A 115,343-nucleotide genomic window follows, 5' to 3' on the forward strand; every position below is an offset into this window, starting at 1 on the left:
GAAGGCACAAGGGCGCGAATACATCAAAGAGGCCGAGGTAGCACCTCATCAAGAGCCCGGATATAAGCACGCAATCACACCAATAATGCTAAAAATGGCTTGTACAATTGGAGGAGTCCATATAAGGCGGTTTACCCGCCGAGAAGTTAAGCCTATTGTCGCGCTAGCTGCCAGCGCTTATTCACTTCCTCAAGTAACTGTTGATTAAACGGTACATCAATATTTTGTTTTGCTGCTAGCTCGCAAATATAGCCGCACATAGCGTCAATTTCTGTGCGCCTGTTATTCGCGAGATCTTGATTCATTGAAGAGCGATTGTTTGCGGTTTGCGCCATTACATTGTAAGCAAGCGTGACTAGCTCGCTAAGCGCTAAGGTTACGCCTGTACTTGCGGCCACAAGCTGTACTTCATTCATTAAATTAAGGATTTGGGCTGCGTATTTGGGCTGTCTTAACTGACCATTTTCGACTTGTTCCAATGCACTTAACGGGTTAATGGCAATATTAACCGCCAGCTTTTTCCAAAGCGTTGGCATGATATCAAACGTGGTTTGGGCATTTTCAAATGTGCTAAACAGTTGCGAGAATACGCGCTGGTAGTGGCATTCTGCTGGTGAATTTAACGGCCCAAACCAAGTTGCACCTTGTCCTGTATGGTGCACAGTGTCTGCGACTTTATAGCCAGCAATGGATGTGCTTAAGAAGTAGGCGGATTGTGTTTTTTCAAGCGCTGCTAACTCACCAGACCAATCTACCATGCCATTATGACTAAGGATTAGCGTGCCATTTTTTGAAAGTACAGGGCGGAGCGCTTGGAGTGCTTCGATGACCTGATATGCTTTAACGGGAATGATTAGCGTATCTATACTGTTGGCAGGGAGTTCTGCAAGTGTTTTGGTGCTGCATGGGATGGTTTGTTGAATACTTGCTGTTTGATAGCGATAAGTCGCCGCGCGTTTATTTCGAGTGATCAGCGTAATTTGATGAGATTGACTAAGGTGCTGGGCGAGCAGTAATCCTATCGCCCCTTCACCTAAAATATGTATGTTAGCCATGTTTTCTGTTGCGCCAACTTGCCCAAATATAAAATAGAACAAAATAACTGACCGCACCGGCTAAATCAGCCAAAAAGTCAGCGGTAGATGCTTGGCGATATGGTAATGAATGCTGCATCCACTCAATTCCTGCACCGTACAAGGACAGTAGCACTATGTGTGTCCATACCTTTACTTTAAAAGCATGGTGAGAGATAAACGCAAGCACAAAAAACACACCAAAATGTGCCACTTTATCGATATTTGGGAACAGCTTTGGAGACAAGCTAATTTCCTTTGCGAATAGCACCGTACATATAATTAAAGAGATAATCAAAAGAGCTTTATAAACGCGCCGTGTCACAATACATCCTACTTCTGTATGACTAAGCGAGCAGTATACCATCGAAAACTGTCCATTGGGTGAACATCCTAATACGCTGTTTAAAAACTTAAAGTAACTCAAATTAGGCATAAACTGCTATAATCGAGCCAAAATGACTTTAGGAGAGAAGCATGCCTTCATTTGATATTGTATCTGAAATTGATATGACAGAAGCAAAAAATACCGTAGACAACGCGGTTCGTGAGCTTGATACACGTTTTGATTTTCGTGGCGTAGATGCGTCAATCGAGCTAAGCGGTGAAATGATTAACCTCAAAGCGGAAGCAGAACAGCAAGTTATGCAATTGTTCGATATGCTAGTGGGTAAAGCGGCAAAGCGTGGCCTAGATGTGGCAAGCTTCGAGTTAAAAGACATTGAGCGCTCTGGCAAATACGTATCGCGTAAGGTGGCGTTAAAGCAAGGCATCGACAAAGAGATGGCGAAAAAACTGGTTAAGCTCATCAAAGACTCAAAAGTGAAAGTTCAAGCATCAATTCAAGGCGATACGGTGCGTGTAACGGGTAAAAAGCGTGACGATTTGCAAGAAACGATGCAACTGGTTCGTACCGGTGAGCTTGGCCAACCATTTCAATTCAAAAACTTCCGCGACTAATTACGCTTTACTTCATTCCAAAAGTGCATAGATTGCACTTTTGGATTTCTAGACGTCCATTGACAATCATTCCGAAACCCAAGACAATAGCCTCGCATTTTCAAGGTGCTGTACACAACCTAGTGTGGTTGCTAAGTGTATAGATAATCGGGAAACTGGTGCGAACACAAGGGAACATCTAATTGCGTTAATCAACAATAAATTGAATAAGACAGTTTATTGCACGTGATTAGCTTGGATCGGTTCTATGCCAGCGCTGCCCCCGCAACGGTAGAGTGAACTGCTAATCTGCAGGTTTACTGAGCCCGGAGACCGGCCTTGAAACAGTCACTTTGTGTTCTTGTACGGTGGGTACAAGTTAGGGGAAACCATGTTAAATAAAACTGCTCTAAGCGCGGCGATAGCGACGGCGCTCTCTTTTTCAGCGTTTGCTGATCAAAATGTTGAACATATCACTGTTACTGCCAATAAATTTGAACAATCTCTAGAAAGCACACTGTCTGCCATTACGGTTATAGGTCGTGCTGAAATTGAAAAAAGCAATGTTCAAGATGTCGTATCGCTACTCGATAATGTCGCAGGTATTCAAGCGGTTAGAAACGGTGGCTTCGGCCAAAGCGTGAGTTTATTCCTACGCGGTAATGATGCTAAGCATACGCTAGTGTTAATTGATGGGGTTCGAGTGACGGATGCAAACTCCGGTGACAATTCGCTCACTAATTTACCACTTAATAGCATCGAAAGGATTGAGATCATTCGTGGTGCCAAAGCTGCGATTTATGGTTCAGATGCCATTGCTGGCGTGATTAATATTATTAGTCGCGAAGGGAATAACAATACTATCGCGCTTACGACTGGGAGTAACAATTACTCCAAGACCGAAGCAACGGTAAATTACAAAAAAGATAAGTTTAGTATTGCAGCTAATGCGGGTTACACTCATACCGATGGCTATGATGTGATAGAGAAAGACCCTGAAGCTGCAATCACAAAAAACCATGACCGTGATGGATATTATAACGGTAATGCCGGTTTAAATGTGCAGTATGGTGATGAAGAAAGTGGCATTTTTAGCTTACGTTCACAGTACAGTGAAGGAGAGGGGGAGTATGACTCTTTTGGTAGTGATGCTTACCGTTTCCATAACTACACCAATAAGTTGGCGTGGAAAAGACGTACTGACAAGTTTAGCCAAAGTGCGTCATACAGCTTAGGTAAGGAACAAAACGTTCAAATCGGTAATAGTGCTGACGATAACGCTTATGTCACCAAACGCAGCCAATTTGAATATCAGTCGCAATATAGTTTAACTGAAGCTTTGATCTTCACGGGTAACTTTACCTTTCTAAATGAAGATGTTGGTGATTCTACCGCCTCTTTTTCAGAGCCTGAGCGTGATAACTTATCTTTAGCACTAGGTGGGTTTTACAACGATGAAAATTGGCTGGCAGAGGTTGTACTGAGAACGGATGATTATGATTTTCATGGTCGTGCAAACACCTACACGGTTGCTGTAGGTAAGCAACTCATGGATGGCCTCAGTGTTAAGTTGAATCATGGTACTGCCTTTAGAGCACCTTCTTTATCACAGGCGTTTGTGATTGATAGTCCTTACTATCTGCCTAACCCGAATATTAAGCCTGAAGAAGCCACTAATAACGAAATTATTGTCACATGGAGCGGCGAGAACTTCCGTGTGGAAGCTGCGGTATACGATAACCGTATTACCGATAAAATCGTTTATCAGCAAAATGATAAATGGAAATACGTCCCTTACAATGTTCAGCGCGCTGACTTTGAAGGTGCTGATCTTTCTGTTGAAATTGAAGACAACTTTGGTATCGAGCATACAGTAAATGCGAGCTATGTGAGTGCTAAAGACGCTGATACCGATAAGCAATTACAGCGCAGAGCGAGACGTACCTTAACTTATTCAGTCAGTAAAGAGTGGGAAAATGTTGACGCAACACTGACCTTAGTCCATAGAGGTAATCGCGACGATAAAGTATGGGGAGCTGAAGGTGCATATACAGTGACTTTACCGTCATATACGCTGTTTAACTTAGCTGCTAACTATACGTTTTTCGACGGATTCAAGTTAAATGGCCGAATTGAAAACTTAACCGATAAGCGTTATTTCAATGCCACAGCGGGCGAAGCAAAAGATGGCTCTTTACTGGGCTATAAGCCACTAGGTAGACAAGCCTACGTTGGTGTGAGCTACAGCTTCTAATGCGTTAACTGCTTTTCAATACCCAGAGTGATCCATCATGAGTAATGGATCACTTTTCTTATTTATCATCTAGTTGCATTACATTTGTAACTGGTGTTCTGCCTTACATGTGGTTGATAATAGCTTTGATTTGTATTATTACTACCTTAAGGAAAAGAACATGAAGTCACTATTATTTGGGTTACTCACGCTTGGGATTGTCACATCAGCACAAGCCTCACAGCCTGAAAGCCAGCTTGAACCTCAATTTTCAACACAATCAATGACGGGCGATTTCGCTTGGTTTAACGCGCCATCGCAAACCTGTAGTCGGATCCGCAGCATGATGTACTATCGTCATCCTGGCAACGATCACCTAACGCCTATATCTGTGCCTGTGATTTATACCGGTGGAGAGTGTTGGTCTACTGGCAGGACAACATCTAGCCAAGGTCCAAAGGAAATGTATACGCAGGTTTCAGATATCATTCATCAGCAATTTTCGAATGTGGAACATAACTACAAAGAGTTGACGACCGATATCGTCAATAATATTGCCGCACAATCTAGCTCAAATAAAGTAAGCCACACGACTAGTCTCTACGGCACTATGCATATGAAAATCGCAGGTAGAGTCGATGCACAAAATAAAGTACCGGTGTTGATCGATGGCTTCGATTTGAAGTCTTACGCTAAGTTTCGTAAGAAGCAGCTTGGGATGAATATTTATATCCATGTCTATATTAACAACGAAAATGTCACCATCAAAGGTAAGTATGATGTACGTACCCAGCAGCTTGAGTTAGATCCTTTAATTTCTAGCTTTAAGCCTGTGGTGACGACAAAAGTAGAGTTGCCGTGGATCCTCGATTTGATAGATACTTTGACTCCAGGGATTTTTGACAAGCTTTATACAGAATTTAGCCGTATTGTGATTGATGTGTTTGAATTCTTGGGTGTGGATATGAGCGAAGATATTCCGCAGGTCATTAAACACAACGCCCAGTTAATCAATTCAGGTGTTGTTCCGCTTAAAGGCTTAGATACCTTAAGACCTGGTGATACTGCGAATTTAGAAATGGAAGTAATGCGTGGGCATTTGCGGATTAAAGATGGCCGCACTAGTTTTTATGTATTTGCTATACCTATGTTGCCGTAAGCCGTAAGCCGTAAGCCGTAAGCCGTAAGCCATAAGCCGAACGCAATCTATTGCGTTCGGCACACAAGTTTAGTGCTTTAAATTTGTCGCAAAATGGCTTTCAAACTTTGCAATTTTAGGGGCAATCATCACACTGCAATAGCCTTGGTTTGGGTTTTCAGTGTAATAATCTTGGTGATAGTGCTCAGCAGGATAAAATTCAGGCGCTGGGCTAACTTCAGTCACTATTTTTTCACTTAACTGGCTTTGAAGCTGCGCAATACAATCTTGAGTTTGTTGCTGTTGCTGCTGGTCATGATAAAACACCACACTGCGGTACTGAGTACCAATGTCGTTACCTTGGCGGTTCAACTGCGTTGGGTCATGCAGAGTAAAAAACATAGTAAGCAAAGTATCAAAGCTGACAATATCGGCATCAAATTGCAGTTGGACTACCTCAGCATGGCCACTGTCTCCCCGACATATCATTTGATAGGTGGGATTATCTGTGTGGCCACCTGTGTAACCTGACTGCACTGACTCAACGCCATTGACGCGGCGAAATGCCGCATCAATACACCAAAAACAACCACCACCAAAAGTTGCGGTTTGTAAATTTGCCATTATACCTCCTGCTCAGGATGTTGTTTCGACTGCTCCTCAAGACGTTTTGTCGTCTCTTCTGGAGATTGCGTCTTCTTAGCTAGTAAAGTATAGGCGGTTGGGATAACAAACAAGGTTAAAATGGTGGCAACACTGACACCGGCAAAAATCACGACACCGATCACCATGCGGCTTTCGAACCCAGGACCTGTTGCAAACACAAGAGGGATGGAGCTCATTACGGTCGTTAGCGAGGTCATAATAATAGGTCGTAATCGCTGCGCTGCAGCATCAACAATGGCTTGTTCGAAGGCAATGCCTTTGTCACGCAATTGGTTAGCAAATTCCACGATTAAGATACCGTTTTTGGCGCTAAGGCCAATCAACATGACAATACCAATTTGGCTATAAATGTTGAGCGTGCTGTCGGTGATAAACAATCCATACATTGCACCAACTAAACCCAGCGGTACGGTGAGCATGATAACCAGTGGATGGACAAAGCTTTCAAACTGTGCGGCTAATACCAAGAACGTAACGGTGAGCGCCAGAATAAACACATAGGTCATCGCTGATGCACCTTCATAAAACAGCTGTGACTCGCCTTTGTAGTCGATGGCGCCGTCGATATCATTCTCTTCGGCGGCAACTTTATTTAAAAAGTCGAGCGCTTGCTCCAGTGTATAGTCGCCAGCGAGGTTTGCCGTGATAGTGATTGCGCGCATACGGTTGTAGCGGTTTAATCGAGAAGCTGTGGCTTCTTCTTTTATGGTGATCAAACTGTCTAATGGCACGAGCTCATCGCTACGAGATTTCACATAAATATCAGAAATATTATCTGGGGCAGAGAAGTCGGCTTTGGTGCCTTTTAAGATCACATCGTATTCTTCACCGCGGTCAATAAAGGTGGTAACACGACGTTGTCCCAGCATGGTTTCTAGCGTTTGGCCGATGGCACTTACCGACACGCCTAAATCTGCGGCTTTGGTTTTATCAATGCTTATCAAAAACTGTGGGAAGGTTTCTTTGTAATCGTGATCGAGACGAACCAGTCCTTTATTTTCTCGTGCGCGTTCTAGAATGCGATCGCGCCATGCAGCTAACTCATCGTAGTCGTTACCTTGCAGTACAAACTCAATGGGACGTGAGTTACCGCCGCCGCCAATACCACGGCGCATAATAGCAAAGGCGCGAATATCTGTAACGTCTTGCATTTTACCGCTGATCTCATCCATGACTTCCCAAGTAGAGCGTTTTCGCTCATCCCAGTCTGGCATGCCGATAATAGCAACACCGCCTTGACCACCCCAACCAGGCACCCGAATAAGCACGCGGCTAAGTTCCTCTGAGTCTACATAAGGTAGTAGGCGCTCTTCAATTTTTGCCATATTTTGCGAGTTGTTTTCGTAGCTTGCCCCTTCTGGGCCATTCATCATAACGAAGAAAGTACCGCGGTCTTCTTTTGGTGTCAGTTCAGACGGGATCTGTTTAAACAGGCTATAGCTGGTAAAACCCGCCAGTGCCAACATCACAATCAGGCTATATTTGCGCGATAAGTTGTCTTGTAAAACTCGGCGATACCCTTGTTCTAGTCGTCCAAATTGACGGTCCATCCACTGACTAAAGCGGTTTTCTTTATTGCTGGGCTTTAATACTTTGGAGCAAAGGGCAGGAGACAAGGTCAACGCGGTAATACTGGAAAACAGCACCGCAGCACTTACTGCAAAGGCAAACTCGGTAAATAGGGCGCCAATACGACCATCCATAAAGACTAAGGGAATAAACACGGCAACCAAAACCAGCGTTGTCGCAATGATGGCAAAGCCTACTTCTCGCGCGCCACGGTAGGCTGCCAGTAACTTGGGTTCGCCAAGCTCGATGCGGCGGTAGATATTTTCTAGCATTACAATGGCGTCATCGACCACCAGGCCGATGGCAAGCACAAGTGCAAGCAGCGTCAGCAAGTTGATAGAATACCCCATGGCCAGTAAGAACATAAAGGTTGCAACTAAGGCTACCGGCACGGTAACAGCAGGGATCAGCGTAGCGCGGATATTGCCAAGGAAGATGTAGATAACGAGTACTACCAACGCCATGGCAATCGCAAGTGTGCTGTATACTTCAGCAATGGACTCACGGATAAAAATAGAAGAATCGTAGCTGTCTTCTATGGTGGTGCCTTGAGGCAGGTTGCGCTTTATTTTTTCAAGCTCTTTACGAGCGTTGTCGACCACTTCTAGCGTATTGGCTTTGGCTTGCTTAACAACACCAAGGCCAATCATATTTTTACCATTACCACGGAAGGTACTTTCGTCGTCAGCGGCTTCAAGTACCACCTGCGCGACTTCACCAAGTCGCACCAAATAGCCTTGTTCACCGCGCTTAATTACTAGGTTGTCAAAGTCTTCTTGAGTCTTATAGCTTCTGGCAATACGAACAGAAAAATCACGGTCAACGGATTCAATTTCGCCAGCGGGTAATTCTACGTTTTCTCTGCGTAGCACTTGTTCAATATCACTGCTTGTGACTCCACGAGCGGCCATCGCCTTTCGGTCTAGCCAAATTTTCATGGCGTATTGACGCTCACCGCCAATGCGTACATTCGATACGCCATCAACAACCGCCAGACGGTCAACGATAAAGCGTTGGGCGTAGTCTGAAAGCTGCAAGGTATCCATGGTTTCGCTATTGAGTACAAACCAAGCGATAGGGCTTTCATCGCTGTTTGATTTCGATACTTCAGGCGGCCTAACTTGTTCTGGTAGTCTATCCAGCGCACGAGAAACGCGCTCACGTACATCATTTGCAGCAGCGTCGATATCACGATCGATATTAAATTCGATAGTGATATTGGAGCTACCGTTGCGGCTACTAGAATTTATGCTTTTGATCCCTTCGATCCCCGAAATCCGGTTTTCTAGTACTTGGGTGATCTTGGTTTCTACTACTTCCGCTGATGCGCCTGTGTAGTTAGTGCTTACACTGACTATTGGAGTTTCAATATCAGGGTATTCGCGCAGCGGTAACATAGTAAATGCCACTAAGCCAAAGGTCAGCAGCAGTAAGTTAATGACGATCGCGAAGATCGGGCGCTTTACCGCCGTATCAGTGATTCTCACGTCGCCTTACCCCTTTACTTCGACTTTTGAGCCTGAGCGGATCTTCAAGGTGCCTTCCGTGATCACTTGTTGCCCTTCTGTAAGCCCTTCATCGATAGCAACCCAGCCGCTAAAGCGAGTTTGCAGGTGTACTTCGCGTTGTTGCGCTTTACCTTGGTCGTCAATGACAAATACAAAATGTTTGTCTTGTCTTGGAATGATGCTTTTTTCTGGCACCACAAGGGCTTGTAATCGAGCTAGTTCAAGTCCCATATGTAGTAGCATACCTGGGCGAAGTTTATGGTCTAGATTGGTGAAGCTCGCTGTCACTCGTACCGAGCGCGTTTGTTCATTAATACGCGGGTCAATATGGGAGACCTTACCGGTAAATAGTTGCTCTGGGTAAGCTTCGCTTTGTGCATTCACTTGCATACCAAGCTGTAGTTGCGCTAGGTATTTTTCTGGTACCTGAAAATCCACTTTAATGATGCTAATGTCATCGAGTGTGGTGATCACTGTATTGTTGTTTACGAAGCTACCAATGGAGACATTTCGAGTACCCAGTAATCCATCGAATGGCGCATAAATGGTCATCTCGGCGAGTTTTGTTTTAGTGGCTTCCAATTGTGCCGTTAAGGTGTCTACCTTTGCTGATTGTGCTTCTAGTTGAGAGCGAGCCGCCGATTGAGTTTTTGCTAGGTCTTTAAGGCGGTTTAGTTGTCTAATTTCTTCTTTTAGCGTCACTTTCAGCGCTTCGATATCGAGTTTCTCTTCGGCATCACGCAACTGGACTAGCTTATCGCCTTGTTTTACTACGTCTCCGTCATCGAAATATAGGGCTGCCACGTAGTCGCTTTGGGCGCTACTCACGTTGATTGCTTGATTTGCTCTAGCGGAACCAATAGAGTGAACAGCAATAATACGTTCTTCTTTGGCTACAGTATGAGCTTGAACGGAGGTTACGGGTGCCGAGTTGCCACTCATCTTGCCTTCCGAGGCTGGTAAATATAAATAGCCGCTGATAACGACTAGCACTACAATGATAAAAGGAAACAGTGCTTTTCCTGATTGATGACGCATAAAAGTGACCCAGATTATAATTTGTCTCTAGTTTACAAAATTAAAGGCTAACAAAGTCTACGGCATATCCTGTAAATTTGTGCATTAAACGAAAATGTAATTCAATTTAAGTGTTTGTACCTAAATTAAATATTATGAAACACAGTCATTCATGTAAACGATGCATCACAATACGTAAATTAGTCGCATGGGCGATCATCATGTATATCTTTTATGTCTGGTATACCCATGCTTGAAGCAAAACTACGTGCAACCGCTGATCGCAATGGCGTTGAATTTATGCTGGTTGGTGCAATTGGATTGGTTGTTATCATGCTTTTTGTCAACTTGCGTGGTACAGCTATTACTATTGTAGAAATATTTCTTGCCAGCGCCATGTTAGTGGCTATTTTTGTTGGCTTTCTTAAAAGTCAGCAACCATATTTTAGTTTATACTTTACAGAACAAGAGTTTAGGTATGTGCATAAATATGGAGCTTGGCCGCTATCCATTGTAAACTTCCACTCCAGCGGCATTCCCAAAGTTCAACAAGGTGTTGAAACACTTGAGTTAAATGCAGTTGGTATTAAACTTAATGATATTGATGCGTTTTTATTAAATTTAACACCTCGACTTGCGGGTAAATTATTGATCGAACAGCGGCATATTTTTTTACAAGCTGTTAAAATGCATTGCGAAAATGGCAACTGCCCATCTGAATGGTTGATAGAAGAAACCGTTTTTCGCTCCAAGGCGGGAAAAGAATATACTGGTTTAATGGCAATGTTTGCAAACCGGATGGATAATTTAAAGACAGTGACGGGATATGATTTATTGATCCCCGCGACTGCCTTAGACAGGGATATTTGGCAATTTTCAGTCATGTTAAACCGCTGGAAACTTAACCCTAAAGAGGTGGTAAAAGCATTGTTAGAAGAACAAACCACCTACTGAAGATGTAACAGGATACACCAATATGAGCTTAGAAACGGCCTATATTAAAAGTGGGCGTAATACCATTATTCACAAAGAGAAGAAGTTAGATCTTGTGATTGTAAATGGTGAAGCACACCCAAAAATCAAGGTGACTGCAAATGGTTTAGTGCCTTTTAAGGAAGACTTACCTAGAAATCGAAGAGAAGCTAAAGAGCGTTATTTAGAGGTCGTCCACGTTTCGAGTATTGATGTATTTGGTGAAGTAAAGCGGTTGTTGTTTATTCAGGCTTTAGACGGCCGAGAATATAAAATAGATTACAGTAAAATTGGCACTAAGTTGTTCGTGCGAATACATCAAGAGAGTTATCTATAATTCATAAGGAATAATATGAATGCATTCAAGGGAAGTTGGGTTGTACTTGCGCTAATATTAACGGGTTGTGGCGGAGGCTCTGGGAGTGATGAACCGAGTCAAGTCAGCGCATCGGTTAACGCGGGTGCTGATGTCCAAGTAACTGAAAAAACAGAAGTCACCTTGAATGCACAAGCATCACCTGCAGGTGGTACTTTTAACTGGCAAGTAATCTCTGGTGCAAACGTCAGTGAATTTCCAATCACGGAGCAACAAGCCGCTTTTGTTGCGCCGGATATCAAAGCCGATGTTAATTTACTTATTCAGGTTGATTATGTTGCGCCTGATGGCAGTCTTGCAAGCGACCAAGTGACGGTTGCTATCAAATCTAACAATCAATTACCTATACCAAGTATCAGCCAAACAGCACCGGAAACATTACCAGCCAAATATAAAGATACTATTGTCCTCAGTGGCGCAGGCTCCTCCGATCCAGATGAAAATGGCCAAGTGGTTGCTTATCAGTGGCAGCAAGTAAGTGGTCCCACAACAATACAGCCAACGGGCTTGAATACAGCTACTTTATCTTTTGTCCATCCATTATTGGCGAGCTCTCAGGCGTCAATCTGGCAGTTGACGGTTACCGATGATGAAGGCGGACAAGCCAGTACTCAGTTTACCCTCGGGCTACTTGCGAATTCGGATGTAGTAGTGGCAGATGCTGGGAGCGACCAGCAAGTGCAAGAGTTTGATGAGGTTACGCTTGATGGTTCAAACAGTGATACTGTATCTGGTCAGAAACAGTGTGTATGGCGGCAAGTGACGCCTGGCACTCAAGTAGCATTAAGTTCTGTTACCGGGTGTTCAACAACTTTTAACGCACCAGATCAAAATATTTTGTCGCAAGTGGAATTTGAGCTGACCGTTACTGATTCGCAAAACCGCTCTGCTACCGACACCGTGCGCATTGATATCGAGAAAAAGCCATTAGGTAAACTAAACGATAGTGGTCAAACCGCGTGTTATAACAATACGGATGCGATCACTTGTAGTATGACGCAGTTTACGGCTCAAGATGCGCAGCGTGGGCGTGATAATTTTGCCACTCAGGTGGCGAAAGAAGGCAGTGGTCGAGCAGGTTTTGACTTTACCAAACTAAATCGCTTTGCGGATGAATTGCCTGATGACGCTACCGACTTTGCTTGCGTTCGTGATAACGTCACAGGACTTATTTGGGAAGTGAAAGAAGCAAGTTCGGGTACATTACCAAATACTTCTTCTCGCAACGCACAAAATAGTTATACCTGGTATGTTGAGGTAGACGGAGCAATTGCCGAGGGGAGTGTTCAGGCCGCCGCAAATACAACCTGCCCGCAGGATAGTCATTGTGGTATTCAAGCTTTGATTGATGAAGTGAATAATCCTGCCGTTGGAGAGCAAAGTTACTGTGGTGGTAACAATTGGCGCTTACCAACTTATATGGAACTACTTGGACTACTAGATTACGGCAGTGCAAGTACCGCGGTGATAGATGAAGCACTTTTCCCTAACTTACCTAGCACAACCACGCTTGGCCATCGCTATTACTGGACCTTGCAGTCGAGTTTAGATGGTACCGGTGGCACGCTGAGAAGAGCTTATGTTATCGATATGGATACGGGCAATGATTTTGCAGTAGAAAAGTCTAGCAGCGCATTTGTTAGGTTGGTAAGGAACCCTTAGGGAGCGTGGTATGAAAATTATTGCAACTATACTATTTACTTTGTCATTTACGGCTGTTTGCCAAGCGCAAACTTGCGTTGGTACCGGCTCCAATACCAGCCGCTATACGATAAACAGTAACGGTACTGTGCTCGATAGCCAAACGGGATTGATGTGGCAGCGCTGCAACTTTGGGCAAAGTTACAACGCAACTGCTCAAAGCTGTGAAGACAATGCTCAGCAACTTACTTGGCAGCAGGCATTGGTGGTTGCCAACGAAGACCAATTTGCAGGGTTTACAGACTGGCAAGTGCCTAACGTTAAAGAACTGGCCAGTATTGTGTATCACGAGTGTGTGACTCCAGCAATAAACATAACGGTATTTCCAACGACCAAAAGTAATAATTATTGGTCGGCAACGACCCAAACGAACCAACCTCAGTTTGCTTGGGTGTATCAGTTTGCTGATGGTAAAAATAATCCAACCATTAAAACTGCGGATGCCTTTGTCAGGTTAGTAAGATACTATCAATAGCCTTTATTAGTGGTATTGATATTGCCCTTGATGCTAACGGGTATGGATCTCTAATATTGCCAGTCAGACACAGCTTGTTACTTTCATCCGTCTAAAATGGCTTTGGGATTGTTTGATCTTTTGGTACTCTCCTGAAGCACCCCTTTCCCGTCTTACATTCTGCACACAGGAGGCCATATGAATCGATTACTCAGCGCGATAGCCTTATCTTGTGCCGTATTGACGTCTTCTGCTCATGCTAACAATAAGTGCGATGTTGAACTTGGGCATGGTCTTATCATCACTGACAACGAAATTCGTATCGTTGATGATGGTCAGACCCGAATTCAAATCAACAATGATAGTCAGCTTTTTATTCTAGGCCGCTGGATTGAGTTAGATCAGGAAGGGGAGAAAGTTGTGCGCGAGTACTCTCTAGGAATACGGGATACAGTTCCTGAGCTGGTTAATCTGGCGACCGATGGCGTCAACCTCGGATTGAGTGCGATTGAGCAAGTAGTTGAGGGGATGTCCGACAAAGAACCTGAAGTGCTCAAAACGCAGTTGCAATACGTTGAACGTGCGCTGATGGATAAGTTTAAGCGTGGAGATGATTTCTTTTTTATCGCACCACAGTCACTTTCTAAAATTGATGATTTCTTTACTAAAGAGATCAGTCAAAAAATTCACTCTGCTGTTCATGGTTCGTTGGGCTCTATTTTAGTCTCTTTGGGGGATGCGTTTAAATCTCGCGAAGGGAATATCGAAGATCGCATTAACGATATGGGACAACGCATGGAGATTATTTCGAAAGAGATAGATAAATCGCTGCAGAAAAAGGCCCATCAATTAGAAGAAAAAGCGGCAGAATATTGCGAGTGCTTAAACACCTTAGATCAAACGGAAGAAAAACTACAGCGCATAGTACCTGAGCTAGTTGCTTACGATCTCGTCCAGATCCGCTCATAATCCATAGCAACTTTTGGCATTGTCTCGGCTGAGTTTATGCCAAGTTGACGATATGCCTATCACGTCTAAATAATCCTGCCATATTTGCCAATAGCTTTTTTGCATAAGAGAAACCGGATAATTCGAACCTAGCATTAGGCTCTCTTCTCCCGCATGTGTGATTAAGTGAGTAAGCCACTCAGAGAGTGTGAGTGGGTTTGCTAACATTTCGTGGCCAGAGCACTTGATCATGACATTATTAAGCGCTCCAATGCGCCTTAATATATCTGTACAAGGACTGTTAGCGTCAATAAAACCAGCATGGTTAAATACGATTTTAAGGTCAGCTTTTTGTTCTGCAAGTTGTAATAAAAGGTCGACTTTTTCGCTTTGTTTAAATTCTAATTGCGCCTCAAAATGTAGTCCATGCTCGGCAAGACAGGTGAGATTTTCGAGCACGAAAGGCGCAGATAAACGTTGGCTGTCACAGCCTTCGGTGATGTCTCTTATCGCCACGAGATGAGGATGTGCTAACTGTGCTATAGCTGCGCTAAATTGCTCAGGAGTCGCGTTAATAGGGGCGTAACCGACGGCTTTAAAAGGAAAGCTGCCAAGTTCCTGAGTTAACCAATGTAATTCGTTGATGGGATTGTGATTATCAAAACCGGCTTCCACATGCACTAAGGCTTCGAGTGTAAACTGTGCATGGTGGGGGAGACTTGTAAGGGTATGGTTCTGCCTTATTTTTTCCAGATTAGGCCAAGCCGGCGGGTTGTGCTTGAGCCAAGAATATTGTCCTAACGCTAAATCGAAAAAGTGTAGGTGGCTATCAATAATTCTCAGACTCATCACGCATTCCTTTTTTACTGTGCGGTATAACCGCCATCAATGTTTTGTAGGCTACCTGTGATAAAACTCGCATCCTCACTTAGCAAGAAAGCGACCAGCGCAGCAACCTCTTGCGGTTGCCCTAATCTACCCAATGGTTGCAACTGGGCTTCTTCTGCAACGATTTCTGCTTTATCAGCGCCGCTGCGCGCACAGTAACTATCAATGGCATGATGGAATAACGGAGTTTCAATTGTGCCAGGGCACACTGCATTCGCGCGAATGTTAAATTTGGCGTAATCCAATGCTGTGGTTTTCGCCATCGAAGCAAGCGCACATTTAGAAAGGTTGTAAGCGAAAGAGTTAGGTTTACCAATAACTGCCTGATCCGAAGACATCAATACGATGCTACCGCTACCTTGTGATTTCATGCTTGGTAATACGGCTTGAATGGCAGCGTAAGCGCCTTTCACATTTAATGCAAAAAGGGCATCAAATGTGGCTTCGTCGGTATCTTCGATTGTAGCACTCAGATGTTTCCCCGCGTTTGAAACGAGCGCATCTATTTTCCCTGTTTCTGCGACTATATCTGCAATTGCTGCTTTTACATCGGCGACTTTACTGACGTCACAATGGCGAAAAATCCCTTGTTCACTGGGCTGAATATCGAGGTTATAAACGGTATATTGTTGCGATAGCAGCTTGTTGACAATGGCGGCGCCAATGCCAAAGCTGCCACCGGTAACGATGGCAACTTGGTTCATCATTAGTGTCCGCAGCCGCCAGCAGCGTGTACGTGACCATGTGAAATTTCTTCTGCAGTTGCTTCGCGTACAGAAAGGATCTCAACATCAAACGTTAGTGTTTTGCCTGCGAATGGGTGGTTTAAGTCGCAATCCGCATTGAAGCGTCCTACTTTTACTACCTTAACCTGATGACGACCTTGGTTTGAATCGACAATAGCAGTCATGCCTGGCTTCCAAACTTTGCTGTCACCAAGACCTTGAAGGTGTTTAATAGGAATGCGCTGTACTAGACCTTCTTGATATTCGCCATAAGCTTGCTCTGGCGTTAAGGTTACCGTAAAGCTATCGCCACCGGTTTTACCTTCAAGTTCACTTTCAAGACCAGGTAGCATGCCTTCAGTACCGTGCAGGTAGTTTAGTGGCTCGCCTTCTTTGCTTGATTCGATTTGGCTGTCACCTTCGTGAAGTGTGTAGTGAAACTCTACCACTGTGTTCTTTGCAATTTGCATAAGTAAACCTTAAATAAATAGTGTTCGGTGACGCCATTTAGCATCCACCTGTAAAGCGTGTAGTTTACGTGAGTGCGCTTCTTGGACGCAAGTCTATCCCTTTAATTTGGGCTCTCACTTTGCTTTGGCTTGCCATGGCGCAGTATTGATTGGAGCGCTTCAATGCTAGAGATTGAGGAGCTAGCTGGTTGAGTCTTATTGCTTTTTGGTGCAGCAGGAGCTGGTAAAAACACCATTAACACTTTGCCAGGTTTTAATAGACTCTGTGCCGTGAGTGAATTCCAATTTAATAAATCTTTTACCGCGACCTTGTAGTGACGGCTGATAGTCCACAATGACTCGCCTTGTTTTATGGTGTGGTGATGTTCCACTTGCGGTATGGGCTTGGCTTTTATTTCTTTAATATAAGGGCTTACGTCATAGTCGATGAGTAAGTCTAACTGCTCATTACTCTCGGAAACTAATAGCTTTTCGCCAACTCGGATCAAATCAGAGCGCTTATTGTTTAGCGCTTTTAGTGCATTTACGCTCATCCCCGCATTTAATGCGATGCGGTAGAGTGTGTCGTTGGCTTTGACAGTGTAGCCTTGGCTGAAGTTTTCCCTGAAAAATGCACTTTTCAACAATGCTTGCTCGGATAATGGTAATAACACTTTGTGCGGACCGTTTGGAGAGCTTCTATGTTTTAAGATCCCTTGATTGAGTGCATATAGTTGACGCTTTTTGATACCGCTGAGTTTAGCCAGTTGATTGACGTCAAATTGCTGTCCAATATCAAGTATCGACGTAGTGGCCTTGTTGGGCAAACTTGGTATCTTAAAACCCTTGGGTGAGGTTTTTAGTAAGTGGCTGAGCGCTAAGAGTTTGGGCACGTAGTCTGCGGTTTCTTTTGGTAATGTTAAGTGCCAAAAGTGGGTCGACTTTCCTGCTTTTCTATTTTTTGCGATGGCCTTTTTGACGCGCCCTTCACCACTATTGTAGGCTGCAAGCGCGTGTAGCCAGTCGCCATCAAAGCGTTCATGCAAATACAGCAAATAATCAAGCGCGGCGTCAGTCGATGCTAACACATCCTGTCGACCGTCATACCATTCGTCTTTCTTGATGCCGAAATGGTAGGCAGTGGCATCCACTAGTTGCCAAACTCCAACAGCATTTTGTTGCGATTTGGCCTTTGGTCTAAAGTCACTTTCGACAAAAGGGAGTAATGCGATTTCAATAGGGAGACCTTTGCGCTCTACCTTTTTTACTACGTGATAAAAGTAGGGGGCGGCGCGCTTATTTACCACATTGAGATAATTAGGCTGTGATAAATACCATTTTATGCGCTTATCAAGCCTTGGGTGAGATGCAGTATTAAAACTGAGCTTTTGGCGTATGTGTTGCCATAAATCATCGTCTCTGAGGGGAGCTTTAACGGTAGTGATTTTGGGTGGTTCTACCTCAACGATAGCAGGAGACGTGACTGGCTTTTCTACGGGCAATTGAGTGAGAGCCGACAAAATGGCTTGCCTGCTCACCTGTGGACTGCTACTGCTTTTACACCCAGAGAGCATGGTTAATAATATTAACCCACTCAGCTGTATTAATACTCTGTTCATCCTTTAACTATACCGAGAGGTTAAGTTTTATTCAAAATTTCTTTGCTGCTGAAAGTGCTGCCACTGCAATAACGCGCGTTGCTGCATGTGTTTATCTGGATATAAAATACTTATCTTTTCAACCACTTGCTGAGTATCTTGTAACGCTAATAAAGCCAAAAATTGTGCTGGAGTGGTCAGCATTTCAGGACGGTAGGGTTTTCCTGTTGCTGGTAATATCCAATCGAGTGCATAGCGATTAAAGTGAATAATCGCTTGTTGCCACTGTGTAGTATGCGGTAAATGCGCAAGTGGGATCTGATCCACGCTATAACCTGCTATCAAGCCTTGATATTTTGGCAGATAAACACTGATGTCATGACCGCTAAAGCCCGTGACTTGAGCAAGCTCAACCACTACACCTCCTAGCTCCACAGTTTTAGGCGCGTTACCAATGGCTTTACTCGATGGCGCTTGTGTGGCGAGCTTGGACCACGTTGCAATTCTACTTTTTGCTAGTGCAAGTTTGGCTTGCCATTTCGGCCGTTCACTCGGTTCTAGAGACGCGATACGATTTTCACTAAGCATGACGCTTTGGTTAAAAAGCTCAAGCTGTGCGTGAAAGGCCCTCGTCAATGCGTTGGCTGATGTTGCCGTTGGACTTAGCCATTGTAAATTTGGATAAGCATGCTTGAGTAGCACTATGCTGGTGTCTTGTTTGATATCGGCATGCAAAGAGATTGCGTAACAAAGCGGAACGGTGAGGCGCTTTTCTAATTCGTGGATCAAGGCTTCTGTGGTGACAAGATCGCCATGTATGGATGCCAACAGTGCACACTGTTTGCCAATAACTAAAGCTTGATTGGGCTGTAAAGCGCTATCTTTTCCTTGGATAAAATAAACCGCGTCATTGACTTTATGGAACTGATTAGCATTGGCGGCGGTACTTTTAAAACTCGCCGCCAATAGAATGATAGCCCAAATTAGAGAGATGCTACGTAAGATAGGGTTGCTCCAGTATGTCGGCATTATTCGCCTGCTGGCAGCACTAACTTGTCGATGAGCGTGGAAACGAACTCTGCGTCTTGCTGTTGCTTTGCTTCCAATGCTTGTAAATCATGACAAAGGTGTAGGGCTGCGAGTAATAACGCATTGTGATCATTGCGAACGGTTGAGCGTTTACGCATTTCTTCTACACGTCGGTCTAAAAGCGCTACGGCGTTATGCAGCGCTTCTTCTTGATCTGGCGCACATGCAAATTGATGTGACTTGCCAAGTAACGTCACTGTTACTTGGTTATTCTGCTCAGACATTAGCTAGCCTGTTGAGTTTGCAACTTATCAAGTAGGCCAGACAAAGATGAACTAAACTCTTTTTGCTTTTCTTCGCTTTCTAGCATTTCAAGCTGTAGGGTTTCATTTTCATCGATGAGTTTTTGATTTTGTTCTTTCAGTGCCGAAACTTCCGTTTTTAACTGGTTATTTTGGCTCAAAAGTTGGTCAATCAACTGGTCGAGTTTTTGGAGATCTTGGTTATTCATTAATGCGCTCATGTGACTGTGATTTGTCATGCAAATGTAAAACAAAGCGGCTAAGGATGCTAGTGTTTACGCGACTTTCTGCTGATTTTTCTCAACTTTTAAGAGATAATGCCGATATTGGAATATTTTGTTCAGAAGTGATTCAGTCTAAAGTTAAAAATTGATGAATCATTGCTTAAATTTAGCTCAGGTTTATTTCACCTGTGTTGTTATTATTTTTATCAAGGCGGGGTTATGCTCAGTTACCGACATTCTTTTCATGCAGGAAACCCTGCCGATGTGATCAAACATTTAGTATTGGCAGAAGCTCTGTCATACATGGCTAAAAAAGATAAGCCATACGATTACGTGGATACGCACTCTGGCGCTGGTTTTTTTGAGCTGGCGAGCAGTGATGCGCAAAAAACTCAGGAGTATCTTCAAGGCATCGCTAAGCTGTGGAGCTATTCAGGATCCGTGTCGGCAATTAGCGACTATGTGGCACTAATCAAGTCTTTTAACGAAGGCGATAAATTAAGCCATTATCCCGGCTCTCCTAAGGTAGCGGAGCACTTCTTACGTCGTCAGGATAACGGCTGGTTTTTTGAGCTACATCCAAAAGATCTTGAGCTGTTAAAGCAAAATACGGCACATAAAAAATCACTGCGCGTCACTGGGAGTGATGGTTTTAAAGGGCTGTTAGGATTGGTGCCTCCAGCTTCACGCAGAGCCTGCGTGCTGATGGATCCTCCATATGAAATCAAATCCGATTATGATGTTGCGGTTAAAAGCATTATAAAAGCGCACAAGAAGTTTGATTCCGGCGTGTATATGATCTGGTACCCCGTTGTTGACCGTGAACGCATTGATGCAATGGAGTCGAGCCTGATTGAATCTGGAGTGCGTAATATCCAAGTGTTTGAACTTGCCACCCGGGCAGATACCCAAGAACGAGGCATGACGGCTTCTGGTATGATGGTGATCAATCCACCTTGGACCTTAAAGAAAACCATGGATCAAGTGTTGCCTGAGCTGGTTTCGTTATTGGCAGAAGATGATGGTGCGTTTTATCGCAGTATTCAATTAGTAGAAGAATAGTAAAAATAAACTGCTAAGCTACCTAGGGCCTGTTTACCTTTCAAGTTTGTTTTTGCAGCAGTTTGATTGGTATTTGTACAAGGCAGAGCCTGCGTAGCATAGTTATTCTATGTGAGTCAGGCGAGAACACAGTAGAAATGCTAATCAAGTGCTGCCCTTTGGGTTCACCTGAGTGCGCTTTGTTCATTGTTGCTCAACTTTTGCCTAGATTACTAGGTGGCAAGTTGAGCGTCGCGACCAAAACACACTCAGGAGAACAAAAATCAAACAGCAAAGATCAACAGGCCCTAGTCGATAAGGTATTGAAGATACTTAGCAGTTTATCTTAGGGCGTATTAGCTTGCGCTAGTTACTTCTTAACAAACTTCGTTAAAATAACGATGTTTTGACCTTCTACACGGCCTTCAATATGCTCTGGGTTTGAAGGCGAAAGACGAATGTTACGTACCGCAGTGCCGCGTTTTGCAACTAGGCTACTACCTTTAACATCCAGGTCTTTAATCAAAGTCACTGTGTCACCAGCGCTCAGTTTCACCCCGTTACTGTCTAGGTGAACAAGGTCGTCATCCTCTGCAAGTGCTTGATCTGCCCATGCTCGAGTCTCATCTTCTAGATACAGCATGTCTAATGCATCTTGAGCCCAACCATTATCTGGCGCGAGGCGTTTAAGCATACGGTAGGCAACAACCTGCACGGCAGGAACTTGGCTCCACATACTATCGTTTAAACAGTGCCAATGATTGGCTTCTAAATCCTGTTGACCTTCAACCTGTGGTTTGCACTGGCTACAAAGATAAACACATTTGTCAGAATGCGCCTCGGCGACTGGTGGTACTTCGTATACTTCGAGACCATCTGTTGAGGTACATAGCTCACATTGATTGTTACTGCGCTCAGCAAGCGCGGCAGCGATAGTCATAATGATTTCCCAAGCTGTAAAAGCGTCATTATACCAAATGCGTCAATTGATGCTCAATTTATGGGAAGAATTTATGCGTATAACTTGATCTATGTCCAGAGCAGAGGTTATCTGCCACCTTTTGCGTGTATAGGTAGTTGGGAAATATACTGCTGTTCTATTTTTTCGATTTCACCTGAGAGTTTGAGTTGTGCGATAGCTTGATTTATCCGCTTAAGTAATCCTTGATGCTTAGCTAACAGGCGTAGCTGCAACATCCCTTCTGAATGTAGTTGGTTGAAGCTAAATGCAATACCAAGTTGTTCTGACCAATATAATGCGGGTAAATCACCAATGATAATATGCTCAATCCGACGTAAGTTTAGGGCTTGCAGTAGCTCTTTTTCGGATGCGAAATCAACCCGCTCGAATAGTTGGTCATCATGGTAGTAGTAGCCTCTCACTGTACCGACTTCGATACCAGATAGGGTTAATACCGGTGGTTGAGACTGACGAGTAACAACGTACTCTTTAATAGGAAGGATAGGATCTGAGTAGATAAATCTATCATCTTGCTTTTGCTGTTCGTTCAACCAATCTGGACTGATGATATCAAAATCAATGTGCTGCTTTTCTAGATAAAAGTTTGTGCGTTTCGCTGGGAGAAGCAGATTTTCGCCTCTGATTTTTGCCTTAACCAAAATGGCTTCTACCATTTCTGGCAGGATCCCGGGCGCATCTTCGCTGTGAGTAAAATAAGGGTAAAAGCTTCCCGAGCCACTTAAACTGTACTTTAAGTAGGGGACTTGTTCTGCCTTAGTCAAACCGGCAAAGGCGAATAACCAGACGATCAAAACTTGCTTCATGCACTCATCTTAGCTTAACTTTTCTTAGACAGGCAAGCCGCTGGCGTTCTGTGAATTAAAAGCTTACTCTTTATAGGGGCTTAGTTTAATAAGTTGGTAACTTTTAGTTATAAGTGTTGTAAAATAGCGAAACTTTTTTATTGCTCGGGGCGTTACCATATTATACGCTCCGAGATACGTGGTTTCCTTTTACCTAATAAAGGATACGAATGTTAATGAGTGGTCCGGTGACTGAAGTACGTAAATCAGCAGTGCAGTATATTGCACGACAGGCCATTTTACGGCCAGATCAAGAAGTCTTTGCCTATGAGTTACTTTACAGAGACTCAGACAACAATGCTTTCCCTGTTGGGGTGAGCGATGGGCAAGCGACTGGGCGAATGTTTTTTAACTCCTTAATGTTTATCGGTGTAGACCGTTTGGCTGCGGGGCAGCTTGCCTTTATCAACCTATCCGACGAATCCTTGCTGCAGGAATTACCTAGCTTATTAGCGCCACAGAAAATTGTGGTGGAAATCGTTGAGCGCTCTAAAAATATTCCTTCACTGGTGAATACAGTGACTAAGTTAACAGAGAGAGGCTATCGATTTGCGCTAGATGACTACGACGGCACGTCAAAGTGGGATCCGTTGTTACCACTCATGGAATTCGTCAAAATTGAGGTTGAGCAGCCAATTATAAAAACCAATATGACGGTAAAAAAGCTCAAGCGTCAGTATCCAGATATTAAGGTTATTGTTGAGCGTATTGAAACAAAAGAAGAGTTCGAGATCATCAAATCCTCTGGAGCTGATTTTTTCCAAGGTTTCTTTTTCGCCAAACCTGAAATGCTCAATCATGGCAACGTGGAACCATCGAAAATGGTGGTCTTTCAGCTGCTACAAGCCACTGCCAGAAAGTCTTTATGCTTCAAAGAAATACAAACTAGAGTAAGCAAAGATCTTAGTTTAACCGCACGATTGCTAAAACTGGCGAACGCGAAAGCTGGTGAAGACAGGTTAGAAATTAAGTCTATCTCTCAGGCCGTTGTGTATTTAGGTGAAGACGCAATTAGGCAGTTTGTTAAAGTACTCGCATTGAGCGAATTGGGTTCAGATAAACCCAGTGAGCTGACGAGAATGGGGTTAACCCGTGCCAAGTTTGTGGAAACATTTTTGATGCCTGGAGGCGAAGAAATGGCAGAAACTGGCTATTTGCTTGGTCTCATGTCTATCCTTGACGTGATCCTTGATGTCGATCTTGCTGTAATTGCAGCAGAATTTTCTCTCGATGATTCGCTCTCTAGTGCGCTACTAAGTTATCAAGGATTGCTTGGTGGAGCGCTACGTTTAGCATTTGAAATTGAGCGCAATGATTGGCGCGAAGCAGAGCTCATTTTACAAGCCATTCGACCGGCAACACCGACCAATTATCTTTATGATATGGCGCTTTCTAGTCGAGCCTACGCCGATGAAATCCTCTCTATTGTTGCAGGTGATGAACAGTAGTTCTCATCTGACAACATGAAACGGTAAGTAATCGGAGTTGCGGATAGTTAGCGCGTTTCTTACAGCTCATTTAAGCGCTAACGACGTTGAATTCCCGTCCAATAGCCAACTATTGGTATTACTTACCCAAAGCTCAGGTTAAATTGAATACCTATGGTTTTTAAATAGTTTTGTTCTTGCTCTAAATCTGCTTGAAATAGCGAGTGTGATTCGAGCCACTCAGTTGCAATGTGAAGTATCAAGGCGTTATCAACGGCTGTAATACTTAATTCGGGAAGTTGGTCTTGTTGGCGTTTTTGGTTCACTAAAACGCTGAGACGAAACACAGCCAAAACACGGTTAAAGTGGGTTAGCTCTTCATCAATTAACTCTGTTAACTCTGGCATTTTTATCTTTTTTCGATAGAAGCGTACAAGTGCACTTAGCCTTAATTGCTGGGCTTGAGTAAAGCCTGGAAGTTGACTGTGCCTGACAATATAAGCACCGTGTTTATGCATGCCGGAAGAGTTAATGGCGAGCCCAACTTCGTGGAGTTTTGCTGCCCAATATAACATTTCGACATCATAAGAGGATAGTTGCCATTGCTCTTTTAGTTGAGTGGTAAAAAGCTTGATGGTTTCACAAATATTGTCGGCGTGTTGCTTATCAATATTATAGTGATCGCTGAACGTGTTAATTGTGCGGGTACGAATATCAAACTCATCGGTTTGATGCATTTCAAACAATAAGCCTTCTCGCAATGCATATTCACTAAGACGCATGCGCTCAAGTCCTAATTGTCTAAACAGTGCTATCAATACAGCAAGGCCGCCAGCAATACTAGTTTTTCGCTCCTCAGGTAGTGCTTTTAAGGAGACGTTGTCTATGTGTCCAGCATCAATAAATAATTGCTTAATTTGCTCCAAAATAGGCAGGGTAATTTCATCGGCTTGAGTGAGTTCGTGAGCCATAGCCGCAATCGCCTTAATAGTACCAGAAGTACCGATAACGGTATTCCAGCCGAGCCTTAAGTAGCTCGCGGTAATACTCTCAATTTGTTGTTCTGCTTTTATTTCGGCTTTTTTGAATCGCTTTGCAGATAGCTTACCATCAGCAAAGTAGGCTTTTTGCATGGTCACGCAGCCCACATTGCGACTACTTAACAGCTTGTGTGTAAGGTGCTGACCAATAACCAACTCTGTGCTGCCTCCACCGATGTCGATAACCAAACGGTTATGACTATCATGTTCATGGTTGGCGACCCCTTGGTAAATAAGACGAGCTTCTTCTTGGCCTGAAATCACATTGATTGGATATGGAAAAACTTGTTTTGCCTTAGCGAGAAAATAATTAAGGTTTTTGCAATTTCGCAGTGTATAGGTTGCCACTACTTGCACCGACTCTTTCGGAAAATCATGTAGTGTCGTCGCAAATTGCGAGAGGGTATCTAATGCTCGGGCGATCGCGTTGTCACTTAAATTGAAATCATCATCAAGGCCCGCGGCCAAGTAAACACGTTGCTTTTCTTTATGGAGGAGTTGAAGGCGACCATCTACTTCTCTTGCTACAACAAGGTGAAAACTGTTTGAACCTAAGTCCACTGCGGCAATAGAAGGGTAGTCGCGCATATATTCTTCCTCAACGGTTATTCTTTCGCTTCATTTAATTGGTGTAACTCCCATTTCTTTAAATGGTCATAAATCGCGATCTGAGAGCGAATTTTTTTACGGTTACCTCGGCGAACGTACAGATTCTTCTGTTCGGCGTCAATAACTCTGGCTTTGGTGCGATCTTTAAACTGCAGTTCAATGATATCGATAATTAGTTTCTTCAAATGCTCTGCATAAATAGGTGTGCCGACTTCAACACGGTGGTCAAGGTTACGGGTCATCCAGTCAGCTGAAGAAATATAGACTTTGGGGTCGCCGTTGTTGTCGAAAATCATCACTCGCGGGTGTTCTAAGAAACGATCGACGATACTAATGATTTTTATATTATCGCTAAACTGTGCAAGGCCCGGTACAAGCGCGCACATACCCCGCACAATGAGGCGAACCTTGACGCCTTTTCGCGATGCTTCGTAAAGCTTGTCAACGAGCTGCTTATCAACTAAGTTGTTGATCTTAATTGTTACTTTTCCTGTTCTCCCTTGCTCTGCATGAGTTATCTCTTCATCGATCAACTCTACAATTCGACTACGTGCATTGATGGGGGAAATCATCAGGTGTTCGAATTTAAACGGCAGGTAACTACTCTCGATAAAGCGAAACACGCTATCGCATTCTTCCGTAATATCGGGGTGTTTGGTAAACAGACTGAAATCAGTATAAATCCGAGCAGTTTTTTCGTGGAAGTTACCCGTACCAATGTGTGCATATTTGACGATTTTGCCTTTTTCTCTACGGTGAACCACACAAAGCTTACTATGGACCTTAAGCGCCGGTATGCCAATCATGACCTTAATACCGTATTCACTCATGAGTTTTGCCCACTCAATATTGTTTTGCTCATCGAAGCGGGCTTTCAATTCAACCATCACGGTGACTTTTTTGCCATTCTTTGCAGCATTGATCAATGAAGCGATCAATCTAGATTGCTTTGCCACGCGATAAATGTTGACCTTTATTTGTGTCACTCTGGGGTCAAATGCCGCTTGGCGGATATATTCCAGCATGTGATTAAAGGTGTGGTAGGGGTAATATAGCAAGATATCTTGAACTGAAATCGCGCGAAAGACGCTGCTATACTTTGAAAAGGCCGCACTTTTAAGCGGCGGCAATGGTTTGTTTTCTAGATAGCCGCGACCAACATTTGGAAAAGAAATAAAATCTCTGAAATTGCGATATCTCCCGCCTGGGATCATGGCATCTTGACCTGTCACCCCTAAACGCTTTTTCATCAACTTGAGCATTTCTTCAGGCATAGATTCTTCGTAGACTAAACGTACAGGCTCGGCATATAAACGCTGTTTGAGGCCTTTAGACATGGTATCTAACACGCCTTCTTCTAGCTCATCATCTAAGTTGTACTCAGCGTCTCGAGTGAGCTTCATCGAATAGGCTTCAATGCGCTCAAATTTGAAGAAACTTTTGAACACATCGGCAATAAAAAATCGAATAACGTCATCGAGCAACACAATCGTTTTATGCCTTCGGGTTTTTTCTGGTGGCAGCTGGACAAAGCGGTTTAGACGATCAGTCGGGACTTCCAAAAAGGCATGATGCTGTTTTTCGCCATTTAACTCCACAAATAGGTGAGTCATAGTGTCGTTGATGTTGTCCGAATAGTCCTTACTTTCGTTAATCATCATTGGTAATAGGTGAGGCAGCACTTGGTCTTTAAAGTAGTTAGCCAACCAATTCTTGTGGAAGTCCGACAGCGCATCAGGTTGCTTAATATGGATATGATGCTCATTTAAATCGATGAGGATCTGGTCATAAATAACACTAAATTTTTTACCTAGTTCCAATACTTTCTTTTGAATGTCGGCGAGTAGCACTTCATCTTCATCGAAATTGGTATCAGGCAAATTATTTAATAAGATACGGCGCTTTACATCCGCAACACGAACTTGGAAAAACTCGTCTAAATTATTGGAAAATATACCAAGAAAGCGGATCCGCTCGATGATCGGGTTGGTTGGGTCTTTGGCTTCTTGTAAAACGCGTTCGTTAAAAGAGAGCCAGCTTAATTCTTTGGCAAAGTACGTGATAGTTTTATGCTCTGGAGATACGGCCTGCATGGTGCTTTCCATAGGTACAGCTTATTTTTACAGCTTAAGCAGGGTGTGTGACATAATTATGACAAACACAACGCGCCTGTCGTGTTTGTCATTCAACCATCATGAGTATAGTGTAGGTTTTAGCTTTCTTCTATGTCCACGATCAAATCACTGGTGATTGACTCGAGTGCATCAATCACGTTTTCTTTGACCGTGCCAGCAGGTAGAGTCACGGTTGCGAAAGCGCTGAAAATAGGCAGTCCCCAGTTTGGAGCACTACGTTGTTTTGAAGTTAGGTGCGTGATGTTTGCGCCTTTGTGGCGAATAACCGTAGCAAGTTCTTGCACAATTCCCGGTCTATCGTTGCCTGTAATGATTAAATTTAATGTGTCCGGCTCTTCTTGCGCTTGCAAGTTTTCGCCTGATTCAACTCTCACGTCTAAACCTGGCAATTTATGCAATGCATCTTGTATTTCTTGCAAATGTTCTTCAGCAACCTCAACCTGCACTATGCCTGCGAATTGTCCAGCAAGGTGGCTTAAATTACTGGTTAACCAATTGCCATGGTTAGAAAGAATAGTGGAAGAGATTTCCTCAACGAGACCCGGTCGGTCCTTACCTATAAGTGTTAATATTAACTGCTTCATATCATGTCTCTTTTTTTGTGGCGCCCGTAGGCGAAAAAACGAATTCGGCGCATGATTTAGACTAGTCTAAAAACTTACTTTGTCCAGTGCCCTTAAGCACTTAATGTAAAGAAATGCAACGAAATTTATGTGTTTACTCTAGGCTAACAATCAGAGCATTTTTTGAGCCGATTAGTTCCATTATTTTTATAATGAATTTGAGGGTAAATGCCAATTGAAGAAAGTTCAATTGTGTCTCAGGTGTAACACAACTGTCATCTTGATGAAATATAATGCCCCCAATTTTTAAACCAAAGGGTATATTGATGACTTCAAATCCGCAAAAGCCATCCTTTAAAACGGATAGAAGCCGTCTCTTTAAAGACAGGTTTGCACAATTTGGCATTACTGCTGGTGGAGTAATGGTATTAGTCGCACTTTTACTTATCTTCTTCTACTTACTATATGTCGTTCAACCGATCTTTGAATCAGCAAAGGTTGAAAAGCGTATAGATATTCAGCTTACACAAGACAAAACATATTTAGGTGTAGGGGTAGAAGAACAAACGGAAATTGCATACTTACTCGGCAGTCAAGGTTCGGTATATTATTACCAGATCAAAGGTGAAAGTGCCGGTAAATTACTAGATACATTGGATGTTGAACTTGACGGTAATGTCACGGCATTTGCAGAAAGTGCGCCTTTCTTGGGGCAATATGCATTTGGTCTGGATAACGGTCAGGTACAACTCGTGAAGCCGATGTTCACGGTAAGCTTTCCGGGAAATCAACGTGTTTTAACCCCTCGCTTAAGTTATCCACTTAATGCGAAGCAACTGATTGTTGATGAACAAGGGCAAGCAATTCGTAAATTCGCCTTTAGTCACTTCGAAGACAAAACCGCTGTTGTTGCACAGACTGCGGATAAACGTGTGATTTTTGCCTCTTTTGTTGCAGAAGAAAACATGTTTACTGGAGAGGTTGAATGGGCGGTTGAGCGTACCGAGCTAGATATTGATGGTCGTGTTGATGAGTTACTTATTTCTCCAGACACATCGCGCACATTTGTTCGCTCAGCAAATCAAGTTTACGTCTTTGATTCTCGCTATGCTTCTGAAGTTGAGTTATTCCAATTGCTTGCTGCAAACGAAGAAAATGCCAACTTGGTCGACATGAATCTGCTAGCTGGCGCCAACTCGTTAATGCTTGCTAACGACAACGGTGAGGTTTCACAGTGGTTTGAAGTCAATACCGATGATGGACGCCAGTTTGCTAAAATCCGCTCTTTTGAAACGCCAAAAAGCAAACAGGTCAAACTGTTTAGTGAATATTATCGTCGTACTTTCTTCACGACCAATGAAAATGGTCAATTAGGTTTATATTACACCACCAGTGAAGCGCACTTATGGCAAGGTAAAATCACAGATAAAGCTGTACAAAAGTTTGCGGTAGCACCACGTGCTAATGCGGCTTTGTTACTCGCCGATGATACGTTAACGGTAGTAGAGCTACACAATGAGCACCCTGAAGTAACTTGGTCTGCTTTGTGGCAAGAAGTATGGTACGAAGGATATCCAGAGCCTGCTTATACTTGGCAGTCAACCTCTGCGAGTGATGACTTTGAATCGAAATTCTCATTAGTGCCTATTTCCTTCGGTACCATTAAAGCGGCGCTTTATGCCATGTTGTTTGCTGTTCCTATTGCATTAGCGTCAGCAATCTACACTGCCTATTTTATGTCGAGTGAATTACGCCGCGTGGTGAAACCAACGGTCGAGATAATGGAAGCACTACCAACGGTTATCTTGGGCTTCTTGGCGGGTCTTTGGCTAGCTCCGTTAATTGAAACGCATCTACCCGCTGTGGTTGCTTTATTGGTGCTATTACCAATTGCGATGATAGCAACGGCATTTGGCTGGACTAAGCTACCTGCAAAAGTGAGACACGTTGTGCCTGAAGGCTGGCATTCAATCCTACTTATCCCTGTTGTGCTTGTCGTAGGCTGGATTTCATTTGCCATGAGCGCTGGAATTGAGTCTTGGCTGTTTGGCGGTAATGTGCGTCAGTATCTAACTAATGAGTTAGGTCTAACATTCGACCAGCGTAACTCACTAGTAGTGGGCATCGCGATGGGCTTTGCGGTTATTCCTACAATCTTCTCTATTGCAGAAGATGCGGTATTTAGTGTACCTAAGCATCTTTCAAATGGCTCATTAGCACTCGGTGCCACACAGTGGCAGACTTTGGTTCGTGTTGTATTACTAACAGCAAGTCCAGGTATCTTCTCTGCGGTAATGATGGGTCTTGGCCGCGCCGTAGGGGAAACGATGATTGTATTGATGGCAACCGGTAACACGCCAATCATGGACTGGAGTATCTTCCAAGGTATGCGTACGCTTGCTGCAAACATTGCGGTGGAAATGCCGGAGTCTGAAGTTGGCAGCTCTCACTATCGCATCCTGTTCCTAGCTGCCTTTGTATTGTTTATTTTTACTTTCGTATTTAACACCGTTGCTGAGTTTGTTCGTCAGCAGCTGCGTGAAAAGTACAGCTCAATGTAATTGGAGTGACATGACATGGTAAAACAGTGGTTTAAGTCAGGTTCTCCGTGGATCTGGATGACAGGTGGCGCGGTCAGTATTAGTTTGATTTCAGTAATTGGACTACTTGCGATGATCGCATGGAAAGGACTGAGCTTCTTTTGGCCGTCTCAAGTTGTTGAGATGCATCTCGACGGTTCAGTTGCCAAGCAAACCGTTATTGGTGAAATATACGATCGCGAGATGGTACCAAAATCTCGCCTTGAAGCGGCTGGATTCGACCTTTCAGGTTACAACAGCGAGCAAATCGAGCGTTTGCTCGTTAAAACGGGTAACCGTGAATATGTAGAACTTGATTTCCGTTGGGTATTATCAACAGATATCAAAAGCCAGTCTACACCAGCGGAATTAGCGGTATTTGAGCGTAGTAAAAATGGTAATTTCTATGGCTATGTTGCCCGCGTTTTAGAAGACGGTAAAGTAGTAACTGATCAGCCGATTGAAAGGCTACATGAGCTTGTTGAACGCGCCGTTGACCTTAATGACGAAGCGCTTGATCTACAAAATAGCGAAATCGGGCACATTAACTATGAGCTTGAACGTCTACGTTTAAAAGAAAAGTCGTATCAACTTGATAATGACCTAACAGAGGAAAAATTAGCAGAGTTAAATGCACGCCGTGCTGAGCTACGTGAAGATTACAAAGTCTTCGAGAAGCGTTTATTTGAGCTAAGGAAGCAGGCTAAGCGTGACCAAGTTGTGGTGCGTGATATGCGTGGTGAAGAAGTGACTTTGCCTCTGTACCAAGTGTTGGACGTTTGGTTTCCAAATGACATGAGCTTTTTTGCCAAAGTAGGTCACTACTTAGTGCAAATCAGCAAGTTTGTGAGTGATGACCCGCGTGAAGCAAACACCGAAGGTGGGGTATTCCCTGCAATCTTTGGTACGGTATTTATGGTTATGCTGATGGCGGTGATCGTGACACCATTCGGTGTTATTGCCGCGATTTATCTCCATGAATATGCAGCAAAGAACGCTGTGACTAAGATGATCCGTATCGCGGTGATCAACCTTGCAGGTGTTCCATCCATTGTATATGGGGTGTTTGGTTTAGGATTCTTCGTTTATATGCTTGGTGGGTCAATTGACGAACTTTTCTACCCTGAGGCTGCGCCAAGTCCTGTATTTGGTACACCAGGTGTGATTTGGTCTGCACTTACACTTGCTATCCTTACTTTGCCTGTGGTTATTGTATCCACGGAAGAAGGCCTGTCTCGGATCCCAAGCTCAGTGCGTCATGGTTCACTTGCGCTTGGTGCCACTCAAGCAGAAACCTTATGGCGGATCATTGTTCCAATGGCAAGCCCTGCAATTATGACGGGTCTTATTCTTGCTGTTGCGCGTGCCGCGGGTGAGGTAGCTCCTCTGATGCTGGTGGGTGTAGTAAAAATGGCACCAACCCTACCGCTAGACGGAAACTTCCCCTATATTCACTTGGATCGTAAGTTTATGCACTTAGGATTCCATATTTATGATGTTGGCTTCCAAAGCCCGAATGTTGAAGCTGCTAGACCTTTGGTTTATGCAACCGCGTTCCTACTGGTTACGGTGATTATTGCACTGAATATCACAGCGATTGGTATTCGTAACCACTTACGTGAAAAATTCAGATCGTTAGAGCATTAATAGTAAAGATTTTTAATAGGTAAAAACATGATTACAGTAGCGCCAGAAGTCAATCAAGCAAACGGCAATAATAAGCTTGATTTAGCAAACTTAAGTCCAGAGCTCACCGCACTAGAGATCAAAAACCTAGATCTTTACTATGGTGATAAACAAGCCCTTAGTAACGTCAATATGTTGATCCCAAAAGGGCAGGTAACCGCATTTATCGGTCCATCAGGTTGTGGTAAGTCAACGTTATTACGTTGTATTAACCGCATGAACGACCTGGTTGATAGCTGTCGTATTGAAGGAGAAATCAACCTTCAAGGACAGAACATTTATGACAAGAGCGTAGATGTTGCGGCACTGCGCCGTAACGTAGGCATGGTATTCCAAAGACCAAACCCTTTCCCTAAATCTATTTATGAGAATGTGGTTTATGGTCTGCGTCTGCAAGGTATCAAGGATAAGCGCAAGTTAGATGAAGTGGTTGAAAAGTCACTCCGTGGTGCCGCGCTTTGGGATGAAGTAAAAGACCGACTTCATGACAGTGCATTTGGTTTATCTGGTGGTCAGCAGCAGCGTTTGGTGATTGCTCGCTCTATCGCGATTGAACCAGAAGTGTTGTTACTTGATGAACCAACATCAGCACTCGATCCGATTTCAACATTGGTTATCGAAGAACTCATTAACGACCTGAAAAACAAGTATACTGTAGTTATCGTTACACATAACATGCAACAAGCTGCGCGTGTATCTGATCAAACTGCGTTTATGTATATGGGTGAGTTAATTGAGTATGCAGATACCAATACCTTATTCACCACGCCGTCTAAGAAGAAAACAGAAGACTATATTACAGGTCGTTACGGTTAAGGCGAGCTTGCGAGGAGAATATAATGGAACACAATATTAATAAGCACATTTCTGGCCGCTTTAATGAAGAGCTAGAAAACGTGAGAAATCACGTACTCAGTATGGGTGGACTGGTAGAGCAGCAACTAAACACTGCGCTTGATGCGGTTAACCACAATGATGCTGAAAAAGCGAAAAAGGTCAGTCAGAACGATTACAAAGTCAATGCGATGGAAGTGAATATTGACGAAGAATGTACACGTATCATCGCCAAAAGACAGCCTGCAGCCAGTGACTTACGTTTGGTGGTTGCTATCGCAAAAACGATTGCAGATCTTGAACGTATCGGAGACGAAGCAGAGCGTATTGCTAAAGTTGCCTTGGATTCGTTTACCAAAGATCAGCAAGATCTATTGGTGAATATTGACAATATGGGTCGCCAAGTGTCACAAATGCTACATGACGTGCTTGATGCGTTTGCCCGGATGGACGCGCAAAAGGCCTTTGAAGTGCACAAAGCTGATGCCAAAGTGGACCGTGAATACGAAGCAGTAACACGTCAAATTATGACCTATATGATGGAAGACCCACGCTCGATTCCAAAAATAATGGATTTAATTTGGTCTGTGCGCTCATTAGAACGTATCGGCGATCGTTGTCAAAATATTGCGGAATATGTGATTTATTTCGTAAATGGCAAAGATATTCGTCATACATCTCAAGAAGATATCGCAAAAACCTTGTGATGCTTATCAATTAGTTGCGCGCTTTCGGCGCGCAATTTCATAGTAAGTTCATCTAAACTTGCAATAAAACCGTTCACAACAGCGCTCAATGCTGTAAAATTACACTTTGCACATGCATACAAATATGATTTAAGGGTCAGTTATGCCTAGTAACGCGTTTTTAGGAGTATTTGCTAAATCTCCTATTAAGCCAATTGAAGAGCATATAAAAATAGTCCATCAAGCCAGTGCGGCTTTGATCCCATTTTTTAACCATGTCTTCAAAGGGGAGTGGACAGAAGCGGATGCAATTCGCATTGAAATCCGCAACCTAGAGCGTGAAGCAGATGAACTAAAGCGTGAAGTGCGCTTACATTTGCCTCGTGGTTTATTCATGCCAGTAGAACGGACTGACTTACTGGAACTTATCACCCACCAAGATAAGATAGCCAACAAAGCGAAAGATATCGCAGGTCGCGTTATCGGTCGTGAAATGGTCATCCCTGAATCCATTCAAAAAGACTTTCTTGCTTACGTCACTCGTTGTGTGGACGCAACTAAACAAGCATCAGAAGCGATTAATGAGTTTGATGAACTGCTTGAGACAGGCTTTAGAGGCCGTGAAGTCACTTTAGTTGAAAAAATGCTAGTTGAGCTTGATGCCATCGAGCAAGATACCGACGATATGCAAATTAAAATTCGTCGAGAGTTACGCGCTGTTGAAAGCGAGCTAAACCCAATTGATGCGATGTTCTTATACAAGATCATCGAATGGGTCGGTGGGCTTGCAGATATCGCAGAGCGCGTTGGTTCACGTCTTGAGCTGATGTTAGCTCGTTAATAAAAATCGATCTTTTAAAATAAAGTAAGGTTTCTTATGGATATCATTGCATCCTACGGCACAGTATTGGTTTTAATTGCCGCAGCAGTTGGTTTCTTTATGGCTTATGGTATTGGCGCAAACGATGTTGCGAATGCTATGGGTACTTCGGTAGGTTCAAAAGCACTTACCATCAAACAAGCAATTATCATTGCTATGATCTTCGAATTCGCTGGTGCTTATCTTGCTGGTGGTGAGGTAACATCAACGATCCGAAAAGGGATTATAGATTCTACTCCTTTCATCGATATTCCTGAACTGATGATACTGGGAATGATCTCTGCACTTTTTGCTGCAGGTAGCTGGTTATTGATGGCCTCAATGTTAGGTTGGCCGGTATCTACGACGCACTCAATCATTGGTGCAATCATTGGTTTTGCGCTAGTTGCTGTAGGCAGCGAAGCAATTCAATGGGGTAAAGTTGCAGGCATAGTTGGGAGCTGGATTGTTACCCCGGCCATCTCTGGTTTTATTGCTTATCTTATCTTTATGAGCGCCCAGAAGCTCATATTTGATACCAATAAGCCACTAGAAAATGCCAAACGCTTTGTGCCTATTTACATGGGTCTAGCGGGCTTTGTTATGTCTTTGGTTACGATCAAAAAAGGTCTTAAGCATATTGGTATCAAGCTCGGCACATTCGAAGGTTTTGCGCTTGCTATCGGTATCGCTATTATTATTGCTATTATCGGTAAGATTGCGATTTCTAAGCTGAAAATGGATCCCAATGCAGACAAGCAAATGCAGTTCAATAATGTTGAAAAAGTATTCGCTATCCTTATGGTACTAACAGCATGTTGTATGGCATTCGCACATGGTTCGAATGACGTTGCTAACGCAATTGGTCCATTAGCTGCTGTGGTAAACATTGTTGAAAACGACGGTGAAATTGCTAAGAAAGCGGCCCTAGCTTGGTGGATCTTACCACTAGGTGGTTTAGGTATTGTTGCGGGTCTTGCGATCCTTGGTAAGAAAGTAATCAAGACTATCGGTGAAGGCATCACGCATCTTACTCCTAGCCGTGGTTTCGCAGCTGAACTTGCTGCTGCTTCAACAGTAGTAATCGCATCAGGCACAGGCCTACCAATCTCTACAACTCAAACCTTAGTTGGTGCGGTATTGGGTGTGGGTATGGCACGTGGTATTGCGGCATTAAACATGGGTGTTATTCGTAACATCGTAGTTTCTTGGGTAATTACATTGCCAGTTGGTGCTGCCCTTGCTATTGTTATATTCTATATTTTGAGATTAGTGTTCGGCGTATAAAATAAACCGCACTTTTCAAAAAGACAGACTTTTAGCTTGAAAAGATCTCAACACCTTTGGTGTTGGGGTCTTTTTATTTGTGCTGTTGAAAATTAAGAGTAAAGCTTGTGACGAATTTACCTAGTATCAAACAACTACAATACCTGCTTGCGGTGCATCAGCACCAACATTTTGGTCGTGCAGCGGAAGCATGCTTTATTGGTCAATCGACGCTAAGTAGCGCGATACAAAATCTTGAAGAGACATTAGGATGTCAGCTAATTGAACGCGAAAATCGCAGCCTAATGTTTACCGATATTGGTGAGGAAGTGGTTGAACGAGCGCGGAAAATTATCGACGACACCATGAGCGTTAAAGAGCTGACTAAAAGCTATAAAAATCCATTATCTGGTAAGTTGACGTTAGGGATCATTCCCACCATTGCGAGTTTTATTGCCGCGCCACTTTATCAGGCGTGCAAAAAAGAATTTGCAGCGCTTAATTTGGTACTGGTTGAAGATACCAGTGATAACTTACTGGATAAGTTAGAGCATGGGCATATTGATATGGCCATGTTGGCGCTGCCATATAGAACCGATAAGTTTCATACACAGGTACTTGCAAAAGATCACTTTAGCTTGGTTCGCCATACGGAGTACAGCGTACCAGAGCCGATCGAGGACTTTAACCTGTTACCTGAGCAAAGTGTATTTTTACTCGAAAAAGAGCATTGTATGACGGGGCATGCTCTTAGTGCTTGTCACCTGAACCGTAGCGCGTGCATCAATCCATTCGAGGCGGCAAACCTACATACTTTATTAAGTATGGTGGAATACAAAAATGGCGTAACGTTTTTACCTCAAATGGCTATCAATGCTGGGATTTTGGAAGGTAAGCCTTTAGTGGCTATGCCACCACAAGATCATGCATATCGCGAGATTGGCTTGATCTGGCGTCGTACTACCGGGCGGATCAGAGATTTTAGACTGTTTAGCGACTTTGTTGGTGGCTACATCAGTGGCCAATGTCAGTCGCAATAATAAAGAAGAAGCACCTTAACGGTGCTTTTTTTTCAAAAAATTTTCCCGTCTGAACAACTTTTTTTGCGCCCGCTACGATTAATAGTTAGTGAGTAGATTGGATGAGTGAACTGCGTGTTTTTTAATAGCGAAAAACAATTAATAAAAAGAGCACTGCAAGGTAATCAAGGAGCATGGTCAAAGCTTTGCGCCCAGCATCATAGTCGTGTGTATAACCAATGTTTGAGGCTGGTTGGTAATCCGCAAGACGCGCTAGATATTGCTCAAGATGTATTTTTAAGTATGTATCGAAATCTGCATACCTTTAATGGTGATGCTAAGTTCTCGACTTGGGTATTTAAAATCACCCATGCAAGGATAGTGGATCACATGCGAAAACATAAGTTTGAATCGATTGAAGGTAAAGAACCTGAGACGCCGCAACACGGACCTGACAGCAAAATAGCGCAACAACAAAGTAATGAAGAGATATATATCGCGCTGAAACAACTACCATTTGAGCAGCGCATTGTCGTGGAGCTAAAGTTTTTCCAGCATTACACCTTTGATGAAATTGCGCTGCAGCTTGAGTTATCAAGTAATACGGTGAAGGCTAGGCTATACAGTGCGTTAGGTAAGATGAAAGGGCAACTAGAGGTGCAAAATCATGGCTAAATTAGCACACTTATTTGAGCAGTGGTTAGATGGCAAAGTGCTGTCTGAGGCAGAGTTGGCCGAACTTCAGGCAGATAGTGAATATCGAGCAATGATGAGTGCTGCCACTACTTGGCAACAGCATGCTGCTAGCTTCGAAGAGCAAGCGCCACCCTCACAGCTCACTTTGCAGCACCAAACTCGCGCTTGGCCAGTGGCTGCCGTTGCTGCTTGGCTGGTTGTTGGGCTCGGTGTATCAGGACTTTGGTTACAGAACTTAGGCTTACATCAGCAGTTGAGTGTTCAACAAACGCAACTGGCACAGCATCAAAGCGCTATGCAGGCCATGCTTGCAAAACTTGATGAGACTAAGCCAATAGATCAAGCTACGCTTGCCAAGTTAGCAACGCAAGTGGTTGAACAAAATCGTAAAGAGCGCAGTTTGGCAATGAATAATCTCGTTGATCTGATCCAAGCACAAAGAGCGCAAGATCAAGCCCTACTTAGGCTGCAATTGAATGAATTGGCAGAGCAAGTAGAGCAAACACCGACACAAAATTTAGCACAGTATCGAGGTAAACCATGAAGTTAATTCCACTTTGTTTTGGCGCTGTTGCAGCCATTGCTACAAGCTTTGCTCAGGCCCAAGTTGTTGATGAAGCATTAAAGCGTGAGGTTGCTATTTTTGAGCGGGTACTAATGAGTGCATTACAGCATGACACACAAGATCAAGTTCGTAGTGTTTCTGGCTATTATTTAAAAGATCAGGGAGTTGTGTTTGAACTGGCATTAAAACGTCGGCATCGTCTAGAGTGGATCTCTCATATCGACAATCTCGATGATGTGGCTGCAATAGGGGAGTTTGAACTGCCGGAATTTGATATGGACATCGCGGAGGTCGAGATTTCACAGCCGATAGCTGAAGCTTTTTCTCAAGCTTATTCGGATGCTGCTGAGAAAGTGAGAGCAGGAGCCGAGAAGGTCCGCGAAGCCGTAGAGCAAGAAAGAGAGAATAGAATTCAATTGAGGGAGCTTGAACGCCAAAAAGCGGAGCTGGAGTTTGCGAAAAGGCACGAAAGTGATGATCAAGTAAAAGAATTTACGGAGTCATTGAGAGAAGTTGAGAAGCGCATAGAAAAGCTTTCACTTAAGGATTCGGAATTAAAAGACCTGAAAGATAAGCTGAAAGCGAGCCTTGAGGCTTCGCGGGTCAAACGCGCGAAGGAGAAAGCGGAAAAGCAGCAGGCGCTTGAAAAAATGCTAGTAACCAGCTTAGCCCGAAGTTTATGCGACTATGGTGCGGGTTTAAGAAGTTTGCCTAAAAATGAGCATGTAAGCTTTATTTACAGTGAGCTTAGTAATCCAAACAATAAACAGGTATTTGTTTATCCAAAATCCTTGGTGCAGCAATGTGTTAAGGGTGAGAAAACGGCTAAGGAGCTAGCCGAGACAGTAACTAGCTATCGCTTTTAGTTAATCTAAGCTTGGGGTAAAGTGTTTCTTTGAGGTTAGGGGCGCAAAGTGATAACACAAAAAACAGCATGATTACATGCTGTTTTATTTATAAAGGAACTTACACTAGTAAAGGAACTACACTTGCTTGTATTAAGCCTGCTCTATATTTTTTGCAGTAGTTAAATTTGGTAAAAAGAGTAAGTAAACCCAAACCACTAGATTAAAGTAGGGTAGCAAACCGAGCCCTGTGAACAATTTTACCGGATATCCTTTAGTGTTGGCATAGCGGTAACATTGATACGCGATGAGCAAGTTTGCAAGTAGTAAAAACAGTGATAATGACAGCATAATTTACCCCTTGAAGTCCATAGCAAGATGTAACTCAATCCTTTGAATGTCTATAAAATTAAGGTGTTACCTTAAAATTTGGTGACATTTTAAACTGGTATCTTTAATTATAGTGGACTTTGCAAGAAGTAAAAGTAACCTTTAGTATAAAAATGTTACTACGCTGTTTTTAGAGATAAAATAGTTTTTGCACTGCTCGCTAGTTGTTCAATAGGGAGCGGTCTAGAGATAAAGTAACCCTGTCCATAGTCCACACCTATTTCCTTAAGTTGTTGAAATATTTCTTTGTTTTCGACATATTCGGCAACTGAACACTTATCTAATGAGTGACTAATATCGTTTACAGCTTTGACCAGCGCCAGGTCAATTGGGTCGTTGAGCATGTCTCGAACAAAGGAGCCATCTATCTTAACATGCTGCGCGGGTAGCTGTTTTAGGTAGCTAAAAGTGCTGAAGCCTGTCCCGAAATCATCAATAGCGAAATGGCAGCCAAGATCGTTCAGGTTTTTGATCATCGTCTGGGTTGCGTTAAGATTGTTAATACTGGCAGATTCAGTGATCTCAAAAATAACGCGATTAGCTGAAACTTGATGCTCTTTTAAGCAGGCTTGAATGTGTGGCTGCAGTCGTTCATCTAAAAATGAATGAGCGGATAAGTTAATTGCCACTTGGCTCAGGATCTCATGTTCAGCCAGTGCTTTAATGGCTGTTCTGATCACGCATTGATCCATCAAAAATGTATCATTAAGTAGCTCTAATGCAGGAATAAACTGATTTGGGTATATTGTCTCACCGTTGATCTTTAATCTAAGCAGTGCTTCGTAATAGGCTATTTGTTGTTTTTTGAAATCCCAGATCGGTTGATAGTGGAGTTCTATGCTGTCGTTCTGAAGCGCTTGCCTAACACTATGGCCCCATTCTAAACCGGTTTGCAGTGTCTGGTTTTGTTCATCTTCTTTGTTATAACAATGAACCAAGTTGCGACCGAGATTCTTGGCAATATAAAGGGCTATGTCAGCTTGTTTCAAACACTCACTGGGATCCGCATTTTCATTGGTAATTTGCGTTAATCCGATAGAACAACTGAGAGAGTATGCATTGTCTTCAAAGTGAAATTTATGTTCTTCGATAGCCATGCAAATGCTTTCAGCGCACATATGAGCGTCGAGTAAATTGGTGTGTTTAAGCAGTACAGCAAATTCGTCTCCCCCAATACGGAAAGTGAGATGCTCTTCACCTATTTTGTCGCCAAACAACTCTGATACTTCTTTGAGTACGATATCTCCTTGCTGATGGCCTTTACTGTCATTGATGATCTTAAAGTGATCTAAGTCGATGTAAATTAGCGCGTGTTCTATCTCTTCTGCAGACTTTACTTCATTGCACAGCTGATTTAATTGCTGGTCAAAATAATAGCGGTTGTGTAAGCCGGTAAGCGTATCATGCAGTGCTAAGTGTCTGAGTTGTAGTTCAGCTTGTTTGCGCTCGTGAATGTTATCGAGTGTTGCAGTTATTGCGACCGAACTTGAGGTATTCTTGATAAGTTGCAGGCGGCATTCGACCCACACTAGATGTCCAGCTTTATGGCAGAGCTGCAACTCGACTTGCGCATGTTGCCTTACCCCACTTTGAATTTCTCGAATGACTTTGTTGAAAGTTGTAAGTTCATCTTTGGCAATGTAGTTGCTGAGTTGGGTATTGAGGCTCGACTTAATACCAAAGCCAGAGAGGTATTCCCATGCTGGATTTATAAAGCGGATCGCACCTTCCAAATCCAATTCGACGACTACAGTTCTGAGGTGCAGTAAGATACGTTGGTGTGCAGAAAATAAATCTTTATAGCGACTTTCACTGCGACTGAGTTGCTCAACTTTATTAGCAAACTCAGCATAGCTCACCATAAAGTCTTCTCGTCGCGCCGCATGGTCGCATACCTTGCTTAAAAAGGGCATGTCGTATGGCGCTCGAACAAAGTCGGTAACACCTAACAATAATAGTTGTTCAGCATGGTCGGCATCGCGTTTGTCAATAATGGTTACAATGGCTTGGCTTGGACGATGTTTGAGAATACTTTCGACTAAGCTTTCTGCGGAACCTGACAAGTTAGACGTAGTGTCCATTAAAACAATGGCGTAGTGATCTTGTAGAAATAGTGATAAAGCGCTGGCTGCCGAGCTTACATGTGTGCAAACGAAATTGTGCGATAAGTGCTCACATATTTTTTGCGCACGTTGTTGGTTGGGCTCTAACAACAGCAAGTTGAGGCGGCTGCTTTTATCTAAATGCGTTGACAACACATTGGCCAGAATTTGCGGCAACATGTCTTGACGCTCAAATGGCAGCACGGCATCAATACTGTAGCTACGGGCGGTGGTTTCGGCTATTCGTTCACAATAAGTTGGCGGAATAAGTACAATGGGGGTGTTTTTGGGCGTTGCCAGCAGACCTGAGCGGATCATGCGAGAGAATCGCCAGCCGTCAATTTTGCCAACATCCAAGCCGGTGATCACTAAATCGACAGCTTGCGTCTTCAATAAGCTTAGGGCATCTTGAGAGTCGGACTTGGCAATGATAGTAAAGACATCTAATGCACTAAGAGTTTTAGTCAAGGTTTGACGCTCGTGAGCACTGGCGTTAACAATGAGCAACGTTAGTTGTCTAGACACAATAAAAAAACCTCACCAGATACTGCGACACAATCATTGGGCTTATCTTAAAGTTAGCAAATCGTACTTAACCGCCGCTTGATAATAATCAAACAGTGACGCGAACTTTGCTCGGAAATCATAGCCGATAGCGATAAGTTATTGTTTAAACGTAAAGAATAAAGAACGCACTAAACAAAGGTGCACACCGTACAAAATTTTACATGGTGATTACCGTTTTAGACTCGCTAGGTTAAAGGTATTTACGCAAGGTTACAAGCACTTGATTTCGCCAAAACACCGCACTAGACTTGGCGCACTTTTAGAAATGAGGCCTTTCCATGCGCGTAGCAGACTTTAGTTTTGATCTTCCTGATGAGTTGATTGCCAGACACCCAATGAAGGAACGCTCTAGCAGTCGTCTTCTTACCTTAAATGGCAATAGTGGTGAAATAGAACACAAAGTATTTAGAGATATTTTGGCACTTATTAATCCAGAAGACTTAATCATCTTTAATAACACTAAAGTTATTCCTGCTCGTATGTTTGGTCAAAAAGCCAGTGGTGGAAAACTCGAAGTACTGGTTGAGCGCGTCGTAGATGAGCGAACTGTGCTTGCTCACGTAAGAGCGAGCAAGTCGCCAAAACCTGGTACTAAGATTGAGCTTGAAGGCCAAGCAACCGCAGAGATGGTTCAGCGCCATGGTGAATTATTTGAGTTGAGATTTGAGGGCGAAGAAAACGTATTGGCTATTTTAGATAAAATTGGCCATATGCCTTTGCCTCCTTATATCGACAGACCGGATGACGAAGAAGATAAAGAGCGTTATCAGACGGTGTATGGTGAGAAACCTGGCGCAGTCGCTGCACCTACCGCTGGACTGCACTTTGATGATGAATTGATGGCCACGCTAAAAGACAAAGGTGTTGAGATGGCCTTTGTTACTTTGCATGTGGGCGCAGGTACGTTCCAGCCAGTGCGAGTCGATTCGGTGGAAGAGCATGTTATGCACTCAGAATATATCGAGGTCTCAGCCGAAGTCGTGGAGGCAATCAAAGCGGCAAAAGCCAGAGGAGGACGCGTCATCGCGGTAGGTACTACGTCGGTGCGCTCACTTGAGTCTGCGGCTAAAGCAAACGGCGGTGAAATTGCTCCACTTTACGGCGATACCGATATTTTTATTTATCCGGGCTACCGTTTTAACGTGGTAGATGCAATGGTGACTAACTTTCACTTACCAGAATCAACGCTCATCATGTTAGTGAGTGCGTTTGCAGGGCAACAGCATATTATGAAGGCCTACCAAACCGCAATTGAGCAAAAATACCGCTTCTTTAGTTACGGTGATGCGATGTTCTTGCAAAAGCAAGATAAGTAACTCACGCCATACAACTATTTAAATGCCCAGTGTTGCTGGGCATTTTGCGTTTTATGGCTGTAAAGTTGCAAGCTCAATATGGGCTTTGTGTTTTTTATCCCAATATTATACCAATTAGTCTTAACGCTTGCTCAATTTGAAGGAGTAAATCTGACGCTAACTGCGTTAAAAATTTCTTATTTAGAGCAACTAAATATCAAAATTTTTGCCTTGCCTACAGGACGTAGGTACCTCGGCGTGAGCAGGACGCGGCAGCGGTGTTATCGACAAGATTTTCTCGCCTCAAAATAGAACACTTAATTAAGATAATTGGTATTAGAATTGCGCTAGTAATCTTGGTAGAATCGAAAGATCACTGCCCTAAGCATTGGCTTAGCACGTTTTTTAGTCAAAGTTGGACTGTTTTTCCGACAACGAGGTAACAATGAAATTTGAATTAGATAGCAAACAGGGTAAGGCTCGCCGAGGTCGCTTGATTTTTGACCGTGGTGTGGTAGAAACGCCTGCATTTATGCCTGTTGGTACTTACGGCACAGTAAAAGGCATGACCCCTGATGAGCTCAAAGAAACGGGCGCACATATCTGTTTAGGAAATACCTTTCACTTGATGCTAAGACCTGGCACAGAGATCATCAAACAGCACGGTGATCTGCATGATTTTATGAACTGGGATAAACCGATTCTGACCGATTCAGGCGGCTTCCAAGTATTTAGTCTTGGTGCAATGCGTAAAATTTCGGAAGAAGGTGTGTTGTTCAAGTCACCAGTTAATGGTGAGAAAATCATGTTGTCTCCAGAAAAAGCGATGGAAGTACAGCGCGACTTAGGGTCAGATATCGTGATGATTTTTGACGAATGTACGCCGTATCCAGCGACAGAAAAAGAAGCAAAAGACTCGATGGAGCTAAGCTTACGTTGGGCTAAGCGCTCTAAAGATGCACATGCTGACAATCCTTCTGCACTATTCGGTATTATTCAGGGTGGTATGTACCCAGAGCTTCGTGCCGAGTCGCAAAAGGGTTTAGAAGAAATCGGCTTTGACGGTTATGCACTTGGTGGTTTATCGGTTGGTGAGCCTAAAGAAGACATGATCAATATTCTTGACCAATGTGCCTATAAAATGCCAGAAAACAAACCACGCTATTTAATGGGTGTTGGTAAACCAGAAGATTTGGTTGAAGCTGTGCGTCGTGGTATCGACATGTTTGACTGTGTAATGCCAACGCGTAACGCTCGTAATGGTCACTTATTTGTAACCGGTGGCGTGGTGAAAATCCGTAATGCAGCACACAAAACAGATACCAGTCCACTAGATGCGGAGTGTGATTGCCACACTTGTAAGAATTACTCTCGAGCGTACTTACATCACCTAGATAAGTGTAATGAAATTCTAGGCGCTCGACTCAATACCATCCATAACTTACGTTATTATCAACGTTTGATGGAAGGAATGAGAAATGCCTTATCTGAAGGCACATTTGATGAATTTGTCGAAGACTTTTATGCGCGCCGTGGCATTGCGGTGCCAGAGTTGGCTGACGTTGGTTTGACAGAAAATAATTAATTTATAAACGAGGAAGTGAAATGAGCTTTTTTATCTCAAACGCGCATGCTAGCACTGCTGCGGCAGCACCTGCTGGTGGTGGCATGGAAATGCTAATCATGTTAGGTATTTTTGGTTTGGTATTTTATTTTTTAATTTACCGTCCACAAGCCAAGCGTGTTAAAGAACACAAAGACCTAATGGGTGCATTAGGCAAGGGTGATGAAGTACTAACTCAAGGTGGACTAGTGGGTAAAATCACAAAAGTTGCTGATGACAAAGACTTTGTTGTAATCGCACTAAACGATCAAACTGAAGTGACAGTGCAAAAGTCAGCGGTTTCAGCTGTGTTACCTAAAGGTACAATGAAATCTCTATAAGAATAACAATAAAGGGATAGTCCAGTGTTAAACAAGTATCCAATGTGGAAGTACTTACTTGTTCTCGCTGTGTTAGCTATCGGTATTCTTTATGCCACACCAAACTTGTATGGTCGCGATCCGGCCATACAAGTGTCTGGCACAAAAGGTGCTGATGCGACGCTCAGTGTATTAGATCAAGTTAACGAAACCCTACAAAAGAACAACCTTGCCGTAAAATCTTCTGTGTTAGAAGACGGTCAAATCCTTGTTCGCTTCAAAAATGTTGAAGATCAGCTTAAAGCACAAGATATTTTGCGAAATAGCTTAAGTGATGATTACATTTCAGCAATCAATATGTCTCCGGCACAACCTGAGTGGTTAAAAGACTTAGGTGCAAACCCAATGAAGCTCGGTCTAGATTTAAGTGGTGGTGTTCACTTCACAATGGAAGTGGATATGGTCACGGCGATGGACAATGCACTTGAGCAAATGGAGCAAGATTTCAAGAGCGATTTACGTGATGAGAAATTGCGTTATCGTGCTGTTCGTCGTGTTTCTAATACTGAACGTGTACAAGTAACGATGCGCTCGGAAGAAGATAAAGATGCGGCAATGAGCTTCTTGAGAAAACGTTACCCGGGTAACGACTTTATCAATGATAGCAGCGATAGCCTCGCTTTCTTCTCAAGCCTTAGCGACCTTAAATACAAAGAGCTGCGTGAATACGCTATCAAGCAAAACGAAACTATTATTCGTAATCGTATTAACCAACTGGGTGTTGCTGAACCAAATGTTCAACGTCAAGGTGGTGAGCGCATAATTGTTCAACTTCCAGGTGTTCAGGACACGGCTCGTGCGAAAGAGATCCTCGGTGCTACTGCAACGCTTGAGTTCCGTGAAGTAGACGAAAATGCCGACGTGCGTGCAGCAGCACAAGGTCGCATTCCTCCTGGCACTGAAGTGATCCCACATAAAGATGGCTATCCTGTTGTGCTTAAAAAGCGCGTTATTCTTGAAGGTACGCATATCACAGGTGCGCAATCTGGTATGGATGAATATCAGCGCCCTCAGGTGAATATCAAGCTTGATAGTAAAGGTGGGGCAAAAATGAATGCCTTTACTAAACGTGCTATCGGCAAACGTATGGCGACGGTTTTCATCGAGTACAAACCATCTGGCAAGAAAGATGAAAACGGCAAAGCGTTACCACCAATCAAAGTGGAAGAAGTGATTAACGTTGCTACGATTCAAGCGCGTTTAAATAGCTCTTTCCGTATTACTGGTATTGATAGCCCAGCAGAAGCACATAACTTAAGCTTGCTACTACGTGCAGGTGCACTGGTTGCGCCAATTCAAATCGTTGAAGAACGTACTGTAGGTCCAAGCCTTGGTCAGGAAAATATCGAAGCGGGTATGACTGCGGTTGTCCTTGGTTTTGCTTTTGTTCTTGCCTTTATGTTGCTGTACTACAAAGGTTTCGGTCTGGTAGCAAACTTGGCGCTTGCGGCTAACCTCATCATGATTGTGGGTGTAATGTCGATGATCCCAGGTGCGACGCTGACGCTGCCAGGTATTGCCGGTATCGTATTAACCGTCGGTATGGCCGTTGACGCTAACGTACTTATCTTTGAGCGTATTCGTGAAGAACTAGCGGAAGGCCGCAGTCCACAGCAAGCCGTTCACCATGGTTACGATAGTGCATTTAGTACGATCTTTGATGCCAACATCACCACTTTAATTGCTGCGGTGATCCTATTCTCTGTTGGTACAGGTCCGATTGCAGGCTTCGCGGTAACCTTAGCTATCGGTATCATTACCTCGATGTTTACAGCGATCGTTGGTACGCGTGCAGTTATTAATGCCATCATCGGTGGCAGACGTATCACTAAGCTATCAATCTAGGAGACGGGCATGCAATTATTAAACTTAAAAGGCACTATCCGTTTTATGTCGGCAAGAAAGCTTTCCATGGCTTTCTCGGCATTGTTGATCTTGGCTTCAATCGGCTCGTTTATGGTGAAAGGACTAAACTTTGGTTTGGACTTTACCGGTGGTACGGCTGTTGAAGTTGGATTTTCACAGCCAGCAGACTTAGCGAAGGTACGTAGTGTATTAGCCGAAAATGGTTTTGCCGATGCCTCTGTGCAACTTTTTGGTTCAAGCCAAGAGGTATTAGTGCGACTCGCCCCTCGTGGGGACGACGTGAAAGCTGAGGTATTAGGTAACCAGCTTATTGCAGCACTTAAGCAAGCAGACGAAAGTGTGGTGATGCGCCGCATTGAATTCGTAGGTCCAAGTGTTGGTGAAGATCTCAAAGAGCAGGGTGGCTTGGCGATGCTAACCGCGCTTATCTGTATCTTGATTTATGTTGCTTTTCGTTTTGAATGGCGCTTTGCGGTAGGTGCTGTATTTGCACTTTTCCACGATGTTGTACTGACAATGGGTCTGTTTTCTATCTTAGGTCTGGAATTTGACTTAACGATTTTGGCGGCAATATTGGCGGTAATTGGTTACTCACTTAACGATACTATCGTTGTGTCTGACCGTATTCGTGAAAACTTCCGTAAAGTACGCATTGACGACACCTTAGAGATCATCAACATTTCACTGACACAAACGCTTAATCGTACATTAGTGACCTCAATTACGACTATCCTTGTATTGATAGCGCTATTCGTATGGGGCGGTCAAACCATTCACGGTTTTGCGACGGCTCTGCTGTTCGGTGTATTTATCGGTACCTATTCTTCTGTTTATGTAGCGAGTTCAGTTGCAGTAGCAATGGGCGTTAGCAAAGAAGATTTGATCCCAGTAGAAGTTGAAAAAGAAGGTGCAGACCTAGACGCTATGCCTTAATCACAGAAGTTGTTGTGATAATCGAAAGCGGCTTTTTGGCCGCTTTTTTGTTGTTTGTAAAACGTCATTTTATTGTTTCTAAAAAATGACAGTAGTATATAATGATAATCGTTATCAATAAAGGAGATACTTATGTACAAACTTGTGATGGCGGTTGGCGCATTAACATTAATGACCGCATGTTCTAAGCAACCTGAATTAGAACAACGCACAGAGTCCGCTCCCACGGAAGCAACCTCATCTTTGGCGCAATATAAAGCACAAGCCGAGACTTTACTTGCGGATATTCGTATCGAGAAAGATGCTGCTGCACTTGAAGCACAATCCGCCGATCTAGTGACTCTCTCTAGAACTTTGCTTAATGAGTTTGTGGCCAAGTATCCTCAGTGTCAGACTTATCTAGATGCTTTGGATAAAGCCGCTGATATCATTCCTACTTTACCACTTGAAGAGATCGAAACTGGCTATCATGCAGATGGCAAATTACCCAAGTTTGATGACCCTGTTTGCTACCATGCAAAAGATTTATTAGTGCATCCAGCAACGGTTCAAGCGATTGCGATGAAAGGGTTTAGTGGCGCTGAAGACTATAAGAGCGCAGAGATGGAAATTGTGGAAGTGATTGCACACTTTGATCAGGTAGAACGAGCGCTGAAGTAAGCGGTTGAAAATCATTCAATTGCATATTGGGTACATTTCACCCGATTGACATATATCTGTCATACTCTGTTGCTACCGTGCGCGATTATACTTTTACAGTGAGTTTAATGCTGTGGATCCTTCGCGCACGTTAGTACTTAATACAATAATAAAAGAAAAAGCTGTATTTACTCTGTTTCAGCCTATCTACGATCTTGCGAAACGGCAAATCTTAGGGTTTGAAGCATTAAGTCGTGGCATGTCCGGCTCATTGTTGGAATCTCCAGACAAGCTTTTTGCGATCGCGAGTAAGCAGGAGCGTTTGTCAGAACTCGAGATTATCTGTCGTGAAGCTGCTATTAAGCAGTTCGTCTCACTCAACCTTCCTGGTAAGTTATTTTTAAACGTTAGTCCAAAAGCGTTACTTGATCCGAGCCACCCAAAGGGCGAAACCAGACATCTTACAGAAGTGTATGGGCTCGATCCCAAGCGTGTCGTCATTGAAGTGACTGAGCAAGACAAAGTAGATGACGCGAATCTGCTACTAACTACAATTACCCATTATCGAGAACTTGGGTTTCAAATTGCGATTGATGATTTGGGAGCGGGTTATTCTGGTCTCAGAAAGTGGTCGGAGTTATGCCCTGACTACGTCAAAGTCGACAGATATTTTATCGACCATTGTGACCAAAGTGTGGTGAAACGTGAGTTTTTAAAGTCTATTATCGAGCTTGCTAAAGCCACTAGCACTCAAGTAATTGCCGAGGGAATTGAGCGGATGGAGGAGCTAAAGCTGATAGAGCAGCTCGGTATTGTAAACGCTCAAGGCTTTCTGCTCGCGAAGCCAACTCGAAAGCCACCGACAGAGCTGGCGTTGTTAAAATCCCTTCATTCGGAAGTTCGTTCCAGTGTCAATCAATTTGAGCAGTCGATGGCAATCGGTTGGCTTGCCAAAGAGGCCAATGCTATCCATGAATGTACGCAATGTATCGATGCTCATAGGCTGTTTGAACAAGATCGCAAGCTAACCAGCCTTGCAGTGGTTAATGATGCTAGAGAGCCTGTTGGGCTGCTACACCGAGATCAACTGACTGAGGTCTTTGCGGCACCATATGGCCATGCACTCTTCGATAAGAAATCAGTGATTAAGTTGATGGATAAACAGCCGTTAGTGGTGGATGAGCAGCAAGAGCTTGATACGGTGAGCAAGCAAATAACCGACCATGAATTTGATATTCGACGTCATATCATTATTACTAGAGATGGTCGTTATCTTGGCTTAGCGCCCTTGAGAGACATACTCAAGCACATTACAGAAGAAAAAATTCGTCATGCTCAACATGCCAATCCATTAACCATGTTGCCGGGCAATGTCGCGATAAATGAGGCAATAGAGCAAAGGTTACGTTCACATCATGACTTTTCTCTTGCATATATCGACCTTAATCATTTTAAACAGTTTAATGATTTATATGGATATGCCAGTGGCGATAGCGTGATTAAGCTACTTGCCGAGGTGACAGTTGATGTATGTGTACAGAGCTCAAGTTTTGTTGGGCATATCGGGGGTGACGACTTTATGGTGGTGTTCGATAATAATGATGCAGAAGTGTTGTGTCATGAGATCATCACTCAGTTTGAGCTTAAATCAAAAGCCTTTTTTACTCCCGAGCATGTTAGTGCTGGCGGTTACTGGGCAACAAATCGTGAAGGGCAAAAGCAATTTGTACCTTTACTCACTTTATCGATTGGTTTAGTGAGACCAGATTTACAACACTGTATCAATTCGCACCAAGTTGCAGCTTTAGCAACGGATGCTAAGAAAGAAGCAAAGCGCTATCGTAATAGCTATTTATTTGTATGTAACCGTCGCAAGCCGACAGTATCGACTGTACGATTGGAAAATGCAGGTTGACTATATTTTTAATTACGCAATAGTAATAGCAATCCGTAAGAATACTCTTGATTGTAGTATTGTTTCCCCTAAAAGAGGGTTGTGCGATGAAGTTAAAGTTGAGTGTAATTATCTCTGCTCTGGTGTTTCAAAGCGCTTGTATAGCGGCGCAAAGCCCCGAGTTAATCTATGTCGCGAAAGAAGCGCGAACCTTGTACGATCGCGATCTTTATCTTTACGAATTACTAGAAAAGGCGCTGGCGGCTGCTAAGTACTCAGCTCAAATTGAACACATCAAAATCCACCCTCATCAACAGCGCACGCTAATGGCACTAAGCCGAGGTAAGGTTGATTTACATTGGTCGATGACCAGTCCTGCTCGTGAGCAAATTGCTATTCCTATTAAGGTCCCCTTGTATGATGGACTTATTGGTAAACGTGTGCTGATTGTTCATAAAGATATTTATCCAGCCATAAAAGCAGTTCGGTCACTTAACGAATTAAAGCGTTTTACCGCAGTTCAGGGGCACGATTGGCCTGATACCAAAATTCTAAGCTATAACGGCCTTAAGGTCAGACCGATTTCTGATTATCAAACTATGTTTAATTTGATTGCGGATAAGAAAGCGGATTATTTTCCACGCTCGGTGATTGAGGCAAATTCAGAGTTAATCGCACAAAATAACGAGAACCTCATGATCGTACCTGATTTTCATCTATCGTATTCAACCGCCTTTTACTTCTTTGTAAATAAAGACAAGCAAGCGCTGGCAAAGGCTTTGGAAGAAGGGCTTGCCAAACTTCAAGCGTCTGGCGAGTTACAAACTTTAAAACAAAAGTATGGTTTAGATAAACAGTTTACAAGCGCAACTATAAACTTGGTGAATCCGTATTTTACAGAAGATTAACGCTTTTTGCGTAAGCTTGGCAGCGCATAGTCGTATTCCTCTTTATACGTTAAGGCAGTTAAAACAAGTAGGACGCCACAATTGGAAGCGTAAATAATGTAGCCACTAACGTCAAAACTGTAGAAGAAGATAGTACTGTTTACACCTTTAGCATGTCTTAAATAGTTTTCAACAAGTCCTGCAAAACTCATAAATACCCCTAAAATTGCCAACCAAGGTAAGATGGAATCTGCGAAGGTAAATCTCACTTTTGCCTTAGGAAAAAGCTTTTTAGTTAATTCAACTCGATGCGTTAAAGGGAAGACAACTGATAAATTTATTAAAAAATGTACGCCAAAAATAATGCTATTTTGGAGTAAGCGACTGCTTTCGGTTGAAGATAAGCTAATTAATCCGGATGAAAAAACAATGACTTCGAGAGAAAAAGGAATTGCAACCAGAATAGCTAAAGTGGAAATGTTAATGTCTTTCAGCCGAATCCCCACCACCAAAATTGCAGAGATCGTCATAATGTAAATTAAAAAGAAGTGATACCTAATATCATATAGTACAAAAAGACCTACTCCGATAACAGCGTAAGGAAGAAGTAGATCTCTTATTGAAAAGTTCTTTTTCATTTTGACAATCTAAAACTTAGTCTTTCTTTTGAGACTCTTGGCTTTTTTGTTGTGGAAATTCAGGTTCAAAAATACCGCCACCAGAAACTTTTTTGCATTCTTTCAAATTTAGCTTTTGCATTATCATAGTCCTTATTGAACACACTTGAATACCAAGTGATCAAATTGTATTGGATTTATCTTTTATTGTGATTCTCACAACTTCAGGAGAGCCGTGCCAGACTACTCAACCGACACTCCCGACAGGTACAAACTTAACACCAAATAAACACAAGGTGAATGAAAAATTAAAGAAAATTTTAAAATAATAGTTTAGATATATTTACACTATTCTAATGGTCTGAAAAGTAAAGATAAAATTAATTTTTCACACCTTAAATTTAGCCATCTCAAGCTCTAGATTTCCGGATAATGATTTAATCGTATCGGTTGCTTTATGTGCTTTTTCTGAGACGCTAGCCGTTTGCGAAGCGGTATCAGAAATAATAACGACGCGTTTGGCTGTATCTTCACCTGCATCCAACTGTTCTTTGGCTGCTTGAGCTATTTGATGACTCATTTGCGATATAGATTTTAAAGAATCGGCGACTTGCACAAGCGCTTGGGATGCTTTAGACGACATACTTACTGTCTTTTCACTTGTTGCAATACTCAAGCTTACCGAAGCCTTCGCATCTTGAGTCGCACTTTGCAGTTTAGTGATCATGGTACGGATCTCTTCTGTGCTGGTTTGAGTGCGCTGAGCAAGCTGTCTGACCTCGTCCGCTACGACAGCAAAGCCTCGTCCTTGCTCTCCAGCTCGTGCTGCCTCTATCGCAGCATTGAGAGCCAGTAAATTGGTTTGCTCGGCGATAGATTGGATTACGGTAAGTACATTGGCGATATTAGATACTTCTTCATCTAGCACTTGAATGTTATTACCAGCGCTGTCAATTTGTTGCTCTAATAATGCAATTTCAGTCGCTGCTTGAGCTGTCAGTTTGTCGGCTGCATTACCTTGCTTTTCAGCCTCTTGAACTGAATCTGCAGCTTGCTCTGCATGTTCGACAACGGTTTGTGCTGATGCTGTGAGCTCAGTAATTGCTGAAGCCACCATTTGAGTTTCTGCATTTAAACTACGAGTTAGATTCTCGAGTTCTACTGATCGTACCTCGCTGTCTGATGTTTGGTTTTGTAGCGCCTTGGTTGCTTCTTTTAGTCCCTCAACTACCCCTTTTAATCCGCCTTGCATATAGGCCATAGCTGCGAGAATGCTATAATCTTGACAGTCAGCAGTATTGATTGGCGTAGTCAGGTTTCCTCTTGAAACATGTTTTACGATTTCGAGCACATCATTGATTTCCGCCCCAAGTTTATTGTTGAGTGACAGTCCAAACCGCGCAAGTGCGGTGGTTAATGCAACGGCAACCACTAAAGAAAGTGCAACTAACCAGATTGCGGTGTCCCAATAGCGCTCGTTCACTTCTTTATAACTAATACCAGTGCCGACATACCAGCCAAACCCTGGGGTTTTTTGAACCACTGAGGTCAGGTCGACAACTTCTCCATTTCGTAATGAGGTCCAATTGTAGGTAATGATCCGATCAAATTGGTTACCGACTAAACGCTTTACCATGCTGCCTATGCTTTTGCCGTCAGCATCTTCAAAGTCATTAAAGCTGGTGTTATGTAGTTGGGGGTCATGAGGTGTTGCTACGAAGTCCATTTTATCATTAACAACATACACATACTCAGAGTCATGATATTTATTTTCTCTTAAAACTTGAATTGCCATCTCTTTTGCTTGTTGCTCAGTCAGTTTTCCTTGCTCTGCAAAGCGCTCAAACTGTTTAACAATATTAACGGTGCTTTTCATTAATTGGTTGATACGCGCAATATTATCGCTTTCACTGGCGTGGCGCAGAGCTTGAAGACCTACAAAGGCAACGGCAAGTAATGAAACAAATATTGCGGCGGCAAAGGTAATTATTTTTGCTTTTAATGTGAAACTAGAAAACACAGGATCGCCCCCTAAAAATACTCTCATTACATGATTTAGCATGTTTAGGGGGAGTTTGTAAGTAGGTTAATGCCCTATGCAGGTTATTTTGAGATGATATTTACTCATACTACCTAAGGGCGAAGACTAATTTGCATTAATTATGCTTATTTCTTCATCAGTTAACGGGCGATATTCTCCCTCAGCAAGGGTTGGATCAAGTTCGATCCCTGCAATGTTTTCTCTATGGAGTTCAACTACTTGGTTGCCAACTGCGGCAAGCATGCGCTTTACTTGGTGATATTTTCCTTCGCAAATAGATAAGCGTAGTGCGAATTTATCAATAAGCTCCGCTTTTGCTGGCAGGGTTGCTTGCCTTTCACCATGTAACTCAACGCCTTGCTCAAGCTGTGTTAGCGCTTCTTCAGTGAGTTCATCGCGACTTTCTAGTACATAAGTTTTAAACTTTTGTTTCTTTGGCGAGGTGATTTGATGAGACCAATCACCATCGTTAGTGAGCAGAACCAAACCCGTCGTATCGATGTCCAGTCTACCTGCAACATGAAAATCTTTTAAGTTAGGTTCTTCGATTAAATCGAATACTGTAGGGTGCAATTCATCACTATTTGCACATACATAACCTTGCGGTTTGTTTAGCATATAGTAGCGTAAACCCAAATACTCTAGGCGATTGCCATCGAAAGTAATGTGGTCTGCTGGGGTGACTTGGATATCGCCTTTTTTGACGACATTGCCATTGACGGTAACTAGACCTTTTTTAATATTAATTTTGACCTTGCTGCGCGGCATCTCTGCAACGTGGCTCAAAAATTTCTCCAATCTACATGGAAATTTCATATCTAAATAACTCGAATAATAAATTAGTTTTTGCGGTAAATATCGGATAATAAATCATAGCAATGGACACTGAGAGCAAAATGCTCCCCGACCTTTGCGAGCAAAAGCTTTAGAGCACCTTCCGTGAGCATTTGTTTTTGCTCTAATGTTCTACCAGCCATCATATGGATCTGCAGGTGAATAAATCCTTGTTTGCCATCACCTAACTGAAAATGCTCAAAAGCAACTGCACGGGTTTTGACGGAAGTTGGATCAAACAAGCCACTTGCACAGGCAAATTGCTGCACCTGTGATACTAATGCCTCGGTTTCAATTGGCAAATTAGCTGAGTGTTCGAGAATAAAGTGTGGCATGTGAAACTCCATGTTTTTGCATTAGGCTCAGAGTTTATGCTATTTATCAGGGGTTATTCCAGAAAAGAGTGAATTATTAGCATGCTGTCCTTATTTAAAGTCTCACCTTTGCTTAGCGATGAAGAAACTCAATGGTTAATTGATACCTTTGTCTGGGCATTTGAGCATTTTGATGGCGAGTACTTTTTAAATGAAACGCAGATCATTACTCCGACTCCCAGTTGTTTTCCTGAGCCGGTATCCAGTATTGAAGAGATGGCGGCAGTGGTTTTCTCCCGAGTAAAGTCCTATGCGGGATTACAACAGTGGCCAATCACTTTGGTTGCGCCTGAACGCATGCTCGCGTCGATCAGCATGACTAAGTTAAACATTGCAGGGCGTTGGCGCGGTGAGCAAGCGGTCATCGCTGAACCGGCTGCGCCTATTTTGATTTCTTATAATCCCAATCAAATAAATCAACCTCAAGATCTGATCGCCAGTTATGCAGGTGTCATGGCAAAAGTTTTAATTTTACAGCGTGGCGTGTTACCTCCAGGTGGGGAAGCGCAATTAGACGCGGCTTGTGATGTGCTGGCGAGCTTTTTTGGCTTTGGGGTCATGGTGTCTAATACTGTATATCACTTTAGGGGAGGATGTGGTTCTTGCTACAACCAATATGCCAACCGAAAAGCTGCACTGACGGAGCAGCAGAGTGTTTTTGTGCATGCCCTAGTATGCCATTTTAAAGGGGTGAAAGATGGTCATAAGCATCTTAAGTCACACCTTGTGAGTCAGTATAAAAAGGCGAAAAAGCAAATTAATACCTTAATGGATAACTCAGAGCGAGGTGATTTACTGGCCTTACAGGAGCATGCACATGCTCGTTTATCTTGATGAGTTTATCTTAATTGCGCTGGCACATTTTTTTGCTGTTGCAAGTCCCGGTCCTGATTTTGCGATAGTGCTTAAACAAAGTGTACAGCAGGGTAGAGCAAACGCCCTTTGGACAAGTTTTGGGGTTGGCCTTGGTATTTTAGTACATGTCAGTTATTGCTTATTGGGGGTTGCGTTACTGCTATCTCAATCTGAAACCTTGTTCACAGCAGTAAAATACATAGCCGCGCTTTACCTCGCTTACCTTGGTGTTCAAGCGTTGCGGTATGCAAAACCCAATTCAGAGCAAGAAAATATCACTGAACACGCTGTTACTGAGTCAAATTGGACTGCGTTAAAACGAGGTTTTTTAGTCAACGCCTTAAATCCTAAAGCAACGTTGTTTTTCTTATCGCTTTTTACCTTAGTGATTGAGCCAACCACACCAAGCAGTGTGCAGTTGTTTTACGGTGTTTATATGGCGTTGGCTACCTGGGCTTGGTTTTCATTTTTATCTTTAGTTTTATCAAAAACAACGGTAAGGCAATTTTTTCGTCGTGCAGGACATTGGTTTGATCGCGGGATCGGTGTGATCATGTTACTGCTTGCAGTAAGATTGGTGATCTAATGTGTGACAAAAACATTATTAACTTTAGTTTTGGTTCAAATATGTCGACCGCACGTCTGCTTGCTCGCTTACCACAAGCGAAGCTACTTGGAGTGGGGAAATTGCATGGCTATCGGCTGACTTTTGATATGTTGAGCACCGATGGTTCAGCCAAGTGCAGTATTACGCCGAGCACTAAAGCAAATAGCCATGTTTATGGCGTTTTGTATGCGTTGGATGAGCAAGAAAAGGCGCGTTTGGACGACATTGAAGGGGAGCGCTACAGCTGTCATTGTTTGCCTGTTGAAAGGCAAGATGGCGGTATGGTGGACGCTTGGTGCTATATTGCTAACACCTTTGTGGAACATCAATTACCTTTCGATTGGTACGTACATCATGTGTTGGCCGGGGCAAAGGAGCATCAGTTTCCGACTAGCTATTTACAGGCAATTTCGGCGCAATCACACGTTACAGATAATAATAGTGACAGACAACAACAAGAATTAGCCATCTATCAATGTGATATTACGAAGTTAAATCTCAAAGCTTGACTGGTAACATCATGATTAGTTGTGGCAAAAAACCAAGGAAAAATAATGAAAATAAAACAATGGCTATTAACCTCAGGCCTAGTTGCTGCAAGTTTTCTTAGTGCGCAGGCAAGCGCGGCAGTAAACCAACAGGATGTTGAAGCTGCGGTAAAAAGTGCAATGGCAAAGTTTAATATTCCAGGTTTGGCAATTGGTATCGTAGAAGATGGTAAGGTTGTGATGACCAAGGGCTTCGGAGTGACGCATTTAAATAAGCCAGCCAAGGTCAATGCGGATACCTTGTTTGGTATTGCATCTAACACCAAAGCATTTACGGCAGCAGCACTGGCGATGTTGATAGATCAAGGCAAACTGAGTTGGGATGACAAAGTCACCAAACACATTCCAGAATTTAAGCTTTACGATAGTTATGTAACTCAAGAGATGACGATCCGCGATTTATTAAGTCATCGAAGTGGGTTGGGTCTTGGGGCGGGTGACCTTATGATCTGGCCTGATACTGATAAAACCATGACTGAATTGCTGGCAGGTATTTCACATCTCAAACCGGATTCAAGTTTCCGCAGCCATTACGCTTATAACAATTTGATGTTTGTTGTTGCAGGAGAAGTCGTAAGCCGAGTCAGTGGCAAAGATTGGCGCGATTTTGTTGAGCAGGAAATGTTTACCAAGCTAGATATGGATGACTCAAAGGCTGGATTCTCTCGGATCCCGGCTAACAATAGTAATTGGGCGACTGGCCATATTCCGATGGATGGCAAACTTACGCCGTTCTTTGTTAATTACCTAGAAGATTTCCGTGGTGCTGGCGCCATTGCGTCTAATGTGGATGACATGACCAAGTGGTTACAAACTCAGCTTGAAGGTGGTCGCTTACCTTCTGGTGAGCAGCTATTTAACCAAGAGCAACAAGTACAAATGTGGCACCCACATATTACGCGTATTCCCGCAGCAAAAGCCGCAGAAGTATACCACCAGCAGTTTAGAGGGTACGGCCTTGGCTGGGCGGTAGAAGACTACTTTGGTTATAAAAAGGTAGGTCACGGCGGTGGGATTTTAGGTATGGTGTCGCAAGTGGCGATGATCCCAGAGAAAAAATTGGGTGTGGTGGTCTTATCAAACCAACAAAAATACCCCGCACTTTCCGCGATTATCAATGAAGTGTTTGAAGATGCGCTTGGCCTAGAAGATAAAGACTGGGTGCAGATCATCGCCGATGATTACTTTAAGGCGCAACAAGAAAAATATGCCAAAGCTGGGATAATCGAAGTTGCAAAACCACAGCCTGCTTTACCATTAAACAACTACACGGGAACACTAAATAGCGCTTGGTATGGCGATGTGGTAGTGGAAAAGCTCGGTAAGGAACTGCGCATTGATTTTACGCATACGAAGCGCTTAAAAGGGAAACTTGAGCACCTAACCGGTAACACCTTTGTAGTACGTTGGGATGAGCCATTACTTGAAGCAGATGCTTACATCAATTTTGTGATGGATAAATCTCAACGGGTTGAGTCTGCTGCAATGGAATTTGTTAATCCGGAAATAACCGACTTTAGTTTCGATTTTCATAACTTGGATTTAAAGGCGAAAGAAATCCAGCATTAAGATATACCAAAGTATCAAAGCCACAATTATGTGGCTTTGATATAGTGAAAGGATAGCTATTTAAATCAACCACGTCGCAAACTAACATAGGATGTATATTCGTTATGCGTACTGCAATTATTACTCATCCATATTGCCGCAAGCATAAAATGACCGAGGAACATCCTGAGTGTCCTGCGAGGTTAGATGCGATATCAGACCGGTTGCTAGCGTCTGGACTTGATATCGCCATTGAACACAAAACGGCGCTGAAAGCCGATACCTCACACTATGCATTGGTTCATGATCAAGCCATGATCAAAGAAGTAATGGAGAAAATCCCTAATGAAGGGTTAACCGAGTTAGACGGCGACACTTGGCTTTGTCCTGATTCTATGAAAGCGATTGAACGCGCTGTCGGCGCAGGAATACTCGCGGTGGACGAAGTCGTTGCTGGTAAACTTGATGCTGCATTTTGTTCTGTTAGACCTCCTGGGCACCACGCCAATCAAAGTACTTCATCGGGGTTTTGTGTCTTTAATAATGTTGCCATTGCTGCCGCTTATGCCAAGACGAAGGGCGTAGAGCGGGTTGCTATATTGGACATCGATGTACATCATGGTAATGGCACACAAGATATTTTCAAAGACGATCATAGCGTGTTACTTTGCTCTTTGTTTCAACACCCTTTTTATCCAAATACTGCAATTGAGAATCATCAAACACTTATCAATTCTCCTTTGAGTGCGGGAGCGGATGGTACAGACTTAAAAGCCTTGGTGGAGCAGCAATGGTTGCCTAAGCTGCAATCATTTAAACCTCAGCTCATTTTTATCAGCGCAGGGTTTGATGGTCATTTAGAAGATGATATGGGCGGGCTCAAGTTTGTTGAACAAGATTACCAGTGGTTTACTGAGCAAGTGGTTGAGTTTGCAAACTCATCGGACTGTTTGGGGATTATTTCCTACTTAGAAGGGGGCTATGATCTTTCTTCTTTAGGCCGCAGCGCCGTGACACATATCAAAGCGCTGGTTGAAGCCGGTTAGCTTAGACTTAATAAATCAAAAGCCTGCTGAGTAGTGCTCAGTTGGATTTTGCTCACGCAACACTGGCCTTCGTCAACGAGATATTGTTGCACTAATTCGGTTAAATATTTCAAATCAATACACTGCACGGGCGCACCGTGTACGTTGCTGCAGCAATCGTTTGGGTATACTAGAATTAACCGTTTGAGTGACGCAACATCGAGCAGATGCGTTGCATCTCTAAGTGCTTTTTCATCTTCGATAAACTCTATACTTTGCTCTAATACCAGCAATAAAGGATAGGTTTTTATCGCCATAATTTGTTCTTGGTCAAGTTATCAAAAGTGTCGCCCAGTATACTTCAAATTGGAATAATATTGCGAGAGTGTGCTTATGGTTGGTGATTCACGTCAGTTACAGATCAAAGAAGTATTTACCAATAGCTTGTTATGTTGCGATGAGCAAACCAGTCTATATGATGCGGTTGCGCAAATGCGAGCGAGCAGAGTGAGCTCGATCTTTATTACCCGTGCCGATGACATTATTGGTATCTGGACTGAGTCGGATTGCGTTAAGCTCAACTTTAACGATCCTGACTTTGCCCAGGTGCCGATCCGAGAAGTGATGACTACACCGGTGCAAAAAATTCAAATTGATAAAACCTTGAGTGAGGCGACGGTCAAGTTCCACCAACTAGGGATCCGTCACTTACTCGTGGTGGACTCGGATAATCTGCCTTGTGGTGTGGTCTCTTTATCCGATATTGTGCGCAGCCAAGGGCTCGACCATTATTTGCATTTTAGACCAATTGAGCAGCACTTTGACTCGAGCATTGTGATTTTAGACAGTGAAGACTGCGTCTCTGATGTTATCAATAATATGCGTGAGCTTAAGCTTACCGCTGTGCTGGTGTATAACCGTGAATTAAATGAGTATGGCATTATTACTCAGCGTGATATTGCGTATATTATTCTCAACCCAGATTGGCGTCAGCCTTGCTGGCAATTAGCCAGTTATCCGATGCTCTCCATGACGCCAAAAGACAGCCTATTCGATGCTTATCGGCTGATGACGGTAAACTCCATTCGTCATTTGGTGGTGACGTCCCCAGATTCGCAACAAGTGATAGGGCTATTAGCGCTCAAAAATGTCCTGACTGAAATTGAAACTGCGTATTGTAGCGAGCTGGAAAAAGTCCTAGTACAACGTGATATTGCACTGCAAAAATCGGAGAAGAACCTTTATCTAGCTAACCGCATCATTGATGCTTCTCTCGATGGCATTATGATCACCAAAAGTTCAGGTGAAATAATCCAGATCAACCCAGCGTTTAGTGCGCTTACCGGCTACAAAGATTACGAAGTACTAGGGAAAAACCCAAGCATATTGAGCTCTGGGCTACATGATGAATGCTATTATCAGAGCATGTGGCAAACGCTCAGAGAAACAGGTGTGTGGCAGGGCGAGATCTGCAATCGTAAAAAGAGCGGTGAGATATATGTTGAATGGCTTACGATTATTGAGATCAGAGAGCCGTACAGTGACGACATGCTTTACGCAGCCATTTTTAGCGACATTACGGAGCGTAAAAATGCTGAAGAAAAAATTGCTCGCTTAGCCTATTTTGATGAATTGACTGGGTTGCCTAATCGCCGCTTATTTTACGACAGACTCTCTATGGCATTGGCATCAGCGCACCGCTACAAGCAAAAACTCAGTGTGATGTTTATAGATTTAGACCGCTTTAAGGAAGTGAATGACTCTCTTGGCCACAGCGCCGGAGATGAGTTATTGGTACAGGTTAGCGAGCGGATAAAGTCTATTCTAAACGAAGGTGACACCTTAGCGCGACTTGGTGGCGATGAATTTGTTGTACTACTGAGCGAAGTGAATGGCATGTCGGAGGTCATTGAGTTTGCTGACCAAATGTTGATGGCACTATCGAGCCCCTTTCAACTTGGTGATATGCAGGTGGCTGCAACAGCTTCGATGGGGGCTGCTATTTATCCCGAAGATGGTCATGACACGGAAACATTGCTTAAACACGCCGATGTTGCTATGTATCGCTCCAAAGAAGTAGGGCGCAACTCCTTTCAGTTATTCGAAGCTTCGATGAATGCACGCTCATTTGAGCGTTTATCCATGCTAAGCCGTTTTCAGAATGCCTTAGAAAATGATGAGTTTGAACTGCATTTTCAACCCTTGCAGTGCTTAACCAGCAGTCGTATTTCCAGTGTTGAGTGTTTGCTGCGCTGGCGCGACCCAAACCTTGGGATGATCTCACCGGCTCAATTTATTCCACTTGCTGAGGAACTTGGGCTTATTATTCGCTTAGATCAGTGGGTAATAGATAAAGCCTGCCAGCACTTGGCTAAATGGCAACGCGCAGGTGTTGAGATTAGGCGCTTGGCGATTAATATCTCGGCGTCACATGTCACTCAAGGCGATCTTTATCAATGTGTTGCGCAGGCATTAAAGAAGCACAACGTCGACGGCAAGTATCTTGAGCTTGAGCTTACCGAAAATAGCTTTATCGGTAATCTGCTTGAGGCTAAGTATACCTTGAAAAAGCTCAAGGAGCTGGGTGTGAAACTGGCGATTGATGACTTTGGTACTGGGTATTCTGCGCTCAGTTACTTGGCTAAACTGCCCATCGACATCCTAAAAATAGATGCTAGTTTTATTGCTAAGGTGCCCGATGAATATGGCAACAGCGAAATTGTTTCGGCAATTGTGGCGATGGCTAAGGCGCTCAACCTACAAGTTGTAGCTGAGGGCGTAGAAAAGCCTGTACAGAAACGTTACCTGCGCAAGCTTGGTTGTCATACAATCCAAGGTTACGTCTTCTGTAAGCCACTTACAGAAGACGATTGGCATGCATTTTATTCGTCAGAGAAGGTAATTTCGTAAGAAGTAAACTTACGAATATTGATCACGCCATTATCAAAAATAAGATATTGGCCTTTGATCCCTTCAAGCACGCCTGATACTACAGGGTCTTTATCAAAGTTAAACGAGCTGATTTTACTCGGGTGCTGCTCTACAGGGAAAGTGAGATCAACCACTTCTTCGTCCAGCACTTCAATGGCGGTTGCACCAAAGAGTTCAGCAAGTTCATCGAGCTTTGCTTGGATCTCGGGAATAAGCTTAGCGGCTTCTGCTTTGAGGTCTATTTCAGGATTGATGCCTTTGAGCATATTGCGCCAGTTAGTCTTATCGGCAATAAACTGAGCCAGTGCCACTTCCACTAATCCTGACTGGTGACGGGTCTGCACCTTAAAAATCGGCAGAGCTTGCGTTGCGCCTTGATCTACCCAACGCGTTGGGATCTGCGTATGACGAGTGATCCCAACTTTAAGACCTGAGGTATTGGCCAAGTACACATAGTGCGGGATCATACAGTTCTCTTCGCCCCATTGGGGTTCACGACAGGTGCCTTGATCATAGTGGCAGGTCTCTGGCTTCATAATGCACATGTCGCAGCTCGCGAGCTTTTTCATACACACGAAACAGTGGCCTTGCGAATAGCTCTTTTTGGTTTTTTTACCACAGCTACTGCAAAATATATTGCCGGTGAAGGTAAGGGTAACTGGTTTACCAAAGTAATCGTTGAGCGATACTAAGTTATCACCCACGGGTAATTGATATTGAATAGGTTCAACAAGCGCTGACTTTAACTTGCTGAGTGTACCTTGTACTTGCATCTTTGCCCCTAAAAATGCTCATAAAAGGGTAGGATACCATTACAAACCTAGAAACGCAGTGTGTAAAAATGAAAAAGGCCGGCGCCGGGCTGGCCTTGCAAAGCTTAATGTGAATTAGCTTTCGCGTGCGATTGCACGATATGCGATATCTGTGCGGTACTCTACACCATCCCAGTGAATGTCTTTCACTAGAGAGTAGGCGCGTTTTTGCGCTTCGGTTACCGTGTGGCCAAGGGCCGTTGCACATAATACTCGACCACCAGCGGTGACTACATGCTCGCCATCTTGTTTAGTACCAGCATGGAACACTTTTTCACCTTCAGGATAGTTCACCTGAAGACCTGAGATAGCGTCACCCTTAGGATAGTTGCCTGGGTAGCCACTAGCTGCAAGTACAACACCAACGGCAGCTCGTGGATCGAATTCAATCGATGTTTGATCAAGCTCTTCACGGTTTGCCGCTTCAATCAGCTCAACTAAATCAGACTGAAGGCGTAACATGATAGGTTGTGTTTCTGGGTCACCAAAGCGGCAGTTATACTCGATAACTTTTGGTGTGCCGTCCGCAGTGATCATCAAACCAGCGTATAGGAAACCTGTATAAGGGTGACCTTCTTTCGCCATACCTTCAACCGTTGGATTGATCACTTCGGCCATGATGCGGTCATGAATATCTGGCGTGACTACAGGAGCTGGAGAGTATGCACCCATACCACCTGTATTTGGGCCTTTATCACCATCGTATGCACGTTTGTGATCTTGGCTGGTGGCAAAAGGAAGTACATTTTTGCCGTCAACCATGACGATAAAAGAGGCTTCTTCACCTTCTAAAAATTCTTCAATAACCACGCGGCTGCCCGCTTCGCCAAAAGCATTCCCCGCAAGCATATCGCGGATAGCTTCTTCCGCTTCCGCTTCGGTCATTGCCACGATAACCCCTTTACCAGCAGCAAGACCATCAGCCTTAACGACGATAGGTGCTCCTTGTGCTTTCAAGTAGGCAAGCGCAGGCTCAATCTCTTCAAACGTTTGATAAGCCGCTGTTGGAATATCGTGACGTGCTAAAAAGTCTTTAGTAAACGACTTTGAACCTTCCAACTGCGCAGCCGCTTGAGTAGGTCCAAAAATAGCTAAGCCTTCTTCACGGAAACGGTCAACTACACCGATAACCAGTGGCGCTTCAGGGCCAACAATGGTTAATTGCACATTGTTTTCTTTAGCAAAGACGACCAAGGCATCGATATCTTCAACGCCGATAGCTACGTTTTCAAGTTTAGGCTCAAGCGCAGTACCTGCGTTACCAGGTGCTACAAAAACCGTTTTTACAGATGGGTTTTGTGCGGCTTTGAACGCAAGCGCATGCTCACGTCCACCGCTGCCAATGACTAGTACATTCATGGCGAAATTTTCCTATTAAAGCTTTTTGAATTTTAAGGTCATGCGGTCGCTTTCCCCAATCGCTTTATATTGCGCTGCTTTTTCATCACCTAGCGCTAAGCGAGGTGGCAGAGTCCAGACGCCTTTTGGATGATTGGCGCTGTCTAGCGGGTTGGCGTTAATGTCGCTGCTTGCAACTAATTCAAACCCAGCTTGCTTGGCGATATCAACAACATAACTTTGCTTCATATAACCTGACGACTTTTGATCCTCAAGTTGGCGGTGCTCAGGCAGACGGTGTTCAACCACACCTAAAATGCCACCAGGTTTCAGTGCCTTATTAAACGCGTTGAACGCGCTAAGTACACCTTCATCCCCTTTACCCATGTACCAGTTATGTACGTTACGGAAGGTAAGTACCACGTCAGCACTGCCTTGTGGCGCAATATTACTGTGCGTCACTGGTGCAAATTCCGTGATCTTTACTTCACTATAGTCTGGGTTGGTTGCTACTTTTTCTTTGTAGCCTTTTAATGAGCGTTGATAGTAGCCAACATCTGAATCAGCAGGGAAGTGCGCTGCATAATAGGTGCCTTGACCCTTAACCAGCGGCGCTAAAATCTCGCTATACCAACCACCACCAGGTGCAATTTCTACCACGGTCATTGATGGCTCAATGCCAAAAAAAGCAAGCGTTTCACTTGGGTGGCGATATTGGTCTCGGGCTCTATTTTTTTCGGCTCGATTGTCGCTAGCAACGGCTTTTGCAATCGCGCTTGGTACTGCTTGGCTGGAGTTGGACTCTGTCGCGTTACAGCCTACTAAAGTAGTAAATACTGCAGCAGCGATAAGAGATTTCATACCTAGATTCATCGTTAGCTTCCTTCATTCTGTTATGATTATGCTGTAGCCAGAATACTGGAAATTAGCTGAAACAAAAAGCGCGAAACTCATAAGTTTCGCGCTTTATTGATTAATGGCGGAAGTGGCGCATGCCGGTAAACACCATTGCCATTCCCGCTTCATCAGCGGCGGCAATCACCTCTTCATCACGCATTGAACCACCCGGTTGGATAACCGCAGTGATACCCGCAGCTGCAGCGGCGTCAATACCATCACGGAATGGGAAGAACGCATCAGAAGCCATCACAGAACCTGGAACTTCTAGGTTCTCGTCTGCGGCTTTGATCCCTGCGATTTTTGCAGAGTATACGCGGCTCATTTGGCCTGCGCCCACACCAATAGTCATACCATCACGGGCGTAAACAATCGCGTTGGACTTAACAAATTTAGCGACTTTCCAGCAGAACAGTAGATCTTTTAGTTCTTGCTCTGTAGGTTGACGTTTTGAAACCACCTTAAGGTCGTCCAAACCAACCATACCTTGGTCACGATCTTGTACTAAGATACCGCCATTAACACGTTTAATATCAATACCTGTGGTTTTGTTTGACCACTGACCACATTCTAGTAAACGTACATTTTGCTTCGCAGCAACGATTTGTGCGGCTTCTTCTGATACGCTAGGTGCGATGATAACTTCAACAAACTGACGCGCTACGATGGCTTCCGCCGTGTCGCCGTCTAGCTCTCGGTTAAAGGCGATGATACCACCGAAGGCAGAAGTTGGGTCGGTCTTAAATGCGCGGTCATAGGCGGCAAGAATGTTTTCATCTACCGCAACACCACAAGGGTTTGCGTGTTTTACGATAACACAAGCCGGCTTATCAAACTCTTTAACACACTCAAGTGCGGCATCGGTATCAGCGATATTGTTATAAGACAGCGCCTTACCTTGAAGTTGTTTAGCTGTCGCGACGGATGCTTCTTCAATGTTGTTTTCAACATAGAAAGCAGCGTCTTGATGCGAGTTTTCACCGTAGCGCATATCTTGCTTCTTAGTGAATTGCATATTGATAGTGCGAGGGAATTTGGTTTCCTCTGCTGCTTCTTCCGTATAATCCGGAACCATTTTACCGAAGTAGTTGGCAATCATGCCGTCATACTGAGCGGTATGCTCGTAGGCCGCAATAGCAAGGTCGAAACGTGTCTTGTATGTTGTAGAGCCAGAGTTCGCCTTCATTTCTTCAATGACACGGCTGTAGTCATTCGCATTTACAACAATGGTCACGTCTTTGTGGTTCTTAGCCGCAGCACGAACCATAGTTGGACCACCAATATCGATATTTTCGATTGCATCTTCTAGGCTACAGTCAGCTTTCGCAACAGTTTGTGCGAAGGGGTATAAGTTGACTACTACCATATCGATTGCTGAAATATTGTTTTCAGTCATGACGTCTTCGTCTTGACCGCGACGTCCTAAGATACCGCCGTGCACTTTTGGGTGAAGCGTTTTAACGCGACCATCCATGATTTCTGGGTGGCCAGTGTAATCAGATACTTCTGTTACTTTAATGCCGTTGTCTGCAAGTAGTTTGCAAGTACCGCCAGTTGATAAAATTTCTACGCCTTGAGCTGCAAGTGCTGTGGCGAATTCAACGATACCGGTTTTATCTGACACGCTTAGTAGGGCGCGACGAATTGGACGATGTATATCCATGATGGTTCAGGTTTCCTCAATGATTAGTTAAGGGCTAGCTTAGAAAGCCGGTATTTTAGCGCATTATTGTTAAGATGACGATGTTAAAAGGCGAGATAAACATGAGAAAAGTGCGATATGAAAAGGATAAATGTCCGCTAGCTGCTGAATTTTAAACAATAAAAAAGCACCTGAAGGTGCTTTTTTATCAACTAAATTTTACTAGCAGTGCTTAGTTCATGCCGTATTTTTTTAGCTTCTTGCGAAGTGTGCCACGGTTAATGCCTAAAAGGATCGCTGCACGAGTTTGGTTACCACGAGTATAAGTCATAACCTCTTCAAGTAGAGGTGCTTCAAGCTCAGAAAGAACTAACTCATAAACGTCTTGTACGTCTTGACCATTAAGCTGCTTTAGGTAGTGATGTACAGCTTTTTTAACTGCATCGCGCAAAGGTTGCGGTTTCTCTTGTGACTGAACATGAGCGTTAGTAATAAATGGAGAAGTCACATTTTGTTCGAACATCGTTATGTCTCTTTCTTAGTTAGCCTGAAGGATGAATAAATTCATTCACCCTAATGTTTCAAAATAGTCTTCTAATGCCTCGATTTGCGCTTCTGGCGTCTCCAAGGCATTGAATACTCGCCTAAATTGACCTTCTTGGTCATGGGCCTGCAAATACCAAGATACATGCTTGCGTGCGATGCGCGCTCCCATTGGCTCACCATAGAATTGATGAAGATTTACTAAGTGCTCCATCAATATTGCTCGAACCTCTGCTATTTCAGGTTCTGGCAAATGTTCACCGGTTTGCAAATAGTGGTCTATTTCTCGGAAAATCCAAGGACGACCTTGGGCGGCTCGACCAATCATAATGGCATCTGCGCCCGTGTATTCCAGCACCTGTTTCGCTTTTTCAGGAGACGTAATGTCACCGTTCGCTACCACAGGAATAGATACTGAACGTTTAATTTCTCTGATCGTGGCGTATTCAGCTTCGCCCTTATACATACATGCTCTTGTACGGCCATGCACGGCTAGCGAAGCAATGCCTCGACGTTCAGCTATGCGAGCAATCTCAACACCGTTACGATTGTCTGTGTCCCATCCTGTACGGATTTTTAACGACACAGGTACGTCAACGGCAGCAACCACAGCGGTTACGATTTCGTCAACCAACTCTGGATATTGCAACAATGCTGAGCCTGCAAGCTTCTTGTTCACTTTCTTAGCGGGGCAGCCCATATTGATATCTATGATCTGCGCACCGTTTGCGACATTAAATTGTGCTGCTTGCGCCATCAACTCAGGATCTGCTCCTGCGATTTGTACCGAGCGAATGCCCGATTCACCGCTGTGATCCATGCGATTTTGCGACTTATCGGTTTTCCACACTTTTGGATTTGAAGACAACATTTCTGATACCGCAAGCCCAGCACCTAGACGTCGACACAGTTGTCGAAACGGTCTGTCGGTGATCCCAGCCATTGGTGCTACGATAAGATTGTTTTCAAGTTGGTATGGACCAATACGCACTACAGTTTAATCCGCCTTACCTCAAGGGGCGCTAAGTTTACGGTTTTTTTCGCAAAAATCAAAGGTTATAAATTGAACATAATTGCTTTTTTTTTGAACTTTATGGGTTGACATTTGATAACAACCTGAGAGCCCAGATAATTTGCACGAAATTTATGCAAAAACAATTTTAAAGGTACAATTTGAGCCGAAAATTTAAGCTGTGAAAAATGCGTAAAGCCTGTTAATTACAGGCTTTACCAGTTAAAACTTACTAACTTTCATTGACTCGCTGATACTTTTGTCAGCGTTACGTTAGCAGCCTTATTTTTTCACACCGCTGACGCGTGTCCATTCACCCTGTTGAGCAATGTTGTCTAGCTTTAAAAATGGTGCATAAACATCCGCAACAGATTGCGCTTGCTCTTCTAAAATCCCAGACATGGCGATGGCACCTTTGTCGCCCAAGAAGCCGAGAATGATTTCGTGTAGCTCTCTCAGCGGCTGTGCAAGAATATTAGCAACAACGATATCTGCACTGAATTGCGGCTGATTTTCAGGTAAATACACTTCTAGCTTATCTGCAACGCCATTACGCTCGGCATTATCGCGGCTTGCGATAAGCGCTTGTGGATCGATATCAATACCAATCACACGCTCAGCGCCTAATTTGATTGCTGCGATCCCTAAAATCCCAGAGCCACAGCCAAAATCAACGACTGTTTTGCCGCTGAGATCTTGTTGTTCTAGCCATTGCAGGCAAAGTGCGGTTGTGGCATGGGTACCAGTACCAAATGCAAGACCAGGATCCAGTAGCACATTGACGGCATTGGGATCTGGCACATCACGCCAGCTTGGGCAAATCCATAATCTCTCGCCAAACTTAATTGGGTGGAAATTATCCATCCACTCGCGTTCCCAGTCTTTGTCTTCTAGCTGTTCAAGCTTGTAGTTTAACGGCTTGTCATATTGTGACTGGACAAAGTCAACGACTGCTTGCATATCATGGTTCGCTTCAAATAAACCGATCACCGTTGTCTCAGGCCATAAGATGACTTCGCCAGGTTTTGGTTCGTAAACGGGATTGTTTTTACTATCCATGAATGTGACAGACGGACAACCGACATCCATAAGCATATCGCTTAAAGCATCGGCATCGGCTTTATCTGAATAAATTCGGATTTGGATCCAAGCCATGTGTGTATACCTATTTAATCCAATTAATATAAAAAAGGCCGCTGAATAGCGGCCTTAATCTTATTTGCTACTTTTTAGCCCTTAACGTCTAAAAAGCTCTTTAATAGATCTGAGCGAGAAGGGTGGCGCAGCTTACGTAGCGCTTTAGCTTCAATCTGACGAATACGCTCACGTGTTACATCAAACTGTTTACCCACTTCTTCTAACGTGTGGTCTGTATTCATATCGATACCAAAACGCATACGTAGTACTTTAGCTTCACGAGCGGTAAGACCTGCAAGTACCTCGTTGGTCGCGCCACGAAGACTTTCCATCGTTGCTGAATCAATCGGTGACTCGATAGTAGTGTCTTCGATAAAGTCACCAAGATGTGAATCTTCATCATCACCTATTGGCGTCTCCATTGAGATCGGCTCTTTGGCGATTTTTAACACTTTGCGGATCTTGTCTTCAGGCATCATCATACGTTCTGCCAATTCTTCAGGACTTGGCTCACGGCCCATTTCCTGTAGCATTTGACGAGAGATACGATTTAGCTTGTTGATTGTTTCAATCATATGCACTGGAATACGGATAGTTCTTGCCTGATCCGCAATTGAGCGAGTAATCGCCTGACGGATCCACCACGTTGCGTATGTTGAAAACTTATAACCACGACGGTATTCAAATTTATCAACCGCTTTCATCAGACCGATGTTACCTTCTTGGATCAGATCCAAGAACTGCAGACCACGGTTGGTATACTTTTTAGCGATTGAAATTACAAGACGTAAGTTCGCTTCAACCATTTCTTTCTTCGCACGGCGAGCTTTTGCTTCACCAATACTCATACGACGGTTGATGTCTTTAATACGCTCAATGCTAAGACCTGTGCTATCTTCAAACGCTTTAAGCTTGTTAACACAACGCTCGATTTCAGGTTTTACTTCAGCAAGTTTTGCTGAGTGTTTTTCACCTGATGCAATTTCAGCATCGATCCATGCGGTATCGGTTTCATTGTTAGCAAAGTGCTTAACGAAAACCTTTTTTGGAACCTTAGCAATCTGAACTGCTTGCTTCATGATGATGCGTTCTTGAACACGCACTTTATCCATCATGTCGCGCATGTTATTTACCATGCGGTCGAATTGCTTAGGAACTAACTTGAAAGTACGGAAGTGATCGCCGATTTCCTGAATTGCAGCTTTCGCATCTGGGTGCGAGCGACCTTTACTTTCAAAAATTTCTCGCGCTTTATTGTACAGCGTACGAAGTTGTTCAAAATGCTCACGAGCTTCTTCAGGATCTGGACCTGAATCGCCTTCTTCTGAGTCATCATCGTCATCATCTTCATCATCATCTTCGTCATCTAAGTCTTCATCACTTAGCTCAGAACCGATGTGTGTTGCTGAAATTGGTGCTTCGTCTTCCTCGATAGCATTAGGATCAAAGAAACCAGAAACAATGTCGCTTAGGCGCATTTCTTCTGCTTCATACTTGTCCCATTGCTCTAGCAGGTAAGTAATAGCTTCAGGGTATTCTGCAACAGAAATCTGTACTTGGTTGATCCCTTCTTCAATACGCTTAGCGATTTGGATTTCGCCTTCACGAGTTAGAAGTTCAACCGTACCCATTTCACGCATGTACATACGAACAGGGTCAGTTGTGCGACCAATTTCTTTTTCTACTGTTGCTAAAGCCGCAGCCGCTGCTTCCGCAGCATCCTCATCTGTTGTTGTTTCTTGCATCATCAACTCATCAGCATCAGGCGCATTTTCAGAGACCTGAATACCCATATCGTTGATCATGCTGATGATATCTTCTACCTGATCTGAGTCTATGATGTCTTGTGGAAGATGATCGTTAACTTCTGCAAAAGTTAAATAACCTTGCTCTTTACCTTTCTGAATCAGAAGTTTGAGTTGTGACTGAGGAGATTGATCCATAGAGAAATTTGCTTCCACTCTGAAAAGTTGATACAACAGGCGCCAGCTATTTAACAGCTAAATTTTGATGACGCAGTGAATAGAACATTATAGCACCGAAAATTGCTATTGACTAGAACTTCTACTGTTTAAGCGCTTGGGTAAGGAGTGCGCATTCTAGCCGCTCATCATTTGTTAGGCCTTCGGTTTTCTCCTTTATTAATAGGGTCTCTAGGCGATAATTTAAACACTGATCTTCAATAAATTGAAAAGTATTTTTAAATTCGTCTTCTAGCCTATCTTCAGCAACGCCATGTTGCCACACCGCGAGCTTTTTCAAGGCGTCGAATTCAGCCTGATCGCGATAATGTTCAAGTAACTGTGCTGTGTTTATTTGTGGATTATCGTGACATAACATTTGTAAGCTCAGCAGCAGTTGAATACCCGGGATCGCCATTTCACCGAGTTCAGGCATATACTCAACCGTTTGCGCAAGCTGTGGATGTTGGAGCAGTAAGCCAATCGCTCGACGCATCGGCGTCACTTTAAATTGGCGCTCAATTTTATTCTGCTGTTTGTTACTTGCCAATTTAGCACTAAGTTGCTCACGAGTACGACCAATTAACCTGGCCAAGGTCGTTAATAAACTCTCTTGGTAGTAGTCACTGGGTATTTTGCTGATCAGTGGAATGGCATCGGTAAGCAGCTTGGATTTGCCTGCATCATTTGTAAGGTCGCATTGCTCACGTAATTTGGTAAACAATACTTGCGTATAATCGCTTGCTGTTTCTAGTCGTGCTTCAAAGGCATCTTTGCCTTCTTGCTGTACCAATGAGTCTGGATCTTCACCATCAGGTAAAAAGACAAACTGTAGAGACTTACCGTCTTTTAAGTTAGGTAAAGCGTGGTCAAGTGCGCGCCAAGCAGCATCGCGGCCAGCTCTGTCACCGTCGTAGCAGCAGATCACTCTGTCGGTATTACGAAACAAAGTTTGCATGTGTTCAGCGGTGGTTGCAGTGCCTAATGCGGCAACGGCGTAATCAATGCCTTTTTCTGCTAGGGCAACGACGTCCATATAGCCTTCCACAATCAACACTTTATCCAATTGCTTATGGGCTTGTTTAGCTTCATAAAAACCATAAAGTTCGAAACTTTTATGGAAAATGCGTGTTTCGGGCGAGTTTAGATATTTAGGGCCTTGATCTGCACCCATTATCCTTCCGCCAAATGCGATGACACGACCACGTTTATCACGAATAGGGAACATCAAGCGATCGCGGAAGAAGTCAAATTGGCGGCCAGCTGACTTTTCTGATGCTAACTTTAAATCAAGTAGCTGTTGTTTGTGCTCAGGCTTGCGGGCTATTTGATTACACAATGACTCCCACTCAGGTGGTGCATAACCAATCATAAACTTTTGTACAGTTTCGCCACTCAGGCCGCGGCCTTTTACGTAGTCAATTACTTGAGTGGCATTGCTATGGTGTTTTAACTGATGCTGGTAAAACTTAGCGGCTTGGAGCATTAAGTCATAGTCAGACTTTTTTTCTTCCATTGAACGCTGCGGCCCTTGTGGGGCGTTTTCGCGTGGTACTTCTAAGTTTAATAGGGCGGCTAGTTCCTCAATAGCATCAACAAACTCAAGCTTGTCGTATTCCATTAAAAAGGAAATAGCGTTGCCATTAGCACCACATCCGAAGCAATGATAAAACTGTTTATCACGTGACACGGTAAATGAAGGCGTTTTTTCATTGTGAAATGGACAGCAGGCTTGATAGTCTTTTCCTGCTTTTTTTAATCCCACACGACCGTCTATGAGCTCGACAATGTCCGCTCTTGCGAGCAAGTCATCAATAAACTGTCTAGGGATTTTGCCTTTCATTTATGTTCCGAAGTTGTACTAGTGAGTGAGCGCATTATATCAAGTAGCAACGAGAAAAAATCAACTTAATTCAATTAAGGTATCTTATTAGCGCTGCATTGATACGCATGACGCCTAAAACGAAGAAACCGAGCACTAGGCTCGGTTCACTTATCAATCATACAATTGTATGTGGGCTTAAGCGGTAAGTCTTTGCTTAATTAAACCAGAGACTTTACCCATATCAGCACGACCTTCAGCTTCTGCTTTAATCGCACCCATTACTTTGCCCATGTCTTGCATGCCTGACGCACCAGTTTGTGCAATCACGGCATCAATTAGCTCGACAATTTCATCTTCGCTAAGTGGCTTAGGAAGGAATGTCTCAAGTACGCTAATTTCGTTAGCTTCGATATCAGCTAAGTCTTCACGCCCTGCATCTTTATACTGGGTATAAGAATCGCGACGCTGCTTAACCAACTTAACTAAAACCGCAGTAATGCCTGCGTCGTCTAGTGTAGTTTGGTTGTCGATTTCTCGCTGTTTAATTTCAGCAAGTACCGCACGAATCGCGCCAAGACGAAGTTTCTCTTTGGCTTTCATCGCTTCTTTTTGCGCGTCTTTTAGCGTAACTAATAAGCTCATTGATACAAGACCAATACTGATTAGTATAATTTAACGCGACGTGCGTTTTCGCGAGAAAGCTTCTTCATGTGACGCTTAACCGCTGCAGCTTTTTTGCGCTTACGCTCAGCAGTTGGCTTCTCGTAGTGCTCGCGACGACGAACTTCAGAAAGGATACCTGCTTTTTCACATGAACGTTTGAAACGACGTAGTGCAACGTCAAACGGCTCGTTTTCTCTTACTTTAATTACTGGCATTAAAAATTCACCTACCTAATTAATGAGCTTAGCTCTATCTGGCTAAAAACTAGCCAATTGGTTCAAAAATGGTGCGGTATTGTAATCTGAAGCAAGACCGCATGTAAAGCCTAAATTATAGCTAAAAACACCAGCCCTGTCATGTCATACGCTAGCGGCTGTTTTTTCATTCTTTATGAGGGAATTTCAGCGCTGATAAAGGCGGCAGATCACTTGTCCTGCATGCTTTTCTTTAATCACTTGCCAATTTTCTGGTGTTTCAGGTTGTGCTTCTTGTTCAAATTCAAGATAGATGAGTGCGTCTTCGCTGAGCCAAGATTGTGTCTCAAGTAAATTACAACAAGGAGTCACAAGCCCTTTGCGAAAGGGGGGGTCAATAAAAACCAAGTTATATTGCTGTTGCTTAAGGTTATTTGCCAGCATGGTTAACGCGTCGGTATTAATGATTTCAACGTTATCCAGTTTGAGTAAAGTTGCATTATTGCTAAGCTGCATCGCTGCGGTTTTATCCAGTTCGATAAAGGTCCCACTTGCAGCGAAGCGCGAAATAGCCTCAAATCCTAGACTGCCAGCACCAGCAAAGCAATCGAGTACTTTTGCGTCTCTTACGTCCTGCATGAGCCAATTAAAAACAGTTTCTTTCATTCTATCTGTTGTTGGTCTTAATCCCACAACATCATGAACAGGTAACTTGCGACCTTTATGCTTACCACTGATCAGGCGGATGAAACCAGATTGTTTGGTATTTGACTTAGGCTTAGATTTTCTCATAGCGACGTAATTTGCTTCTTTATCAAAGGTTCTTGGTGTCAGGATTTTTCATCCTTACGGAACATGGTACACTTGCACGCAATTTTGTCTAAGCACTAAGGTTGCCATCCTCGGCTTGCCTTTCGAGCCCAAAATTAAGTGTGATATCAATCCAAGTAAAAGCAATAAGCTGATGCGGATTGGCGTTTTCGAGTATGGTAGCAAGATCATCAACATTTTGCTTTGGGTTTATGCAATTTATCTAACACGGTCATAAGTGAATATGGGAAAGAAAAACAAATTTTTATCTTGGTTGGGCTTTGGTAAATCCGATAAAGAGCAACAAGAAGCTGAACGCCAAGAACAATTAGCAAAAGAACAAGCTGAGCGTGAGGAAGCAGAACGCCAAGCAAAATTAGCTCAAGAGCAAGCAGAGCGCGAAGAGGCTGAGCGTCAGGCGCAACAAGCAAAAGAACGAGCTGAGCGTGAGGAAGCAGAACGTCAGGCGCAACTAGCTAAAGAGCAAGCAGAGCGTGAAGAGGCTGAGCGTCAGGCGCAACAAGCAAAAGAACGAGCTGAGCGTGAGGAAGCAGAACGTCAGGCACAACTTGCGAAAGAACAAGCTGAGCGTGAGGAAGCAGAACGTCAGGCACAATTGGCTAAAGAACAAGCTGAGCGTGAGGAAGCTGAACGTCAGGCGCAATTAGCGAAAGAACAAGTTGAGCGTGAAGAAGCAGCACGCCAAGAACAGTTAGCGAAGGAACAAGCTGAGCGTGAAGAGGCCGAACGTCAAGCGCAACTTGCAAAAGAACAAGCCGAGCGTGAGGAAGCAGAACGTCAAGCGCAACTTGCAAAAGAACAAGCCGAGCGTGAAGAAGCAGAACGTCAGGCGCAATTAGCGAAAGAACAGGCTGAGCGTGAAGAAGCAGAACGCCAAGAACAGTTAGCCAAAGAGCAAGCTGAGCGTGAAGAAGCAGAACGTCAGGCACAACTTGCGAAAGAACAGGCTGAGCGTGAAGAAGCAGAACGTCAGGCGCAATTAGCGAAAGAACAGGCTGAGCGTGAAGAAGCAGAGCGTCAGGCACAATTAGCGAAAGAACAAGCTGAGCGTGAAGAAGCAGAACGTCAGGCACAACTAGCTAAAGAGCAAGCTGAGCGTGAAGAAGCTGAACGTCAGGTACAATTAGCGAAAGAACAAGCTGAGCGTCAGGCACAACTTGCGAAAGAACAGGCTGAGCGTGAGGAAGCGGAACGTCAGGCACAATTGGCTAAAGAACAAGCTGAGCGTGAAGAAGCGGAGCGTCAGGCACAATTGGCTAAAGAGCAAGCTGAGCGTGAGGAAGCAGAGCGCCAGGCACAATTAGCTCAAGAACAAGAAAAGCCGAAAAAAGAAGGTTTCTTCTCCCGTCTTAAAAAAGGCTTGTTGAAAACCAAGGCCAATATCGGCTCAGGCTTTGCTTCGGTATTCAAAGGCAAGAAAATCGATGATGAGTTGTTCGAAGATCTAGAAACGCAATTGCTAACGGCTGATATTGGTGTTGAAACCACGATGAAGCTGATAGATAACCTGACTGATGCTGCTGATAGAAAGCAGTTAAAAGACGGTGAAGCTTTATATGATCTAATGAAAAAAGAAATGTCAGAGATCTTAAATACGGCAGAGCAACCGCTTGAGATCCCTGCCGATAAGAAACCTTTTGTTATCTTAATGGTTGGCGTAAATGGCGTTGGTAAAACGACAACAATCGGTAAGCTTGCCAAACAGTTTCAAAGCGAAGGTAAATCCGTCATGTTGGCGGCTGGCGATACTTTCCGCGCGGCTGCGGTAGAGCAGCTGCAGGTATGGGGTGAAAGAAACAGCATCCCCGTTGTTGCCCAGCACACCGGAGCCGATTCTGCGTCGGTGGTATTTGATGCCTTCCAAGCCGCTAAAGCGAGAAATATCGATGTATTAATAGCGGATACAGCGGGTCGATTACAAAATAAAGATAACCTAATGCAAGAGCTTGAGAAGATAGCTCGAGTAATGAAAAAGTTAGACCCTGATGCGCCACATGAAGTGATGTTGACGATTGATGCCGGAACTGGTCAGAATGCGATTAGTCAGGTAAAACTGTTTAATCAAGCGGTTGGCTTAACTGGTATCACGTTAACTAAGCTTGATGGTACAGCCAAAGGTGGGGTTATCTTTGCTGTGGCGGATCAGTTTAAGGTACCAATTCGATATATAGGTGTAGGTGAAGGCATTGATGACTTACGCACCTTTAAGAGTGATGACTTTATCGAGGCATTGTTCAGTCAAGAATAAATAGAGACATCAGTTGCAATAAAGCGGGCAAATTTGCCCGCTTTATTCGATTGCCGAATTGCTACAATGCCACGGACTGAGTGTCATGGTTAAAATAAGTATAAGAGGCCAACATGATTAAATTTGAGCAAGTGAGCAAAACTTATCCTGGTGGGCACAAAGCGCTAGAAAAAGTGAGCTTTGAACTTGCAAATGGAGAACTCGCATTTTTAACCGGCCACAGTGGCGCTGGTAAAAGTACATTATTAAAGTTGGTTAGCGTGATGGAAAGGCCATCAGCAGGCCGTGTCTACATTAATGGTGTCGATCTCAATACGGTATCTAACCGGCAGGTTCCTTTCGTTCGCCGAGATATTGGGATTATTTTTCAAAACCACCGCCTACTCGAACGTTACAGCGTATTTGATAACGTCGCACTACCTTTAGTTATTGAAGGTACTCACCATAAACAGATCACCAAAAGAGTACATGCCGCTTTGGACAAGGTGGGTTTGCTTGATAAAGCAAAGTGCCATCCGAGTGTGTTATCTGGAGGTGAACAGCAACGTGTTGGCATAGCAAGAGCGATTGTTAACTCGCCGCCTTTGCTGCTTGCAGACGAACCTACGGGGAACTTAGACCCAGAACTATCGATGGAAATTCTGAACCTATTTGAAGAATTTAATCGCCGTGGTACATCCGTTCTTATCGCTACTCATGATTTGGGGTTAATAGCACGTATGAAATACCGTAGCTTCACGCTTAACCAAGGACGCATGCTACAAGATCCGCTGGCGGAGGACACGCTATGAGTTTGCTGTTTAAAGGACGAGGAAATCAGGCTGAACAGAGTAAAAAGTCGGTATTTCATCATTTTTACTTTTTTTGTTTGATGATTATTCGTCAAGGTGTACAGAGCCTTGGGGAAATGTGGCGTACGCCAATGGCCTCTTTAATGACTATTCTAGTTTTGGGGCTCAGCCTGACATTGCCCGCGACGCTTTATGTGGTAGTGAAAAATGTACAGCAGGTAAGTAGCGGGTTTAAAGAGGCATCTGAAATATCATTGTTCGTTAAAGATGAAATGACTGAGGCACAGACACAAACCTTGGTAAAGCGGCTTGCACTCTATCCAGAAATAGAAAAAGTAGTACTGATAAGTAAAAGCCAAGCTTTGGATGAATTTAAGTCTATGTCTGGCTTTGGTCAGGCGCTTAACTATTTAGAAGAAAACCCGCTGCCTAATGTTGTGCTAGTAACGCCTGTTAGTCGTTTTAGAAAACCACAAGCCGCAACAGAGCTTCTCACTAAACTCGAAAAAGAACGAGAGGTCGAGTTTGGTAAGCTGGATATTGAATGGCTAGAGCGCCTAAATGCACTACTGGGATTACTAAAAGAAAGTGTGATCACCGTGGGGTTTCTATTGCTTAGCGCCGTTATCTTGATTATTGGAAATACCATACGCTTATCCATCATGGACAAGAAAGAAGAAATTCAAGTGCTAAAACTGGTGGGAGCGACCAATACCTTTATTCAGGCTCCGTTTCTTTGGACTGGTGTATGGTATGGCATAGTCGGTGGTTTGGTTGCCTTTATCTGTGTTGCTCTTATGTTGTGGTGGCTGGAGTCAGCTGTATCTACAGTTGTTGGGGTATATCAAAGCAACTTTGTGCTTCAGGGAATGGCAGGGAATGAACTTTTAGTGCTACTTGGCACTGCGATTACTTTAGGGTTTGTAGGCTCTTTTCTTTCTGTACACCGTTATATCAAAGAGATTGAACCTGAAAAGGTATGATTTAACGCTACAAACACCAATCGACTGCTAAAGTGTAGCAGTCGATTGCCAATTACTATCAGATTTTAGCACTCAAACAATCAGAACTATTTAAATTTAGCACTGTCATAAAAAAATAATATCGTAAAAAGAAGCCTAGTTAATTCAATATTTTTAATATTATTCAGTAGGTTATATTTTATTTTCGAAGTTCTTCTAAAAAGGTTGATTTTAAAAATCAGATAAAGTAGATTGCATTTAGCACTCTAGATGTTAGAGTGCTAAATATACACGAAACGGTTTATCACTGAGGTGAAACATGACTAAAGATTTATACGCATTAGCACTAACTGGGCAGCAGAGCGCAAGTGTTGAAGGTTACCTTCAATCTGTAAGCACAATACCTATGCTTGGCGCTGAGGAAGAGAAAAAACTTGCGACACGTCTTCAGGAAGAAGGGGATCTTAACGCGGCTAAGCAGCTCATTATGTCTCATTTGAGATTTGTTGCTCACATCGCAAAAAGTTATTCGGGCTATGGCCTACCTCAGGCTGACTTAATCCAAGAAGGTAATATTGGATTGATGAAGGCAGTAAAGCGTTTTGATCCAAGCGTGGGTGTGCGCCTTGTTTCTTTTGCGGTACATTGGATTAAAGCAGAAATCCATGAATATGTATTAAAGAACTGGCGTATTGTTAAAGTTGCGACGACAAAAGCGCAGCGTAAATTATTCTTCAATCTGCGCAAAAATAAAAAGCGTTTAGGTTGGTTTAACCAAGACGAAGTGACAACGGTTGCAAACGAGCTTGGTGTAAGTGAGAAAGAAGTTCGCGAGATGGAATCGCGTATGGCAGGCCAAGATATGGGCTTTGACCTATCTGCTGATGATGACGAAAGCCAAGCGGGTAACTTCTCTCCAGTACAGTATTTAACAGACACAAGTAGTGACCTTGCCGAAGAAGTTGAGCAAGAGCAGTGGCAAGAGCAGTCACATAATCGCCTATTTGCAGCACTGAAAACGCTTGATGAGCGTTCTCAAGATATCGTAAGTGCACGCTGGCTTGCTGACGAAAAGGCAACACTACAAGATTTAGCGGAGAAATATAGCGTGTCGGCAGAGCGTGTACGCCAGCTAGAAAAGTCAGCAATGAAAAAGCTGCAAAACGCAATGAGCTAAATTTTGCAAAATGATAAATCGTGTGTCAAATGCCGCTACTCAGCGGCATTTTTATTTTCTATAAACAGATCAGCATCTTAACTCTCATATCTAGAGACTCCTCTGGCAATCTCAAAACTATCATCATTTTGAGCTTACAAGTGTTCGCTTATTTTACTATAATGCGCGAGATTTTAATTCTGGAGTGGTTAAATTGATTGCCATTATACGAATTCTCTTATTAGCAGTGTTTATCATTGTTAGTGGTATTTGCGGATTGTTATTGTGCATTGTGCGTCCTTTTCATGCCAACAATGTGCACACGATAGCCAAATGGTATGGCTATATGTCAAAGTTGATAGGCGTTGAGTTGGTGATCACGCAGCATGAAAATGCCAAGCATATTGTTCCTGCGATGTATGTTGCAAATCATCAAAATAATTATGATCTCTTTACGCTGCCGGCCGTGGTGCCAAAAAACACCGTCAGCATGGGGAAAAAAAGCTTAAAGTGGATCCCGTTCTTTGGGCAAATGTATTGGCTATCTGGCAACATTTTGATTGATAGAGCTAATCGTTCTAAGGCTTTAGGTACACTGACCAAATCAGCAAAAAAAATCACCGAGTCAAAACTATCGGTTTGGATGTTCCCTGAAGGAACCAGAAGCTATGGTCGCGGATTGTTGCCATTTAAAACCGGGGCATTTCATACTGCAATGAGCGCCAATGTGCCTATTATCCCAGTATGTATGAGTTCAACACATGAGCAGATAAAGCTCAATCGTTGGAATAATGGTAAGGTCTATATCGATATACTAGAGCCAGAATATTTAGACCCAGAAGTGCCAGCAAGGGATCACGCTGCTCAGATCCATGCTAAAATGGCTCAAAGAATAGCTGAACTAGATGCAAAAGCGAGATTAAAATAATGGAAAACTGGCGTGAGATAAGTGAAGACATCGTTTCTTCATTGCTAGAAGACGGTTCAAACCCTGAAACGCTGTATGAAGTAGAACATCACTTTGTAAGTGAGGATTTTGACAAGCTGGAAGCAGCGGCATTAGCGGCATTTAAATTGGGCTATGATGTTGAAGAACCAGCAGAGCTTGAGCTCGAAGACGGCGGTAAAATTTGGGGCTTTGATGTTGTAGTAGAAGCCGAACTGGATACCGACGTTATCATGGAAGACGTAGACAAGTTAGAAAAGGTTGCACTAGACGCTGGCGTTGAATACGACGGCTGGGGAACTTATTTCCAAGAATAGCAACTGTATAAAACCCAGCATGTATACGGTGTTGGGTTTCCCCTCCAGCAACATCTCACAAACACCTAAAAATAGTTCACTTAATTAAGCAATTGGTATAACAAGCGTTTCTGATCGGTTGTAATTTCACCATACCTTTGTGTGAATTTAATCTGAATAGATGGTGTTTCACCTCATTCAATGGTATTAATATTCATTGGCTAACTACGTAGTGTAAGCGATTCATGCAGATTGTCCTCCCCATTGAAGATCTTAGACCAGGAATGTTTGTGGATAATGTTCACAAGCATAAGTCTGACGCGGGCATTAAGATCAAATCTCGGGGAATGGTCAGAGATGAAGCCATCATTCAAAAGCTGATTGATAAAGGGGTACTGGAGCTCACCATCGACTTTACGCAGAGCGATATTCCTGTACCACAGAAATACCAGCAGCCAGCAGAACCGGTCACTGAAGCACCACAAGCCCCTGAAGAACCAGCCGCCAAAAATGGCATGGATGGCAGTCTTTCCACCGCTCGCAGCAAGCCAAAATCCAAAGCCAAAACGGTGAGTAAAGAACAAACTTTGCAGCAAGAATTTGCGGTTGCGATGCAAAAGTTTGAAAAGAATAACCGTCAGATCCAAAGCCTCTATGGAGATGTAACATCGGGTTTGAAGGTCGATATGAGCCTCATCAATGAGGTAAGTAAAGACATCGTCGATTCGGTACTGCGCAATTCAAATGCGATGGCGATTTTAACTCGGATCAAAGACAAAGATGCCTACAATTGGCGTCATATGACCAACTGCGCCATTCTGATCACCGTATTTGCCAAACACCTTGGCTTGCAACATCACATTATTGAACAGTTAGCCATGGGGGCGATGTTGCATGACATTGGTCACGCTAAGTTACCGCAAGGGCTGATCAATAAGCCGGGCAATTTTACCGATCTTGAGTATCGTGCGGTCAAAAAACATGTGGCACAGTCTTTAGGGTTGAGCAAAGGAGAGTCTGGGATCACGCCAATCATGCTGGACATGATCATCAACCATCATGAACGCTTAGATGGTACAGGCTATCCCAGAGGGATTAAAGACGACGCACTCAGCACCGCGGCAAGAATGATGGCGATTGTGGATGTATACGACGCCATAACCTCAGATCAGCACCACAAAGAGGCTGATGAGCCTATTAATGCATTACGCTTTTTGCTGTCGAGTAAAAAGCAATTTGATCCTATTCTAGTGCAGCGTTTTATTAAGTGTATGGGGGTTCACCCCGTAGGGACTATTGTTAAACTGACCAACGAGCGATTAGGATTGGTACTCGAAGGCAATAAACATGCGCCCACGGCGCCTCTTGTACGAGTGTTTTACAATACCAAACATCTCCACCATGTTACGGCAAAAGATTTGGATTTAAGCGAGTCAGACATCAAAGTGATCGCAAGTGTCAGGCCGCTTGATTATCAAATTAACCTCTCACGATTGCTAAGAGATCAATTATTGATTTAAGGCTTGGATTGCGCGACTGGGAAGAAAGCGTTTTTACAGCGTCTTTTGAGATTTTGCCATCTAGCAGAGAGCATTGCGCCAGTCATACAGCTTGCCATCATTAATATCCACAGTAATGTTCCCTTTTCCGAATGTAACGCCGCACAGCTTAGCAGCAGTGATAGCAGCGCTGCGACAATTGCACCTAGCCAGTATTGACTGACCGGATTATCACACTCTCCTGCGTGGCGACAGGCACAGTAGTTTGCTTTGCACAGGCAATATACGCTGAGACCGCAAAATACCAATGCGCAAACGATTAATGCTATCGACATGTTGTTCTCCTTGGCACGATTAGCACACAGAATGACTCATACTCAGATTGAAGAGTGTATATAAGGGATGAAGGTACGTCAATGATATTGGTAATTATTATCATTTGATAATTTATCTCATCCGATGAGTTTATAAAGTGCGTAATTTGTTCGTTATATGTTCACTTAATCAACGAAAAGTCGCAAAAAAGGAGATTTCTACTCCACTTTTAGGTAGGGTGTCATGAATTTATTATTCTGCCAATTTGGTGGGTGTGTGGCATAGCTGGATATTGGCTAGGTGAGCAAGGTCAAAGTGAGGCTACGCAGTGTTACTCGAATTGGTTTTTTTAACCATTACTCAGGAAATGGTTAGTTCACAGGGGATTAGAGTATGAACAAAGTATTATTAGGTCTTATCGCATCAGGTGCGATTTTATCGTCATCACAAGCACTAGCTGCCGCCTTCCAACTTGCGGAACAAAACGTATCTGGCCTTGGTCGTGCTTATGCGGGTGAAGCATCTGCAGCCGACGATGCGTCAGTGGTTGCACGTAACCCAGCATTGATGGGTAAGCTATCAGGCACGCAATTATCAGTAGCAGCTATGTATGTTCAACCGGACGTAAGCCTGACGGGAACAGGTACTAGCAATGGTATCCCTGCATCTGCGTTAAATGACAACAGCATCGCACCAAGTGCTATTATTCCTGCTATATATGCAACACACAAATATAATGACCAATGGTCGATTGGTGCAGGTATCTATTCACAGTTTGGTCTATCTACAGAATTCGATAAGGATTATGTTGCTGGCCAAATCGCGGGTGAAACTGAAATTAAGACCGTTAACTTAGGTATTTCTGCTGCTTACCAAATTGATGAGCAATGGAGCGTAGCGTTTGGTATTAATGAAGTTTATGCCGATGCTAAAATCGTCCGTAACCTTGGTGCGACAACGACAGGTTTGCCAGCAAGTACTCAAGCGGTACATTTAGAAGGTGACGATTATGGTTTTGGTTGGAACCTAGGCGTTGCTTATCAAATTGATGAAAACAACCTAATCGGCTTCCATTACCGTAGTGAAACAGATATCACATTTGATGGCCACTTTAGCAACGACTTACCAGCAGCGATTGGCGGCTTGAATGGCGCGTCACTACCAGGTTCAGTAGATGTAACGTTACCTGCGATCGCTGAGATCTCAGGTTCTCATAAACTAAACCAAGAAACCTCACTACACTACAGCGTACTTTGGACTGGCTGGAATAGTTTTGATGAACTTGAAGCTGTAGTTGGTAACGCAGGTTCAGTATTCACTAAAGAAGAGAATTTCTCTAATTCATTACGTTTTGCAGTTGGTGCTGACTATCAGCTTAGTAATGCGGTGAAACTACGTGCAGGTATGGCGTATGATGAATCACCAGCGGATGAAAACCATCTGTCTATCTCAATTCCTGATACAGACCGTACTTGGTACTCATTTGGTGCGGAGTATACACTTGCTAACCAAGCAACTGTAGATTTCGGGATCAGTGTTTTAAGAGGTAAAACACAAACTTTCACTGAAGCTGACAGATTCAGTGAGTGGGGCTATCGCTCTAAAGGCCATGCGATGATCTTTGGTCTTCAATATAATCACAAGTTCTAATTGTGAGAGAACATTAAAAAAGCGGCTTTTAGCCGCTTTTTACTTTCTATAGCATAGATTTAAGTTGATATAGCAAAGCATGAGCTTGCTTTGGTGTCATATCATCGGGATCCATATCTGCAAGTAGCGTTTCAACCTCAGAAGGCTCATTGGCAAGCATTAAGCTCTGCTGTACAGGCGCTGTAACATGAACAGGCTTATCGCCAACGACGCTCTGATGTTGCTCTAACAAAGCAAGTTTCTGTTTCGCCAACTTAATCACCGCTTTTGGCACGCCGGCAAGACTTGCTACCTGTAAACCAAAACTCTTACTTGCAGCTCCTTCCATTACTGTGTGTTTGAAGGCAATGGTATCGTTATGTTCAACGGCATCCAAATGCACATTAACAAGGCCTGCTTGTTGCTCAGCCAATTCGGTTAACTCAAAATAATGAGTAGCAAATAGTGTTTTTGCTGCAATTTTGCTGGCGAGATAATCCGCTGTCGCATAAGCGAGTGATAAACCGTCATAGGTGCTTGTCCCGCGACCAATTTCGTCCATCAGCACTAACGACTGGGCGGTTGCATTGTTTAAAATGGTTGCAGTTTCGGTCATTTCAACCATAAAGGTTGAGCGCCCAGAGGCAAGATCATCACTGGCACCAATGCGAGTAAAAATACGATCGACAATTCCGATGGTAGCTGCGCTTGCCGGTACGTAGCTGCCAATATGCGCCATCAACACGATTAACGCGGTTTGACGCATATAGGTCGATTTACCACCCATATTTGGTCCAGTAATAATGAGCATTTTACGTTCATCGTTGAGTTTTACTGGATTGGCAATGAACGGCTCTTTACTTACTTGTTCTACGACTGGGTGGCGACCATCCACTAAATCAATTTCAGTGCCCTCGGTAAGCGTGGGCTTGCAATAGTCTAGTGTCTGAGCACGTTCAGCTAAGGTGTTTAATACGTCTAAATCGGCAAGTGCTGCTGCCATGACTTGCAATTGTTCAATATAAGGAGCGATGAGTTCAAATAGCTCTTCATATAGACGCTTTTCAAGTGCTAGTGCTTTCGATTGGCTTCCAAGCACTTTGTCTTCATGCTCTTTTAGCTCAGGAATAATATAGCGTTCGTTATTTTTCAGTGTTTGTCTGCGAATGTATTCTGCAGGCACTAAATGCGAATTGGCGCGGCTGATCTCAATATAAAATCCGTGAACGCGGTTATAGCCAATTTTTAATGTCGAGATCCCTGTGCGTTCGCGCTCTCTTTCTTCAAGTTTTTCTAAAACATCCGTGGCACCTGCGCTTAATGCGCGTAGCTCGTCAAGCTCTGCATTGTAACCCTGTGCTATCACTCCACCATCACGAATGAGAACAGGGGGATTGTCGATAACCGCTCGTTCTAACAAATCTTGTAACTTAGGTAATGCCGGTGAGTGGCTAATGATAGACTGAAGTCTCGCATCCGTCGCATCTTGTAAAATATCATGCAATGGCGGTAACGCTTGTAATGCACTTCTTAAACGCGTTAGATCACGCGGACGAGCGGTAAACAACGCTAACCGTGCTACAACTCGTTCAATATCGCCAATGTGTTTTAGTGCATCGTAAACTTCCATGCATAGTTGTTGTTCGATAAGGCTCGCAATCGCATTGAGTCGAGCATTGAGCTCTTTGCGTTCGCGCACGGGCGTATGAATACGGCGTTTTAGTAAGCGCGAACCCATAGCCGTTGAAGACTTATCTAAAATCTGTGCTAAGGTGTTTTCAACACCGCCAGAGAGGTTCAGTGTTAGCTCTAAGTTTTTGCGCGTCGCGGCATCTAAGATCACCGCGTGCTCATTCTTTTCGAGCGTGATCGCACGAATATGAGGTAATGCCGTGCGCTGCGTGTCTTTCACGTATTGCATGACACAACCCGCAGCGATTAAACCCATATTGGCATTGTCGACACCAAAACCGACTAAATCGCGGGTTTCAAACTGCTGACAAAGTAAATGCTTTGCTGTGTCTAAATCGAACTCCCAATCCGGGCGGCGACGACTGCCTTTAATACTTTCTAGCACTAAAAGGTTCTGAAATGATTCTGGATATAACAATTCTGCGGGCTGCAAGCGCTGTAGCGTAGAGCTAAGTGCTTCGTCAGTCTGTAGCTCTACGATATTAAATCGGCCCGAGTTAATATCAAGATAGGCAACGCCATAACCTAAGTTTTTTGGATGTTGGTAGACCGCCGCAAGTAAATTATCTTGGCGTTCTTGCAATAGTGCTTCGTCGGTGACGGTACCTGGAGTAACAATACGCACAACTTTACGTTCTACAGGACCTTTACTGGTCGCAGGGTCGCCAACTTGCTCACAAATAGCAACAGATTCACCCAGTTGTACCAAGCGAGCTAGGTAGTTTTCAACTGCATGATAGGGAACACCTGCCATTGGAATCGGATTGCCACCGGCTTTGCCCCGATAGGTTTGAGAAATATCAAGAAGCTGCGCAGCTCTGATGGCATCGTCAAAGAAAAGTTCATAAAAGTCGCCCATGCGATAGAACAGCAAGATTTCTTGATGCTGAGCTTTAATTCGCAGGTATTGCTGCATCATTGGGGTTTGTTGGTTTATAGTGTGTTCTGAATATAGATCTGACGACATTGTTGATACCTAAAAGGTTTTCCTATGGAGCACTACAAAGAGATAGCCGAATATGCGGCACAATTGGGCGCTATTCTAACGAATAACGGCGTAACAATCACTACCGCAGAGTCATGTACGGGTGGTGGGGTGAGTTATGCGTTAACAGATACGCCGGGGAGCTCTGCATATATAGAACGTTGTTTTGTGACATACAGTAATCAAGCTAAGCATGAATTATTGGGAGTATTACAACAAACGCTAACGCAATTTGGTGCAGTGAGCGAGCAAACGGTTTTGGAAATGGTCAAAGGCGCTCAGCAGGCAGCTCATGCTGAAGTTGCCATTGCTGTGTCTGGTATCGCAGGACCAACTGGGGGCAGTGCTGATAAGCCAGTAGGTACTGTATGGTTTGCTATTGCAAATAGTGACAAAGTTCAGGCATTTCACCAAGTATTTACTGGAAATAGGGCTGAAATAAGAGTTCAAGCTATTGAATTTGCATTAAAAAATACTATAGCGATGGTAAAATCATAAAATTCTACTTGATACTGTAATTTCATACAGTATACTAGGTGTCATTACGCTGAATTGGAGAAGCAAATGAACGATAACAAGCAAAAGGCATTAGACGCAGCACTATCACAAATTGAGCGTCAGTTTGGTAAAGGCTCAATCATGAAACTGGGTGAGAACAAGGCGCTAGATATTGAAGCCATCTCAACTGGTTCACTAGGTCTGGATATTGCACTTGGTATCGGCGGCTTACCAACTGGTCGTATTGTTGAAATCTATGGTCCAGAATCATCAGGTAAAACAACGCTAACATTACAAGCGATTGCAGAAGCGCAGAAGCTTGGTAAAACATGTGCGTTCGTTGATGCTGAACACGCACTCGACCCAATCTATGCTGAAAAGCTAGGCGTTAATGTTGATGAGCTATTAGTATCACAGCCTGACACCGGTGAACAAGCGCTTGAAATTTGTGACATGTTAGTTCGTTCTGGTGCGGTTGATTTGGTTGTTATTGACTCGGTAGCAGCACTTACCCCTAAAGCTGAAATCGAAGGCGATATGGGTGATTCACATGTTGGCTTGCAGGCTCGACTCATGTCACAAGCATTGCGTAAGCTTACAGCTAATATCAAACGCTCGAACACATTATGTATTTTCATCAACCAAATTCGTATGAAGATTGGTGTGATGTTTGGCAACCCTGAAACCACAACTGGTGGTAACGCACTTAAATTCTATGCATCCGTACGTCTTGATATTCGTCGTATTGGTTCAGTGAAAGAAGGTGATGAGGTTGTTGGTAACGAAACTCGTGTTAAGGTTGTGAAAAACAAAGTAGCACCACCATTTAAGCAAGCTGAGTTCATCATCATGTACGGTGAAGGTACGTCGAAACAAGGTGAGTTGATAGACTTAGGTGTGAAACACAAACTGGTTGATAAAGCGGGTGCTTGGTTTAGCTACAACGGCAATAAGATTGGCCAGGGTAAAGCAAACTCAATTAAGTTCTTAAAAGAAAATGTTGAGATTGCCAACGAAATTGAAGGCAAGTTGAGAGAAATGCTCCTAGCGCAAGCGGTTATTATGCCTGAAGAGGGAGAAGATAAAGGCCTTGCTGAAGTTGAAGACGATTTAGAGCTATAGGCTAGTCACTCAAGCTTAACTGCTCGCCAGCAAGCTTGAGCTATATTTTAAAAAGCCCAAAGGTTAACCTTTGGGCTTTTTACGTTTTATAAAAGTTTACTTTTGATAACAAAGAGATAGTTATCGATTAATCCGAACAATACCGCTATTTTGATATAAAAATAAAATACGTTGTTTGATTTTCAGCTATTAATCCACCTTTTCAACAAGTTATGTAACTTGCCTTGATGCTTTACATCATCAATCTTATTGAAAGCAGAAAAATTAGGCAAATTGGGGTGATTTCGACTATGGTTTTCTGGTAAAATCTGCGCCTAATTTTTTCTAAGTGAATTTGCAATGGGTAAAAACGTCGTTGTATTAGGCACCCAATGGGGTGACGAAGGTAAAGGTAAAGTAGTTGACCTACTTACAGATAAGGCTTCTTTAGTTGTTCGCTACCAAGGCGGACACAATGCTGGCCATACACTAGTAATTAACGGTGAGAAAACGGTACTACACTTGATCCCATCAGGTGTACTACGCGAAGACGTTAAATGTGTAATTGGTAATGGTGTAGTACTTGCACCAGATGCACTAATGAAAGAAATCCACATGCTTGAAGCGCGTGGCGTTCCTGTACGTGAGCGTCTATTGATCAGCGAAGCATGTCCTTTGATCTTGCCTTACCACGTTGCACTAGACCAAGCGCGTGAACTAGCGCGTGGTGAAAAAGCCATTGGTACAACTGGCCGTGGTATCGGTCCTGCGTACGAAGATAAGGTTGCACGTCGTGGTTTACGTGTTGGCGATCTTTTCAACCCAGAGCAATTTGCTGCGAAGCTTAAAGAAGTACTAGAGTTCCACAACTTCGCCTTGGTTAACTACTACAAAGTAGACCCAGTAGACTTCCAGAAGACATACGATGATGCAATGGAAGTAGCAAAAGTACTTAAGTCAATGATTGTTGACGTTACTGAACTACTTGATCAAGCGCGTAATGCTGGCGACCATATTCTATTTGAAGGTGCGCAAGGTACATTACTTGATATCGACCACGGTACTTACCCGTACGTAACCTCATCAAACACTACAGCCGGTGGTGTTGCGACTGGTGCAGGTTTTGGTCCGCTACACTTAGATTACGTTTTAGGTATTGTTAAAGCTTACACAACTCGTGTTGGTTCAGGTCCTTTCCCTACAGAGCTTTACGATGGTCAAGATAAGCAAGACCCAGTTGGCAGACACTTAGGTGAGAAAGGTAACGAGTTTGGTGCAACGACTGGTCGTTTACGTCGTACCGGTTGGTTTGATGCAGTGGCAATGCGCCGTGCAGTTCAAATCAACAGCATCAGTGGTTTCTGCTTAACTAAACTAGACGTACTTGATGGTCTAGAAAAAGTGAAAATCTGTACTGGTTACCAATTAGAAGACGGCACTGTGACTAATGTGACTCCTCTTGCTGCTGAAGGCTATGAGAAAGTGACTCCAGTCTACGAAGAAATGCCAGGTTGGAGCGAAAACACCTTTGGTGCAACTTCTGTTGAGCAGCTTCCAGAAGCCGCTATCAATTATATCAAGCGCCTAGAAGAAATCACTGGCGTGCCAATTGATATCATCTCAACAGGCCCAGACCGCGTTGAAACAATGATTGTTCGCAACCCTTTTGCTGAATAATCCTGCTGTCGATTGATAAAGAAAAAAGCTGCTACGGCAGCTTTTTTTGTGTCTATTACCCTACAAGTTTTTGTCTTCCTGCCGATAAGTAAGTGAATTTTTGCTCATATGATAAAATTAGACTTCGCTTTGGCGTAAATAATGCTTAATCAAATTTGAGTGTCGATGTTGCTGCAGAGCAAGTAATTTGCCTTTGCAGCCTGCTATAGTTAAACAATCAGCTTTACTTTGATGGGTCTTCGATGAATTACTTACTTCGTTATTTTGCAGCTTCAGCATTGAGTGTTTCCTTAAGTCTCAGTATACAGAGCAAAGTATCTGCCGAAGAGGCTATCGAAGCTGTGCCTTTGTATACGCAGCAAGAGCTACTAGCGCTCATTGAAAAAAATCAACACCTTGCTCGGGTTAAAGCGGATGAGTGCCAGCTGGTTAAAGATATTGAAGCGCGTGCTGAGATCATGGCGCTGCCTTCGTATCAGTTTCTTTATGGTGACATGTTAGCTTATGCCGTGTGTGTAGACAGAGATGTTGAGCTCGGCCTTTATTATATGAAAAGGGCAGCAGAGCAGGGCCTTGCCGCGGCGCTTGAACAATTAGGTCGTTACTATGATGTTGGCCAGTTGGTGCAAGAAGATAAAGCGATGGCGGTAACCTATCTGAGGGAAGCCGCTGCGCTTGGCAACTTAAACGCTCAATTAAGACTCGTAGATGTGTTTAATCAAGGCCACGGTAGCCCTAGAGATTATGAAGACGCCTATCGATGGTTGTTTCATTCCGCAGTCGCAGATAAAAAGCTACATAAGCGGATTCAGGTAGCACTAGGGCAATTGGCAAATAAAATGCCTGATAGCGTGGTCAAGCGCGCGAGATTGCCTATATAACCTGAGCTTAGGTTAACTCCGTTGGGTCAATAGATATTACTTTCAGCAGGTTGTGAGTGGAAAGTAAAAGCGGCGTGATTTACGCCGCTCAGCTTGCTTCTAAATAAGGCTCGTACGCTTGTTTATTGCTAATCCTAATCTCAGGTTAAGTGATTTGCTGGCTGCTAAGCTTTGCACCAATTTGGCCTTCTTTATTGGCGTTTGGATCTTTAAGCACCGTTAACTTAGGCGGTTGTAACGCTAATACGCGATCGCCTTCTTCTGGTAGCTTTTTCATGTCAGAGGTAAATGGGCGGATCAACAAAGGCTCTTCATTTTTGTTCTGCTCTGTGAGTACAAACAGTGGGATTGCTTCACTGTTAACCTCTTTATACTGTTCCCATTTAAACTCTTCTGAGATCCGTGTTACGCTTACTTTGCCGCCCTTAGCCATCATGCTACTTAGCTTGGCGTAATTACCTTCGTCGCCAAACAAGATTTGGCGAGAAAGGAAAGTGGCGCTATCTTTGTTCGCCTTGGCGTGGTTAGTGGATGATTTGAGCGAATAAACACATTGATCGCCAAGTAAATGAGAAAAGTACTGTACACCCAAAGCGTTGTGGTGACGGTTAGGTGAAAGCGCTAGTACTGACTTTAAGCTGGTCAACGGGAGGTAACGCTCGGCATGTTCCGACTGTGGGTTACCATAGTAACAAGGCAGTCCGTCCATTCTTGCCATTTTGCAGTTTTCCCATGCGGGATCGGAGAGATAAACATCAATATTTTGGTCTTTTAAGCCTTTAGCCACCGCTCTAGCTACATGGTTTGCACCAATGATAAGTAAGGTATTGGGCTTTGGTTGACGTACTCCTAAAAGACGTGCGAAAGGTGTTGCAGTTAGGCTTTGTAGTACCACGGTGACAATGATGACGGTGAAAATAAGCGGCACCATTTTATCCGCATCCGCTATCTGTGATTTGGTCATACTCAACGCAAAAACTGAGCCTACAGCTGCAGCAACAATACCTCGAGGAGCTATCCAGCTTAACAGAATACGAGACTTTATCGGTAAGTCAGTATTGAACGTCGATAAGAATATCGACAGTGGTCGAGCAATAAATAATACTACTGCGAGAAAGATAAAGACGTCGGTGTCTAACAGCATTAAATCTTCTAACTTGAGTCGTGCCGCGAGTAATATAAATAAGCTCGAAATCAGGATCATTGAGAGATCTTCTTTAAACTCTAACACTGAGTCTATTTCCAAGTCATCTTGGTTAGCGAGCCAAATACCAAAGATAGTCACGGCCAGTAAACCAGACTCATGGCTCAGATGATTCGATAGCGTAAAGCTAAACAACACCAGCGCTAAAATGGCGAATTTGTGAAGCTCAAAGGGAAGCCACTCTTTTCTTATTAGGTATGTGGTTAGGTAACCTGATGCGACACCAATACTTATCCCAACACCAAGCGTTGATACGAGCGCCCACAAGGTGTGACTAAAGATACCTTCGCCACCAACTAAAGAGACTGCTTCAAATACGAGTACCGCAAAGAGTGCACCAATAGGGTCTATGACTATACCTTCCCAACGTAAAATACGGTCTATGTCTTTGTCTGGGCGCATGGCGTTCAGCATCGGGGCAATAACCGTTGGACCGGTCACGACAAGTACTGCGCCCAAAACGGCGGCAACTTGCCAGTTAAGCTCCAGCACGAAAATTGCGGTCGTTGCTATCACCGCAAAGGTTGCTAACATCCCGATAGAACAAAGGTTTCGTACGACCTTACCAATTCCTTTGAGTTCTTTAAAATGCAGTGTTAGTGAACCTTCAAAAAGGATAACGGCAACGGAAAGTGAGACGACGGGAAAAAGTAAATCCCCGAGTAAAGCATCTGGATCCAGCGTGCCACTAAATGGCCCCAAAGCAAGACCAATAAGAAGTAAAAACAAAATTGCAGGAACCTTAAAGGCCCAAGCAAGCCATTGTGCTATTACAGAACATACTGCAATACCTGCAATGTAGATTGCTGACATAGATTCTCCCCGGTTGGATTATCCCAACATTTTTATCAGTATAGCTAGCATCCTGTTATAACACAGCGCGAATGAGGGTAAAGTGAATAAATTACTGAAAATAAGGTATTATAAAATTGATTTATGGTGGTCATAAATAATTAACATGGGATAGGGTTGCAATCTTACCCGAGCTTACGTTAAGGTAATAAGCGTTCAAGGCGTGGAGTAAATCGCGCCGTCATTCACAATCTACTCATTACGCAATTATTCATTGCGGTACAGCCTTTCCGGCCGCACCAAACCATGGTGGCCCTGTTGGAAACGGCTCGACGTCAAGGGTTAAGTACTTGATGTCACAATCAATCTTCTATTAGTGAAATGTCAGCCAGTTAACGATTGTTGCTGTGTCTGGGTTTAGCATGTGTGGCGACATGATGGGACTAAGGTCTTCGCCGTCGCACGTCTGTTTGTTTTATCTATTTGCCGACTTTTTGGTCGATGCATTGCGCTTTCTGTTGTCTTCTAATAGGAGATATTTGGAGTACCAACTCGTGAGTGGGTGGTTAATTTAATGCAGGAATTTATGTCGATGAAACAGTCAAAACGTATCGTAATCAAGATCGGGAGTGCGTTGATCGCGCCAGAGCAAGATGGGTGTCGATCCCGCTATTTACTCAGCATCGCGCAATTCATCGTGCGTTGTCGAGCCCGAGGTATCGAAGTGATCCTCGTCTCTTCAGGTTCAGTCGCAGCAGGGTCGCACTTATTTCCAAACTCAGAGCAGCCTAGCATTGCGGTGAAAAAAGCGATGGCGGCAGCTGGCCAAACCGAGATGATGGCTACGTGGGACCGCTTCTTCGACTTCCCGTCGGCGCAGATATTGCTGACTCACGGCGACCTGCGTGATAGAGAGCGATACACCAGTATTCGTGAAACAATATTCACTTTACTCGATCATGGAATACTGCCTATTATCAATGAAAATGACACCGTGACCACAGACGATTTGAAGGTGGGTGATAACGATAATTTATCTGCCATGGTAGCGGGGGCTGCAGATGCTGATGGGCTGATTATTTGCTCCGACGTCAGTGGGTTATATAACAAAAACCCTAATTTACATGCTGATGCAGAGCTGATTTCAGAAGTGACAGAGATCACTGAAGAAATCTACGATATGGCTGGCTGTCCAACGAGTAAGGTTGGCACCGGTGGTATGAAGACTAAAATTGAAGCTGCTGAAAAGGCGACGTCTCACGGTATAGATACCTATATTGTTAACGGCTTCGAAGAAACAACCTTTGAATTATTGTTGGCGGGAAAAAATCCAGGCACGGTATTTACAGCCTATGATAAACCGATGCAAGAAGCAGTGCATTGGATGACTCACACAGCATCAGAGCAAGGTGAGCTAGTCGTAGATAGCGATTATGGCTCAGGCGAAAATCAAGTGGTGGGTCAGTTAAGTGGCGATGAAATCACTGAAGTAAAAGGTGAGTTTTCTGTTGGAGATACCGTACTCGTGAGAAGCAAAGATGGTAAGCGCTTAGCCAAAGCAACCACCAATTACAGTAGCTGCTTATTAAACTTTTTAACTGAACATGAAGAGAATCCGATCAGCGAAAGAATTCAAGATAGTATCGGACCCGTTATTTCAGAACAAGATATTGCATTATTGGAGAAGTCATAAGACATGAGTTTAATCACAGATATTTCATCACAGGCTGCAAAAGCAGCGAAACAGTTAGCACTATTATCTACAGAGCAAAAAAATGCGGTGTTAGCAGATATGGCAAAAGGGATCCGTGAAAATAGCGATGCCATTATTAAAGCCAATGAAGCAGATTTAGCTGCTGCTCGTGATAACCAGCTTAGCGACGCCATGATAGATAGATTAACGCTTAACCAAGCGCGGATTGAGAGCATGGCTGAGGGCATTGAGACCATCATTCAACTGGACGATCCTGTGGGTGCACGTAGAGACATGGGCGTAAGACCAAATGGCATTAAAATCAGCAAAATGAGAGTGCCACTTGGTGTTGTTTGCATGATTTATGAGGCGCGCCCCAATGTCACCGCTGACGCCGGTGCGCTGTGTTTTAAGTCAGGTAATGGTGTTATTTTGCGTGGTGGTAAAGAAGCGTTAGCAAGTTCTTTGGAGATCGCAAAAGCGATGCATAAGGCGCTCGAAAAACATAATCTACCTGCCGCGTTGGTTTCTGTTATTCCGGATCCAGACCGCGCGTTGTTAATGGAGTTGATGCAGCAAAAAGAATATATCGACCTTATCATCCCACGTGGCGGTGAGGGTCTAATCAATTTCGTTACTGAGAATAGTACGGTGCCAGTGATCCAGCATTTTAAAGGCGTGTGTCACTTGTATATAGATAAAGCGGCCGATCTCGATAAAGCAATGGCGCTTCTGTTAAACGGTAAAACGCAGCGTACTGGTGTATGTAACGCGCTTGAAGGGTTAATTGTTCATCAAGATATCGCTCCGACTTTTTTACCGAAAGCTGCAGCAGCATTAGCAGAAAGAGGCGTGAAAATTAATGCGTGTAAGCAAACCGTAGCTTATTTTGATAATGCAGTTGAATTGAGTGATGACGAGTTTGGCGAAGAATACTTGAGCCTTGAAATAGCGGTTCGTCAGGTTGCTGATTTTAATGCAGCGCTTGCACATATTGATCGCTTTGGTAGTCACCATACCGAAGTTATCTGTACGGAGGACAAAGCAGCTGCTGATTTGTTCCAACGTGGTGTTGATGCTTCCGTCGTGATGGTTAACGCCTCTTCACGCTTTAGTGATGGTTCAGCGTTAGGTTTAGGTGCCGAGATTGGTATTGCTACCACCAAATTGCACGCATACGGACCTATGGGCTTGGAGTCGCTAACAACCGAAAAGTTTTTAGTAAATGGTGAAGGCCAAATCAGAGAATAATGAACAGATGCTGCTTGAGTAGATCGAAGAATCATACTCAGTGGTATACACAGAATGACATAAGTAACTGCAAAGCTCGGGTCGAAAGACTTGGGCTTTTTTCTTTTCGATTTAGAGGGGTAATTTTGCAAGAAGTTAAGAAGAACGGAAAGTGGTGGAGCTAAGCAGGATCGAACTGCTGACCTCCTGCGTGCAAGGCAGGCGCTCTCCCAGCTGAGCTATAGCCCCACATTCCGTCAGTGGACGAAGCGAAATTTAATCATTTTTTATATTCCCGTCAACCCCAGACAAAAAATTTCGCTATTTTTTTATAGTCTTTGTTACACTGAACTGAAAATAAAACGAATTAAGCGAATTATGGTTCTGCGTCATATCTTTTCTATTCTCGTTATTGGGCTGCTAGCGAGTTGTGCATCACAGCCTGATGAGCCTGAACTTATTATCGAAAATCAATCTCTTCATAAGCGTCTTTCGCCAACTGGTGATAAAGAATTTGCTTTCATTGTAACGGTACAAGCAACACCTCGAATGGAGCTGGATGCAAGTAAGCCAATATCAAGGAGAGAACTAAAACGCTTTGCCGAGTTTGAGCGTATTGAAGATTCCCCCTCTCTAAAACTCAAGCTAGAAGAGCAAGCCGTCGCCTTGTTAAAACCGGCTTTGATTGAGGCGGACTACTGTAATTCAGGTCATAAAATTACCGATGTATACTGGCGACAGCGTAGCGTTCAGCTACGAGGTAAGTGTTTGTGATCAGAAACAATCCAAGTGCACTTGCAGAGCGGCTCGCTCAGCTAGATATCAACTATCTCAATTATGAGCATCCACCGTTACATACTTGTCTAGATGCTGACAACTTGAAGTTAGCGAGAAAAGGGACGCGACTGAAAAATCTTTTCCTCCGAGATAATTATGGAAAGCGACACTTTCTTTTTATTATTCCTGCAGATAAGCAAGTCGACCTAAAAGCGCTGTCTAAATCTCAAGGGGTGTCGCGTTTAGGTTTTGCATCGACGGACAGGCTAGCAAAGTATTTAGGAGTGGAACAAGGCTGTGTATCAGCACTCACATTGCATAACGACAGTGAGCAACAAGTCGAATTATGGCTTGATAGTGAACTGCAATCTGCGCATTTATGGCAGTGTCACCCTCTAGTGAATACTAAAACTTGGGTGTTAACGCTCGAAGATTTGAAACGCTTTTGGCAAGTCACTGGGCACTCACCTCACTGGGTTGACTGTGTTTCTCAAACTCAGAGCTAAGCCGACTGTACAGACGGTAAAAAGTGACGCACAAAACCAAGTGATACCAGCTTGCTCATAAATCAAACCCGGAAGATAAGATCCCAGCACGCCTCCGGAATAATAAAATGAAACATAAGCGCCATTAGTGACGGTTGCAGGTGCCTGACTAATACTGTTGGCTAATGGCGCAGCGGTTGAATGGATCACAAACATACAGGCGCAGAATAGCGTAAATAAGACCACAAAAAAGAACACAGACGCCACGGGTAATAGCGCAATGGTTGTAGCATAGATGAAGAACATCACAGCTAAAAATCGCCAGGTAGAATGAAATTTACTTTGTAGCCAAGGTGTAACGATAGACCCTAAAGCACCAACTAAATAGCCTGTATAGACCCAGCCCACTTTACTGGGATCAGTTAAATTAAAGTCGTACTTGAGTATAAAAGGTAAAAAGTTGAGTAGCCCCGCGAAGCAGAAAAACATACAAAATACAGAGCTGTATAATCTCACTAGGCGCGATTGCTTGAGTGGTGCCAAGTAATCCCTGATCCTTGTCGCGTGAATTATTGGTGGTTTGTTTTTGCTGGCTCGAATGCTAAATGCCAGCACAATCAATAACAATGCGTTTAGGTAATAGAAACTTTGCCACTCAAACCAGACAGTAAAGTTGGCTGCAAGCGTACGGCCAAAATAACCTCCGGCTATGGTACTTCCGATGTACAAGCTCATGTTTCTTTTCAACTGTGAGCCACTAAATTGTTGGCCGATATAACCCGTCATGGCAGTGAGTGCAGCAGGGAGTAACAGTCCTTGAACTAGTCGTGTAAGCAACAAGCCCGAGAATGAAGTCATTGAAGCGAAAGCCAAACTACTTAGCGCCAATAGTAGCATTGTCCATTTTAAGATCCGCAAAGGGTTAGACTTTGCGAGTAATAGCCCATAACAGATTGGTGCGATGGCCAGCGGCAGCATGGTGGCTGACATCAGCATACCTGCATCTGACGCAGAGACATTGAACTGCTCTGCAAATTCAGCCAGCAGCGGCTGCGGTGCATAGAGCACAAAAAAAATGGTAACAGAGCAAAGCAATAGATGAATGACGGGCATTAAGCAATAAGGCTTTTTATTTCGATGAGTTAGCTTAAATTAAAGCAAACTAGATGACAATTTTTTGCGCTAAATCACGATGCGTAACAATAATTTTGGTAGTTTTACATTAGATTGACCGATTCCTCTCTGGTCAATCGAAATTGCTGAGTTAAAATAGTGAAAAGTCTATTTTACGGAGTTGCATGATGGGTTCACTGCAAGATCAGTTGCTAAAAGCAGGTCTAACAACTGAGCACAAGGCGAAAGTTGCAAAAACACAAAAGCGTAAACAGCAGAAGAAAAAGAAAAAAGGCGCAACGAGCGACCAAACAGACCTTCAAAAACATATTGAGCAAACGAAGCTTGAGCAGCAAAAGCGTGCCGAAGAGTTAAATAAAGCGAAGCAAGAAACGCTAAAAGATAAAGAGCAAATTGCTCGCGTGAAGCAGATCTTAGAACATCATAACCAAGATGAGATCCGCGGCAATGTGACCTTTAACTTCACATACCAAAATAAGGTGAAGGAGTTAGAAGTTAATTCCGAAACACAAAAAGCGCTATCAAAGGGGCGTTTAGCGATTTGTGTGTTAGAAGAGCAGTTCTACGTACTACAAGATGAACCTGCTAGAAAGATCGCAGAGGTAGACGAGAAATATATCGTTTTCCATGTTGAGGACAATCAGCAAGGTGATGAGGATGACCCTTACGCTGACTTTGAAGTCCCAGATGATTTGATGTGGTAGTGATTAGGCTTTAGGTCAAACTTTAGTCTACACTGACTTACAACGTTAACCGTCAATAAAAAGAGTAATGATATGAGCAAGATGAAAAAACTACTAGTAGGGACTACGGTGGCAATTTGCGCACTAGGTTCAGCAAGTTCAATGGCTGCGGATGGTAAAGCATTATATACAGCAAAGATGTGTCAAACCTGTCATGGTGCAGATGGTAAAGCACCAATCATGCCTCTGTATCCTAAGCTAAATGGTCAAAGCAAAGAGTATTTAGCGGCGCAAATGAAAGATATCAAATCAGGTAAACGTAATAACGGTATGACAGCAGCAATGAAGGCGATGGTTGCTAATGTCACTGACGCTGAAATCGATGCGATTGCAGAGTATCTATCTAAAGTTGAATAACATCAAAGTTAGATATCAAAGATGATAAAAAACCACCGTTCGCGGTGGTTTTTAGTTGAAGATATAATTAAGCTAATTTAGACTTCTATACATCCAGATGTGGAGTCAGTAAGGGATCCCCATGTTCGAATTACCTCAGTTAAATTTAAAAGAAAAAGTAAGCGCAGAAGAATGGCAGCTGCGTGTTGACCTTGCCGCTTGCTATCGACTGGTTGAGCACTTTCGTTGGGGAGATCTAATTTATACGCATATGTCGGCGCGTTTGCCGGGTACGGATCATTATTTAGTAAACGCCTTTGGCCTGACCTTTGATGAAGTCACCGCTTCTAATTTGGTGAAGGTCGATCTTGAAGGAAATATTCTTGATGATACGCCATTTAAGATTAATCCCGCGGGTTTCACCATTCACAGTGCAATCCATGAGGTGCGAGAAGATGCGCATTGCGTTATCCACCTTCATACTAAAGAGACGATCGCAGTCGCGAGTGTAGAATGTGGTTTATTGCCTTTGAGTCAGCATAGTATGTTCTCCTTACCATCACTATCGTATCATGGCTATGAAGGCTTAGCAGTGAATATGGATGAGAAAAAGCGCTTGCAAGATGACTTAGGTACAACCAATCATATGCTGCTGGTGAACCACGGTGGTTTAACTGTTGGACCAACGGTAGGTGATGCCTTTATGCGTTTTTATGACTTACAGCGTGCATGCGAGATTCAAGTTGCGATTCAAGCAACGGGACAACAAGCCGTACCTGTACCACAACCCATTATTGATAACATATATAACCAAGCGAATGTCGTGCATAGCGGTAGCACCGGTGGTCAATTAGCATGGCCAGCAATGCTTCGTAAAGCTTACCGCTTAGACCCAAGCTTTGCTCAATAGGAGTCAACATGAAAGTTAATCGCGTCGAAGTTTTCGATATTCATTGTCCAGATAGACCTGCTTGGACACCCGTTTTTGTGCGTATTCACACCGATGAAGGCATTTCAGGGGTTGGTGAAGCTGGGCTTGCATACGACCTCGGCCACAGCGCTGCGGCTAGCATGATCAAAGAAATGGCTGAAGCTTTTTTAATTGGTCACGACCCTTTTCAAACCGAGCTGCTTTGGTCGCGTATGCTGAGAGAAAGCTTTTGGGGTTTAGGTGGCGGACCTGTGGTGTATGCGGCGATGTCAGCAATAGATACCGCGCTTTGGGATATTAAAGGTAAAGCCCTAAACCTACCTGTTTATCAATTGCTTGGTGGTAAAGTGAACCCTGAGCTTCGCACCTATGCCTCGCAATTACAGTTTGACTGGGATAGCGAGTTTAAAGCACTAGTTCAACCACACGAATATGCTGAAGCGGCTCACAAAGCCATTGCTGAAGGGTACGATGCGGTTAAAGTTGACCCAATTCAGTACGATAAAGATGGCAACACCTATTACGACAGAACTAAGCTTATCTCGCGCGCGGAAATGAAATTATACCGTGCAAGAATGAAAGCAATACGTGAGGCGGTAGGTGATGAAGTGGATATTATTTTTGAGTGCCACAGCTTACCGGGCGCGACATCAGCCATTCAAATTGCAGACATCGCTGAAGAATTTGATTGTATGTATTATGAAGAGCCAGTGAATTATCTTAACCACTCTTTACATGCAAAGGTAGCCAACAAGACCTCTGTGCCAATCGCTGGCGGTGAACGTTTGTATAATCGCTGGGGTGTTCGCCCTTATTTTGAAGATCAAAGTATTGATGTACTGCAGCCAGATATTGGCTTATGTGGTGGCTTTACGGAAACCAAGAAGGTATGTGATTACGCCGATATCTTTGATATCCGTATTCAGGCGCACGTCTGTGGCGGCCCGGTAGCAACCGCAGCTTCATTACACTTGGAAACCGCGATCCCAAACTTCCTGATCCATGAGCACCATACTTACGCAATCAAAAAGTGGAACAGAGAGCTATGTTTGCAAGACCCGCAGCCTAAGAACGGTATCTTTAAAGTGTCAGAAGAGCCGGGGCTGGGTATTGAGCTAAACGATGAAATCGTGATGCGCTCAGCCCGTGTTGAAATTAAGTAGGCATCCGACGATCAGCGTAAATACCTGAGTTTGGAATAACAGTTAGCTCTTACTATTGTTATTCTTAGACTCAATCAGATACAAAAAACCCAAGCACTGCTTGGGTTTTTTCATCTAAGCCAGAGTTATTATTTTAACAATGACTCAGTTAATACCGGGCGAATTTCTTTTACAATCGCTTGGCAAAGCTTAGGTGCGCCACAGATGATGTTGCCGCTACGGTTAAAGTTAGCACCGCCTGCAAAATCAGTGACCATACCGCCTGCTTCTTTTACTAACAGCTCACCGGCTGCTGTATCCCAAGGCTTAAGGCCAATTTCAAAGAAGCCATCCATACGACCTGCTGCAACATATGCCATGTCTAAAGCTGCAGAGCCCGCACGGCGGATATCAGCTGTATGAATGAATAATGCTTTGAATGCTTCTAGGTAGGCATCCATGTGGTGCTTTTGCTTGAAAGGGAAACCCGTGGCAAGCACAGTGCCTTGTAATTCAATAGACTTAGATACACGAATACGTTTGTTGTTTAGCTGTGCGCCTTGGCCACGAGAAGCGGTAAATAACTCGTCGCGGATTGGATCGTATACAACAGCTTGCTCTACGCGGCCTTTAACTCTTAACGCGATAGAAACAGCATAGTGAGGAATACCTTTAACGAAGTTAGTTGTACCGTCTAGAGGATCGATAACCCAAAGGTAGTCTGCATCTTTGCCTTCGTGATGACCAAATTCTTCACCAACAATAGAGTGATCAGGGTAAGATTTTAAAATTGTGTCACGAACGATTGATTCCGCATCTTTATCGATGTTTGTTACTAAATCATTTGTGCCTTTTTGAGCAGCTTCAACGCGCGATAAATCTTCACTTGCACGTAGGATAATCTTACCTGCGTTACGCGCAGCGCGTACCGCAATGTTCAACATTGGATGCATAGCATTACCTTTAGGTTGTAAAAGAACAGGATCATTTTGAGCCGGCGTATTCTAGCGGTTTTTTCTCTAAAGTAAATAACCAATTGTGAATTTTTCTGGTTGTTTTTTGTACTTCATTGCTGCGTAAAGATTTTTAATTTCTGGTTGTGGAGCTTGGAAAAACGCAAATTAGATATGCTACACTGCGCCATTATTTTTGTTTGAGACTCGTGTAAATGGCTTTAGAAGATATTCGAATTGTATTAGTGAACACCTCACACTCTGGCAATATTGGCTCTGTTGCGAGAGCGATGAAGACGATGGGGTTATCTAAGCTTTATTTAGTTGACCCTGCATGTGAAGTGGACAGCCATGCAAGTGCATTGGCGGCTGGCGCAACCGACGTGTTGGGTGCAGCGACTAAAGTCGATACACTTCAAGAGGCGATTGCTGATTGCGCTTTAACTATTGGCACGAGTGCGCGCTCACGCACTTTGTCGTGGCCAATGGTAGACCCGCGTGAGTGTGCACAAAAATTGGTTGCTGAGTCGGTGAATGGTCCTGTCGCCCTTGTATTCGGTCGTGAGAATAGCGGCCTAACAAATGAAGAGTTGCAATTGTGCAACTATCATGTGTGTATTCCAGCTAATCCTGAGTATAGCTCGCTTAATCTTGCGATGGCAGTGCAAACTTTGGCCTACGAAACGCGTATGACATATCTAGACACGCAAGAAAAGCAGCCAGAAGAAGTAGATGAAACGATTTACCCATCATCAAAGCAGATGGAGTTATTCTACGAGCATCTTGAAAATACCCTGAATGACACCGGCTTTATCATCAAACAGCATCCGGGCATGGTAATGACTAAGCTAAAGCGTTTGTTCAACCGTGCTAGACCGGAAGATCAAGAACTTAATATTCTACGTGGGATCCTAAGTTCGATAGATAAATCTACTAACAAGTAAACCAGACAGGATGCAGTATTGGCCAACTCAGCGCGCCAATACTGTTATATTTCTATCGTCTAAATATTAACCATTCCTTTTGTGAAATCTTGCATAAATCTTCATCACTAATACTTGACTAAAATACTCAGGTAATTACAATATCCATAATACTTGATTAAATTACTCAGGTATTTCGGGTAGGCATACGAGGGTTGCAGATTTAAAGCCGTTATTATGCTTGGTTAATACTTGACTATCTTAGTCAAGTAATTAAAATTTGCGGCTTGGTAAATTAGCGGGGGTTATGCATGAAACTGACATCAAAAGGCAGATACGCCGTGACAGCAATGTTAGATGTTGCGTTACACGCAAGTATTGGCCCTGTTCCACTAGCCGATATCTCTGAACGACAAGAGATTTCGCTATCTTACCTTGAACAATTATTTGCCCGTCTACGTAAACATGGCTTAGTTAGCTCTGTACGTGGTCCTGGCGGCGGCTACTTATTAGGCCGTGATGCACACACAATTTCCGTTGGTGATGTGATTAATGCAGTTGACGAGTCCGTTGACGCAACACGTTGTCACGGCGAAGGCGGCGGTTGCCAAAGCGGTATGCGCTGTCTGACTCATTCATTGTGGTCTGATTTAAGTGTGCGAATTGAAGAATTTTTAAACAGTATTTCCCTAGCCGAGTTAGTCGCCGATGCGGATGTTCAATCCGTAGCAACGCGGCAAGATAAGCACGTTAAACGTGTTATCGAGCAATTAGACAATATTCAAGTGAGCTGTCAACTCTAGGTTGACGTCAAGCGGAGAGATAAATGAAATTACCGATATATCTAGATTATGCAGCAACCGCTCCGGTTGATCAGCGTGTTGCAGACGAAATGATGCAGTGCCTGACAATGGATGGTAACTTTGGTAATCCAGCTTCTCGTTCACACCGTTTCGGTTGGCAAGCAGAAGAACTGGTTGATCAGGCGCGTAATGATATCGCTGATTTAATCAACGCTGATCCGCGTGAAATCGTTTTCACATCTGGTGCAACTGAGTCAAACAACCTTGCAATCAAAGGTGCTGCGCAGTTCTATAAAAAGAAAGGTAAGCACATCATCACCGTTCGTACAGAGCACAAAGCAGTACTAGACACCTGCCGTGAGCTTGAACGTCAAGGCTTTGAAGTGACGTATATGGATGTTGAAGACAACGGCTTACTTGACTTGAAAAAGCTTGAAGCAACCATGCGTGAAGACACTGTTTTAGTGAGCGTAATGCACGTTAATAACGAGCTAGGTGTTATTCAAGATATCGCGACTATCGGTGAAATGTGTCGTGAGCGCAAGATCATGTTCCATGTTGATGCGGCGCAAAGTGCTGGCAAGGTACTAATCGACCTACAAACATTGAAAGTAGACTTTATGTCATTTTCTGGCCACAAAGTTTATGGCCCTAAAGGTATCGGTGCGCTGTACGTGCGCCGTAAGCCACGTGCACGTTTAGAAGCACAAATGCACGGTGGTGGTCATGAGCGCGGTATGCGTTCTGGTACACTTGCTACTCACCAAATCGTGGGTATGGGCACAGCATTTAGAATTGCTAAGCAAGACTTTGAAAAAGACCATGCACACATCAGTGCACTTCGTCAGCGTCTATTGGACGGCCTAATGGATATGGACGAAGTTTATTTTAATGGTGCTATCGACCAATCAGTACCTGGCATTGTAAACATCAGCTTCAACTTTGTTGAAGGTGAAAGTCTACTAATGGCAGTTAAAGACATTGCGGTTTCTTCAGGTTCTGCATGTACATCGGCGAGCTTAGAGCCATCTTATGTACTGCGTGCTCTAGGTCGTAATGACGAATTAGCACACAGCTCTATCCGTTTCAGTATTGGTCGTTTTACGACAGAAGAAGAGATCGATTACACCGTCAATCTTCTTAAGAATTCTATTGGTCGCTTACGTGAGATGTCACCGCTTTGGGAAATGCACCAAGATGGCATCGACTTAGATAGCGTTGAATGGGCACACCATTAAGCAAGTTTTAGCCGCTGGCTGGATACTATCCAGCCGCAAGCAGGTAGTGAGGAAATAGTTATGGCTTACAGTGATAAAGTTATCGACCACGTTGAGAATCCACGTAACGTAGGTTCTTTAGACAAGAACGATCCAAGCGTAGCAACGGGCATGGTGGGGGCACCTGCATGTGGCGACGTAATGAAGCTACAAATTAAAGTGTCAAAAGAAGGCATCATCGAAGATGCGAAATTCAAGACATATGGTTGTGGTAGCGCGATTGCATCATCATCCCTTGTGACTGAGTGGGTGAAAGGTAAATCGTTAGAAGAAGCTGCGACTATCAAAAACACTGATATCAGTGCAGAGCTTGAGTTGCCACCAGTGAAAATCCACTGCTCAATTTTGGCAGAAGATGCGATTCAAGCTGCGATTGCAGATTATAAGAGTAAACAAGCGAAGTAAGAGACTATTATGGCAGTGACGTTAACAGATGCAGCCGCTAATCGCGTATTAGCCTTTTTGAGTAACCGTGGAAAAGGCATAGGGCTGCGCGTTGGTATTAAAACCACGGGCTGTTCAGGTCTTGCTTATGTTCTCGAATTTGTCGACGATTTAGATGAAGGCGATGAAGTATTTGAAGACAAAGATGTCAAAATCATCGTTGATGCAAAAAGTTTAGTTTATATCGACGGCACAGAGCTTGATTACACAAAAGAAGGTCTGAATGAAGGGTTTAAATTCAATAACCCAAATCAGAAAGACGAATGTGGCTGTGGCGAAAGCTTCACCGTATAGTTTGCAACAGTGAATAGTTTAAAGCCCTGCCTTGGTGGGGCTTTGCTGTATTAGGTGCGTATGCGTTATTTTGAATTATTTGATTTACCTGTTGATTATCACGTTGATTTAAACAAACTAAATCAAGGCTATTTAGAGCTACAGCGTGCAGTTCACCCAGATAGGTTTGCTGGTAAAAGTGAGCGTGAGAAGTTGCTCGCGGTACAGAAAACCGCAGAGATCAATGACGCGCTAGCGGTGCTCAAACACCCAGTTAAACGCGCCGAGTATATGTTAAGCGAAAAGGGTGTAGACATACGAGCAGAGCAACAAACGTTGCAAGATCCGATGTTTTTAATGCAACAGATGGAGCTGCGTGAAGCATTAGAAGAATTACCTGATGCGGCGGATCCTGACGGCGCGATTGCAGAGTTCGAAACACAGATCAAAGCGTTAGATACAGAGTTTAGCGCCTCCCTTGCCGAGCAGCTTCAAAGCGATGACATGAGCACATTAGAAGCCGCAGCAGACAATATTCGTAAGCTAAAGTTTGTCTACAAGTTACGCGACGAATTAGCACGTATCGAAGATGAATTATTCGATTGATGATGTATAGCATCAACAAACGTTAAAGTGAAAAGAGCATTATGGCATTATTGCAAATTGCTGAGCCGGGGCAGAGCGCGGCACCTCATGAGCATAAATTAGCGATTGGTATTGACTTAGGTACCACGAACTCTCTTGTGGCAACAGTACAAAGTGGCGAAACGAAGACCCTTAGCGATTTAATGGGTAAACCTATGCTGCCGTCGGTAGTAAGGTACACCGACTCAGAGGTTATCGTTGGTGAACAAGCCCAAGCTGCTTCTGCTGAAGACCCGACTAATACGCTTATTTCTGTAAAACGTTTTTTAGGTAAAACGCAATCTGAAATAGAACAAAGCTATGGTCAGTTGCCTTATAACTTTGTCGATAATAACGGTTCGCTTGCTATTGAAACCGTAGCTGGCGCTGTAAGCCCAGTGCAAGCCTCCGCTGAAATTTTAAAAACATTACACCAACGTGCTATTGATAGCTTTGCTGGTGAAGATGTAATGGGCGCAGTGATCACTGTACCTGCGTATTTTGATGATGCACAAAGGCAAAGTACAAAAGACGCAGCTGAGCTTGCTGGTCTAAAAGTATTAAGACTTCTCAATGAGCCGACTGCAGCTGCAGTAGCTTACGGCCTAGACTCTGGTCAAGAAGGTGTGATTGCGGTTTATGACCTTGGTGGTGGTACGTTTGATATTTCTATCTTACGCTTAAACCAAGGAGTGTTTGAGGTATTATCAACCGGTGGTGATTCAAGCCTCGGTGGTGATGACTTTGATTCATTGTTGGTCGATTTCTTTAAACAGCAAACGCAGCTATTTGATTTAAACCCAAAAGAGCTACGCTTGTTTATCAATAAGGCAAGAGCCTGTAAAGAAGCGCTTTCAAGCTATGAAACGGTAAACGTAGAGCTACCAGTTCGCGAGCAAAAATTTGTAGTTTCGATCACGCGTCAAGCATTTGCTGAAATGGCAATGCCATTGGTTAAAAAGACTTTACGCTCTTGTCGCCGCGCGTTAAAAGACGCGGGTGTCACAGCAGAAGAAGTCTTGCAGGTTGTGATGGTGGGTGGGTCGACTCGTATGCCGGTGGTGCGTGAAGAAGTCGGTAATTTCTTTGTTAAAGAGCCACTAACATCAATCGATCCAGACCGTGTGGTGGCATTGGGTGCTGCTATCCAAGCTGATATTTTAGTGGGTAACAAGCCTGACTCTGACATGTTACTACTTGATGTATTGCCATTGTCTTTAGGCCTAGAAACTATGGGTGGGTTGGTTGAAAAGATCATTCCACGTAATACCACTATTCCTGTTGCACGTGCACAAGAGTTTACCACTTTTAAAGATGGTCAAACCGCTATGTCATTGCATGTATTGCAAGGTGAGCGTGAGCTCGTTGATGATTGTCGTAGCTTGGCTAAATTTAGTCTAAAGGGCATTCCAGCAATGGCGGCAGGCGCTGCGCATATTCGAGTCACTTTTAGAGTTGACGCTGATGGTCTATTGAGTGTTTCGGCTGAAGAAAAGTCGACAGGTGTGCAGGCTGAGATCCAGGTAAAACCGTCGTTTGGTTTGAGCGATGACCAAGTAGCACAAATGCTAAAAGATTCGATGAGCAATGCCAAAGAAGACATGAGCGCTCGTATGCTTAAAGAGCAGCAGGTTGAAGCACTGCGTGTGTTGGAAGCGTTAGAGGCATCGCTTGCAACGGATGGTCATCTGTTGGCAGAAGATGAGCTCAATACACTGCGCGGTGCAATGACTGAACTTGCACAAATTCGCGAAAGTGCAGACAATCCAGAGCAGATTAAAAAGGTGATCGAAGAAGTCGATCAGGCGAGTAGTGATTTTGCTTCGCGCCGTATGGATGAATCAATTAAAAAGGCACTGCAAGGGCAGTCGGTAGACGAGGTGTAATATGCCACAAATTATCTTTTTACCCCATGAAGAGTTATGTCCGGAAGGTGCTGCAATCGAAGCGAAAACGGGTGAAACTGTACTCGATGTGGCGTTGAAAAACGGAATTAGTATTCCACATGCCTGTGAAAAGTCATGTGCATGTACTACGTGCCATATCGTTGTTCGTGAAGGTTTTGACTCGCTGGAAGAAAGCGATGAGTTAGAAGATGACATGCTAGATAAAGCATGGGGTCTCGAAGCTGAGTCTCGTTTAGGTTGCCAAGCGATAATTAGTGATGAAGACTTAGTGGTTGAAATTCCAAAGTACAATCTCAATATCGTTAATGAAGACCATTAAGTGCTGCTAACAACCTAGGTTGTTACTGACAAATTTAATAAAAGCCGTAGTCTTATACTACGGCTTTTTGCTTTTCTAGGAGGAACGCTATGTCACTCATCAGTAATCCCGAATTTTCACTTATCAATGGCCAAGCACATCATAGTAAAACGCATGTCGATGTGGTTAATCCTGCAACTGGAGAGCACCTTGCTCAGGTTTCTGAGGCGGATAATCAGGCAGCTGATAAAGCGCTGCAAGCAGCGGCTGAAACCTTCGAAAAACTCGCTAGCACGACAGCACATGCCCGTAGTCAAGTACTTAGAAAATGGTACGAATTGGTAATAGAGCATCGTCAGGTGTTGGCTGAAATCGTCACTAAGGAACAAGGCAAACCGCTTAAGGAGGCACTTGCCGAGGCGGATTATGCTGCAGGATTTATTGAATGGTATAGCGAAGAAGCCAAGCGTGCCTATGGTCAGGTTATTCCCAGTCATTCTCAATCACATGAGCTAACGACTATTAGGCAAGGGGTTGGTGTTGTACTTGGGATCACACCGTGGAATTTTCCACTGGCGATGATCACCAGAAAAGTAGCACCAGCTTATGCAGCAGGCTGCAGTTTTATTTTAAAGCCTTCTGAGAAAACCCCTCTTGCGGCCATCGCCCTTGCAAAGCTGGCTATTCAGGCTGGAATGGAAGTTGGCGCTTTTCAGGTGTTAGTGACTAACGATTCTAAAGGGTTAGTAGCACACCTTACTGAGTCACCACAGGTGCGAAAACTCACTTTTACGGGGTCAACACAAGTGGGGAGTGCGTTGTTGAAGCAATGTGCCGACACAGTGAAAAGAACGTCAATGGAGCTTGGTGGTAATGCACCATTTATTGTTTTCGACAGCGCTGATGTTGAGCAAGCGGTAAGTGGTTTGATGGCAGCGAAGTTTAGAAATGCAGGACAAACTTGTGTGGCCGCAAATCGTGTGTTTGTTGCGAAAGGTATCGCGGCAGAGCTACTCAATACGCTCACTCAGCAGGTTAGCACACTCACCTTGGGAAATGGTCTAGAGCAAGGTGTTGATATTGGTCCACTCATTTCACTTGAAGCCAAACAAAAAGCACAGCAGTTGTTGGAAGATGCGTTAGCTAAAGGTGCGAGCATCGCTTATCAAGGTGATAAACAAAGCGGCCAATTTATGGCACCAGTAGTTATCACGGGTGTAAATAGCACCATGCGGATCTTCCATGAAGAAATTTTTGCACCGATTGTCAGCATTATTGATTTTGAGAGTGAAGATGAAGTGGTAAGGATGGCAAACTCTGTGCCGGAAGGGCTTGCTGCTTATTTTTATTCGAATGATGGCAATCAAATAAGGCGAGTAAGTCATGCGCTTGAGTATGGCATGGTTGGGATTAATGAAGGGATCATATCCAATCCTGTAGCGCCTTTTGGTGGTGTGAAGTTTTCAGGTCTTGGCCGAGAAGGAGCACAGGAAGGACTGCTTGAATACCAAGAAATAAAGTACTTATGTCAAAAGTTTAGCTAGTTCACACTAATTGCGAGGACGCCTTTCCTCGCAATTGCTTTTATTCTGCGCAAAAGCTCAGTACACTTACCCGCTTATTTGAGTTTTGATATTTTTTCAATGATAGGAATCGAACAACCCCCTAAGCTGATCATTTTGGCAGGTGGATTAGGAAGCCGCTTTGGTGGTAATAAGCAGGTTGCTAAGCTGCCAAGTATCGATAAAAGCATTATGGAATTGAGCATAATTGACGCGCATCATGCTGGTGTGCAAGATGTTATTTTGATCATCAATGACAAAGTGCGAAGCCTAATCGAAAATGTGATATTGCCACGATTGCCGAAGGCGCTGAACATTACTTTAGTGCAGCAGCGGCTTAGCGATATTCCGAATGAATTTATCGACTGTTTGGCAGGGCGAGAAAAACCATGGGGCACAGGACATGCGCTGCTGTGTGCAAAACCATACGTTGATAAGCCTGCGATAGTTATTACGGCGGATGATTATTACGGGCCAGATGCATTTGAGCAGCTTGTTGAACATTTTCAGCATCATAGCAATATGGCGATGGTCGCATACCCAATTATAAATACCTTATCAGATCAAGGTGGAGTAAACCGTGGTGTTTGTCAGGTACAAGCGCAACAACTACACTCGGTTGAAGAAGCATTGGATATTCGCTTTGAAAACGGCGAGTTGTCAGGTGATATTGCAGGTAAGCGGTGTAAAATAGCAAGCTCTGCGCTGGCTTCGATGACCTGCTGGGGTGTGACACCGTCACTTTTTGATTCATTAGAAGCCGGATTTAATGCGTTTTTAAGGAATTATGACAACGGTGTCAAAAAAGAGTATTATCTGCCAGATTGTATCCAACACAGTATCAATAAGGGCCTACAAACCGTGTCGGTCTACCAAGCTAAATCACATTGGTACGGTATAACTTATAAGAGCGAACTAGACATTGTCGCGAGAAAGATTTATGAAGCACGTCAGGGAAGATAATCATCTCCACACAACTACATCCGACTTAACTCCTTTTGAGGTGAATATGGAGTATCAAGCCGTTGCGCAACAACTTGCTGATGAATACGGTCTCATTAGTGAAGAAGCTAAAATGAAGCCGATCGGTAGTGGTCATATCAACACGACTATGCTGTTGCAGGACAACCACAAAACCATGGTAGTACAAAAGCTAAATACCACGGTATTTCCAAACCCTTTGCATCTTGTTGAAAATGCGCGAGCGATTGAACAGCACTTAACAGCAAAAGCCTTAAATGGAGAATATAGCCTCGCTATCATAAAGCACTTAGCGACGAGTTCAGGCCAATATTTAGTCGATATTAATGACGAAGTTTGGCGTGCGCTTGCATTTATTGGCCGCAGTTATAGCGAAGACGTAGTGGCAAACGAACAACAAGCATTAACGGCTGCAAACGCCTTTGGGCAGTTTGCACATGCGCTAAATGATTTTGATGCGGCGCAGTTACATCATGTCATTCCAAACTTTCATAACTTGGCGATGCGTATTGATGCATTTAACCAAGTGCTAGCGAAAGACGAGCATGGTCGCGCGGAAAAGTGCAGTGATGTTATCGCTGCTTTTCAGCAGCAATTTGCACTTGCAGAAGAATTGCAGCAGGCACAAAAACAAGTACCACTTAGAGCTTGCCACAACGATACCAAAATCAACAACATGCTGTTTTCAACACAGAGTGATGCAGCGCGAGCCGTTATCGACTTAGATACGTGTATGCCGGGTAACTGGTTGTTTGATTTTGGCGATATGGTACGTACCTTTTGTTCACCAGAAGCTGAAGACTCAACGAACTTGAGTAATGTGCAAGTGAGAGAAAATATCTTTGCTGCGCTGGCGCAAGGGTATATTGAACCGTTACAAGACAGTGTGACTGAAGCAGAAAAAGACAGTTTTATTCTTGGCGCCAAAGTGATGCCATTCATGATAGGTCTGCGATTTTTAACAGATCACTTAGATGGAGATAATTATTTTGCAACCCACAGAGCCAATCATAATCTTGACCGTGCGAAGAACCAGTTTGCGTTGTATTCCAGTGTGCTAGAAAAAGAGGATTGTCTGAATAATATTATCAGGGCAATTTAACGGTTTAATATATTTTAAGAAAAAGCGCTTCAAGCGCTTTTTTTGCGGCTTTATCGCAATGTTTTGAACCTAAGATTGGGATAGGTTAGCTTGATAGCGAGCAGTATTAGTGCTGTTAAGAAGTATCGTTTAGGAGTAAGAATGAAAAATATAAACCGCCGCGACTTTTTAAAAGCCGCAGGAGCGGCAGCGGCTGCGAGTGTAGTAGCTGGGTGCGCAAGCTCGAATCAAAATAATAGCATTGTACCTAAGCAACAAGGCCGCTCTGTCATTGGGCTCGTAGCACCAAAAATGGACGTGGTTCGGGTAGGTTTTATTGGGGTTGGCCAACGTGGCTATGGTCATGTAAAGCGCATGAGTCACATCGATGGCGCACGTATTGTCGCGATTTGTGATACCCATGATGAAGTGCTTGAAAAATCGGCTGACTATCTTGTACGCGAGCGAGGTTTGCCGAAACCTGCGCTGTATCGTGGTGGTGAGTTAGCTTATCAAGAAATGCTAAATCGGGACGATATTGACATCGTTATCATTTCAACGCCTTGGAAATGGCACGCGCCGATGGCAATTGATACCATGAATAGTGGTAAGCACGCGTTTGTTGAAGTGCCTTTAGCGTTGACCGTGGAAGAAATGTGGCAGATAGTCGACACCGCAGAGCGCACGCAAAAGAACTGTATGATGATGGAAAATGTCAATTACGGTCGCGATGAGTTGATGGTACTGAATATGGTTCGCCAAGGTGTATTCGGTGAGTTATTGCATGGTGAAGCTGCATA

Annotated in this window: 109 protein-coding genes, 1 tRNA gene and 1 riboswitch (1 of these 111 running past the window's edge); of the genes, 68 read left to right on the plus strand and 42 right to left on the minus strand. The window is 43.6% G+C overall.

Features of this window, described 5'->3' with window-relative positions:
• A partial coding sequence (locus tag MHN30_RS17680; RefSeq protein WP_239360605.1) for a hypothetical protein occupies window positions 1–208 on the plus strand: 208 nt, incomplete at its 5' end.
• On the opposite strand, the gene MHN30_RS17685 is transcribed toward MHN30_RS17680, so the two are convergent.
• Both MHN30_RS17685 and MHN30_RS17690 read right to left on the minus strand, forming a co-directional pair.
• Complete coding sequence (locus MHN30_RS17685) at window positions 153–1,055, minus strand: 2-dehydropantoate 2-reductase (protein WP_239360607.1); 903 nt, start codon at window positions 1,053–1,055, stop codon at window positions 153–155. The genes MHN30_RS17680 and MHN30_RS17685 overlap by 56 nt on opposite strands.
• Window positions 1,048–1,398, minus strand: a complete 351-nt coding sequence (locus MHN30_RS17690; RefSeq protein ID WP_236596531.1) for a VanZ family protein — start codon at window positions 1,396–1,398, stop codon at window positions 1,048–1,050. The genes MHN30_RS17685 and MHN30_RS17690 overlap by 8 nt, the downstream gene beginning before the upstream one ends.
• 152 nt (window positions 1,399–1,550) lie before the next feature.
• Here MHN30_RS17690 and MHN30_RS17695 point away from each other — a divergent pair, with 152 nt between their 5' ends.
• From MHN30_RS17695 to MHN30_RS17705, 3 genes are all read left to right on the plus strand, one after another.
• Entirely contained in the window at window positions 1,551–2,033 is a 483-nt protein-coding gene (locus tag MHN30_RS17695; protein WP_010374237.1) for a YajQ family cyclic di-GMP-binding protein, read from the plus strand.
• 89 nt (window positions 2,034–2,122) lie between these two features.
• Window positions 2,123–2,369, plus strand: a riboswitch (cobalamin riboswitch).
• A 34-nt stretch (window positions 2,370–2,403) separates the two neighbouring features.
• Window positions 2,404–4,266: a TonB-dependent receptor gene (locus tag MHN30_RS17700; protein ID WP_069022802.1), complete on the plus strand. Its 1,863-nt coding sequence runs from the start codon at window positions 2,404–2,406 to the stop codon at window positions 4,264–4,266.
• 160 nt (window positions 4,267–4,426) lie between these two features.
• Complete coding sequence (locus MHN30_RS17705) at window positions 4,427–5,404, plus strand: hypothetical protein (RefSeq protein WP_069021859.1); 978 nt, start codon at window positions 4,427–4,429, stop codon at window positions 5,402–5,404.
• A gap of 69 nt (window positions 5,405–5,473) precedes the next feature.
• Here the strand turns inward: MHN30_RS17705 and msrA are convergent, their stop codons facing one another.
• From msrA to MHN30_RS17720, 3 genes are read right to left on the minus strand one after another with little or no spacing between them, the layout of a single operon-like run.
• Window positions 5,474–6,010, minus strand: coding sequence for a peptide-methionine (S)-S-oxide reductase MsrA (msrA, locus tag MHN30_RS17710; RefSeq protein WP_175401293.1), 537 nt, complete (start codon window positions 6,008–6,010; stop codon window positions 5,474–5,476).
• Window positions 6,007–9,105, minus strand: coding sequence for an efflux RND transporter permease subunit (locus MHN30_RS17715; protein ID WP_017218429.1), 3,099 nt, complete (start codon window positions 9,103–9,105; stop codon window positions 6,007–6,009). Before MHN30_RS17715 ends, msrA begins: the two co-directional genes overlap by 4 nt.
• Before the next feature lie 6 nt (window positions 9,106–9,111).
• The gene (locus MHN30_RS17720; RefSeq protein ID WP_045990559.1) at window positions 9,112–10,164 is read right to left on the minus strand and encodes an efflux RND transporter periplasmic adaptor subunit; all 1,053 of its coding nucleotides are present in this window, start codon (window positions 10,162–10,164) and stop codon (window positions 9,112–9,114) included.
• A 228-nt stretch (window positions 10,165–10,392) separates the two neighbouring features.
• Here MHN30_RS17720 and MHN30_RS17725 point away from each other — a divergent pair, with 228 nt between their 5' ends.
• The 5 genes from MHN30_RS17725 (at window position 10,393) to MHN30_RS17745 (ending at window position 14,615) form a co-directional block, all read left to right on the plus strand.
• Complete coding sequence (locus tag MHN30_RS17725; RefSeq protein WP_017218431.1) at window positions 10,393–11,097, plus strand: DUF2982 domain-containing protein; 705 nt, start codon at window positions 10,393–10,395, stop codon at window positions 11,095–11,097.
• A gap of 22 nt (window positions 11,098–11,119) precedes the next feature.
• On the plus strand, window positions 11,120–11,452 hold the full coding sequence (locus MHN30_RS17730; protein ID WP_010374229.1) for a hypothetical protein: 333 nt from the start codon (window positions 11,120–11,122) through the stop codon (window positions 11,450–11,452).
• A 15-nt stretch (window positions 11,453–11,467) separates the two neighbouring features.
• Window positions 11,468–13,153 carry a DUF1566 domain-containing protein gene (locus MHN30_RS17735; protein WP_239360609.1) on the plus strand — a complete coding sequence of 562 codons (1,686 nt, stop codon included), beginning with the start codon at window positions 11,468–11,470 and terminating at the stop codon, window positions 13,151–13,153.
• Window positions 13,154–13,163: 10 nt separating this feature from the next.
• Complete coding sequence (locus MHN30_RS17740; protein WP_069021854.1) at window positions 13,164–13,667, plus strand: DUF1566 domain-containing protein; 504 nt, start codon at window positions 13,164–13,166, stop codon at window positions 13,665–13,667.
• Between the two features lie 177 nt (window positions 13,668–13,844).
• Window positions 13,845–14,615 (plus strand): YggN family protein, encoded by a 771-nt coding sequence (locus MHN30_RS17745; protein ID WP_045990556.1) that lies wholly within the window; start codon window positions 13,845–13,847, stop codon window positions 14,613–14,615.
• On the opposite strand, the gene MHN30_RS17750 is transcribed toward MHN30_RS17745, so the two are convergent.
• The 7 genes from MHN30_RS17750 to MHN30_RS17780 form a co-directional block, all read right to left on the minus strand.
• Complete coding sequence (locus tag MHN30_RS17750) at window positions 14,610–15,443, minus strand: amidohydrolase family protein (RefSeq protein ID WP_130127032.1); 834 nt, start codon at window positions 15,441–15,443, stop codon at window positions 14,610–14,612. The genes MHN30_RS17745 and MHN30_RS17750 overlap by 6 nt on opposite strands.
• 14 nt (window positions 15,444–15,457) lie before the next feature.
• The gene (locus MHN30_RS17755; RefSeq protein ID WP_130127108.1) at window positions 15,458–16,186 is read right to left on the minus strand and encodes an SDR family NAD(P)-dependent oxidoreductase; all 729 of its coding nucleotides are present in this window, start codon (window positions 16,184–16,186) and stop codon (window positions 15,458–15,460) included.
• Between the two features lie 2 nt (window positions 16,187–16,188).
• Window positions 16,189–16,677 carry a peptidylprolyl isomerase gene (locus tag MHN30_RS17760; RefSeq protein WP_010607145.1) on the minus strand — a complete coding sequence of 163 codons (489 nt, stop codon included), beginning with the start codon at window positions 16,675–16,677 and terminating at the stop codon, window positions 16,189–16,191.
• Window positions 16,678–16,778: 101 nt separating this feature from the next.
• The gene (locus MHN30_RS17765; protein WP_239360648.1) at window positions 16,779–18,194 is read right to left on the minus strand and encodes a LysM peptidoglycan-binding domain-containing protein; all 1,416 of its coding nucleotides are present in this window, start codon (window positions 18,192–18,194) and stop codon (window positions 16,779–16,781) included.
• 108 nt (window positions 18,195–18,302) lie between these two features.
• The gene (locus MHN30_RS17770; protein ID WP_239360611.1) at window positions 18,303–19,283 is read right to left on the minus strand and encodes a hypothetical protein; all 981 of its coding nucleotides are present in this window, start codon (window positions 19,281–19,283) and stop codon (window positions 18,303–18,305) included.
• The gene (locus tag MHN30_RS17775) at window positions 19,283–19,567 is read right to left on the minus strand and encodes a cell division protein ZapA (protein ID WP_010607148.1); all 285 of its coding nucleotides are present in this window, start codon (window positions 19,565–19,567) and stop codon (window positions 19,283–19,285) included. The genes MHN30_RS17770 and MHN30_RS17775 overlap by 1 nt, the downstream gene beginning before the upstream one ends.
• Window positions 19,567–19,794 carry a hypothetical protein gene (locus MHN30_RS17780; protein ID WP_045964864.1) on the minus strand — a complete coding sequence of 76 codons (228 nt, stop codon included), beginning with the start codon at window positions 19,792–19,794 and terminating at the stop codon, window positions 19,567–19,569. Before MHN30_RS17780 ends, MHN30_RS17775 begins: the two co-directional genes overlap by 1 nt.
• A gap of 234 nt (window positions 19,795–20,028) precedes the next feature.
• Between MHN30_RS17780 and rlmJ the strand changes: the two genes are divergently transcribed.
• Together rlmJ and MHN30_RS23930 are read left to right on the plus strand one after the other, a co-directional pair.
• Complete coding sequence (gene rlmJ / locus MHN30_RS17785; protein ID WP_239360613.1) at window positions 20,029–20,871, plus strand: 23S rRNA (adenine(2030)-N(6))-methyltransferase RlmJ; 843 nt, start codon at window positions 20,029–20,031, stop codon at window positions 20,869–20,871.
• Between the two features lie 137 nt (window positions 20,872–21,008).
• Window positions 21,009–21,200, plus strand: a complete 192-nt coding sequence (locus MHN30_RS23930; protein ID WP_343224350.1) for a hypothetical protein — start codon at window positions 21,009–21,011, stop codon at window positions 21,198–21,200.
• A gap of 20 nt (window positions 21,201–21,220) precedes the next feature.
• On the opposite strand, the gene MHN30_RS17790 is transcribed toward MHN30_RS23930, so the two are convergent.
• Window positions 21,221–21,790, minus strand: a complete 570-nt coding sequence (locus MHN30_RS17790) for an alkylphosphonate utilization protein (RefSeq protein WP_010374208.1) — start codon at window positions 21,788–21,790, stop codon at window positions 21,221–21,223.
• Between the two features lie 107 nt (window positions 21,791–21,897).
• The gene (locus MHN30_RS17795) at window positions 21,898–22,635 is read right to left on the minus strand and encodes a transporter substrate-binding domain-containing protein (RefSeq protein WP_069021848.1); all 738 of its coding nucleotides are present in this window, start codon (window positions 22,633–22,635) and stop codon (window positions 21,898–21,900) included.
• A gap of 209 nt (window positions 22,636–22,844) precedes the next feature.
• On the opposite strand from MHN30_RS17795, the gene MHN30_RS17800 reads away from it, so the two are divergent.
• A complete protein-coding gene (locus tag MHN30_RS17800; RefSeq protein ID WP_045990389.1) occupies window positions 22,845–24,122 on the plus strand; it encodes an HDOD domain-containing protein in 1,278 nt (425 codons plus the stop codon).
• 122 nt (window positions 24,123–24,244) lie between these two features.
• On the opposite strand, the gene MHN30_RS17805 is transcribed toward MHN30_RS17800, so the two are convergent.
• The 3 genes from MHN30_RS17805 to MHN30_RS17815 form a co-directional block, all read right to left on the minus strand.
• Window positions 24,245–25,729: an exopolyphosphatase gene (locus tag MHN30_RS17805; RefSeq protein WP_239360615.1), complete on the minus strand. Its 1,485-nt coding sequence runs from the start codon at window positions 25,727–25,729 to the stop codon at window positions 24,245–24,247.
• A gap of 17 nt (window positions 25,730–25,746) precedes the next feature.
• The gene (gene ppk1, locus MHN30_RS17810) at window positions 25,747–27,843 is read right to left on the minus strand and encodes a polyphosphate kinase 1 (RefSeq protein ID WP_222241525.1); all 2,097 of its coding nucleotides are present in this window, start codon (window positions 27,841–27,843) and stop codon (window positions 25,747–25,749) included.
• Between the two features lie 119 nt (window positions 27,844–27,962).
• Complete coding sequence (locus MHN30_RS17815) at window positions 27,963–28,469, minus strand: ACT domain-containing protein (protein WP_039492749.1); 507 nt, start codon at window positions 28,467–28,469, stop codon at window positions 27,963–27,965.
• A gap of 305 nt (window positions 28,470–28,774) precedes the next feature.
• Here MHN30_RS17815 and MHN30_RS17820 point away from each other — a divergent pair, with 305 nt between their 5' ends.
• The 10 genes from MHN30_RS17820 to MHN30_RS17865 all read left to right on the plus strand — a co-directional run bounded on the left by MHN30_RS17820 (window position 28,775) and on the right by MHN30_RS17865 (window position 39,504).
• Window positions 28,775–31,009, plus strand: a complete 2,235-nt coding sequence (locus tag MHN30_RS17820; protein ID WP_130164996.1) for an ABC transporter permease subunit — start codon at window positions 28,775–28,777, stop codon at window positions 31,007–31,009.
• Between the two features lie 15 nt (window positions 31,010–31,024).
• Complete coding sequence (pstA, locus tag MHN30_RS17825) at window positions 31,025–32,674, plus strand: phosphate ABC transporter permease PstA (RefSeq protein ID WP_239360617.1); 1,650 nt, start codon at window positions 31,025–31,027, stop codon at window positions 32,672–32,674.
• A 27-nt stretch (window positions 32,675–32,701) separates the two neighbouring features.
• Window positions 32,702–33,529 (plus strand): phosphate ABC transporter ATP-binding protein PstB, encoded by an 828-nt coding sequence (gene pstB / locus MHN30_RS17830; protein ID WP_010607157.1) that lies wholly within the window; start codon window positions 32,702–32,704, stop codon window positions 33,527–33,529.
• A 23-nt stretch (window positions 33,530–33,552) separates the two neighbouring features.
• Window positions 33,553–34,254 (plus strand): phosphate signaling complex protein PhoU, encoded by a 702-nt coding sequence (phoU, locus tag MHN30_RS17835; RefSeq protein ID WP_010607158.1) that lies wholly within the window; start codon window positions 33,553–33,555, stop codon window positions 34,252–34,254.
• Window positions 34,255–34,396: 142 nt separating this feature from the next.
• Window positions 34,397–35,074 (plus strand): TIGR00153 family protein, encoded by a 678-nt coding sequence (locus MHN30_RS17840; RefSeq protein ID WP_010607159.1) that lies wholly within the window; start codon window positions 34,397–34,399, stop codon window positions 35,072–35,074.
• Between the two features lie 36 nt (window positions 35,075–35,110).
• Window positions 35,111–36,379, plus strand: coding sequence for an inorganic phosphate transporter (locus tag MHN30_RS17845; protein WP_017218447.1), 1,269 nt, complete (start codon window positions 35,111–35,113; stop codon window positions 36,377–36,379).
• Window positions 36,380–36,486: 107 nt separating this feature from the next.
• The gene (locus MHN30_RS17850) at window positions 36,487–37,398 is read left to right on the plus strand and encodes a hydrogen peroxide-inducible genes activator (protein ID WP_039492743.1); all 912 of its coding nucleotides are present in this window, start codon (window positions 36,487–36,489) and stop codon (window positions 37,396–37,398) included.
• A gap of 114 nt (window positions 37,399–37,512) precedes the next feature.
• Window positions 37,513–38,052 (plus strand): RNA polymerase sigma factor, encoded by a 540-nt coding sequence (locus MHN30_RS17855; protein WP_039492741.1) that lies wholly within the window; start codon window positions 37,513–37,515, stop codon window positions 38,050–38,052.
• Window positions 38,045–38,617, plus strand: coding sequence for a hypothetical protein (locus MHN30_RS17860; protein WP_130164995.1), 573 nt, complete (start codon window positions 38,045–38,047; stop codon window positions 38,615–38,617). Before MHN30_RS17855 ends, MHN30_RS17860 begins: the two co-directional genes overlap by 8 nt.
• Window positions 38,614–39,504, plus strand: coding sequence for a hypothetical protein (locus tag MHN30_RS17865; RefSeq protein WP_130164994.1), 891 nt, complete (start codon window positions 38,614–38,616; stop codon window positions 39,502–39,504). The genes MHN30_RS17860 and MHN30_RS17865 overlap by 4 nt, the downstream gene beginning before the upstream one ends.
• A 132-nt stretch (window positions 39,505–39,636) precedes the next feature.
• On the opposite strand, the gene MHN30_RS17870 is transcribed toward MHN30_RS17865, so the two are convergent.
• Entirely contained in the window at window positions 39,637–39,834 is a 198-nt protein-coding gene (locus tag MHN30_RS17870; protein ID WP_010607165.1) for a hypothetical protein, read from the minus strand.
• A gap of 158 nt (window positions 39,835–39,992) precedes the next feature.
• Window positions 39,993–42,500 (minus strand): EAL domain-containing protein, encoded by a 2,508-nt coding sequence (locus MHN30_RS17875; protein ID WP_239360618.1) that lies wholly within the window; start codon window positions 42,498–42,500, stop codon window positions 39,993–39,995.
• Between the two features lie 320 nt (window positions 42,501–42,820).
• Between MHN30_RS17875 and queA the strand changes: the two genes are divergently transcribed.
• The 8 genes from queA (at window position 42,821) to MHN30_RS17915 (ending at window position 52,060) form a co-directional block, all read left to right on the plus strand.
• Complete coding sequence (gene queA / locus MHN30_RS17880) at window positions 42,821–43,858, plus strand: tRNA preQ1(34) S-adenosylmethionine ribosyltransferase-isomerase QueA (protein ID WP_102057567.1); 1,038 nt, start codon at window positions 42,821–42,823, stop codon at window positions 43,856–43,858.
• Window positions 43,859–44,282: 424 nt separating this feature from the next.
• Window positions 44,283–45,422: a tRNA guanosine(34) transglycosylase Tgt gene (gene tgt / locus MHN30_RS17885; protein WP_010374167.1), complete on the plus strand. Its 1,140-nt coding sequence runs from the start codon at window positions 44,283–44,285 to the stop codon at window positions 45,420–45,422.
• Between the two features lie 20 nt (window positions 45,423–45,442).
• Window positions 45,443–45,781 (plus strand): preprotein translocase subunit YajC, encoded by a 339-nt coding sequence (gene yajC, locus MHN30_RS17890; protein WP_010374166.1) that lies wholly within the window; start codon window positions 45,443–45,445, stop codon window positions 45,779–45,781.
• Window positions 45,782–45,805: 24 nt separating this feature from the next.
• Window positions 45,806–47,665: a protein translocase subunit SecD gene (secD, locus tag MHN30_RS17895; protein ID WP_239360619.1), complete on the plus strand. Its 1,860-nt coding sequence runs from the start codon at window positions 45,806–45,808 to the stop codon at window positions 47,663–47,665.
• 9 nt (window positions 47,666–47,674) lie between these two features.
• On the plus strand, window positions 47,675–48,619 hold the full coding sequence (gene secF / locus MHN30_RS17900; RefSeq protein ID WP_095728065.1) for a protein translocase subunit SecF: 945 nt from the start codon (window positions 47,675–47,677) through the stop codon (window positions 48,617–48,619).
• 132 nt (window positions 48,620–48,751) lie between these two features.
• Entirely contained in the window at window positions 48,752–49,279 is a 528-nt protein-coding gene (locus MHN30_RS17905) for a hypothetical protein (protein ID WP_010374160.1), read from the plus strand.
• A 112-nt stretch (window positions 49,280–49,391) separates the two neighbouring features.
• On the plus strand, window positions 49,392–51,173 hold the full coding sequence (locus tag MHN30_RS17910) for a bifunctional diguanylate cyclase/phosphodiesterase (protein ID WP_010607171.1): 1,782 nt from the start codon (window positions 49,392–49,394) through the stop codon (window positions 51,171–51,173).
• Between the two features lie 86 nt (window positions 51,174–51,259).
• Complete coding sequence (locus MHN30_RS17915) at window positions 51,260–52,060, plus strand: transporter substrate-binding domain-containing protein (RefSeq protein WP_239360621.1); 801 nt, start codon at window positions 51,260–51,262, stop codon at window positions 52,058–52,060.
• Here MHN30_RS17915 and MHN30_RS17920 read toward each other — a convergent pair.
• From MHN30_RS17920 to MHN30_RS17935, 4 genes are all read right to left on the minus strand, one after another.
• Window positions 52,057–52,677: a hypothetical protein gene (locus MHN30_RS17920; RefSeq protein ID WP_223193778.1), complete on the minus strand. Its 621-nt coding sequence runs from the start codon at window positions 52,675–52,677 to the stop codon at window positions 52,057–52,059. The two genes, MHN30_RS17915 and MHN30_RS17920, sit on opposite strands and share 4 nt — an antisense overlap.
• 367 nt (window positions 52,678–53,044) lie before the next feature.
• Window positions 53,045–54,703: a methyl-accepting chemotaxis protein gene (locus MHN30_RS17925; protein WP_239360623.1), complete on the minus strand. Its 1,659-nt coding sequence runs from the start codon at window positions 54,701–54,703 to the stop codon at window positions 53,045–53,047.
• A 99-nt stretch (window positions 54,704–54,802) separates the two neighbouring features.
• Complete coding sequence (rsuA, locus tag MHN30_RS17930) at window positions 54,803–55,513, minus strand: 16S rRNA pseudouridine(516) synthase RsuA (RefSeq protein ID WP_039492725.1); 711 nt, start codon at window positions 55,511–55,513, stop codon at window positions 54,803–54,805.
• 23 nt (window positions 55,514–55,536) lie between these two features.
• Window positions 55,537–55,866 (minus strand): 5-carboxymethyl-2-hydroxymuconate Delta-isomerase, encoded by a 330-nt coding sequence (locus MHN30_RS17935; protein ID WP_017218460.1) that lies wholly within the window; start codon window positions 55,864–55,866, stop codon window positions 55,537–55,539.
• Between the two features lie 81 nt (window positions 55,867–55,947).
• On the opposite strand from MHN30_RS17935, the gene MHN30_RS17940 reads away from it, so the two are divergent.
• The 5 genes from MHN30_RS17940 (at window position 55,948) to MHN30_RS17960 (ending at window position 60,509) form a co-directional block, all read left to right on the plus strand.
• Window positions 55,948–56,739: a hypothetical protein gene (locus MHN30_RS17940; RefSeq protein ID WP_239360624.1), complete on the plus strand. Its 792-nt coding sequence runs from the start codon at window positions 55,948–55,950 to the stop codon at window positions 56,737–56,739.
• Window positions 56,723–57,346 (plus strand): LysE family transporter, encoded by a 624-nt coding sequence (locus tag MHN30_RS17945; RefSeq protein WP_239360625.1) that lies wholly within the window; start codon window positions 56,723–56,725, stop codon window positions 57,344–57,346. Before MHN30_RS17940 ends, MHN30_RS17945 begins: the two co-directional genes overlap by 17 nt.
• Window positions 57,346–57,876, plus strand: coding sequence for a gamma-glutamylcyclotransferase family protein (locus tag MHN30_RS17950; RefSeq protein WP_039492719.1), 531 nt, complete (start codon window positions 57,346–57,348; stop codon window positions 57,874–57,876). The genes MHN30_RS17945 and MHN30_RS17950 overlap by 1 nt, the downstream gene beginning before the upstream one ends.
• 45 nt (window positions 57,877–57,921) lie before the next feature.
• Complete coding sequence (locus tag MHN30_RS17955) at window positions 57,922–59,484, plus strand: serine hydrolase (protein WP_239360626.1); 1,563 nt, start codon at window positions 57,922–57,924, stop codon at window positions 59,482–59,484.
• Between the two features lie 104 nt (window positions 59,485–59,588).
• On the plus strand, window positions 59,589–60,509 hold the full coding sequence (locus MHN30_RS17960) for a histone deacetylase family protein (RefSeq protein WP_069021826.1): 921 nt from the start codon (window positions 59,589–59,591) through the stop codon (window positions 60,507–60,509).
• Here the strand turns inward: MHN30_RS17960 and MHN30_RS17965 are convergent.
• Window positions 60,506–60,805 carry a DUF4144 domain-containing protein gene (locus MHN30_RS17965; protein ID WP_239360627.1) on the minus strand — a complete coding sequence of 100 codons (300 nt, stop codon included), beginning with the start codon at window positions 60,803–60,805 and terminating at the stop codon, window positions 60,506–60,508. The genes MHN30_RS17960 and MHN30_RS17965 overlap by 4 nt on opposite strands.
• Before the next feature lie 76 nt (window positions 60,806–60,881).
• Here MHN30_RS17965 and MHN30_RS17970 point away from each other — a divergent pair, with 76 nt between their 5' ends.
• Window positions 60,882–63,398, plus strand: a complete 2,517-nt coding sequence (locus tag MHN30_RS17970; RefSeq protein WP_039492712.1) for an EAL domain-containing protein — start codon at window positions 60,882–60,884, stop codon at window positions 63,396–63,398.
• Here MHN30_RS17970 and MHN30_RS17975 read toward each other — a convergent pair.
• The 12 genes from MHN30_RS17975 to rsmD form a co-directional block, all read right to left on the minus strand.
• Window positions 63,371–64,192 carry a DUF2797 domain-containing protein gene (locus tag MHN30_RS17975; RefSeq protein WP_130164982.1) on the minus strand — a complete coding sequence of 274 codons (822 nt, stop codon included), beginning with the start codon at window positions 64,190–64,192 and terminating at the stop codon, window positions 63,371–63,373. The two genes, MHN30_RS17970 and MHN30_RS17975, sit on opposite strands and share 28 nt — an antisense overlap.
• A 114-nt stretch (window positions 64,193–64,306) precedes the next feature.
• Window positions 64,307–65,590 carry a phosphoribosylamine--glycine ligase gene (gene purD, locus MHN30_RS17980; protein ID WP_045990370.1) on the minus strand — a complete coding sequence of 428 codons (1,284 nt, stop codon included), beginning with the start codon at window positions 65,588–65,590 and terminating at the stop codon, window positions 64,307–64,309.
• Window positions 65,591–65,605: 15 nt separating this feature from the next.
• Window positions 65,606–66,442, minus strand: coding sequence for a class I SAM-dependent methyltransferase (locus MHN30_RS17985; RefSeq protein ID WP_039492706.1), 837 nt, complete (start codon window positions 66,440–66,442; stop codon window positions 65,606–65,608).
• A 100-nt stretch (window positions 66,443–66,542) separates the two neighbouring features.
• On the minus strand, window positions 66,543–68,129 hold the full coding sequence (gene purH, locus MHN30_RS17990) for a bifunctional phosphoribosylaminoimidazolecarboxamide formyltransferase/IMP cyclohydrolase (RefSeq protein ID WP_130164981.1): 1,587 nt from the start codon (window positions 68,127–68,129) through the stop codon (window positions 66,543–66,545).
• A gap of 211 nt (window positions 68,130–68,340) precedes the next feature.
• On the minus strand, window positions 68,341–68,631 hold the full coding sequence (fis, locus tag MHN30_RS17995) for a DNA-binding transcriptional regulator Fis (protein WP_010374122.1): 291 nt from the start codon (window positions 68,629–68,631) through the stop codon (window positions 68,341–68,343).
• 45 nt (window positions 68,632–68,676) lie between these two features.
• Window positions 68,677–69,642 (minus strand): tRNA dihydrouridine synthase DusB, encoded by a 966-nt coding sequence (gene dusB, locus MHN30_RS18000; protein ID WP_010374120.1) that lies wholly within the window; start codon window positions 69,640–69,642, stop codon window positions 68,677–68,679.
• A 303-nt stretch (window positions 69,643–69,945) separates the two neighbouring features.
• The gene (gene prmA / locus MHN30_RS18005; RefSeq protein WP_010607189.1) at window positions 69,946–70,818 is read right to left on the minus strand and encodes a 50S ribosomal protein L11 methyltransferase; all 873 of its coding nucleotides are present in this window, start codon (window positions 70,816–70,818) and stop codon (window positions 69,946–69,948) included.
• A gap of 74 nt (window positions 70,819–70,892) precedes the next feature.
• Window positions 70,893–72,743 carry an RNA polymerase sigma factor RpoD gene (gene rpoD, locus MHN30_RS18010; RefSeq protein ID WP_010374116.1) on the minus strand — a complete coding sequence of 617 codons (1,851 nt, stop codon included), beginning with the start codon at window positions 72,741–72,743 and terminating at the stop codon, window positions 70,893–70,895.
• A gap of 121 nt (window positions 72,744–72,864) precedes the next feature.
• On the minus strand, window positions 72,865–74,604 hold the full coding sequence (gene dnaG, locus MHN30_RS18015) for a DNA primase (protein ID WP_017218469.1): 1,740 nt from the start codon (window positions 74,602–74,604) through the stop codon (window positions 72,865–72,867).
• Window positions 74,605–74,781: 177 nt separating this feature from the next.
• Window positions 74,782–75,228: a GatB/YqeY domain-containing protein gene (locus MHN30_RS18020; RefSeq protein WP_010374111.1), complete on the minus strand. Its 447-nt coding sequence runs from the start codon at window positions 75,226–75,228 to the stop codon at window positions 74,782–74,784.
• A 20-nt stretch (window positions 75,229–75,248) separates the two neighbouring features.
• Complete coding sequence (gene rpsU / locus MHN30_RS18025; protein ID WP_010362466.1) at window positions 75,249–75,464, minus strand: 30S ribosomal protein S21; 216 nt, start codon at window positions 75,462–75,464, stop codon at window positions 75,249–75,251.
• 186 nt (window positions 75,465–75,650) lie between these two features.
• The gene (gene rsmD / locus MHN30_RS18030; RefSeq protein WP_239360629.1) at window positions 75,651–76,235 is read right to left on the minus strand and encodes a 16S rRNA (guanine(966)-N(2))-methyltransferase RsmD; all 585 of its coding nucleotides are present in this window, start codon (window positions 76,233–76,235) and stop codon (window positions 75,651–75,653) included.
• 262 nt (window positions 76,236–76,497) lie between these two features.
• Between rsmD and ftsY the strand changes: the two genes are divergently transcribed.
• The 7 genes from ftsY (at window position 76,498) to MHN30_RS18065 (ending at window position 84,193) form a co-directional block, all read left to right on the plus strand.
• Window positions 76,498–78,522: a signal recognition particle-docking protein FtsY gene (gene ftsY, locus MHN30_RS18035; RefSeq protein ID WP_239360631.1), complete on the plus strand. Its 2,025-nt coding sequence runs from the start codon at window positions 76,498–76,500 to the stop codon at window positions 78,520–78,522.
• Window positions 78,523–78,635: 113 nt separating this feature from the next.
• Window positions 78,636–79,313, plus strand: a complete 678-nt coding sequence (ftsE, locus tag MHN30_RS18040) for a cell division ATP-binding protein FtsE (RefSeq protein WP_017218471.1) — start codon at window positions 78,636–78,638, stop codon at window positions 79,311–79,313.
• Window positions 79,310–80,296 (plus strand): permease-like cell division protein FtsX, encoded by a 987-nt coding sequence (gene ftsX / locus MHN30_RS18045; protein ID WP_010374104.1) that lies wholly within the window; start codon window positions 79,310–79,312, stop codon window positions 80,294–80,296. Before ftsE ends, ftsX begins: the two co-directional genes overlap by 4 nt.
• A gap of 298 nt (window positions 80,297–80,594) precedes the next feature.
• Complete coding sequence (gene rpoH, locus MHN30_RS18050; RefSeq protein ID WP_010374102.1) at window positions 80,595–81,452, plus strand: RNA polymerase sigma factor RpoH; 858 nt, start codon at window positions 80,595–80,597, stop codon at window positions 81,450–81,452.
• A gap of 193 nt (window positions 81,453–81,645) precedes the next feature.
• The gene (locus MHN30_RS18055) at window positions 81,646–82,359 is read left to right on the plus strand and encodes a 1-acylglycerol-3-phosphate O-acyltransferase (protein WP_239360633.1); all 714 of its coding nucleotides are present in this window, start codon (window positions 81,646–81,648) and stop codon (window positions 82,357–82,359) included.
• Complete coding sequence (rraB, locus tag MHN30_RS18060; protein WP_010374098.1) at window positions 82,359–82,694, plus strand: ribonuclease E inhibitor RraB; 336 nt, start codon at window positions 82,359–82,361, stop codon at window positions 82,692–82,694. The genes MHN30_RS18055 and rraB overlap by 1 nt, the downstream gene beginning before the upstream one ends.
• Before the next feature lie 224 nt (window positions 82,695–82,918).
• Window positions 82,919–84,193, plus strand: coding sequence for an HD domain-containing phosphohydrolase (locus MHN30_RS18065; protein WP_130164977.1), 1,275 nt, complete (start codon window positions 82,919–82,921; stop codon window positions 84,191–84,193).
• On the opposite strand, the gene MHN30_RS18070 is transcribed toward MHN30_RS18065, so the two are convergent.
• Window positions 84,190–84,507: a hypothetical protein gene (locus tag MHN30_RS18070; protein WP_010374094.1), complete on the minus strand. Its 318-nt coding sequence runs from the start codon at window positions 84,505–84,507 to the stop codon at window positions 84,190–84,192. The genes MHN30_RS18065 and MHN30_RS18070 overlap by 4 nt on opposite strands.
• A gap of 373 nt (window positions 84,508–84,880) precedes the next feature.
• Here MHN30_RS18070 and MHN30_RS18075 point away from each other — a divergent pair, with 373 nt between their 5' ends.
• Window positions 84,881–86,137, plus strand: coding sequence for an outer membrane protein transport protein (locus MHN30_RS18075; protein ID WP_039493017.1), 1,257 nt, complete (start codon window positions 84,881–84,883; stop codon window positions 86,135–86,137).
• 46 nt (window positions 86,138–86,183) lie between these two features.
• Here the strand turns inward: MHN30_RS18075 and mutS are convergent, their stop codons facing one another.
• Window positions 86,184–88,775, minus strand: a complete 2,592-nt coding sequence (gene mutS / locus MHN30_RS18080; protein WP_239360636.1) for a DNA mismatch repair protein MutS — start codon at window positions 88,773–88,775, stop codon at window positions 86,184–86,186.
• A 24-nt stretch (window positions 88,776–88,799) separates the two neighbouring features.
• On the opposite strand from mutS, the gene MHN30_RS18085 reads away from it, so the two are divergent.
• The 4 genes from MHN30_RS18085 to MHN30_RS18100 all read left to right on the plus strand — a co-directional run bounded on the left by MHN30_RS18085 (window position 88,800) and on the right by MHN30_RS18100 (window position 92,950).
• Window positions 88,800–89,291 (plus strand): nicotinamide-nucleotide amidohydrolase family protein, encoded by a 492-nt coding sequence (locus tag MHN30_RS18085; protein WP_130164975.1) that lies wholly within the window; start codon window positions 88,800–88,802, stop codon window positions 89,289–89,291.
• A gap of 66 nt (window positions 89,292–89,357) precedes the next feature.
• Window positions 89,358–90,413: a recombinase RecA gene (recA, locus tag MHN30_RS18090; RefSeq protein WP_017218478.1), complete on the plus strand. Its 1,056-nt coding sequence runs from the start codon at window positions 89,358–89,360 to the stop codon at window positions 90,411–90,413.
• A 339-nt stretch (window positions 90,414–90,752) separates the two neighbouring features.
• A complete protein-coding gene (locus MHN30_RS18095) occupies window positions 90,753–92,069 on the plus strand; it encodes an adenylosuccinate synthase (protein WP_010378944.1) in 1,317 nt (438 codons plus the stop codon).
• A 242-nt stretch (window positions 92,070–92,311) separates the two neighbouring features.
• The gene (locus tag MHN30_RS18100; RefSeq protein WP_010378945.1) at window positions 92,312–92,950 is read left to right on the plus strand and encodes an SEL1-like repeat protein; all 639 of its coding nucleotides are present in this window, start codon (window positions 92,312–92,314) and stop codon (window positions 92,948–92,950) included.
• A 145-nt stretch (window positions 92,951–93,095) separates the two neighbouring features.
• Here MHN30_RS18100 and MHN30_RS18105 read toward each other — a convergent pair whose 3' ends face one another.
• On the minus strand, window positions 93,096–94,967 hold the full coding sequence (locus tag MHN30_RS18105) for a sodium:proton antiporter (protein WP_130164974.1): 1,872 nt from the start codon (window positions 94,965–94,967) through the stop codon (window positions 93,096–93,098).
• A 571-nt stretch (window positions 94,968–95,538) separates the two neighbouring features.
• Between MHN30_RS18105 and proB the strand changes: the two genes are divergently transcribed.
• Window positions 95,539–96,639 carry a glutamate 5-kinase gene (gene proB / locus MHN30_RS18110; protein ID WP_017218481.1) on the plus strand — a complete coding sequence of 367 codons (1,101 nt, stop codon included), beginning with the start codon at window positions 95,539–95,541 and terminating at the stop codon, window positions 96,637–96,639.
• A gap of 3 nt (window positions 96,640–96,642) precedes the next feature.
• Complete coding sequence (locus MHN30_RS18115) at window positions 96,643–97,890, plus strand: glutamate-5-semialdehyde dehydrogenase (RefSeq protein WP_130164973.1); 1,248 nt, start codon at window positions 96,643–96,645, stop codon at window positions 97,888–97,890.
• A gap of 152 nt (window positions 97,891–98,042) precedes the next feature.
• On the opposite strand, the gene MHN30_RS18120 is transcribed toward MHN30_RS18115, so the two are convergent.
• Window positions 98,043–98,118 (minus strand) — tRNA-Ala (locus MHN30_RS18120).
• 129 nt (window positions 98,119–98,247) lie between these two features.
• Between MHN30_RS18120 and MHN30_RS18125 the strand changes: the two genes are divergently transcribed.
• Both MHN30_RS18125 and MHN30_RS18130 read left to right on the plus strand, forming a co-directional pair.
• Entirely contained in the window at window positions 98,248–98,643 is a 396-nt protein-coding gene (locus tag MHN30_RS18125) for a hypothetical protein (RefSeq protein ID WP_222241479.1), read from the plus strand.
• Window positions 98,640–99,152, plus strand: a complete 513-nt coding sequence (locus MHN30_RS18130) for a prolyl-tRNA synthetase associated domain-containing protein (protein WP_130127009.1) — start codon at window positions 98,640–98,642, stop codon at window positions 99,150–99,152. Before MHN30_RS18125 ends, MHN30_RS18130 begins: the two co-directional genes overlap by 4 nt.
• Here MHN30_RS18130 and MHN30_RS18135 read toward each other — a convergent pair.
• A complete protein-coding gene (locus tag MHN30_RS18135; RefSeq protein ID WP_045988900.1) occupies window positions 99,111–100,244 on the minus strand; it encodes an MFS transporter in 1,134 nt (377 codons plus the stop codon). The two genes, MHN30_RS18130 and MHN30_RS18135, sit on opposite strands and share 42 nt — an antisense overlap.
• A 188-nt stretch (window positions 100,245–100,432) precedes the next feature.
• On the opposite strand from MHN30_RS18135, the gene MHN30_RS18140 reads away from it, so the two are divergent.
• The 4 genes from MHN30_RS18140 to MHN30_RS18155 all read left to right on the plus strand — a co-directional run bounded on the left by MHN30_RS18140 (window position 100,433) and on the right by MHN30_RS18155 (window position 103,438).
• Window positions 100,433–100,969 (plus strand): DUF2058 domain-containing protein, encoded by a 537-nt coding sequence (locus tag MHN30_RS18140; protein ID WP_010378951.1) that lies wholly within the window; start codon window positions 100,433–100,435, stop codon window positions 100,967–100,969.
• Window positions 100,970–101,041: 72 nt separating this feature from the next.
• Window positions 101,042–101,365 carry a c-type cytochrome gene (locus MHN30_RS18145; protein ID WP_039493034.1) on the plus strand — a complete coding sequence of 108 codons (324 nt, stop codon included), beginning with the start codon at window positions 101,042–101,044 and terminating at the stop codon, window positions 101,363–101,365.
• Between the two features lie 121 nt (window positions 101,366–101,486).
• A complete protein-coding gene (locus MHN30_RS18150; protein WP_239360639.1) occupies window positions 101,487–102,254 on the plus strand; it encodes a class II aldolase/adducin family protein in 768 nt (255 codons plus the stop codon).
• A gap of 8 nt (window positions 102,255–102,262) precedes the next feature.
• On the plus strand, window positions 102,263–103,438 hold the full coding sequence (locus MHN30_RS18155) for a mandelate racemase/muconate lactonizing enzyme family protein (RefSeq protein WP_045988902.1): 1,176 nt from the start codon (window positions 102,263–102,265) through the stop codon (window positions 103,436–103,438).
• 128 nt (window positions 103,439–103,566) lie between these two features.
• On the opposite strand, the gene suhB is transcribed toward MHN30_RS18155, so the two are convergent.
• Window positions 103,567–104,370 carry an inositol-1-monophosphatase gene (gene suhB, locus MHN30_RS18160; RefSeq protein WP_017218489.1) on the minus strand — a complete coding sequence of 268 codons (804 nt, stop codon included), beginning with the start codon at window positions 104,368–104,370 and terminating at the stop codon, window positions 103,567–103,569.
• A 215-nt stretch (window positions 104,371–104,585) separates the two neighbouring features.
• Here suhB and trmJ point away from each other — a divergent pair, with 215 nt between their 5' ends.
• The 12 genes from trmJ to MHN30_RS18220 all read left to right on the plus strand — a co-directional run.
• Window positions 104,586–105,314 (plus strand): tRNA (cytosine(32)/uridine(32)-2'-O)-methyltransferase TrmJ, encoded by a 729-nt coding sequence (gene trmJ / locus MHN30_RS18165; protein WP_039493041.1) that lies wholly within the window; start codon window positions 104,586–104,588, stop codon window positions 105,312–105,314.
• Window positions 105,315–105,604: 290 nt separating this feature from the next.
• Window positions 105,605–106,096, plus strand: a complete 492-nt coding sequence (gene iscR, locus MHN30_RS18170) for a Fe-S cluster assembly transcriptional regulator IscR (protein WP_010378960.1) — start codon at window positions 105,605–105,607, stop codon at window positions 106,094–106,096.
• A 23-nt stretch (window positions 106,097–106,119) separates the two neighbouring features.
• Window positions 106,120–107,334, plus strand: coding sequence for an IscS subfamily cysteine desulfurase (locus MHN30_RS18175; RefSeq protein ID WP_010378962.1), 1,215 nt, complete (start codon window positions 106,120–106,122; stop codon window positions 107,332–107,334).
• Between the two features lie 60 nt (window positions 107,335–107,394).
• Complete coding sequence (gene iscU, locus MHN30_RS18180) at window positions 107,395–107,778, plus strand: Fe-S cluster assembly scaffold IscU (RefSeq protein ID WP_010378965.1); 384 nt, start codon at window positions 107,395–107,397, stop codon at window positions 107,776–107,778.
• 9 nt (window positions 107,779–107,787) lie between these two features.
• Window positions 107,788–108,111 carry an iron-sulfur cluster assembly protein IscA gene (iscA, locus tag MHN30_RS18185; RefSeq protein ID WP_010378967.1) on the plus strand — a complete coding sequence of 108 codons (324 nt, stop codon included), beginning with the start codon at window positions 107,788–107,790 and terminating at the stop codon, window positions 108,109–108,111.
• A 60-nt stretch (window positions 108,112–108,171) separates the two neighbouring features.
• Window positions 108,172–108,696, plus strand: coding sequence for a co-chaperone HscB (hscB, locus tag MHN30_RS18190; protein ID WP_010378969.1), 525 nt, complete (start codon window positions 108,172–108,174; stop codon window positions 108,694–108,696).
• A 41-nt stretch (window positions 108,697–108,737) separates the two neighbouring features.
• Window positions 108,738–110,600 (plus strand): Fe-S protein assembly chaperone HscA, encoded by a 1,863-nt coding sequence (gene hscA / locus MHN30_RS18195; protein WP_130164971.1) that lies wholly within the window; start codon window positions 108,738–108,740, stop codon window positions 110,598–110,600.
• Between the two features lies 1 nt (window position 110,601).
• The gene (gene fdx, locus MHN30_RS18200) at window positions 110,602–110,940 is read left to right on the plus strand and encodes an ISC system 2Fe-2S type ferredoxin (RefSeq protein ID WP_010607222.1); all 339 of its coding nucleotides are present in this window, start codon (window positions 110,602–110,604) and stop codon (window positions 110,938–110,940) included.
• A gap of 89 nt (window positions 110,941–111,029) precedes the next feature.
• Complete coding sequence (locus MHN30_RS18205; RefSeq protein ID WP_130164970.1) at window positions 111,030–112,463, plus strand: NAD-dependent succinate-semialdehyde dehydrogenase; 1,434 nt, start codon at window positions 111,030–111,032, stop codon at window positions 112,461–112,463.
• A gap of 99 nt (window positions 112,464–112,562) precedes the next feature.
• Window positions 112,563–113,444: an NTP transferase domain-containing protein gene (locus MHN30_RS18210; protein ID WP_165384117.1), complete on the plus strand. Its 882-nt coding sequence runs from the start codon at window positions 112,563–112,565 to the stop codon at window positions 113,442–113,444.
• Between the two features lie 46 nt (window positions 113,445–113,490).
• A complete protein-coding gene (locus MHN30_RS18215) occupies window positions 113,491–114,564 on the plus strand; it encodes an aminoglycoside phosphotransferase family protein (protein WP_045988907.1) in 1,074 nt (357 codons plus the stop codon).
• A gap of 141 nt (window positions 114,565–114,705) precedes the next feature.
• Window positions 114,706–115,343: the 5' end (the start) of a Gfo/Idh/MocA family oxidoreductase gene (locus MHN30_RS18220; RefSeq protein ID WP_130164969.1), read on the plus strand. It continues 739 nt past the right edge of the window; 638 of the gene's 1,377 nt are visible here — the first part of the coding sequence; the start codon lies at window positions 114,706–114,708; its stop codon lies beyond the right edge, outside the window.

Origin of the sequence: Pseudoalteromonas sp. OF7H-1, assembly GCF_022347825.1 — a bacterium.
Lineage (GTDB): Bacteria > Pseudomonadota > Gammaproteobacteria > Enterobacterales > Alteromonadaceae > Pseudoalteromonas > Pseudoalteromonas maricaloris.

What these genes read in the sequence shown, in the direction of transcription:
- MHN30_RS18205 (WP_130164970.1), top strand. Translation starts at nt 111,030, where the DNA reads ATGTCACTCATCAGTAATCCCGAATTTTCACTTATCAATGGCCAAGCA.
- MHN30_RS17700 (WP_069022802.1), top strand. Translation starts at nt 2,404, where the DNA reads ATGTTAAATAAAACTGCTCTAAGCGCGGCGATAGCGACGGCGCTCTCT.
- trmJ (WP_039493041.1), top strand. Translation starts at nt 104,586, where the DNA reads ATGGCTTTAGAAGATATTCGAATTGTATTAGTGAACACCTCACACTCT.
- rraB (WP_010374098.1), top strand. Translation starts at nt 82,359, where the DNA reads ATGGAAAACTGGCGTGAGATAAGTGAAGACATCGTTTCTTCATTGCTA.
- MHN30_RS17740 (WP_069021854.1), top strand. Translation starts at nt 13,164, where the DNA reads ATGAAAATTATTGCAACTATACTATTTACTTTGTCATTTACGGCTGTT.
- MHN30_RS18140 (WP_010378951.1), top strand. Translation starts at nt 100,433, where the DNA reads ATGGGTTCACTGCAAGATCAGTTGCTAAAAGCAGGTCTAACAACTGAG.
- MHN30_RS18150 (WP_239360639.1), top strand. Translation starts at nt 101,487, where the DNA reads ATGTTCGAATTACCTCAGTTAAATTTAAAAGAAAAAGTAAGCGCAGAA.
- MHN30_RS18075 (WP_039493017.1), top strand. Translation starts at nt 84,881, where the DNA reads ATGAACAAAGTATTATTAGGTCTTATCGCATCAGGTGCGATTTTATCG.
- MHN30_RS17905 (WP_010374160.1), top strand. Translation starts at nt 48,752, where the DNA reads ATGTACAAACTTGTGATGGCGGTTGGCGCATTAACATTAATGACCGCA.
- proB (WP_017218481.1), top strand. Translation starts at nt 95,539, where the DNA reads ATGAAACAGTCAAAACGTATCGTAATCAAGATCGGGAGTGCGTTGATC.
- MHN30_RS17865 (WP_130164994.1), top strand. Translation starts at nt 38,614, where the DNA reads ATGAAGTTAATTCCACTTTGTTTTGGCGCTGTTGCAGCCATTGCTACA.
- MHN30_RS17845 (WP_017218447.1), top strand. Translation starts at nt 35,111, where the DNA reads ATGGATATCATTGCATCCTACGGCACAGTATTGGTTTTAATTGCCGCA.
- MHN30_RS17735 (WP_239360609.1), top strand. Translation starts at nt 11,468, where the DNA reads ATGAATGCATTCAAGGGAAGTTGGGTTGTACTTGCGCTAATATTAACG.
- dnaG (WP_017218469.1), bottom strand. Translation starts at nt 74,604, where the DNA reads ATGAAAGGCAAAATCCCTAGACAGTTTATTGATGACTTGCTCGCAAGA.
- MHN30_RS23930 (WP_343224350.1), top strand. Translation starts at nt 21,009, where the DNA reads ATGCTAATCAAGTGCTGCCCTTTGGGTTCACCTGAGTGCGCTTTGTTC.
- fdx (WP_010607222.1), top strand. Translation starts at nt 110,602, where the DNA reads ATGCCACAAATTATCTTTTTACCCCATGAAGAGTTATGTCCGGAAGGT.
- MHN30_RS17720 (WP_045990559.1), bottom strand. Translation starts at nt 10,164, where the DNA reads ATGCGTCATCAATCAGGAAAAGCACTGTTTCCTTTTATCATTGTAGTG.
- MHN30_RS17725 (WP_017218431.1), top strand. Translation starts at nt 10,393, where the DNA reads ATGCTTGAAGCAAAACTACGTGCAACCGCTGATCGCAATGGCGTTGAA.
- MHN30_RS17800 (WP_045990389.1), top strand. Translation starts at nt 22,845, where the DNA reads ATGTTAATGAGTGGTCCGGTGACTGAAGTACGTAAATCAGCAGTGCAG.
- hscA (WP_130164971.1), top strand. Translation starts at nt 108,738, where the DNA reads ATGGCATTATTGCAAATTGCTGAGCCGGGGCAGAGCGCGGCACCTCAT.
- prmA (WP_010607189.1), bottom strand. Translation starts at nt 70,818, where the DNA reads ATGGCTTGGATCCAAATCCGAATTTATTCAGATAAAGCCGATGCCGAT.
- MHN30_RS17860 (WP_130164995.1), top strand. Translation starts at nt 38,045, where the DNA reads ATGGCTAAATTAGCACACTTATTTGAGCAGTGGTTAGATGGCAAAGTG.
- fis (WP_010374122.1), bottom strand. Translation starts at nt 68,631, where the DNA reads ATGTTCGAACAAAATGTGACTTCTCCATTTATTACTAACGCTCATGTT.
- MHN30_RS17870 (WP_010607165.1), bottom strand. Translation starts at nt 39,834, where the DNA reads ATGCTGTCATTATCACTGTTTTTACTACTTGCAAACTTGCTCATCGCG.
- MHN30_RS18115 (WP_130164973.1), top strand. Translation starts at nt 96,643, where the DNA reads ATGAGTTTAATCACAGATATTTCATCACAGGCTGCAAAAGCAGCGAAA.
- MHN30_RS17775 (WP_010607148.1), bottom strand. Translation starts at nt 19,567, where the DNA reads ATGTCTGAGCAGAATAACCAAGTAACAGTGACGTTACTTGGCAAGTCA.
- ftsX (WP_010374104.1), top strand. Translation starts at nt 79,310, where the DNA reads ATGAGTTTGCTGTTTAAAGGACGAGGAAATCAGGCTGAACAGAGTAAA.
- hscB (WP_010378969.1), top strand. Translation starts at nt 108,172, where the DNA reads ATGCGTTATTTTGAATTATTTGATTTACCTGTTGATTATCACGTTGAT.
- MHN30_RS17945 (WP_239360625.1), top strand. Translation starts at nt 56,723, where the DNA reads ATGCTCGTTTATCTTGATGAGTTTATCTTAATTGCGCTGGCACATTTT.
- MHN30_RS17920 (WP_223193778.1), bottom strand. Translation starts at nt 52,677, where the DNA reads ATGAAAAAGAACTTTTCAATAAGAGATCTACTTCTTCCTTACGCTGTT.
- iscR (WP_010378960.1), top strand. Translation starts at nt 105,605, where the DNA reads ATGAAACTGACATCAAAAGGCAGATACGCCGTGACAGCAATGTTAGAT.
- MHN30_RS17815 (WP_039492749.1), bottom strand. Translation starts at nt 28,469, where the DNA reads ATGAAGCAGTTAATATTAACACTTATAGGTAAGGACCGACCGGGTCTC.
- iscU (WP_010378965.1), top strand. Translation starts at nt 107,395, where the DNA reads ATGGCTTACAGTGATAAAGTTATCGACCACGTTGAGAATCCACGTAAC.
- MHN30_RS18070 (WP_010374094.1), bottom strand. Translation starts at nt 84,507, where the DNA reads ATGTCGATAGCATTAATCGTTTGCGCATTGGTATTTTGCGGTCTCAGC.
- iscA (WP_010378967.1), top strand. Translation starts at nt 107,788, where the DNA reads ATGGCAGTGACGTTAACAGATGCAGCCGCTAATCGCGTATTAGCCTTT.
- MHN30_RS17755 (WP_130127108.1), bottom strand. Translation starts at nt 16,186, where the DNA reads ATGAACCAAGTTGCCATCGTTACCGGTGGCAGCTTTGGCATTGGCGCC.
- MHN30_RS17760 (WP_010607145.1), bottom strand. Translation starts at nt 16,677, where the DNA reads ATGCAAATTGCAAAGAACACAGTGGTAGAGTTTCACTACACACTTCAC.
- ftsE (WP_017218471.1), top strand. Translation starts at nt 78,636, where the DNA reads ATGATTAAATTTGAGCAAGTGAGCAAAACTTATCCTGGTGGGCACAAA.
- mutS (WP_239360636.1), bottom strand. Translation starts at nt 88,775, where the DNA reads ATGTCGTCAGATCTATATTCAGAACACACTATAAACCAACAAACCCCA.
- MHN30_RS17970 (WP_039492712.1), top strand. Translation starts at nt 60,882, where the DNA reads ATGGTTGGTGATTCACGTCAGTTACAGATCAAAGAAGTATTTACCAAT.
- ppk1 (WP_222241525.1), bottom strand. Translation starts at nt 27,843, where the DNA reads ATGCAGGCCGTATCTCCAGAGCATAAAACTATCACGTACTTTGCCAAA.
- secF (WP_095728065.1), top strand. Translation starts at nt 47,675, where the DNA reads ATGCAATTATTAAACTTAAAAGGCACTATCCGTTTTATGTCGGCAAGA.
- MHN30_RS17790 (WP_010374208.1), bottom strand. Translation starts at nt 21,790, where the DNA reads ATGACTATCGCTGCCGCGCTTGCTGAGCGCAGTAACAATCAATGTGAG.
- suhB (WP_017218489.1), bottom strand. Translation starts at nt 104,370, where the DNA reads ATGCATCCAATGTTGAACATTGCGGTACGCGCTGCGCGTAACGCAGGT.
- MHN30_RS17975 (WP_130164982.1), bottom strand. Translation starts at nt 64,192, where the DNA reads ATGCAAGTACAAGGTACACTCAGCAAGTTAAAGTCAGCGCTTGTTGAA.
- rpoD (WP_010374116.1), bottom strand. Translation starts at nt 72,743, where the DNA reads ATGGATCAATCTCCTCAGTCACAACTCAAACTTCTGATTCAGAAAGGT.
- pstA (WP_239360617.1), top strand. Translation starts at nt 31,025, where the DNA reads ATGGTAAAACAGTGGTTTAAGTCAGGTTCTCCGTGGATCTGGATGACA.
- rsmD (WP_239360629.1), bottom strand. Translation starts at nt 76,235, where the DNA reads ATGAGAAAATCTAAGCCTAAGTCAAATACCAAACAATCTGGTTTCATC.
- MHN30_RS17915 (WP_239360621.1), top strand. Translation starts at nt 51,260, where the DNA reads ATGAAGTTAAAGTTGAGTGTAATTATCTCTGCTCTGGTGTTTCAAAGC.
- MHN30_RS17935 (WP_017218460.1), bottom strand. Translation starts at nt 55,866, where the DNA reads ATGCCACACTTTATTCTCGAACACTCAGCTAATTTGCCAATTGAAACC.
- MHN30_RS18020 (WP_010374111.1), bottom strand. Translation starts at nt 75,228, where the DNA reads ATGAGCTTATTAGTTACGCTAAAAGACGCGCAAAAAGAAGCGATGAAA.
- MHN30_RS17925 (WP_239360623.1), bottom strand. Translation starts at nt 54,703, where the DNA reads ATGAGAGTATTTTTAGGGGGCGATCCTGTGTTTTCTAGTTTCACATTA.
- MHN30_RS17730 (WP_010374229.1), top strand. Translation starts at nt 11,120, where the DNA reads ATGAGCTTAGAAACGGCCTATATTAAAAGTGGGCGTAATACCATTATT.
- MHN30_RS17805 (WP_239360615.1), bottom strand. Translation starts at nt 25,729, where the DNA reads ATGCGCGACTACCCTTCTATTGCCGCAGTGGACTTAGGTTCAAACAGT.
- MHN30_RS18210 (WP_165384117.1), top strand. Translation starts at nt 112,563, where the DNA reads ATGATAGGAATCGAACAACCCCCTAAGCTGATCATTTTGGCAGGTGGA.
- rsuA (WP_039492725.1), bottom strand. Translation starts at nt 55,513, where the DNA reads ATGAAATTTCCATGTAGATTGGAGAAATTTTTGAGCCACGTTGCAGAG.
- MHN30_RS17950 (WP_039492719.1), top strand. Translation starts at nt 57,346, where the DNA reads ATGTGTGACAAAAACATTATTAACTTTAGTTTTGGTTCAAATATGTCG.
- MHN30_RS18095 (WP_010378944.1), top strand. Translation starts at nt 90,753, where the DNA reads ATGGGTAAAAACGTCGTTGTATTAGGCACCCAATGGGGTGACGAAGGT.
- MHN30_RS18065 (WP_130164977.1), top strand. Translation starts at nt 82,919, where the DNA reads ATGCAGATTGTCCTCCCCATTGAAGATCTTAGACCAGGAATGTTTGTG.
- MHN30_RS18155 (WP_045988902.1), top strand. Translation starts at nt 102,263, where the DNA reads ATGAAAGTTAATCGCGTCGAAGTTTTCGATATTCATTGTCCAGATAGA.
- MHN30_RS17745 (WP_045990556.1), top strand. Translation starts at nt 13,845, where the DNA reads ATGAATCGATTACTCAGCGCGATAGCCTTATCTTGTGCCGTATTGACG.
- MHN30_RS17965 (WP_239360627.1), bottom strand. Translation starts at nt 60,805, where the DNA reads ATGGCGATAAAAACCTATCCTTTATTGCTGGTATTAGAGCAAAGTATA.
- MHN30_RS18145 (WP_039493034.1), top strand. Translation starts at nt 101,042, where the DNA reads ATGAGCAAGATGAAAAAACTACTAGTAGGGACTACGGTGGCAATTTGC.
- MHN30_RS17685 (WP_239360607.1), bottom strand. Translation starts at nt 1,055, where the DNA reads ATGGCTAACATACATATTTTAGGTGAAGGGGCGATAGGATTACTGCTC.
- purD (WP_045990370.1), bottom strand. Translation starts at nt 65,590, where the DNA reads ATGAATGTACTAGTCATTGGCAGCGGTGGACGTGAGCATGCGCTTGCG.
- MHN30_RS17840 (WP_010607159.1), top strand. Translation starts at nt 34,397, where the DNA reads ATGCCTAGTAACGCGTTTTTAGGAGTATTTGCTAAATCTCCTATTAAG.
- MHN30_RS18105 (WP_130164974.1), bottom strand. Translation starts at nt 94,967, where the DNA reads ATGTCAGCAATCTACATTGCAGGTATTGCAGTATGTTCTGTAATAGCA.
- MHN30_RS17940 (WP_239360624.1), top strand. Translation starts at nt 55,948, where the DNA reads ATGCTGTCCTTATTTAAAGTCTCACCTTTGCTTAGCGATGAAGAAACT.
- MHN30_RS17960 (WP_069021826.1), top strand. Translation starts at nt 59,589, where the DNA reads ATGCGTACTGCAATTATTACTCATCCATATTGCCGCAAGCATAAAATG.
- rpsU (WP_010362466.1), bottom strand. Translation starts at nt 75,464, where the DNA reads ATGCCAGTAATTAAAGTAAGAGAAAACGAGCCGTTTGACGTTGCACTA.
- MHN30_RS17795 (WP_069021848.1), bottom strand. Translation starts at nt 22,635, where the DNA reads ATGAAGCAAGTTTTGATCGTCTGGTTATTCGCCTTTGCCGGTTTGACT.
- tgt (WP_010374167.1), top strand. Translation starts at nt 44,283, where the DNA reads ATGAAATTTGAATTAGATAGCAAACAGGGTAAGGCTCGCCGAGGTCGC.
- queA (WP_102057567.1), top strand. Translation starts at nt 42,821, where the DNA reads ATGCGCGTAGCAGACTTTAGTTTTGATCTTCCTGATGAGTTGATTGCC.
- phoU (WP_010607158.1), top strand. Translation starts at nt 33,553, where the DNA reads ATGGAACACAATATTAATAAGCACATTTCTGGCCGCTTTAATGAAGAG.
- MHN30_RS17750 (WP_130127032.1), bottom strand. Translation starts at nt 15,443, where the DNA reads ATGAGTCTGAGAATTATTGATAGCCACCTACACTTTTTCGATTTAGCG.
- MHN30_RS17770 (WP_239360611.1), bottom strand. Translation starts at nt 19,283, where the DNA reads ATGCCGACATACTGGAGCAACCCTATCTTACGTAGCATCTCTCTAATT.
- rlmJ (WP_239360613.1), top strand. Translation starts at nt 20,029, where the DNA reads ATGCTCAGTTACCGACATTCTTTTCATGCAGGAAACCCTGCCGATGTG.
- MHN30_RS18135 (WP_045988900.1), bottom strand. Translation starts at nt 100,244, where the DNA reads ATGCCCGTCATTCATCTATTGCTTTGCTCTGTTACCATTTTTTTTGTG.
- purH (WP_130164981.1), bottom strand. Translation starts at nt 68,129, where the DNA reads ATGGATATACATCGTCCAATTCGTCGCGCCCTACTAAGCGTGTCAGAT.
- MHN30_RS18100 (WP_010378945.1), top strand. Translation starts at nt 92,312, where the DNA reads ATGAATTACTTACTTCGTTATTTTGCAGCTTCAGCATTGAGTGTTTCC.
- MHN30_RS17780 (WP_045964864.1), bottom strand. Translation starts at nt 19,794, where the DNA reads ATGAATAACCAAGATCTCCAAAAACTCGACCAGTTGATTGACCAACTT.
- MHN30_RS17955 (WP_239360626.1), top strand. Translation starts at nt 57,922, where the DNA reads ATGAAAATAAAACAATGGCTATTAACCTCAGGCCTAGTTGCTGCAAGT.
- rpoH (WP_010374102.1), top strand. Translation starts at nt 80,595, where the DNA reads ATGACTAAAGATTTATACGCATTAGCACTAACTGGGCAGCAGAGCGCA.
- MHN30_RS18125 (WP_222241479.1), top strand. Translation starts at nt 98,248, where the DNA reads ATGGTTCTGCGTCATATCTTTTCTATTCTCGTTATTGGGCTGCTAGCG.
- MHN30_RS17695 (WP_010374237.1), top strand. Translation starts at nt 1,551, where the DNA reads ATGCCTTCATTTGATATTGTATCTGAAATTGATATGACAGAAGCAAAA.
- MHN30_RS18215 (WP_045988907.1), top strand. Translation starts at nt 113,491, where the DNA reads ATGGAGTATCAAGCCGTTGCGCAACAACTTGCTGATGAATACGGTCTC.
- MHN30_RS17820 (WP_130164996.1), top strand. Translation starts at nt 28,775, where the DNA reads ATGACTTCAAATCCGCAAAAGCCATCCTTTAAAACGGATAGAAGCCGT.
- MHN30_RS17705 (WP_069021859.1), top strand. Translation starts at nt 4,427, where the DNA reads ATGAAGTCACTATTATTTGGGTTACTCACGCTTGGGATTGTCACATCA.
- pstB (WP_010607157.1), top strand. Translation starts at nt 32,702, where the DNA reads ATGATTACAGTAGCGCCAGAAGTCAATCAAGCAAACGGCAATAATAAG.
- MHN30_RS17985 (WP_039492706.1), bottom strand. Translation starts at nt 66,442, where the DNA reads ATGAATCTAGGTATGAAATCTCTTATCGCTGCTGCAGTATTTACTACT.
- yajC (WP_010374166.1), top strand. Translation starts at nt 45,443, where the DNA reads ATGAGCTTTTTTATCTCAAACGCGCATGCTAGCACTGCTGCGGCAGCA.
- recA (WP_017218478.1), top strand. Translation starts at nt 89,358, where the DNA reads ATGAACGATAACAAGCAAAAGGCATTAGACGCAGCACTATCACAAATT.
- MHN30_RS18085 (WP_130164975.1), top strand. Translation starts at nt 88,800, where the DNA reads ATGGAGCACTACAAAGAGATAGCCGAATATGCGGCACAATTGGGCGCT.
- ftsY (WP_239360631.1), top strand. Translation starts at nt 76,498, where the DNA reads ATGGGAAAGAAAAACAAATTTTTATCTTGGTTGGGCTTTGGTAAATCC.
- MHN30_RS18175 (WP_010378962.1), top strand. Translation starts at nt 106,120, where the DNA reads ATGAAATTACCGATATATCTAGATTATGCAGCAACCGCTCCGGTTGAT.